A 112,889-nucleotide genomic window follows, 5' to 3' on the forward strand; every position below is an offset into this window, starting at 1 on the left:
ATCTTCTTCTCCTTGCCACCACCATCATGTACCCAAGGCGCTGGCTTGGATACATCTTCTTCTCCTTGCCACTACAATCGTGTACCCAAGGCGCTGGCTTGGATACATCTTCTTCCCTTCCGACCTACCATCATGTACCCTAGACGCTTGCTTGGATACATCTTCTTCTCCTTCCCACTACAATCATGTACCCAAGGGGCTTGCTTGGATACATCTTCTTCTCCTTGCCACTACAATCGTGTACCCAAGGTGCTAGCTTGGATACATCTTCTTCTCCTTCCCACTACTATCATGTACCCAAGGGGCTGGCTTGGATACATCTTCTTCTCCTTGCCACTACAATCGTGTACCCAAGGTGCTAGCTTGGATACACCTTCTTCTCCTTCCGACCTCCATCATGTACCCAAGGGGCTTGCTTGGATACATCTTCTTCACCTTCCGACCCCAATCATGTACCCAAGACGCTGGCTTGGATACATCTTCTCCACCTTCCGACCACAATCATGTACCCAAGACGCTGGCTTGGATAGATCTTCTTCACCTTCCAACCTCCATCTTGTACCCCAAGGTGCTAGCTTGGATACATCTTCTTCCCCTTCAACCTCCATCTTGTACCCAAGGGGCTTGCTTGGATACATCTTCTTCTCCTTCTAACCTACATCGTGTACCCAAGGGGCTGGCTTGGATACACCTTCTTCATCTTCCGACCTCCATCATGTACCCTAGACGCTTGCTTGGATACATCTTCTTCTCCTTCCGACCTCCATCATGTACCCAAGATGCTTGCTTGGATACATCTTCTTCACCTTCCGACCTCCATCATGTACCCTAGACGCTTGCTTGGATACATCTTCTTCTCCTTCCAACCAACATCATGTACCCAAGGGGCTGACTTGGATACATCTTCTTCACCTTCCGACCTCCATCATGTACCCATGAGACTAGCTCGGGAATATATTCTTCCCAGCACGCCATGGGATGTTTATTCAAGGTGGTATACCTATCACCCACCTTCATCCCTCAAGTTGTCTCTTAAAGCACCTGTTTATATAGGTGTTTATACCTTTTAATAAAACTCAAACTAAAGTCGATATGCCTGCCGTCCATGAATCACAAGCACCTCTAACTGTTCTCTCACTTTAGACAACCAGGTTTCCCGACAGCCCCCCTCAAACAGCATCAATAAAAAAAGAAAGCCCAACCGAAAACGGCTGAGCTTTTATAAGTTACTGTATCAAGTTCAAGAACTGGCGTGTTCGTTCTTCTTTAGGATTTTCAAAAATTTCTTTTGGGTTGCCACGCTCAACTATATATCCGCCGTCCATGAAAATGGCTTCATCCGCCACTTCCTTGGCAAATTTCATTTCGTGAGTGACAACAATCATCGTCATTCCCTCTTCAGCAAGGTCCTTCATAACCTTGAGCACTTCCCCGATTAATTCAGGATCCAGGGCAGAGGTTGGTTCATCAAACAACATAACCTCAGGTTCTATTGCTAGTGCACGTGCGATTCCGACACGCTGCTGCTGTCCCCCGGAAAGCTGGTAAGGATAGTAATCAATCTTATCCCCCAGTCCAACCTTCTCCAGAAGGGAAACCGCCTTTTTTTTAACTTCTTCTTTAGGTTTTCCTTGGACGACCACCGGGCCTTCCATGACATTCTCCAGTGCTGTCCGGTGCGGAAATAGATTATAATTCTGAAAGACCATACCCGTTTTCCTGCGCATTTCCAGTAGTTCCTTTTTGGAAAGCTTCTTGCCAAAGTCCATTTTTGTTCCGCTTATATCAAGTTTGCCTTCATCAGGTACTTCGAGAAGGTTCAAACAGCGAAGGAAGGTTGTTTTTCCAGATCCTGAAGGACCGATCAATACGATGACCTGACCTTTGTCGACTTCAACATCAAATCCTTTTAAAACTTCAAGCTCCCCGAAGCGCTTCTTCAATCCTTTAATGCTGATCATTCATTCTCCCCCTCTCTCTATTTGGCAATATACCTGTCGAGTCTGGATTCCACCCGGTCTTGAACCAGTGTCAGCATGAAGCACATGACCCAATACAGGAATGCCGCCTCCATATACAATAGAAGAAATTCATAAGTAGTCGCCGCGATTTCCTGAGCCTTCCTGAATAACTCCGTAACCAGAATCAGGGATGCCAATGAGGTGTCCTTCACCAGGCTGATGAAAGAATTCGAAAGCGGAGGTATGGATACCCTTGCCGCCTGAGGAAGAACCACCCGTTTCAGGTTCTGGCTGTAAGTCATTCCTATAGAGTAGCCTGCCTCCCACTGTCCTTTTGGAATCGACTGAATGGCAGCCCTGACAATTTCAGATGCATAAGCACCCACGTTTAATGAAAAGGCGATAACGGCTGATGGGAATGGATCGAATTTCAAAGCTTCAATACCGAGATTCCCTAAGCCGTAAAAAATGATGAATAATTGCACCAGCAATGGCGTCCCTCTTATGGCCGATACGTAGATCCGGGCTATTCCCCTGAGGATCTTGCTGCCCGACAGCCTTGATAAAGCAGTGACAATAGCTAAGACCATCCCGCATGCGAAGGATATTAGTGTTAGAGGAATGGAATAATACAAAGCTCCCTTCACCATAGGAAGCAGGGAGCTTTGCAGAATATCCATCATGCGTTCAGGGTCTTGAAAAATACTACCTAGGAGAAACATCTTCGCCAAACCATTTATCAGAGATTTCGGCGTACGTACCGTCTTCCATCATTTCCTCTAACGCTTTATTCACTTCTTCCACCAGCTCTTCATTCCCTTGGCGGAACATTAATCCGCTCTGAGCAGCTTCTTCTTCTGTTGCGACAATTTCAACGCCTGCATTTTTTTGTTTTTGAAGGTAATCAAGAATCGATAACTTGTCATTGACGGTAACATCGACTCTTCCTTGTTCAAGCAGTTGAATCGCCTGTGCAAGACCGTCTACACCCTGAATTTCAGCTCCATAACTTTCGGCAATGTCTCTATAATTACTAGTAAGAGATTGTGCTGAAGTCAATCCTTCGATATCCTCGAATGACGTAACTTCTTCATTGTCTTTGCTGGCAACCAGGACTGCTGAAGATTCGATATATGGAATTGAAAAATCATATTTCTCCTGACGGTCTTCCCTGATTCCCACCTGGTTTGCAATCATATCAAAACGATTTGAATTCAACCCTTCGAACATGGCATCCCATTGCGTTTCTTGAAATACCGGTTCCACTCCAAGACGGTTCGCAACTTCCCTTGCGATCTCTACATCAAATCCAGTCAGTTCTCCAGATTCATCATGGAAAGTGAATGGCGGGTATGTACCTTCTGTCCCGATCAGAAACTCCCCATCTTCCTGGATTTTTTTATATAATGATTGTTCCTGCTTTTCATCACCTGCACCTGAAGATTCTTCATTTTCTGTATTATTACCGCAAGCTGCAAGCATGAATACCGCTCCTAAAAAGAACAATAAACTCATGGATAATTTTTTCATTTTAAAACCTCACTATTCTTATCGGATTTATTAGTCACGATTGTTATCATAAATTGTAATACCTTTTCTGTCAATATAAATGTTTCTATCCTTTAGTTTTCACTAAAAGTGCTAAAAAGATTAATGCCCGGTATAATTAAGCTGCAGCTCCCAATAAATAAAAAGCTTTGAAAAACTTTTTGATTGCACGGATTGAATCGATCAGCCATTAAGTGAATCTCTTTGAAAACCAGTATTGCGGTCTGAATCCAAGAAAGCCACCATGGAACTCGATAGTTCTGAAGCAGAAATCGAAATAATTCTCTTACAAAACATGATTACATTAAGAGAGCAATCCTTTACAGCAACTTAAAATCTATTGGAGGTTTTTATACTTGAAAATCGCTTTACTAGGGGCATCCGGCAGAGTCGGATCAATCATTATGGAAAATGCATTGAAAGATGGCCATATTGTGCATGCACTGTTGAGGAATACTGAGAAAATGCAAAGCCAACACCCTAACCTCTCTTTCGTTGAAGGAAATGTTCTGAATGAAAAGGAGCTGGACTCTTGTTTTTCACAAAGTGATGTTGTAATCAGCGGGCTGGGCACGGACAAGACGGATATCCTTTCCAGAAGCATGCCGGGCATTTTGAATTCGATGAGAAATAATAAAATATCGAGGATCATTACAATCGGAACAGCCGGGATTCTTCAGGCCAAAGGAACTCCTTCTCTCTACAGGTTTCAGACCAATGAATCAAAAAGAAGGAGCACAAGCGCGGCTGAGGATCATTTGAGAGCTTACCTTATGCTAAAAAGCTCTGAAGTAAATTGGACAATCGTATGCCCTACTTATCTTCCTGATGGTGAAAGAACAGGCGTTTTTCGTACTGAAAGCGAAATGCTGCCCGAAGACGGCAAAAGCATTTCCATTTATGACACTGCCGACTTTGCTTATAGCTTGATTCATAAGAAAGATAGTTACAGGTCAAGAATCGGAATCAGTTATTGATAGCTCCGCTGCATGTATAAACGAGACAATCCACTTTAACACACTATCGCGCTAAAAGGGGCAGTCCCTCTTAGCGCGGTAGTGCAGTAAAGACTGCCCTCCCTCATGACCAATTAAAAGAGGCTGGGACAAAACCTTATAAAAAGCTCTTTTCAAAAGAATGTGTCTGAGTATAAAGAAAGGATTTCCGCTCCAATCCGCATGCGATCAGGAACTGGCGGATAACCTAATCTAAAAAGTAACATCTTTAAGGTAAGAGCCTGATAACAAAAATGAACCGCATGAGATCAAGTATGTAACCTTGATCTCATGCGGTTTTATTTTCGATGATTTCTACTTGCATCAATTAGTTTTCTACTTTTGTCCCAGCCTCAGATTTGCCTATTTAAAGATAGTTGAGATGATCTCTTCCATTGACATTCCGCTTTCGAATTCAAAGGTGCCTGGTTTTAATTCGTTTTCAAGCCCTCTTTTTTCTACTTCTTTATAGAATTCCAGACCATCGTCAATAATCTTTGCTTTTTCCAGGGCATTTCCGACATCTATACTCGTCATTCCCATGGATACAGACAGGATAGCCCTGTAGACTACCTTTTCTTCAGTTGTCTGATTCTCTTTATCAACTTGCTTTTCCTCAGCAACCTTATTATTGGAAGCTTCCGCTAACTGCTTGTTCCATTCTTCTTCTGTATGTACGACAAAGCCGCCAGAAACCAGCTTTTCAATCATTTCATCCTCACTCAAGACCTTTTTTTCCACTGTCCCGGCTGTTTTTTCCGTGCTTTCAGCGGTAGAAGGGCCAAACAGATAAACTGCCCCTATGGTAGAGGTAGCAATTAAAAGCCCTGCGGAAAAACTGCGCAAAGTATTAGTCATCATTGAGCCGCCATGCTCCTTTCCATCTTCCTTGCCGTGTATGGAGCAAGCATCATTTCAACCTCGTGAGATTTAATTCCGGCTTTTGAAGAGATGCTTTCAATTGAATATCCTCGTTTATGCATATCAAGAATGTCACGCAGCAGGAGCCGTTCCTTCGCTGAAGCCTCCATTGCGCCTGATTGCTTTGCTGTGATTTCAGCATCTAATTCTATATTCCGTATCTGCTTCTGAAGCTCATGAACCTCATTCATCAATGAAATTGAAGAATGTTCAATTTGCTGTTCAAGAGATGATTTGGATTGCGCCGCTTTGATAAACGACAAACTTAGCAGTACAACTGCTGAACCAAACAAAATGGCTAAAGTCCATCCCATCATAGGTTCCTCCCTTACTTTCAATCTATAATACAAACTAGATTATACCTTGTTATAGACTGGAGCGGGGATAAAAAACGACAAAATCCACCATTGGTCCTGCCTTTATGACAGTATATCGCAATATCATTAATACCTAGGGGCTAGTATGTACATGTACTCAGAATAAAACAGGCATTGGGACCCCTTTTTCAGGAGGTCCCTCGAGCGTCCATTAAACGTATAACCTGGTCTGATATATAGTTCTTTAACAAGTCAAGTTCATGCCTCTCAAAGTCATGCGAGTTTTTATTTCTGCTATAACAATCCACCGCTTTTTTTATCGTTCCTGCCATCTCTTCAGTGAATATCGACAGTCCCCATTCACCTCCTTCTTGTTTTGATGAAATGACTCCTTCCTTAAGATACCAATAAACTCTGAGGAGGTTCAGGGTACAGTAGACGGGGTCCCGTTCGATGTTTTCCATACAATCTTCAAAGTCATCCATGATTGAAGATAGATAGTCTGCTTGGGATATTAACGGAAAAACAACATTGACTGGCTTGCCGTACAAACAAATTCCTCTATTATTAAGAATCGTGATATGCGCTGCTAAATCGGCATCTGTCTTTATCTCATTGTTTAAAAATTGAAAGGTGCCGTGCGCCAAATCATTTTCATACCGCTCTCTCCAGAACTCACTATAATGAAAATCAAATGGACAGGGATGATGCCAGTCTTTCAACTGTGCTTCGTTAAGGAAACTGATCTCAATTGGAAATGGTGAAGCAGAGTAATGCAAAAACAGTTCTGCTAAATTCCTTTTAGTTACAACAGATAATGATTTCTTTGTTACGACCAATACATCCACATCGCTGCTGTTTGGATTGAAACCTCCCATTGCCAAAGAGCCATGAAGATAGATTCCTATCAAGCTTTCTTTAATTATTTCAGAAATCTTATCTTTTATTTTTAAAACAAATTCTTTTGTTTCAAGTGAGCTTGTTTCTAGTGTGTAAGCCATCCATGTTCCTCCTGCTTTACTGCGGGTTTCTTATTATTTAAACATATCTCCTTTTAAAAAAGTGATGCTTTCTGCTGCAACTTCAATCAACACTTCGATTAAAAATTCTGTACTTCCATCCTCGCTAGATCTTCTTATCCAGAATTCAATATCTATAACGTTCTTTTCCCCAAAAATTTCGTTTCTAAAAAATGTAAAATTACGCTCAACTCCATCGCAAAAGGGAAGGAGGGTAAAAATCATTAAACCAAAGAACCTGCCAAAGAAAAGAGCATGTCAAAAATGACACACTCTTTTTACGGCTTCTTAAACTTATAGAAACTGCCTGCTATCATTTAAAATGCGTTCAATTTTATTCTAATCCCCGGAACAATTTATGCCCTAACCTGCATGCCCCATCTGCTTTCCTTGCTGCAATTCATACATTTGATAGTAACGCCCTTTCAGCTCCATCAGTTCATCATGCGAGCCTTTTTCTGCGATGGTGCCTTTATCCAATACAATGATTTGATCTGCATTTTTAATCGTCGAAAGGCGGTGGGCAATAATGAAAGTGGTTCGCCCTTCTTTCAGTACCTCCATCGCTTCCTGGATCACCGCTTCGGTTTCGGTATCAATGCTGGATGTGGCTTCATCGAGAATCAGAATCGCCGGATCGAATGCCAATGCCCTCGCAAAAGAAATCAACTGCCTCTGCCCGGAAGAAAGGGTGCTGCCTTTTTCAATGACAGGTTCATCATAACCGTTTTCCAGGTTAGGAAAAACTTTCGGGGCACCGACGGCATTCAGCGCCTCCTCTACCTTTTCCCTTGATATCTTCGGGTCATCCAGACTTACATTTGAAGCAATCGTCCCGGTAAACAGATACGGATCCTGAAGTACGATTCCCATATGTTCCCGAATGGTTTGATAAGGAATCTCCTTGATATTTTTCCCATCTATCAAAATCTCACCTTTATCACAATCATAGAAGCGGAAGAGCAGATTCATGATGGAACTCTTCCCTGAACCGGTATGGCCGACAAGCGCCACAGTCTCTCCCTGCTTTGCTCCAAAAGAGATATCCTTCAGCACGTACTCATTTTCTTTATAGCCGAAGTAAACACTATGAAAAAGGACGTTTCCTGTATACCGCTGAATTCTTTTGTCCTCCACGGAAGTGCCTTCTTCATCAAGCAGTTCAAAGACCCTCTCACCTGCCACAAGTGCCTGCTCTAGATTGGCAAGCTGGTTCACAATGCCGGTGATTGGCTGGAATAGTCTGTTGATATAATCCACAAATGCGTAAAGCACCCCAAGTGATACAACAGAAGAGGCTCCAATGGCGCTTCCTCCGAAATACCAAATGAACACCACAAAAGTGATGTTCCTCAGGACCCCCACAAGATTGTGTGAAGTCATCGAATTGAGGCTGAGCATTTTATTTTGGTATTTGTAGTGCGTTTCATTCAGTTCTTCGAATTCATCCTGTGATTTTTGTTCACGGCGGAACGCTTGAATGATATTCATCCCCTGAATGGACTCATTGATCATTGCGTTTATGTCACTGACTTTAGCCCGAATGACATGATTGTAGTGGGACGCGTATTTTCTGTAGAGAATCGTCCACACTGCTATGATCGGCAGAAGCAACAGACATAGAGCTGCAAGTTTTACATCCAGGATGAATAACGCAATATAAATCCCAGTGATATAAATGGCACTTGTAAAGAACGTGGACAATACTGTCACATACAATTCCCTGATGGCCTCTGTATCATTGGTGATACGCGCAACCACTTTCCCGGCAGGTAAATTATCAAAGTAACGAATCGGCAGTCTTTGAATCTGTCCGAAAACATCTGACCTCATTTTTTGGATGACACGGTTAGCCGCCTTTTTTAGATAAAACCCCTGTCCGTATTGAAAAAAGGAAGCCGCAACAAGAAGTCCGAAATAGATGGCAAGCAAGGTAATGATCCTCGGTACTTCAGGGCTGTAAAATTCGATCAATTGCGAAGTCGAGATTTTTTCGGCATCATAGGAAGCCGACGATTCTCCTCTGGTGATGACGAGTTTGCCATCCTCAAATTGCCGTTCTCCCTCTTCTAGGACTGGTTCATCAATAAAATAGAAGTCCCTGCCAGCAGAAAGGACCCGGACCTCCTTTCCTTTCTTCTCATCTTCAGCAAAATATTTTTCCCGCTTATACCAGCTGCCCTGATAGCCAACCGCATCTTTGCCTTCTTCAGCTTGGTACCAAGTTGTTTCAATCCCAAGGATATGTTCATCTATAAGCTTCTTGGCGATGAACGGCCCTGCCAAGTCGGCCGCTACTGAAACAGTCAGCATCAGCAGGGCAGCCAATATGGTCTTTTTATAAATTAATGCATATTGTGATAATCGTTTTCCGACACTCATAGTTTTACCTCCTGGAGCGAGGACTCTTCAATTTGCTGACGATCGTATTGCTCCTTATACCAGCCATCGTTAAACAGCAGTGTTTCATGGCTGCCCTCTTCTGTTACGACACCATTATCAAGGACGACGATCCAGTCTGCATGTTCTACAGCCGATAATCTGTGTGTCGTAATGATTGTGGTTTTTCCGCTTCTCTCTTTACGGATGTTCTCGATAATTTTCGCCTCTGTTTTGGCATCTACTGCTGACAGAGAATCATCCAGAATGAGAATTTCCGGATTTTTAATCAGCGCACGGGCAATTGATATACGCTGTTTCTGCCCGCCCGACAGTGCAACCCCTTTTTCTCCGACAAGAGTGGCCAGCCGGTCAGGCAGCATTTCGAGATCTTTTTTGAAGTCGGCCAGTTCAATCGCTTTTTCTAATTGAGCTTCGGAAGCACCTGGCTGCCCAAACAAGATGTTCTCTTTTACAGTTCTAGAAAATAAGACATGATCTTGCGGAACATAACCAATCCAATCACGGACATTCTGCAGCTCCTGCTCTTCAATCGGAATATCATTAATGGCAAGCCTTCCTTCTCCATGCGGGTACTCGCGAAGAAGCTGCTTGATGATGGTTGTTTTCCCGCTGCCGGTTTTTCCGACGATCCCGAGAGTCTGCCCCTTTCGAAGATTCAATGTAATCCCGCTTAGATTCTTTACCTTTGATGAAGGATATTGAAAATTCACTTCATCAAAGCTGATGGTTTCAGGTTTCCCTGCCGTTTTGGGATGGGCAGGACTCTTAACATCTTCCTCATAATTCAATGTCTCCTGGACGCGGTCCAGCGAGGCATTACCCCTTTGCATGACATTGATCAGTTCGCCGACTGCGAACATCGGCCAAATCAACATTCCGAGATATACATTAAATGAAACCAGCTGGCCAAGCGTAATGGTTTGATGAAATACCAGGTAGGCGCCATATCCCAGCCCGATTAAATAACTCAGGCCGACCAGTACCTTGATTGTCGGTTCAAAAAGTGAGTCAATCTTCGCAACTTCGATATTTTTGTTGTAAACATCCTCTGTCATTTCGGCGAACTTTCCTTCATCCGCCCTCTCCTGAACATAGGCCCTGATGACCCGAACCCCTGCTACTGATTCGAGTACTTTATCATTCAAATCCCCGAACGCATCCTGCGCTTCTGTAAACCGCTTGTGAATCCTTGCTCCATAAACCTTCATGAGCCATGCCATAAGCGGCAGCGGCAATACAGCCGCTAGCGTCAGTTTCCAACTGACAAAAAAGGCCATTGTAAAAAGGATGGTCACCATAAATACACTGGAATCAATCAACGTAAGGATTCCAAACCCAGCCGTGATGGAAATCGCCTTCAGGTCATTCGTCGCTCTCGCCATTAAATCTCCCGTTCGATTCTTTTCAAAGAATGTCGGTGTCATTTTCAGTAAGTGCCCCATAAATCTTGAACGAAGCTTTCTCTCAACGAGAAACGCCCCTCCGAATAATTGATACATCCAAATATAAGTGAGACCGTAAGAGACGACCAGGATAACTGCCATCCAGATTAAATAGCTGCTCAGATTATCCATTGTCATCTTGCCGATATGGATGTCATCTATCGCCATCCCCACTAGTTTAGGAGGCAGTACATCCAGAATCCCGACGATGGTCAATAAGCCAATCGCGACGGTATACCGTTTCCAATTTTCTTTAAAAAACCAACTTAATTTCCCTAAAATACTGAACATCTTTGATCAGTCCTCCTTATCCTTCGCTTCACTATCCGCCTTCTGTCTCCACAATCGGCATCATCATTTCGATTCTCACTTTTAACATTGGTTCATTCCTCCCAGAAATTTTATATATGTGAACAGGAAATCCTGTTAACATCGAGTTAATGGATTTTCTTTTACGCTTTTTTCACAAGACTGTTTTCACAAGACTGTTTTCACAAAGAATGTGGCCGTTTTAACAGAAATAACTTCCTCGGCAGTCTCAGCTCCGACAGGCAAATTTCCATAAGTAGAAAAAAAGCTGCCTTGCGATTATTTTCATTTCTTAAGGCTGTTTTCGCAAATATTGTTGCTTTCGGATATCCCCGGATACTAAGCGTTTTATCTCTTATCGGGGAAGAGTAGCTCTTTTCTTTTTGGTGTTCCCAGATTTCCCCCTCTTAATATGGTTACTTTTTAGGAACTAGTATCAAATAGCAACAATGTTTACGCAAAGAGCCTTTCTTAAACAACAAAAAAAGACATACCGCGCCATGCAGTATGTCTTTGGACATAAAAAGGCACCGATTACAGACGTAACCAGTGCCTTGTATCAACTTTGGTTAAAAGAGAAAGGCATTTTAAAAGGCTGGATGAGTCTCCAGACAGGTTACGTGGTTATATTGGTTAAATTGGAATTTAGTGCAATTCAAAATGATAATCATCACGAAACCCTCCTTTTTCAATAATTTTCTAACACTTGATAACATTACCACGCGTATAAGCTAGTGTCAATTCCATTTTCGGATTATTCATGTTATTCTTTCACTTTTCTATTGGTGCGGGCACATTACAAATCATATTCAGAAATTCTCCGGTTATGCCACTACAACGGCTGTTCCATATGCAATTATTTCAGATGCGTTCTGCATCACCGCAGATGTTTCAAAGCGGACCGTTACAATTGCATTGGCTCCTTTTTGTCCGGCTTCACTGACCATCCGATCGATCGCCTGCTGCCTTGCCTGCTCCATCAGCTCACTATATTCACTTATCTCCCCGCCCACGATCGTCTTCAATCCGGCGATAATATCCTTTCCGATATGCTTAGCCTGTACTGTACTTCCTTTAACAAATCCCTTCAGCTCTACGATCTCTTTCCCTGGTACCGTTTCTGTTGTCACAATGATCATTTTGGCTCCTCCTTTATATTCTTCTTTTTACTTATGACTTTTCTTGCGAAGATGAAATAGAATATTAAGGGAACTGGACATTGAATCAACCCCCATAATCCCCAAAACCAATACTTATGCCCTCTTTTCCTTGCATCTGTAAACAAGAACAGACTTTGCAGCAGGAGAAGCGGTGCGACAAGGAGAAGTGTCAGAAGTTCTTCTTGTGTCATATTCTCTTCACCTGCTTGTAGTAAGCTGCACCGCCATAGCCAGCAGCTGCAAGAAAGGCGATTCCCTGAATAACAGCAAAGAGGAGCAGGCTTTCAAATAGGGCAAACAGAATTACACTTATAATCAGGACAGCCAATACAAGAAAAACAGTCAATTCTTTTCGATACTTACGCTTCAGGGCTTCCTGATGGTTTAAGGTGAATTGCTCGAACCACTGGCCGGAAGGAGTATTTTCTTCTATGTCTTTGTCTATTTCGTGAAAGCTTTCTTCAAAAAGGGCATGAAGGTCTTCCCAATCATTTGGCTGTTTCGTTTTTTCTTGTTTCATCCATTTTTAACTCCTTTCGCAGACTTCTTATCCCATTATGAATCCGGGACTTTACCGTTCCTTCCGGCAGTGACACCATTGCTGAAATTTCTTCATAGGAAAATCCATAGTAATGCCTCAGCACAATCGGAAGCCTGAGGTCCTCTGAAAGCTTTGATAAGGCCTCCAATAAATCATTCCACTCTTCATTCCTCGATTGAATCTCCCACTTCATTTTTCGAAGATTGATTTCTTCCTGCTGCCAGTCTCTTTCTTTTTTCCATTTTCTTTGTAAATCGATGAACCGATTCGTGGCAATGGTTATCAGCCAGGAAGAAAATTTCGATTTATTGTTATAAAGATGAATTTTTTCCACACATTTTGCCATGGTATCCTGAGCAAGTTCCTCGGCAAGATCGCGATTCATTGTAACCTTCACTAAATATTTTACAAGGAAAGGATAATTGTCTTTGAAAAGGACTGCAAAAGCTTGATGATCTCCTTTTTTTGCTTTTCTTATCAACTCTTTCTCTTCCATCCTTAAAATTCCTCACTTTTTGGTCAGCTTTGGGCTGATTCATCTATAAGACGAATTACTTTGGATTCCGTTCATTTTTTTATGGATTTTTTTAGACGTGGTGTTTTTATTAATATTGAGGGGATGTTCTCTTGCTTCTTTATTTTAGGTATTCTCAAAGATACACCTGACTCACTTTCTTCTCTACTATTTTTCTTTAACCCTCTCCTCAGAGAAACTTATACAAGTTTTTACTGTTTTCCATAATACCAGGTCCTCCAAGTTCACTTTCTATTTTACCGTGACTTGCTGAAAAGTATGTCACTATGTCACCAAACGCTGCTGCTATGAGGCATTTCGTCCGCAATACAAATTCAGAATTCGTTTCTATACCAAAGTTATTTATGTAAAGCAGCACAAAAGGACTCCTCTGAGAGAAGTCCTTTTCCATACTAGATATCATGAGACTGCCGCAGGCTCAATTTCATCAGATTCCTTCATGAATTTTGGAAGGATGATTGTGTAAAATACTCCAACCAGCATCAATGATCCGCCCACTATCCAATACAGCATTTCGATGCTTAGTATGGCAGGGAAACTGAAAGCAATGAAGCCCAGTGTTATGGTTTGGGACAGCATCATAATCGGGCTGATCCATCCTTGTACACGGCCCATCATCTTCGGTTCGATTATGCTGGGCATCCAGCCGCCGATCGCGATATTCACGAGCGGAAGCCCCAGGGCAGCCAAGAAAATGACGGATAAGAACACCCAAGTGGAAGTGGCAAAAGAAGAAAGAATGATGAAACTTCCCGAGATTGTAAGACCAGCGACAATTAAATGGTGAAACTTGAACTTTTGAGTCATCATGGAGGCAATAACACTTCCTATGAGAATTCCTGCACCAAAAGCAATTCCAAGGAGGATGGAATATTCTTCGTAGGTTTCCGGCGCAAGTTTATACTTCAAGATAAAGATCGGCATGACAGAGAATCCCCCATTTACAACACCGAAAACAAAGAAACCGCCGATGAGACTCATTAAAAGCTTGTGATTAAAAATATAAACCATTCCCAGCTTAAAGTCCTTCATGATGAAAGACCAGCTGAGGTCCTTAATCTTATGGGGACCATTTGGTAACCTTGCTTCGACTGGCACTTGGCATTTTTTTATTAAGATGGCGCTTATGAGGAAACTGATGGCATCCACTACTACAGCTCCATAAATTCCAGCGAGCCAGTAAATCAAGATGGCGATGCCATTTCCGAGAAGCATGAACAGGCTCATGACCATCTGATTGAGCCCGGCTGCGGTTGAATAATCATCCTTCGAGAGGATTCCCTGCAAGATCCCCTGTTCAGCAGGGAAAAAGAATTTCTGTACCGCGCTTCTTAAGAACAGAATAAAGAAGATAAAAGGCATCCAGCCAATGAAGATTGCTCCTAAAAGGACCAAAGACAAGAACACGCTGACGGTATCGCAGTAATAGGCGATCTTCTTCCTGTCCATCCTGTCAGCCAGAACTCCAACCAGGAAAAACACGGCTAAGGTCGGGATGGAATACATCATTTCTGTTATAGAAGCATAAACCGGCTGATCTGAAAAACGGTCCAGAAGATAAAACATAAAAGCTGTTAGTCCAATTATGCTTCCCATGTGGGAAGTGAAATTGGCGAAAAACAATTTGGTGAATATAGGATTCTGAAATATTTCCTTGAATTTTTTCATTCTTGAATTCTCCCATCCAACTATTTGACTTACCATAATTGTAAGAAAACGGAGGGATATTGTTCAGAGACTTGTGATGGTTTCTTTCTCCGTCTGGAGGCTGAGTGGATTTACGCCTCCGATTTTACTATTCTGCCATCGTGGTAATCTGAAAGCTTGGTCTAACACTATGGCAAGGCCTCCGGCTGCTATAAGTTTTCAGCCAGCATTTCTTCGATTCTTCTGTTTTTCACAGAAACAGGGATGACTGCACGCTTCATTTCAAGAAGGGATATCATTTGTTTCTCCAGCCTGACCCTCTCTTCAAGAAGCAGCAGCACTCCCTCCATTCCCCCCGGCAGCGAATGGGCCTTTCCGTATTCCTGCTCTGTATAATATTGAGTGATATGGGTGAACCATTCCGGGGACCTCTTCTTTTTTACATCTTCTATCACTTCCTGTACAGAAAGCGGCTCCAGATAAATCAATATGGGGTTCAAACTAAGAATGATCTTCTCAATCTCTGTTATGAAATCCTTGATGGAATGATAGGATTCGTTATATTTCACCATCAGCATAGTTAAAGGATTTTGCAAAAAGCAGCAATCCGCCACTACTGTGCATCTTTCTGAAAGTACTTTCTCTGCAAATGCCTTCCATTTCTCCAAAATTAATTCTTTGTAGACCTCTGGCGGCATTTCATAGACATCATATTTAGAAAGTTCCTCTGCAGCCTCCCTAGACAGCTGCCCTGTTTGCGACAATTTATAATAAGGGATCAGTACGCCTTCGTAAATTCCTGTATGTTGTTGAAAAGCATGCTTCTCTTTCAGTTCAGGAAATTTTATTAAAAGCACTCCCAGCTGCTCAGAAGAGACAAAGGCCGTCCCTTCGTAATCAGCCGGATGATCAAGGTCTCCCTCCAAATATACTCTTGCTTGGCTGCCTCCTTCCTTTAGCTTCTTTCCTATGTATCCGCAAGCGGTGGTCTTCCCCGCTCCCGGAATTCCTTCTACCAGAATCAGTTTCATGCTCTACCCCCTCCATACAACCTTAACTATATTCTTTCATCTAACGAACAATCCCTTCTTTCTCATAATTTGACGCTTTAAAGCAGTGAAAGGGACAGTTCCTTATGGCGCGGTGAAGCACTAAAGGACTGCTGGTTTACAGGGATTTACAATGTTTAAGGAAAATCTGTGGGGGGTACTACTAAATTAAATGCAAATATAAAAATTACTTTATTATCTTATTTAACTAAAGTCGAGGTGAGTTTTTCATGATCCGTACAATTCTTATGATCATCGGAGCTATTGTAGTAATCGGTGCGATTCTTGCATTAATCTAAATTTTTTCTCAGGGAATGATGGAGCAGCTATGAATGTAGGCCATCATTCCTTTTTGGATTCTATGGTGGTGCAAGGTTTTTTAGTCAAGGTATGCTTGGCCGCAAATAAATACTATACTTTCCAATAGAGGTGAAAGCGGATGTTTAAAAATATTTTGCTTGCATACGACAATACAGACGGCAGTAAGAAGGCACTTGAAAAATCAGTGGAATTGCTCGCCCATAATAAAGAGGCAAATCTCACAGTGGTTCATGTCACGGACAAAAGAGATTATACAGAGGAACAGGGGACGGAACATTTTACCCAGTCACTGGATGTCACACACACAGGCCTGGGTTCTCTTGATGCACAGAACCTGCCGCATAGTTATGATAATAAGTTTGAAGACCGCCACCCTATCAAAAAGACGAAAAACGCGGATGTGTTTCAATCTGTAAGGGAAAATCTCGAATCAAGAGGCATTCATGCTAATTATGAATTACTGACAGGTTCTGAGGCTGAAAGTATTTGCAGCTATGCAAATGACCATGAGGTGGATATCATTGTTGTAGGCAGCAGCAGCAAAACCGGCATAAAAAAATGGTTCCTTGGAAGCGTCAGTGAAAAAGTTTCACATAATTGCGCCAGCAGTATCTTAATCGTAAAATAACTAAATTCAATAAGAAAAGGCTGTCTCATCTGGGGATAACTGCAAAAACGCTTACCGTAATGAAGGGTCGAACATTTCTTCATTACGGGGCAGTTATGGTACTACCCTTCTTTAGAGACAGCCTTTTTTACATGTCATGATCCTTCTGGGCAAGCAGTTCATTCATACGGGTCTTTGCCAATTTGCCATCAAAGGTGCTGTAAATACGATAGTAATCTTCATCCAAAATTCGATAATGGTTGCTGATGATATTTTGCTGAAGGATGTAGCCCCCGTCTTTATTGACTTCCTTCCACCATATTTTACCTCCCAGGGTTTTTTCTTTTCGGTAATCAATATCTTCCCTGGCAACCACCTCGATGACTTCTAGAGGGTCACCTCCAAAAGAATTCATCAAAGTCTCACTGCTCCGAAAAAGCGCACAAACCGCAACTATTGTGGTCCATCCGGCAACCAGCCTGCCTTTTTCGATTTGCACGAGGGTTTTCTTGGATACACCAATGACAGATGCCATCCGATCCTGAGTATATCCGGCTTCTGCACGGATTACTTTTAATTTTTCAGAAACCAGCAGAATCAATTCTTCTTTTGTCATCACACACCCACTTTCCAGCCATTCTTTAGTGTAATTTTACAACAATAAATCAGGCATGACCAATTCATTTTCATCAAATAGTAATCTGCTGAATTTTTCAGGCATTCCTTTAAATGAAATATGATCAACTTATATTAAGTAAGATGATTTATTTACTATTATCCATTTCAGGTTTCAAGTAATCTAGTAAATTGAGCCATGTATTTTAGATTTCATAGATATTTCCAACGAATTTTCGTGTTTTTTCCATTTTCCTCTATAAAAAGTCCTTGATTAAAGATATATTAGAAGTAGAGGTTTTATAAAAGTATTATATAAAAATAGGAAGTCATCCACTTACATTTTAATTTAAATATACTTTTGATGATTAGAGGTGAGAAAATGTCTCCTGTAAAACAAGAAGTGATCAATTTCTTCATTAACCATAAAGCAGAGATCCTGAAAGGGTGGACCGATCAGCTTTCTCCAACAGATACAAATTTTACAAAAGAGCAAATCATCGAACATGGTCTTCAAGTCTTTGAGAAATTCATTGCATGTTTCCATCTTCCTCAAACCGACCTGGATCCGTATATCCAAGAAGAAGCGTTTAGGATTGCCAAAAAGAGGTTCGAGGCTGAAAGCGGGATTGGGGAATTCGTTTATAATTTGAATCTCGGCAGGTCAGAAGTGCTTAAGCATCTTGGCGGCTTAAGCAGTGAATGGGCTGATTTACAACGCATTGTCAATAGAATAAATTATTTCTTCGATAAATTTACATATTATACAGTTTCCCACTACTCCCATTTGAAGGATCAGATCATAAAGGAAAAAGAGCAGTATATTGATACTCACCATGAAGACAGACTATCACTGCTTGGCAAAATGACGTCCAGCTTTGTCCATGAATTCAGGAATCCTCTCACATCCATTAATGGATTCATCCAGCTATTAAAGGCCGATCATCCTGATCTCTCTTATTTAGACATTATTTCGTCCGAATTAGATCAGCTAAACTTCAGAATCTCCCAATTTCTGCTGTTGTCCAAAAAAACGGCTGTCATGACCGAAAAAACCTCGTTCTCCCTAAATAGTTTAATAACGGAAGCTCTTGCTTTCTTGTATCCAAGGATTCTCGAAGTCAATGTCTCGGTCATCAAAAATCTAGAAGAAGATTTTGAATTGATGGGTTGGAAGGAGGAATTCCGGCAGGTTTTGATCAATATCATCTTCAATGCAATTGATGTATTAAGCACCAGGTCAGCCGATCCCCGGATTTGGATTGATACCAGTAAGCTGGACAGCAATTTCAGCCTCACAATCACTAACAATGGCGAAAAAATACCTGATGAAATACTCTCCAGTATTTTTGAACCATTTGTCACCTCAAAGAAGGATGGAACTGGCCTTGGCCTCTTTATCTGCAATGAAATAGTTGAGAAGCATGACGGTAAATTGACTTGTCGCTCCACTGAGGAGTCTACCTCATTTATAATTACTTTGCCTGCAGAGTAGAAGGGCCGGTCTTTTTGAAGAAGCTCCTTCAAAAGACAGCCCTGAACCTTTGACGTTGATAAATCTCAATGGTACCCATTTGGGAGCACCCATTCCTTATGAACACCTTTTTCATCGGCAAATTGCCCGAATCTGTTACCCCTACATAAATTCTTGCTTTAAGGTCTTGTTTTAATGAGGTCAGAGCAAATCTATGGATAGCAGCAGCATGCCCACCCCCTTGGAATTCAGGAGTAATTCCAAAAAAGAACAGCCTGCCTTCGTCTTCAGTTTGTGGTTCTATATGAGGAATGAAGACAGCCGCATCTCTTCCTCTTATTTTTACAAGGTAAATCCGGAACCTGCTTTGTGCCACTTCAGCAAAAAGTGATTCGATCATACTTACTGCTTCCTTTCTGCAGCCAACAATGGCCGACAGACATCTTACTACGGACTCATCATCTTGTTCTTCGAGAAAGGTTAGGTATGGATCCGTCCATCCTCTGCTGATATTCTTCAGGTCCTTAGAGTAAACCACCCTATCCTTTACTTTATTGAGCCCCAACTTATTGAATTCCTTGAGATAATGAAATCCTGATGGCACTGCCACCGTCACTTTTTTCTCCTCAGGTACCTTCACCAAGTACTCTTTCAATCTCTCTAATTCTTTTTCACCTGCATCATTAGCTTTGCCTTCCCATTCCAAAGTGCTGTACCCCTGGCCTTCAAGTAACTTCCAACTCATTTTAGCAACCCCGTTCCATTTTGATTCTCTTTTATGGTAAGGCACCCGGCAGGATATTCCAATAATTTTCTTTCTTTAAATGAGTATTTATGGCTATAGAGGGTATTGACTATTAACTCAACTTAATGAGAAAGGACTTCATAAGAATGACACAAAACGAAATATATTTCTTGTCCCCTAGTCACCAACGAAGTCTCATGGCAGAAGGCTGGGCTCAGATAATGAATGTTTCTGGCTGGAAGTTCGACAGCGGTGGATGGTCGGATACTGAAACAAGCCCTTTCAGCATCGAAGCAATGAAAGAGCTTTGTATTGATATATCCGAAAAACAAAAGAAAAGAGCAGATGCCAAAAAGTTGGAAGAAGCTTCTGTCATCATCGCTATCCATGACTTTGAAGAGGATGTCGATTTTAAAATTCCTTATCATTGCCGGAATAAAGTAGTCCATTGGAATTTGCCCAATCCTCAAAAGAGAGCGAAGACACCTATAGAAGAATGGGTTTTTTATCAGGAATTATGTGATTCACTCGCTTTGAAAGTGAAGAGTCTGAAAGACGTATTAAATACAATGACATAAAACCACCTTTGTCATTATTGACCAGGTGGTTTTTCTTATGAAAATTCGCAAGGCACACACTTGTCAGCCATCAGCAGATGTCCTTTCAGTGATAGAATCAAGTAAAGTACTCAAGCTTTGCATCCGGGAAGAATTTTTGCATATATCCATATAGGTTGTCCTTGATATCCTGTTCTTCGTCCTTCTGATAGATATACTTGCCAATCCCATACTTACCCCACTTGTATCTTCTTTGATTTTCATCCAACTCAAGCTTGGTCATCGGATAGTTCTTTTCAATGACGCGTTTGGCAGGCTTGGTGAAACGGTGCTGAATAAATTCAAAAGTCAAATCCTTCTTGGCATAATCGGGGAGTTCTGCGTCCAGACGCTCAAACATATGATGGTACCCCTCTTCCCAACCTTCGTGGAGATAGATGGGAGCAACGATAAAACCCAGGGGATACCCTGCTCTCGCCACCTTTCCCGCGGCTTCGATCCTCTTCGCGAGCGGTGAGGTTCCTGGTTCAAAATTCTTAATAACATAGTCAGCATTGATACTGAAGCGGAATCTTGTTTTTCCGTTATGTTTGGCATCCAGCAAGTGATCGACATGATGGAACTTTGTAACGAACCTTAATTTTCCATACTCGGATTCCCCAAAATGTTCAATTGCCCTTTTTAAAGAGTGAGTCAGATGGTCGATTCCGACAATATCGGATGTACAGGCTGCCTCAAACCTTGTAAATTCGGGGGCTCTTTCTTTCATATAATTATCCGCCGCATCCAGAATCTCATCCACGTTAACATAGGTTCGAATGTACGGCTTACTCCCCATCGTAGTTTGCAGATAACAATAATGGCAATGCCCCATACACCCGGTTGCAAAAGGAATGGCATATTCCGCTGAAGGCTTGGATGTGTCAAATTTCAGGGTCTTCCGTACACCCACGACCAAGGTCGATTTTGCCACACGATATTTCTGGAAGTGATTATCTCCAGGAAGATTCCGGACCTGGTTATGTGAAGTCGTTTCGCGGATTTCAATATCCAGCTTCTCGAATTTCTCTTTCAACTGTTTTCCAAGAGGATATTCGAGAGCTCCCGGCTCAATATATACTAATTGAGGCATGAATGGTTTGATCATATCATTCCCCCCTATATATCCCCGAAATAGCTATTATAGGCTTGTTCAGCTTGATCAGCCGTCTTATAAATAGCTATCTCGTCATTCAGCGGATAGTAGGTTTCATATAAAAATAAAGCAAGCTGAGCTGGATTTTCAGGATCATGGACTACCGCTGCTTCCTGAATGTTCGCAACGCTCTGAGTATGTGGATTGCGATACATCACATAGACTACATCACCAGCTTGATAAGCAGACAACTCATTATTTAACTCCATATAAAAAACATCCTTTCGAATAAACAGTATGTACTCATTTTTCCTAAAGGGGCTGTTTTTTATAGGTGGGTTTTATTGGGTTAGGTTTTATATTCTTTTATAGTGCTCTCTTTGCTTCAGGCTGCGGCTGTTTCAAAGTACAATCTTTAGAAAAGGCCTCTCATTATAATGAGGGCGCTGAAAAATTCCAACAATAAATAAAAAGGCAGAATCGTTCACCACAAAGAGCGATTCTGCCTTTTTCTCTTCAACTTTAACGAAAAAGTGTGATTTCCGTTCCAGGCACGCGACTCCGCGTGGCGGGCGTTGAGCCTCCTCGGCTTCGCCTGCGGGGTCTCACCTGTCCCGCTAGTCCCGCAGGAGATCGCGTACCTTCCACTCCAATCAACGTTGGGAAGAAGTTTACTTTCCGCTGTTGAAGACTTACTTTAAAATAGAACCATCAATTTAAGTGGATGGTTTCCCAATGATACAACAATAAATAAAGATTTTCAGTAAGTATGTCATGCTTTAGGATGCTATTTAATACTTATTCCAGAGAAAAACTACCTTAATTCTCCGGGATACCTTAGTTAACATGAAAAGAAAAGAGCTGACCCCTCCGATTAAAGTGAAAACCCTTAGTACCCGGGGAAAAATGCGGTTCTTGGGATTTTTCCGAAAGCAACAATGTATGCGAAAATGACCCTTTAATCTTTGGATAATGCAATAGTTCACCGGAATTATCCTTGCAAGCAAGAAAAAAAGGTGTTCACCACGTTTAGATCGGAAGTATTAGTGTCGGGGAAAGATCAGGCGCTTGTGATTTTTCCGAAAGCAATATTTTATTCAAAAACTGTCTTAGAAAAAGAGGCAAAATAAAGAAAGCCTCCTCCTCTGAGAAAGCTTCCTATATAGAATAAAGTTTTTTTGCGTTATCCATAAGAATAGAATATACGTCTTCCACTGCTTCATGCTTGATCTCTGCAATGGCTTCAATTGTCCTGTGAATCATACGGGGATGCGTCATGTGTCCTCTGAAGGGGCCTTCAAATTTCCACGGACCATCCGTCTCTGCGAGCATAAGTTCAAGAGGATAAGATCGTACCATCCGAACAATTTCTTCTTCATATAGAAGATCGGGTGTCACCGAAAGATAATAGCCATTTTCCTTCATCCTCTTAAGCGTCTTGGCAGTTCCCTTGAACCAGTGAAAATGAGCCTTTTGGATGGACGATTGCTCAAGCAGCGGAATCACGCGGTCTCCATCATCATAAACAGCATGGAGGATGATTGGTTTTTCCAAAGCTCTCGCCTGGCTGATAAACACCTTCAGCAACTCCAAGTATGACCCAAGCTCCATATTAGGGTGCTCCTGCCTTAGATAATAAGGAAGGCCGACTTCCCCTACAGCAATCATTGTATCTCTATGTTCCTGCATGAACTGAAGGATACCCTGAAGCTCTTTATCTGAAGGAACCGGCTGTTCGGGATGATACCCAAAAGCAGGCTTGATTCTTTCATCTAGACGGGACAGCCGCAGATTTTCCTGACATGACTTCAGGTGGAAGGACACTGAAATGAGGGCTATTATGTTTTCAAGGTGGAGGTCAGATAAAACCGCCTCCTGCTGGAAGGGTTCATATAAATCTAAATGGATATGCGAATCAATGATCTGACTCCCTTTCATCCTCTTACTCATGAACCGCCAGCTCTTTATAAATCGTCTTCTTACATTGAAGGAATTCCTCACTGAGCACAAGACTTTCATCACGGGGCCTTGCAAAAGGAACCTGGAATTCTTTCTTTATGGAAGCTGGCCTTTGAGAAAGGACAATCAGTCTATCCGAAAGGAACAGTGCCTCTTCAATGTTATGAGTTACGAAAATGATGCTTTTCTTATTTTCCTCCCAGATGGATAAAAGCCACTTTTGCATATCCAGACGAGTAAATTCATCCAGTGCTGAAAATGGTTCATCAAGGCATATGATAGGCTGGGGACTGAGCAATGCACGTATGAATGCAACCCTTTGTTTCATTCCGCCGGATAACTCATGCGGATATGCTTTTTCATATCCAGCCAGGCCAGCCCTCTCTATCATTCTGAGGGCACCTTCCCTGTCCTTTTCACCGGACAATTCCTGACCGAGCAGCACGTTATCCACCACGTTTCGCCACGGTAAGAGGGCGGGCGCTTGCGGCATATAGCTTATAAAGCCTCTACGGCCATTAATATTCTCCCCATCAATTTTGATGCTTCCCTTTTCAGGCGAGTACAAGCCGCCTATCAAATGAAACAAGGTACTCTTTCCACTGCCGGAAGGACCAAGTACGGATAAAAATTCCCCCTCTCCAACTGAAAGGGAGAGATTATCCAGGATGAGCTGGTTATCAAAGGATTTATCCAAATTATCGATTTTCAACTTTTCCACTCTTCTCTTCTCCTTTCGGCCGCCATTTGATCAGCCATTTTTCCAATGCAATGATGAGGGCAAAGAAGATCAGGCTTAAAAGCATAATTGCAAATATCGCAACAAATACTCTGTCCGTCCTGAAGGAAGATGAAGCAAGGGTCATGAAAACACCTACACCCTGTTTAGCTCCCAGCCATTCAGAAATGACTGCCCCCATCACACTGTAGGTTGCCGAGATTTTCAACCCTGAAAAAATCGATGGAAGTGAATGCGGCCATTCAAGCTTCCGAAAAATCTGCATCTTGGTTGCGCCCGCCATCTGCATATAATGTTTCAGCTCATTGCCTGTCTGTCTGAACCCGTCCAATGCCGCTACTGCCACAGGAAAAAAACAGACAAGTGTGATGACAATCATCTTAGGCAGCAATCCAAAGCCGAACCATACGACCAGGAGCGGTGCAAGGACGATGATCGGGATATTCTGTGAAAGAATCAGCAGCGGATACACCGATTCCCTCAAGACCGGAATTAAGTGAAGACCCACAGCCACAAGCAAACCAATTCCACAACCTATTGAAAATCCCAGAAGCGTCAAGTAGACGGTAGATGTAAGATGTTCCTGGAAAGTCGGCCATACAGCGATGGCTTCACTTCCTACACGGGTTGGAGAAGGAAGCAGCCATGCAGGGATATCAGCAATTCTGACAGTTACCTCCCATATAATGAACAAGAGGATGATGGCCACGGCAGGCCGCCATCCCCTCTGAAGGAATTTATTCATCATCTATATTTCACCGTTAATTGATCCATGGAAATCCCGCTTGGCTGATAAAGGATCTTCACTTGGGAGATGACATTCCTGCTGCCCATCTCGATCATTTTTTATTCATATTTTCAATCACCTTCATCAAATCAGCCAAGTTTCCCTCCATTGTTGTCTCCAAAGGATGCACTTCGTACTTCACTCCTGATTCTTCGATGACTGAAATGGCGGCATCCACATAGGGGATGACATCTTCCCCGTTTTTGTTTTAGGTATTATTTGAATACTGACTAAACTATTTTCCATATCATGATCACCTCTTATTCCGGCAAGAATTCATTGGTAAACGCTTGTTCTGCGTCAAGTTCTGATTCCAGAAGTTCATTTTCGAACATCCAATCAGCATAGTTTTCCCAAACTTCCAGTTTTTGCTCACCCCATCTCGGAGCATCATCCTGATATCTGGAAGCGAGCCATTCCTGGCTTTTCTTTACTAATTCTTCATCAAGATCCGGGGCGGCATCTAAGAGGATCTGTGCAGCCTCTTCTGGATTGTCGATACTAAAATTATATCCTTTTGAAGCAGCAGCTAAAAATGCTTTCACCATTTCCGGGTCTTCTTCAATCAGGTCTTCATTCGTCGTAAGGACCGGGGTATAGTAATCCAGCTTTTCCGAGTAGTCTGTTAAATAGATCATGTTGATATCTTCATTTCTAAGCTCAGCCTCGATCCCTGTCCAGCCATAATAAATCCAGGCAAAATCGATGTCCCTTTGAACAGCAGTAAAGAAATCACTGTCTCCCATATTGACGATATCCACTTCCGAAACGTCGGCATTCTCCTGCCCCATGATAGAAGCCATTACCGCCTCTTCAACCGGTGATCCCCAGCCGCCATAGGTCTTGCCTTCAAAATCCTTCGGCGATTCAATATTCTTATCTGCCGGGGAAGCAAAGCCGGAGGTATTATGCTGAATAACCGCTGCGATCGATACAAGCGGTACATCCTGCACTCGTGCCTGGGTAACCCCTTCCTGGTAACCGACACCAAAATCAGCTTGGCCGGAAGCCACGATGGAATCTGCACCCGCTTCACCAGGCATGATGATTTCCACATCAAGGCCTTCTTCTTCAAAATATCCATTTTCCTTTGCTGCATATAAACCGGTGTGATTTGTGTTCGGAGTCCAATCCAATACAACCGAAACTTCTTTCAGCGTTTCAGATTCGCTGCCGCTTTCGTTTTGTCCTTCATTGTTATTCTGTCCGCAGCCGGTAATCAAAACAGCCGAGAATAGAACTGCAAATGCCTTCTTCATTAAGGTTCCTCCCTGTTGGTCAAAAATTACGAGTCATATATAGAACCTGTCATATTAAAATTGCAATCTGTTTCATGGAATAAAAAAGCGTCCCGGAATGGACCCGGGACGCATATTGAAAACAGAATGACCGTTTAGAATATGTTCCCTACGCTGGTCTCAGCCAGATCAGGTTCCAAGGGTCAGTATCTATCAGGATACAATCTCAACCAGCTTCACTGGTCCCCCCACTATTCTCGCATATTAAATTCATTTCCACCCTCTACTTTGACACACTATTGCCCATAATTCAAGAAATAACATCTATCTCTTTAACACTTTAAAGTGCTGTAAGGTACAGTCCCTCTCAGCGCTTTAAAGCCCTAAAACTCCAAGGTCTCTCGTTTTGAGGTTTGCTTCATTCAGGCTATAATTAATGGAAGAGAACCAACAAGGAGGATTCAGATGGAAAGAGTACAGCTAACAAACGACCTTACATTCTCAAGGTTCATCCATGGCCTATGGCGCTTATCTGATTGGAACCAGTCAAAGGAAGAAACCTTAAAACTGATCGAACAGGTAATGGACACAGGCATCACCACTTTTGACCATGCCGATATTTACGGCAGCTATACCTGCGAGACTTTATTCGGAGAGGCACTGGCACTGAAACCATCATTAAGAGAGAAGATGGAAATCGTCACTAAGTGCGGAATCGTCCTTCCTTCTGGGAATAGGCCGGAACACAAAACCCACCATTATAATACTAGCAAGAAACATATCCTGAAGTCTGTTGAAAACTCGCTGTCAAGCCTGAAAACGGATTACATAGACGTGCTGCTCATCCACCGTCCGGATTCATTCATGGACCCTGAACAAACGGCTGAAGCATTCGCTCAGCTGCATAAAGAAGGGAAAGTTCGCTGCTTTGGTGTTTCCAACTTCAAGAGCCACCAATTCAGCATGTTGCAGTCTTACCTTGACTTCCCGCTGATCACCAATCAGATCGAGTTGTCACCTTACGTACTCGAAAACTTTGAAGACGGTACAATCGATCACGCCCTTCAAAACCGGATCCCTCCTATGGCCTGGTCTCCACTGGCAGGCGGAAAGATTTTTTCGAGTGATGACGCCAAAGCTTTTCGTCTTCGCGGTACTTTGGAAAAAATCCGTGCTGAAAAAAATGCGGATGGCATCGATCAAATCATTTATGCCTGGTTATTGAATCACCCGTCACGCATTATGCCAATCATCGGATCGGGGAAATTAGACAGAATAACAAACGCTGCTGCTTCTCAAGAAATTCACCTGGATCACGATCAATGGTTCGAGATCCTTCAAAGCTCGATGGGACATGATGTACCTTAATGAAAGATTTAAAACCTTTAATATTGTTTTGAATTATTTGCTCTTTTAACAAAAATTAAGCTCTTCTTCTTGTAACACAGAGCTCAGCAGGTGGTCATTTACACTGACTCACCTGCTGAGCTAATTCTATTGGGTTTCTTAATCCTTTATCCATATCACTCTTGTCAGTAGCCCTTGAAACAACAATCATTTGAAAAAAAGCCATAAAAAAGCATCCTGACGTTTCTGCAGGATGCTCTTTTATATATTTTTATTATACAAATCTTTGAGTATTCATTTCATTGTCTCCGAGAACCTTGGTTATGGACTTCTCCACATAGTGGGCAAGATACTCTTCATGCAATTCGTTTTTACTCAACTCATAGAGTTGTTTATCGGATACTTTATAAATTCCTATTCGTAATAGCTGTTTTATATAAAAATCTTCTGTTGAACTAAGTTTTCTTTGCTGCACGGTTAATCCCTCCGATGAGAGTATACCCGCTTTTCATATTTTCTAACCTGTGAGAAAACATTCAATATTTTGGCTGCTTGACCGGAAGACTGACCGAAACGGCTGTGCCCTTTCCTTCTTCACTTTCATAATCGATCGCGCCATTGTGTTCTTCTATAATTTTAAAACTGACCATTAATCCAAGTCCGGTTCCATCCGCTTTGGTTGTGTGGAAGGGAGTCCCTAAATGCGCCAAATTTTCTTTAGAAATCCCCTGTCCTCCATCCTTAATGGTCAACTTGACCGTCTCTGCATCGAGCACTTCTGCTTGAATGGCAACCTCGCCGCCTAAAGGCATGGATTCCATCCCATTCTTGATTAAGTTAATCAAAACCTGTTTCAAATGTTTGGCATCACACTCCAACATTGGAAGGCCGGTATCCGTTTCTTTGATAAACTGGATACCTTGATTCTTTGCATCGCTGTCCATGACTTTCAAGACGTAATCGATAACCTCATTAAGGTCATGCAACTCAAAATTCATCCCTTTAGGCTTCCCAATCACCAGTAAATCATCGAGCAAAGAAGAAATCCGCTCAATTTCATTGATCATGATTGAATAATACTCTCCATCCTCAGGATGCTTCTCATGCTGAAGCTGCGTAAAGCCCTTCAGTGAAGCCAAAGGGTTTCTGACCTCGTGGCTGATTGATGTGGCAAACCTTCCGACAGCGGCAAGTTTTTCGGCATGGCGGAGTTCGTCGTTGAGCTTTAATCGAACTTCCAGATTAGAATAAAATCTGCTCAAAAACATATAGGATATAGCTGAAAGAATTATATAAACAGCGATCGGCAAAACTACTTGAACCGCATTCAATGTTACTCCGAATACAACGTACAATAATATCATGCCTATAGTAGAGGACCAAAAAAATCTTTTATTGATAAAAATAGGAGAAAATAAGATAAAGAGTATTTCTAAAATATGTCCAGAGTTAAATGCTTTATCACTACCAGCATAAATTAAAAGATTATTAACTAAATCAACTAAAATAAATCCTGCAAGATATATATATTTTACGGTATAAACTTTTCCTTTTTAGTTAAATAGATAGACACTGGAAGGATCAATATCAGTATGAGGTGAAACCAATAACCCATACCATCTTCCGGCAAGCCCATCTTTTTATCCTCATAGTACTTAAAGATATAGTAATAAAACAGATCATAACCTATGAGTAAAAAATAAAACAATGGAAGAAATAACTTAAGTGTCTTTATTTCCTCATTATCTAATTGAATATGGTTGGGTCTTTGATTTATCATTCGTTTCTCCCTTAAAATATCTAATTTCCAACATAGGACTTCCTACATAATAATAAAGGATAAACATACATTTTGTAAAATTTTGTAGAATTATGACGATTAAATAGCCTTTGATCGCAAGAAGTTCCTGAGGCTTCTCATCCAGGAAAAGATTAATAAAAATGCAACTGCAATCAGTTGTATTAAAAAAACTGTTCCATCCCAAAATTTAAGGGTATTAATGGGGCTGGCCAGGTTAGCTAATGCTTGTTCCACAGAGAAAAGGAGTTGTGGAATATAATAAACAAGGAAAAGGGTGATAGAAATTGATACCCCAATCAGATAAAACACACTGAAGGCTTTTATATAACCTTCAATCTTGTTGTCTTTCCGGGAAGAACTCACCTTCCTTTTAAGATACTCCTGTCCTTCTTCTAAGAGATTATAGAGGCCGGAACTATTCTCCAAAACAAAATAAAGATCGGTTTTCATATAAAGACAGCATTGATAAATGATCCTAATAATTATGTTAAATATCGTCATTGTAATAATCGCATTAAATAACCCTTCATCACCTCTTAAAAAGTATCGTTGGATAACTAAGGAGACGAAGAGGATAACTATATCAAAGCTCAATCCCCCAAGAAAAATAATATTCCTTTTCTCTCGTGAAAGTTTCCACGCTGAGCTTACATCAGATTCTAATACAGGAAAAAACAGCCGGTGCCCGATATTTAACTTGACTGGAATTCCATATGACCTCGCGGCAAGTATGTGACCGGCTTCATGAATCAGGACTAGAAAAATACTCACCGAAGAAAATAGCAAAATATTGATCAACATTAAATCATACCAGAATATGTCCCTGTAATCGGGGAATAGCGAAGGTTTTATGATGAACATTAGAAGGGAGCCCAATAGAGATAATATAAAAATTATTCTGCTGAATTTATTAAAGAAAATTCTTCCAACAGATTCATTAATCCATAAGAATCCTTTTGTACTGCTTTTTGTAGTAGGATTTCCAAACTCTTCATCATCAATTTTCTTCATAAAATTCAACTGAATCAACTGATTTATAAATTCCTCCATCTTTATTTCTTCCTGCGGAAAGGCAGCTCTTAAGTATATTTCAGTTTCATCAACTGTTTTGCCTTTGTCCAGCATTCTTATTGCTTCCACAGCTGTAATGGACATCTCAAAAAAATCTCCTGTCTGTTTTGACTCTACTATAAGTTTCTCCTCATCTTGATGGATCTCAAAATCAAACAGGGTAACCTTACTGTTTTTATCCCACATATCCCTTTCTCCCTCTCTTACTCATAGAAAAGGGATGCGAGCTAAAGCAAGCATCCCATTACATGTATTAATAAACATTGAACCATCCACACCACCAGCATGTCGTCTTAATTTTGCTAAGCTTTTTGATTTTCATATTCTCACCCTCTATCTATTGTTTATTAATTCTTGATAAGAAGTTGTTACAGAAGATGTTGAACGGTTTGATTCTTCTTTCAATTCAACCCACTCAGGAAATACCTCTTGGAATATATGAATAAGATCTGGATCAAATTGCGTTCCTTGACCTTCAAGAATTCGTTTATAAGCTGTTTCGGTAGATAAGGCTTCTCTATATGAACGTGTAGAAGTCATGGCGTCGAAGGCATCAGCAATTGCTGTTATTCTGGCTGCCAAAGGAATTTCAGTTCTCTGTAAACCTTGAGGGTAGCCCTTGCCATCCCATCTTTCGTGGTGAGAAAGAATAACATTCAAGCTGTCACTAAGTTCCTGTACCTTCTCAACTGCTTCTGCTCCTACTGCTGGATGTGTTTTAATAATTTCAAATTCCTCACGAGTAAGTTTATCTGGTTTCATTAAAATGCGATCAGGTATGTGAATCTTGCCTATATCATGCAATAAGCAAGCGTAATAGAAGGCATCAAGTTGTTCTTTTGAATAAACATTCAGCTTCTTAGCTAATGAAAGAGCATAAAATGCTACACGCTCACTATGACCCTTTGTATATGGATCCTTAAGTTCCAATGTTGCTATTATTCCTTTGACAATTCCTTCAAGCTGCTTATTATAAGAGTTCTTAATGGCATCAACATATCCTAAGATCCTTTTAAGAAGGAGAAAAGCTATAGAAGAAATAATGACAACCAGCATGACTGGTAATATTAATACCACGATATCTTGAGTTATAATTCCTACCAAAGTATATTTTACTATTATTGAACCGCACACAACTAAAAAGAAAAATTGACTGATAAATATTGGAGAAAATAAAATCAGAAATACTTCTACAATATTTCCTCCGCCTTTTATACCTGGATTTAATATATGAATGATCATATCGTTTATAAATGACAAAACAATGTAGCCCAGAACTACTATGTATTTTACTCGTGTTATATTTGTCCTTCTAAATATAAAATAGCTTGCCACTGTTAAAATTAATAAAAGGGAGTAAAGAAAGTATATAAAAACCGAAGGCATACCAGCAGACTTATTTTCCATTACCTCAGGCAGAAGAAAATAATAGAAGCCTTCATACAAAATCGATATAGTAAAAAACAAAACTAAAAACCACTTAAGTGTCCTTTTTTCTTCAAAAATCAACGTCGAATCTTTTATATTCTTTAACATGGCATGCCTCACTTGCTGTAAATATTCTGTTCAAAAATCCCTCATTTGTCATTGTTCGACAAATTTCATTCTATAGCAAAAGTCCCATACAGGGAATAGTTTATTTTACTCATTTATACGAAATTTTTAACATTTTACTGGCTTCACACTTTTTAATTCATTCTAATTCCTCGAATAGCAGTAAACACTGAATAGTAGAGCCTTTATTTTCTATATCGGTAAATATTAACCAAGCTGAATAGCAGAGCCGCAAAAGAGGACTAAAGTACCTGCTTTTCTCAATGCATTATGGAGAGGCCATGTGAGACTTATTTATATTGAAGCCAAGTTGACGAAAAGAACCTAAAATGGATAACAAAAGGCTGTTTTCGCAAATATTGTTGCTTTCGGATATCCCCGGAAACTAAGAGTTTTATCTCTTATCCGGGGAGAGTAGCTCTTTTCTTTTTGGTGTTACCAGTTTTTACTCCTCTTAATATGATTATTTTTTCGGAATCCTTATAAAATAGCAACAAAGTTTACGAAAAGAGCCTAAAAAAAAGACCCTCTGATTCAGGGCCTTTTCATTCAGCAAGTTTTTGCTCTATATTGCTGTTCCGCTTCATCAAGAAATCGATGGCGAGCCAGAAAAAAACAGAGATCAATGCATAAATTCCAATTGAGTAATAGATGTCTTCCGTTTTCCATTCAAGTTTAGGAATGAACAATCCTAATATACCTGTAAAAATATAATAACTTCCTATTAAGTGGAAGAACAATTTTTCGGTAGTCAAATTTCTTTTCTCCATATAACCCTTGCCCGCTTTTCCAAAAAAGATTGCAATTCCCCTGATGATAAAATACACGGAAAAAGCAATAATAATAGCAATCACTGTAGAATTATTAAAAACGTTTGCCATCTTAATGCTCCTTTCAACAAAAAACCATTGTTCATCTTTAAGATTGTACCATAAGTTCGCACAATTTGAGTAGGAATTAAATTCCATAAAAGTTTTTTTATATTTTACCTCCCTACACCATGTGGTATAGTGTTAAATAGCTATTATCCCTAAAGGAGAATTTTTTTATGTCCAGTTTAAAAGATAGAATTGATAAACTATCTCCTGCCCAGCTAATCGTGGTTTTTTACTGTGTAGCAGTAGGCATCTCAATCCTGTTGCTCAGTCTGCCAATCACTGCTCAACCTGGTGTAGATCTAAGTTTCATTGATATTATGTTTACAGCAGTGAGTGCGATAAGTGTAACAGGGCTTACTGTTATTCAGATAGTGGACACTTTCAGTACAGCCGGCATCTTCATTCTGATATTCATCCTGCAAATCGGCGGGATCGGCATCATGACCCTTGGAACTTTCCTATGGCTCATCATTGGGAAAAAGATAGGTTTAAAAGAACGCAGGCTGATCATGACCGATCAAAATCAATCTAACCTTTCAGGCCTCGTCAATTTAATGAAGCAGATCTTATTAATCATTCTTTTAATTGAAACAGTCGGCGCCATTATATTAGGTACATATTTTCTGAAATATTATCCGGCTTGGCAGGATGCCTACCTCCATGGGATCTTTGCCAGTGTGAGTGCTACCACAAACGGCGGATTTGATATCACCGGACAGTCACTCATCCCCTATGCAGATGATTATTTTGTTCAGTGTGTCAACATCATCTTAATTACCTTGGGAGCCATAGGATTCCCCGTTTTGATTGAATTAAAAGATTTCCTCCTGAACAATAATGATAAACGGGTAAGGTTTCACTTTTCTCTATACACCAAGTTGACGACCGTTACCTTTTTTTCTCTTATGATTGCGGGAACGATCTTGATACTTGTAATTGAGTTCAACCGTTTTTTTCAAGGGATGTCTTGGCATAAATCCTTTTTCTATGCATTTTTCCAATCCACTACTACACGGAGCGGAGGATTGGCGACAATGGACGTCAGCCAATTTTCGGAACCGACTCTCATCATACTCTGTATGCTGATGTTCATTGGTGCTTCCCCAAGTTCAGTGGGAGGCGGAATACGTACCACGACATTTGCCATCAACATCCTTTTTCTTATCAACTTTGCGAGGGGAAGGTCAACGATCAAGGTTTTCAGGCGGGAACTGGATCAGGCTGATGTAATCAAATCACTGGCCGTTACACTGCTTGCCAGCTTTATGTGCGCCGGGTCCCTCATCATACTTTCTATTACCGAGTCACACTCTTTTATAGAAATCCTATTTGAAATTTGTTCAGCTTTCGGAACTGTCGGACTTTCAATGGGCATTACTCCGGATTTAAGTGTAATTGGCAAGATTATCATTATGGCTCTGATGTTCATCGGAAGAATAGGACTCCTGACTTTCCTGGTCATCCTGGGCATCAAGCAAAAAGAAACGTTGTATCATTATCCTAAAGAAAAAGTCATTATTGGATAAATAATTTCAGCTGGAATCTGAATGGCTGCCTGTCTTCTAAACAGTAACTTCTATATTTATTCAAAAAAAGAAGCCACTTCGGCTTCTTTTTTATTTGTCCTTAACTCTAAGGAGTCTCAGGCCATTAAGTGTAACAATCAAGGTAGCTCCCATGTCTGCAAATATTGCAATCCAAAGGGTGAGCCATCCCGGAATGACCAGGAGCAGCGCAAGCAGTTTGATTCCTAATGAAAAGGCGATATTCTGTTTGATGATGAACAGTGCTTTCCGGCTGAGTTTCACTGTAAATGGCAGTTTTCTTAAATCATCACCCATCAAGGCAATATCCGCCGTCTCCAATGCTGTATCAGTACCTGCTCCGCCCATTGCAATCCCTACTGATGAAGCTGCAAGAGCGGGGGCATCATTCACTCCATCTCCTACCATTGCAACCTTTCCGTACCGTTCGCGAAGCTGTTTTATAAAAGTGAGCTTATCCTGCGGCAGTAATTCCGCTGCTGTTTCACTTATATTTGATCGTTTTGCAATAGCTTCTGCTGTTCCTTGATTGTCCCCTGTCAGCATGATGGTTTTATTTATTCCAAGCTTATGGAGCCTTTCTACCACTTCTGCACTGCTCTCCCTGATTTCATCAGCGACAGCCGTCAAGGCAAGGACTTCTTCTCTGGTAGCAAAAACAATGACAGTTTTCCCCTCATTCTGCAGCTTCCATATAGTTCTTTTTAAACCCTCTGGAAGTGCATGCTCCATTACTTCCTCTATATAAGCGGGGCTGCCTGCGTAATACGTTGTGTCAGAGATTAATCCTTTGATTCCTTTTCCTGTAACAGAAGTAAACTCTTCAATCACTACTGATTGATAATGAGCCTGTTCCTCTTCCGCTTTCTTCATAATCGCAGATGCCAGTGGATGCTGTGAACCATTCTCCAGGGCAGCAATCATTTTCAAGTATTCCTCTTTTTGTTCTTCTTTTAAAGAAATGAAATCCGTTACTGCCGGACGTCCTTTTGTGAGTGTCCCTGTTTTATCAAATGCAATGGCTTTTAAGGCACCCATTTCTTCCAGATAAATGCCGCCTTTTATCAAAACACCGTTCCTGGCAGCATTTCCAATGGCGGTAACAATGGAAACCGGAGTTGATATGACTAAGGCACATGGACAACCGACCACGAGTACCGCGAGACCCTGATAAATCCATTCGCTCCATTCTGCATTGAACAGTAACGGAGGGATGACAGCTACAAGGATGGCAGCCATTATTACTGCCGGGGTATAGTACTTTGCAAATCGGTCGACAAAGGCCTGTGAAGGGGCACGTTCAGCCTGGGCCTCTTCAACAAGGTGAATGATTTTCGCTATGGTGGTATCTTCCGCCAGCTTGGTCACTCTGACTTCCAATAAACCTTCTTCATTCAAGGTACCCGCGAAAACCTCATCACTTCGCTGCTTGGTTACCGGAACTGATTCCCCTGTAATGGCTGCTTGATTGACCGCAGAAATTCCCTTCTCAACGATCCCATCCATTGCCAGCTTCTGCCCGGGCTTCACAATCATAATATCCCCGATTTGAATATCTTCAATTTGGACCAGCATCTCTGTTCCATTCCGTCTGATCAATGCTTCTTTCGGAGCGATATCCATCAGTGAGCGGATCGACTGCCGTGCCTTATCCATTGAATAGGATTCCAGGACTTCGCTGATGGCAAACAGAATGACAACCGTTGCCCCTTCTCCCCACTCGCCAATGAACGCAGCCCCAATTATGGCAATCGTCATGAGCGTCCTCATATCGAATTCGAAACGCATTAAATTCTTTAGGCCCGTTATAAAAAGCCGATAACCTCCTATGGCTATGGAAGCTAAATAAGCCAGGACCGATAAGAGGCTTTCTTCTCCGTAAAATTGTCCAAGCGACCAACCCATGATCAAAAAGACAACGGATAGCAGAACATTGCCGTATTTCTGTATAAAGGGCTGCTTATCTTCTGTAAAGCGCTGGTTTTCTGGTATCAATTTGATACCTTCGAACGCTCCAGCTTTTTCAAGCTCCTCAATGGTTGTATCTCCATAGACAGTGAGCTTTGACGCTCCAAAATTAACATTTGCTTCTGAAACACCATCCAGGTGCTTCACGTTCTTTTCGAACTTTGCGGCACAGCCTGCTCAGGAAAAGCCCTGAACGCGGTATGTCGTTTTATCTGTTGTCTTCACCAATCCTTCAGCCACGTTGTTCCACCTCCTTATGATGGGTGATGGCAATGTTAATCAGGCTTCTGACATGGTCATCATCCAGGGAATAGTACACCAATTTTCCTTCTTTGCGGTATTTTGCAAGCCCCATATTGCGAAGCAGCCTCAAGTGGTGCGAAGCTGTAGCGGTCGTGGCACCGACAATCTGGGCTACATCGCAAACACACAGCTCTTCTTCAAGACTGAGGGCATAAGCGATCTTCATTCTAGTATCATCCGATAATGCTTTAAATATTTTTGCTGCGCCATTTGTATTTGTTACAGCAAGTTCTTCTTGAACAGCGGCAGCTCTTTCGTTCTCATAACAAGTCACTTCACAAACATCTTTCTGCTTCATCTTCCCACCTCAACAATCAAACGTTCATTTGAATATTAGTATATGTAAGTTTAAGAAATCTGTCAAAACATTCTACAATATGTGCTTTCACCCACCTCCGGGCTAAAAGGGATTGTCCCTCTTTGTGATTTAACGAGTTGATGCGATATAGTACAGTTCAAACAAAAAACCTTCCTTATGTTCAAGGAAGGCCTAATCGACTGCATATTTTGTTACCTAAATCCAGTTGCTTATATGATGAACTTTACAAACTTCAATCCTATTTTCGCCTGCTGTCTATTGCCAAGTATCGTTTACCAACAGGAAAGGGTAGTGTACTTTAGCCCTTTACAGTACTAAGAGGGACTATCCTTGGTCACGCTTTAAAGGACTAAAGGTATTTCCTTTGCACAGTACGTCCTTCATAAGTAAACAACATTTGCCTGTTTTCCACATTGGTTTCAATATGGACCGTCCTGCCCCATAGCTGGTAGACATACGGGAGCACTTTCTCGAGGTACTTGATATCCAGTTCGATTCCTTCATACCAATGCTTCAAGTAAAGTTCACCATTTTTCAGATAGTCGCCGTCATTGACCGTTATAAATGGAAACCCGCCATTGACCCGCATACCAACGAGCTGATCCCGAACTTCTTTCCACTCTTTGTCGACAATTTTATAGTCCTTCCCCTGTTTCTGGAAAAGGTACATATCCTCCCTCATCACCAGGTCCTTGGTCAAATAGTTTCGAAGGAAAGAAATATCCGATTCAATTTCCCTGACCTCGAACATTTTATCTCTGCCTGAACCAGGTTTTTCACCTCTTCTGATCATTTCCTCTGTCGGATTGTTATAGCGCTCTTCAATATCCTCGAAAATCTTCAAGCCCAGATAGTATGGGTTGATGCTTGTTTTCGATGGCTGCACCACTCCCGCATTCAACTTCGCGAATTCTATGGATTCACCGCTGGTCAGATCCATTTCTCTTATGATTCTTTGATGCCAGTAGGAAGCCCAGCCTTCATTCATAATTTTTGTTTCCAGCTGCGGCCAGAAATACAGCATTTCTTCTCTCATCATCGTCAGGATATCCCGCTGCCAATCCGAAAGCTCACGGCTGAATTGCTCAATGAAAAGCAAAAGATCCTTTTCCGGCTGCGGCGGGAATTTCTTTTTCACTTTCCTTCTTTGTTTCTTCTGTCTATTCGGCCCGTCATCTAATGACCATAAATCATCATAAGGTGTGGCAGAAGCAACCTCCTCTTCCTCCCACTCCACATCTTCCATGCTCCACGACAACTTAGGACGCATCAAGGAAGGGTCAATATGCTCATCAATGGCAAGGACCGCATCCAGAAAAGTCTCCACTTCTTTTTTTCCGTGCTCTATCTCATATTGCCTGATCCTGTCAGCCGTTGCCGCCATACTTTCAACCATATCTCTCTTTGTATTCTGGAACCTGACATTATTTTTAAAAAAATCGCAGTGAGCCAGCACATGAGCGACAATCAGCTTGTTTTGAATGAGTGCATTCGAATCAAGCAAAAACGCATAACAAGGATTTGAATTGATTACCAGCTCATAAATCTTGCTCAGACCCAAGTCATAGTGAAGTTTCATTTTATGATATTGTTTTCCAAAGCTCCAGTGGGAAAACCGCGTCGGCATCCCATAAGCCCCAAATGTATAAATGATATCTGCAGGACAGACCTCATAACGCATCGGATAAAAATCAAGCCCGAAGCCTTTGGCAATCTCCGTGATCTCACCAATCGCCTGCTGTAATTGTTTCTGTTCCTCTTCTCTCATCCCGGTTCCCCCCAGTAAAAATTTACACCCGCGTCACCTTGGCTACTCTTATTTCAATATATGAAATGGGATAAGGTTTCATGAGAAGAATAAAAACGTTATTGAACACGAGGCTGGGTATCATTTTACATTTTGAGAATTCCCTGCTGTCTGAGGGCTCTTCTGACTGCATCGATCTTTCCTTTGAGGAATTCCATGCTGTTTGCGGGCTCTTCTGACTCGCAGGTCCTGATTTTTCTCAAAATAAAAAGGGTCCTTCATGGAAACCGTGAGTGCCACTAAAAGAGGGAAAAGCCCTCCAGGTGACCTTCGTGGAAGCCATGAGTGCCACTAAAAGAGGGAAAAGCTCTCCAGGTGACCTTCGTGGAAACCGTGAGTGCCACTAAAAGAGGGAAAAGCACTCCAGGTGACCTTCGTGGAAACCGTGAGTGCCACTAAAAGATAAACAAGCTCTCCAGGTGACCTTCGTGGAAACCGTGAGTGCCACTAAAACAGGGAAAAGCTCTCCAGGTGACCTTCGTGGAAATCATGAGTGCCACTAAAAGAGGAAAAAGCTCTCCAGGTGACCTTCGTAGAAGCTGTGAGTGCCACTAAAGAGACCCTTCTGAGCATTAACGCTCTGTTAGTTTTACTTGCAGTGCCCTTGCAGGAATAACTGCCAAAATCAACAGAACCGCCGACACGATAAAAACTAGCTCGATTCCGAATTGTTCTGTAAAAAAACCTGCTCCCAATGAAAACAAACCAAATATGAGAGTGGTTACAGCTCCCTGTGCGGCAAAAACTTTTCCAAGTCTCTCAGGACTGACACTCTGCTGCACAGCTGTTTGCAGCAAGATGACTTTCATTCCGTCAAAGAAACCGAAAATCACTGAATACAAGAGGGAAAGCAGCGCAATGCTGGTCAATCCGAAAAATAAAGTTGCCAGAGAAGTAAAAACCAGCGTCAGCGGGAGCCAGCGGTACACATTTCCCGAAAACAATCTGTGCGTTTTCAACAGAAGTACACCTGCCGCTATCAGTCCGATGAAAAAAGCTCCGTTGAGAAAGCCCCACCATTCTTCTCCCCTGCCGAGCTGCTGGTCAACATACACATACAGAATCGCGGCAATCCAAACGACAGTTGCAGCGGATTCTATAGCATAAATAAAGAAGATATTCCTTAACCTGGAATTCCTCCAAATGTCTCCCCAGCCTTCTGTCATTTTCGCTCCAATGTTCAATCCCCTTTCCTGCTTCACCGGAATACCAGCACTATTCATCGGCAGGCTGTACATCATCATGCTGCTTGCAAGGAATAAGAATGCTGTAAAGACCAGCGTCCACCCTTCTCCAGCAAAAGCAACAAGTATACCGCCGACAGCCCATGCGGAAAACTGAACCGCTTGATCAATGGTAGAAAGAAAACCATTGGCTCCAATTAAATCTTCCCTTCTAACAATTGAAGGGACAAATGCATTACGTGCAGGCAGAGCCCAGCCATCTAAAAAAGCAACCCCGCTCACTAAAAGGAAAACAACGAAAAGATGTCCTGCATCCAAGAACAACAATAAAGAGAGAACCCCCATCAAAGCGGTTTTAAAAACCTGTGAATAAAACAAGAGATTCTTTAAATGAAACCGATCCAAAATCAGCGGCGCAATCACACTGCTTATGAACCGGGAAAAGGTGATCACCACAGGGATGATACTCATCATAATAGCTGACTCAGTTGTAGCAAAAACGGCCGCGATAATCGCAACAATAAATAAAACATCTCCTCCGTTTGCCAACGCCTGGCCAACCCACAAATAACGAAAGGCCCGTGTTTTCATCATTCTTCCTCCTAACATAATATGAAATTGTCTGAGAAAAGAATGAATATCACAAGGGACTGGCTCCTTTCTGAATATAGAAATAACTTATCACCTATGTACGATCAAAAGCACGCTCTTATAAAAGTATAGTATCTATTATGTAAAAATTCCAATAAAACAAAATTCAGCGTTTGAAACTACTAGTTGCGCTCCCCTTAAGAGGACATCAATTCAAAGTGGAAAAAGCAATCTAAATTACCTGCATAGCTGATTCAAAACCTTCAGTGATAGGGATCTTATTAAATCGCAGCCATAATTACAGGCAGTTTCCATTATGTTTTATTCAGATTCACTTCTGAGGGACATCAAATATAAAAATTCCACTTTTCATTCATGTACCCCGCTCCACCTCCGAGGGACATCAAATACAAAAAACCCACAGATCATGTACCGCGCTCCGCCTTCGAGGGACATCAAACACAAAAATTCCGCTGATCATGTACCTCGCTCTGCTTCGAGGGACATCAAATCGAAAAATCCCGGAGATCATGCACCGCGCTTCTCCTCAGCGGGACATCAATTCAAGAAATCCTGCTGATCACGAAACACAAAAATAATGCACCCTGCTCAAAAAGCAAGGTGCATCCAGCAAACGGCTACTGCACTTCTATGACTGAAAGATTCAGGTCTTTTGGTTTGTCGGGGTTATGAACAACATTTACTTTGACCACTACATCTTTGCCGTCTTTCTTGACATTAAAAGTAAAGCTGTCTTGAATCTGCCCTCCGGATAATGTCTTCCTGCCATCATATTTGTAATCCGCAAGCTTTTCTCCTGTATACTCTTCTTTTACAACCGCCGTGGCAATGCGCCCGAATTTTTGATAATCAGGCTGCTGGGCAAGTGATGGCTGACCCGCCAAGAAGAACAATACCATAGAAAAAATCACTATCCATTTTTTCATCCTATTTCACCTCTGCATATAATTTCATCTATAATATGCTTTTTAATTCTGCACACTATTCATCCAATAGTAGGAAAGCCCATCAGTATAGGAAAACCAACTTTTTCAGTGAAAATCTTCTCCTTGCGTGAACATACTACTAGTAACCCTTCAGAAGGAGGGAGTTCATTGAATAAAGTGGATTATGACAGAGCATTGTACTATACACATCGTAGTGAATGGGATAACCTTCTCATTCTAATGGTACGGACGAAAGATGACCTTTTAGCAAAAAGGATCGAACAGTTCCTGCATGCTTACCATTTTTCCCGTGATTACTCAACCATTGAACAAAAGATGTATACCCTTCTCAGATATATCGAGCACGCCAATTTGACTGCCTTTGAAAGAGAACCACTGGAAGAACATGCAATGAAAATATAGGATTCCACCAATCCTGCGGGCTGATGCATTCAGCCCGCTTTTATTTAGTTTTTCAAAAAATTCCAAGGTTTTCTCCGCGGCTGGAAGCCTACCTTACCGGGCTCGCCCAATATGTCCCACCGAATGATTTTCTCCAGCTGCTTATTCCTGTATAAAGTTCTTGAGAAATAAGGGGAAAAAGTCCGCTTATTTAAGAAAAAGTCCGAAAAATAGCTAACTTACACGGAGAAATTCCGCTTATTTGCTTAAAAGATGTGAAAACTGGGTCATTTCTACGTTCTTAAGCGGAAATATTCCGCTTATATGCCCCAAATCGAATCCTATTCCAAAGCTTAACCGGAATTTTTCCGTTTATTTCAGATAGCATTATTCATGTCCATTCACAGGGCAGACCTCATGCTGGAATGCAATGGGGTGATAGGGAAACCAGCTTATCCCGTCTTGAACAAGCATGTTTATACCTCGCTATAAGTAAGCTCTTTGGAGCCCCCGGCCTAGCAAGGATTTTCATAGTCATAAAAAAATGAAGAAGAGCCGACCGAAATCGACTCTCCTTCAAAGCAGGATTATTTCTTAGCGTTGATATAAAGCTTGCCTTCTGCCCTCTTCGTGCTTACATTTCCGTATTCATCGGATACTTTCACTTCAATGACTGCCCCAGGTGCTTTGACATTAGAGGTGGCAGTATAATATCCGACATAGTGCCCTTCCGATGTTTCCATCATAGGCAGTTCAGTTGCATTAGAAACTTGGGATCTCGTATTTGTCAGCGGCATATGGATGACGAAAGCAGCATCCAATCCTGGTTCACTGTCAAATTCGATTTTCACTGATTCCCCATTCTTCAACTGTTTATCTTCTGCCGGAAGAAGGTTATCAATCGAGATGTCCCCGAATTTAGCAAGTACTGTCACGGTTTGCTTCTTCTTGTTTCCAGCTTTGTCTTTTGCAATAACTTGAATGACATTCTCTCCTTCATTCAGGAGCATTCTGTGAGTGAATTGGCCATCATTCACAGCTGCCTTTTGGCCGTTTACTTTCACCCATGCAAGATTGTCATCCGCAATTGTACCTTCAACGGTGATCGCTTCTTTATTCGTTTTAAGCCCTTCTTCTGGAGAAGTGATCTCTAATTCAGGCTTTTCTTGATCGAGCGTAATGGTAACAGGCTCTGAAGGTCCTGTGGCACCTTGCTCTGTGGATGCTTTGGCTGTAATTGTGTTTTCGCCGGAATGCAGTGCAACCTCAGCCGAGAATGTACCGTCCTCCAATGTTTCAGTTGTCGCAGCTTCTTCTTCTCCATTGAACAAGAGAACTGTTGTAGATGGTGCTGACGTCCCTTCAACGGTGACTGTATCATTCTTCGTGAAGGATCCATCTTTTGGCGAAGTAATCACCGGAGCGGTTACTTCGTAATTGACGGTTGCCCGGATCATGTAGTTTCCTTCCTCTTCCGGTGAAGGTGACCATGCTCCTCCAACCATCTGCCAGCTTCTTGCAGCATATTCACCATTTTCATCCGTACCAAGGCCAGGTGAATTTGGATTTGCATGTGTCTGAATGTAAACCATGTAGAAGTCTTCTTCCACCATGATTCCATGCTGACTTAAATCAACATGTGTCCATTCCCCATTTCGCAGCGCTTGTGCATCAAAAGGACCTGCGATTTTCTTTCCTGGTGCCCCGTCCGTACCTGAAGCATCATAGACGGCAACCTGGAATTCGGTCCCGCCAGGTACAGGCCATTCCATATCCCAGAATCGGAACAACCCGCCTGTTACAAGGGCTGCTTCATTTCCTTCTTCAAGGGACATTTTCACTGCCCAGCCATTTCCGGCAGCATTGAATGCACGGGCATTTTCAGCTGTTCCGTCATCATAGGAGATTTCACCTGGATAGCCGATGAATGGTTCCAATGAAACATCCGCACCGGTAGTTTCTCCACCTTCCACCGTTATGGTGACTTCCTGGCTGTTGTAGTATGGAGCAACGATTTTCAGTGTATACTCTCCTTCATAAGCATTAAGTTCATATTCACCATTTGCATTGGTTTCAACTGGTTCAACTACTGCATCTTCCAAAAGGAAAACAGTTGCTCCCTCAACAGGTTCTCCTGAAGCCTGGTTTGTTACTGTACCAGTCACAGTCCCCCTTGGAATTTCTTCAAGAGTGAAATTGGCCGTCGATACTGCATCTTCCTCGATTGTCACACTTTGAGATTGCGACCTGTAACCGTAAGTTGATGCCTGTAAAGTGAATTCACCAGCTGCATGTGTAATGGAATAAGATCCATCAGCAGGATTTGTGTAGGCAGAGCGCCCGGTTTCAAGCACATTTACTTCTGCCTGTAATGGAAGAAGCACTGGCGCTGGACTGCTGTCTTCCGGTAAAGCGGCTGATTTCTTGGCTGCCACTGTGATTTTGCTTGGGTTCACTTTCGGTTTTTTAGAAACAGAAGAAGAAGGTTCATCCTTCGATTTCAGTCCTAGATTCTTTTTCTTAGCTGGAAGGATGGATTCTCCGCTTAGTTTCACGTCATCTAAATACCAGCCTTGCTTTACGACACTTCCATCCGTCGTTACGTTAAAGGCAATATAGATCCGCTGCCCGGCGTATTGACTTAAATCAACTTCTCCATCAACCCAGTCTCCTGTATCTCCATTCACGCGGAGTACTTGAGTCCAGTTTTCCGCATCCGTGGAAACGAAGACGTGTCCGTAGTCGTAGTTCCGCTCAAGTTCATGCCATTGCTTGAACTGAAGGAAGCTGTTTCCTTCCGGCAGATCTACTGGAGGCATTTGCAGTGACATGTTAGCACTGTTAGCATACGTTCCTGACAGGCTTGTGGCAAAAACATTTTCCCCGGAAACAGCCGCACCAGGTCCGTTTTCAGGTACACCGCGCTCCCAGCTGTTCTGCTCTCCATAAGAAGTCCAGCCTGACGGATTGGATTCAAAGTCATGCTCATATCCAACAGAAATGCCAGGAAGAAGAGTAACAGTGTATTCCTCTGTCTCTGCTTCATTTCCTCCAAAATCAACTGCAGTCCACTTGTAGGTTACATTTTCCCCTGTTAAGTCCTCGCCAGGGATTGCAGCTTCATACGTTCCTGACGTATGATCGCCGGCTGACCTGACAGCATCGGCAGCCGTCCATTCTCCAGATGCATTTTGATACTGTAAAGTCACATTGGTTACACTGATGTTATCGCTTGCTTCCGCTTGAAGTGACAGGTTCATTTGTTTGAACGCTTCAGTTGGGGCTTCATGGCTGATTGCCGGCGCTTCAGAATCATCGCCTTCTTTCGATACCTGTCCTTCAACTTGACCGATTCCGCTCAAAACTGAGGAGACTGCATCGAATGCATTCACCAACCCATGTCCATAACCATTGTTTGGTGACTCTTGGAAGGTACTGTCTGTTAATGGAACAGCTGTATTCAATAGAATTTCTTCCATTTCTTCGACTGTAAGACTTGCATCAACCTGTCTTAATAGTGCGGCAACAGCTGATACATGGGGGCCGGCCATCGAAGTGCCATTCCAGCCTCCTTCATAATTGCTGCCCGGAACAGCAGATCGTATATTCACTCCAGGTGCTGAAATCTCAGGCTTCACTTCATCATACGGTGAAGGGCCTTGAAGGGAAAAGCTGCCCAATTGATCATTGATGTCTGTGGCTCCTGTGGCAAAAGACTCAGGATAGTTTGCAGGCGTAGCAATGGATCCAGGACCTCCCGGGTTAAAAAGGGTCGTATTGCCAGCTGAGAATTCCGGAAAGATTTCTGCTGCTCTCCATGCTTCTACCATCTGGCGGTACCATTCATCCAGTCCTGCTCCTCCTCCCCACGAATTGTTGACAACATCAGGCGCCATTTCAGGATGAGGGTTTCCTTCTGCATCCGTTGGAGCCAAAATCCACTCTCCAGCGGCAAGAAGGTCTGCATCTGTACCACCATCAGCAGTAAACGCCTTGACAGCTATCCACTTGGCTCCAGGGGCAACTCCTATTTGGTTGCTGCCATCCGGTTCCGCTCCGACCATCGTACCTGTCACGTGAGTTCCATGGCCTTGATCATCATATGGTGCGGATTGGCCCGCTGTCGCGTCGAACCAGTTGAATTCATTTTGAGGAGATTCAGGGTTTTGAGGATCAAACCCTCTATATTGTTCCTTCAGTGCCGGATGATTCCACTGTACACCGGTATCGATAGAAGCGACGACTGTTCCTGCACCGTCAATCCCCATATCCCATACAGCAGGAGCACCAACGCGGTCAATATTCCACTCGATGTTTGAAGGTGAGTTTTGGACAGTTTTTTCCTTCACTGCCGCGCTTGTTGACGATTCAGTTTTTGCCGGCTGGATAAGCTGGCGGGTTTCATTCGGCAATATTTTCTCTACTTCAGAGAATGCCGCAATTTTTTCCATTACCTCTTTCGTACTCGTCACAGCCATACCGTTGACTACATAAAAATCTTTTACTTCTTTAACGGCTCCGGACTTTTTCTCTTTCGCTAAGTATTTTTTCACCTCTGCCTGTGTCTTAAGCGCAGTAGAGCGGAGTTCCGAAACGACCATGTTCCGCTTCAATAACTTTTTGCCGTTCGCCGACAGCTTTTGTTTCGTGGCACTGGCAGCTGCATTCTTGGCTATAGCTGCTGGATCGGCCTGCTCCTTGAACTTCACTAAGTAGGTTACATGTTTATCTTTTTTGAATTGATCTTGCAATTTGGATGTTATCTTGGATTGAGGTTTAATCTTGGCTGTTTCATTTGCTGAAACGGAAGGCTTTTCTTTTGCCTGTGCGGGATTCGCTGCTGCTGAATTGGGTGGAAACATCAAAGGAATAAATAGTACAAGTGTCAGTACAATGGACAACCATTTTACTCTGTTTCTTCTTCCTCTCATTCAATTCCCTCCTGATATAAGTTTGGCAATTCCAACTATGGTCTCCTTTCTGAATATTACACCTGGAATTATGTAGGTGTTGTACCAAAGATAACCAAACCTATATGTAGAAGGTTGTATTATTTTGTCGAAAATAAACTGAATATTCTAAAAATAAACACAAAGTTACATTGCACTTATTTTTTAATAAGCATATAGCAGGAGAAATTATATAACTTCAGGCATATAACGGCCTGAACTTGATTAACCAATAGGTAGATAGAAGCTTTCCGTAATTCCTGAATATCGTAATAGAAGTAAAAGAGGAAATATGATATAGGATTGATGAGATTGACGAGCGAAGGTAGTGTTTTTTACCAGGAGATTACTGGTACCATCATTAAAAAAAATTCCTGAAAGAATATTTTGCAGTTTTTTCCCGGGTTTAGACTGCATCTCTACTGGCCAGGATAAACCTTAGTACTCACCATGACAAACAAGACTCGTTCTTTAGGCATACAAATATACCCTGTTAAAAAGGAAACCATCAGTTTTAATTGTTCTGTCTAATTCATTTTAACAAAGTTCCATAAACCTGCTGAATCATCCTATTTACCTAATGATCCCAGTCTGCCGCTGTAGAGAAAGCCCTCTAAAGGAGTGGCCTTTTCTGCAGCTATCGGGAGTGAGGTACTGGACTGGGAGAATTCTATGAACCAGTAGATTTAGCTCAATAAAAAATCTCTTTATGCAACTAAAGAACGATTAGTGAAAATACAAGCTCTGCCACTATATGAATTCTTAATAAACTTGAATAAGGTGCGCAACGCAGAACTCTAAGGACTTCTTATTAATTATCGATTATCCCTCCGCCAATTTATGTTTAACTGCATAGAGGGCTGCCTGGGTCCGATCAGCCACCTCCAGCTTTGCAAAGATATTCGAGATATGGGTTTTAACTGTTTTTTCAGTGATGAACAGACTTGAAGCAATTTCTTTATTGCTTTTGCCTTTCGTCAGTTCCAGCAGAACATCCTTTTCCCGTTTGGTTAGCTGATGAATTTTATGAGGAGGCTGATCGGTGCGTGAAACCCTCTGCAACAAGTGGTTAGTTGCTTTGGAATGAAGAGAATTTTCTCCGCGGACCAGCTTTCGGATCGAAGCAACCAGTTCATCAGGTTCAATATCTTTCAGTTGATAGCCTGATGCACCAGCTTCAATTGCAGGAATGACATGATCTTGATCAGAGAAGCTCGTCAGCATCAAAATTTGTATTTCATTGTGCGAACTTTTTATAATCTTGGTGGCTTGAATCCCATCCATCTCCGGCATGACCAAGTCCATTAAGATCAAGTCCGGCATGAGTTTTCCCGCCAGTTCTACCGCTTCCCGGCCATTCACCGCTTCCCCGACGATTTCAATATCCTTTTGAGTTTTCAGAAAGAAAATGAGCCCCCTTCTCACTACATGATGGTCATCCGCAATCAATACACGTATCGTCATATATTTACCCCTCCTTAATACGGAATTTTCACTAGTATTTCTGTACCGTTCCCCGGCTTGCTCTTCAACTGAAATAGACCGCCAATTTTCTCCACTCGTTCTTTCATCCCCTGTATGCCCATTGTGGGAATAGATTGATTTGGACTATAGTGAAATCCGCAGCCATGATCTTTTATCTGCAGAGAGACCAAATTGGATGAAGTCCCCATAAAGAAATAGATTTCGTCTTCTCCAGAATGTTTTTTAGCATTATTGACAGCTTCCTGACCAATTCTCCAGAGTGCCTCCTCTACTTTGGATGGCAGGGCCACAACTCCATCCACTTTCACTTCCACTTTCATTGCGAGCATTTCCCCGTACCCCTTCAGTGCCTCACTGATTCCATTTTCAAGTCCATGAGGCTTAAGCTGCCAAATCAATGCCCTCATTTCAGTCAGTGCTTCCTGCGCAAGACCCTGTATAGTTGAAAATGTTTCCTTCACTTGTTCATCGCCGCTCAGCATGGTTCCTCCCCGTGCCGTCAGTGTCAATGAAAACAGCAGTTGGTTAACAGAGTCATGCAAATCCCTCGCCAATCGGTTTCTTTCCTGCATCAGCGCGATTTCCTGTTCTTTTTTCGTTAAAACAATCCTTTTGATTGCGGATCCAATTTGAAAAGCTACAGACTCCAATAAGGCAAGTTCATGCTCTTGGAAATGAGTTTTTCCAGGTGCAGCCACATTCAGCAGCCCAAATGACTCATTCCCTGATTGAAGCGGTACTGTTGCATGATACTCGATATTCCCTGTATCACCCTTATTTTCTGCAATTGACTTTTCAATTCTTTGACATTCAATGATATTGGAAGCCTTGGTCAATTTACCCGAACGGAACCGATTGACACACCAGCAGCCGCCATTCTTCAAAAGGTTACACCCATCATCAGACAAGGAGGATGGAAGGTTATGAAAGGCTTTCAGCGAATGGCCTCCTTCCTCATCTATAAAAAATATCCATCCTGTTGTAAAATCTGTGCCGTTCAAGAGGACCTGAAGAGCACAAGAAAGCATGTTCTCCAATTCAGTTTCTTCGTTCAGGAGCTCGGCAATCTTTTTTAAGAGGTGTATATTGGCATTTTCATTTTTCTCTATGTTCAAAGAGCTGACCTCCTTTTTTTAGCTTTTTCGTACATATTATTGCTTACGGAATAAACCCAAAAGCCGGATTTTCTCCATGGACACTAAGTTTTCCGCTCTAAACCGGGAGAACAGCACTTTTCTTTCCTGTTAACCGGGTATTTTCCGGTACATTATAGCGTTATCTTTCGAAATTCATATTAATTAGCCGCATAGTCTACGAAGAGAGCCTTTATTAAACAGTATAATTAATTTTAACGCATTAGCATATCGCCTTTATGCACGAAATCTTTCTACGACTTTTGTTGTAGTTACGGCCTCAAACTAATACATCACTCGAATTTCATTTTGGTCTCCCCTGCGTGTGGAAGACTTTCATTAACATGCTTTTCTGCCAGCTATGATAAAATGGTCCCTGGTTATTTTCAACGTCCTGCCGGCTCTCCCGTTTAGGGCAGTTCAACAAAAATAACCAGGCAAAGGAAATCTGCCTGGTGCCTGCACTCATCGGGCAAGCTGTCTCAAACAGGAAAAGGCTGTGTGCCTTATCCTGCAAAAGAGTTGACCATATTTTCTATTTTTTCCATAAGCGCCTTCTTAAGCCCTTCTAACTTCTCTTGACTGAGCTTGAGGGATTCTCCTGTGACACTGAAATAAAACTTGATTTTAGGTTCAGTGCCAGATGGACGGAGACAGATCCATGAACCGTCTTCTAAGAAATATTTGATAACGTTGGATTTCGGAAGGGAAATGGTTTCTTCCAAACCATCCGCAAGTCTTGTGCTCAAGCTTGTTTTGTAATCCTCAACTTTTGCCACGGCAATCCCCTTGATCTCTTTAAGAGGTTCCTCCCTGAAAGATGAAAGAATAGACTGAATCTGTTCAGCACCTTCTTTTCCTTTTAAAGTCAGAGACTCCAGACCTTCCTGGAAATATCCGAAACGCTCATAAAGATCTAAAAGCGCATCATTCAGTGTTTTTCCCTGTTGTTTGAAGTACGCTGCAGCTTCTACCGCCATCAGCACAGCCTGCACCGCGTCCTTGTCACGGGCAAAGTCTCCTATCAAATAACCATAGCTTTCCTCATAGCCAAACAGGAACTGGTACTCTCCAGACTCTTCATAGTTTTTGATTTTCTCACCGATGAATTTAAAGCCTGTAAGGACGTCCTCAACCGATGCCCCATATGACTCGGCGACTTTTCTGCCAAGCTCGGATGTTACGATGGTCTTGAAGACCCTCCCATTAGCCGGAATCATATTCTTCTCTTTTTTTCTGCCAAGAATATAATCAATCAAGACTGCTCCTGTCTGATTTCCTGTCAACAGGACGTATTCTCCATTTTTATCTTTTACTGCTACTCCCAGCCGGTCTGCATCCGGATCAGTGGCGATGAGGATATCCGCATCCTTTTCTTTTCCATCGCGGATCGCAAGCTCAAATGCTGCCTTATCCTCCGGGTTCGGTGATTTTACAGTCGAAAATTCAGGATCAGGGACAGACTGTTCTTTGACAAAATGGACATCCTTGTAGCCCAATGCGTCCAATCCCTTTTCCACCATCTTCAATGCCGTTCCGTGAAGAGGTGAAAACACGATGCACAAATCTGTTTCCTTGGCAATCTGCGGCTTCTCAGAAATCGACAGAAGGTGTTCAAGATAGGATTGATCGATATCATCCCCGATCATCTTGATAAGACCCTCTTCTTTAAGCTCCTCTTCAGATTTCACGTCAATGGTAAGCTCATTTTCAATTTCGTTCACTTTGGCGATTACTTCGTCCGCTTCTTTTGGAGGCAGCTGCGCACCATCTTCACCATACACTTTATATCCGTTGTACTCCGGCGGGTTATGGCTTGCTGTTACGACAATTCCGGAGAAAGCTTTCAAGGATCTTACGGCAAAAGAAAGCTCTGGAGTCGGCTTCAGTTCATCAAATACATACGTCTGTATACCGTTTGACGCCAGTGTTTTCGCTGCCTCCATTGCAAACTCAGGAGATTTATGGCGGGAATCATACGCAATTGCAACCCCTCGCTTTTTGGCTTCTTCACCATGAGCATTTATGTAACGAGCCAATCCTTCCGAAGCTTTTCGTACTGTATAGACATTCATGCGGTTGATTCCTGCACCGATTTCTCCGCGCATACCACCCGTTCCAAACTCCAAATCTTTATAAAACGCATCTTCCAGACTTTTTTCATCTTCTTTCATCTCAGTCAAGAGACTGCGCATTTCGTTATCCAGTTCTTTATGGGAATCCCATTTCTCCCAAGCCGTTTTCCAATTCAAGTTAATCTCCTCCTGTCGATGACTTACTATATGTAATTCTTGGTGGATGGCCCTTTTCCTTTTAAAAGTATCCGCCTTTTTTTGACAACCTTTTCTTCCATTTTATATTAACATATGACAGGTTGTTTTGGGACGGTAATCCCTCTAGAAAGGGCTGGTATCATACTTGTATTTATTGGTCAGGTTTTCGCTTCATTAAAAGCTGGTAAACTTCGTTGCTATTAAAATGAATTTCAGAAAATCACACTTCAATCCATTTGAAATAAGCTGCTGCTCTTCTCGTGGGAAAATACGGCTATTGGGATTTAGGAAACGCCTCTCTTTTCATAAATGGTTCAGCCCGCGATTTCCACTGTCGAACATACATGAGACAACTTAAGACACAAAAAAAGACCGCTATTAAGCGGCCCTGACTACTACCTGTTGTATTTCACTTCATAAACATCATGGCGTCGGTCTTTCAGCTGTCTGACCGTACCAGACTGGCGCTGGCGGCGGAGGACTTCTAGGTCGACATCACCAATCATGACCATTTCGATATTTGGGTTCGTTTCCCCGACAATGCCGTCACGGGCAAATTCAAAGTCGGATGGAGCAAAAATCCCTGACTGTGCGTATTGGATATCCATGTTCTCGGTCTGCGGAAGATTTCCGACAGTACCCGAAATGACTGTGTATATTTGATTTTCTACTGCACGCGCTTGTGCACAATAACGCACTCTCAGGTAGCCTTGGCGGTCTTCGGTACAGAAAGGGGTAAAGATAATTTTGGCGCCGCGGTCTGTTGCAATCCTCGCTAGCTCCGGAAACTCAATATCATAACAAATTTGGATCGCAATTCTTCCGCAGTCTGTATCAAAGACTTTTACGCGGTCACCAGGACTGATTCCCCACCATTTCCGTTCATTCGGAGTGATGTGGATCTTATATTGCTTTTCAATCGTTCCATCACGGCGGAACAGGTAAGCAATGTTGTAAATCTCGTCATCTTCCTCTTTAACGAAATGAGAACCGCCGATGATATTGACATTGTAGCGAACAGCAAGATCTGTGAACAGTTCTATATATTCCTCTGTATACTCCGTCAGCTTACGGATGGCCAGGCTTGGAGACTTTTCATCAAGGAAAGACATCAGCTGGGATGTGAAGATTTCCGGAAACACCACGAAATCTGACTTGGCATCGGATGCTACGTCTGTAAAATACTCCACCTGGTTCGCGAACTCTTCAAATGAACTGATTTTTCTCATCATATATTGAACAACACAGATTCTGACAGGGTAGCTGGTCTTAAAGTGCCTCTTGCTGGAAGGGCGATAATCTACATTATTCCATTCCATCAAGGTAGCGTATTTTTTGGATTTCGTATCATCAGGCAGATAGTTTGGATTGATCCTCATCAGTGTGAAGCTGTTCATCAGCTGGAATGACAGGACAGGATCATAAATTTTATGCCTTGATACCGAATCTACATATTCCCTCGGAGACATCTCCTCTGAATGCTTATGGAAGTTAGGAATCCGTCCGCCGATGATGATACTTTTCAGATTCAATTGACGGGCAAGTTCTTTCCTGGCTTCGTATAAACGATGGCCGACCTTCATCCTGCGGTAATCAGGATGAACCATTACTTCAATTCCATATAGATTATATCCTTCAGGGTTATGGTTCGTGATATAACCGTTATCAGTTACATCGTCCCATGAATGGCGGTCATCGTACTCATCAAAATTGATGACCAAGCTTGAACAAGAACCAATGATTTCGCCTTCCAGTTCAGCCACCAGCTGTCCTTCAGGGAAAACCTCCAAATGGCTTTCCAGATGCTCTTTTTTCCATGGCTCCATACCTGGGAAACAGAAACTCTGCATCTTGATGATATTCTCTATATCCTTATGCTCAGTCTGCCTTATGATCATTTTTTTCTCAAACTGTGATAAATCCAGTTTTTCAGACATTTATCGTAACACTCCTTTTGCACTCATCTCTATGTTTTACCCTGGAAAAAGCAGGCGTTCAACTAATAACCAGGCCGCCTGTGCCAGGGCTCTGTAACCCCTATGATTGTACGGGGAATCCGGGTTACCAAGGCAGCAATGACTCCCTCAGAAATTTCTTCTTCATGAAGCCACCGTGATTCTCCATTCTCTATTTTAAACCCTAAAATGATATGATGCATGTTTATTGACTGATAATGATTTTCCGGAAGAGGCTGACGTGCCGCCGAACTGCCGTTCACTCTGAAAACTTCAGCAGGGCTGCAGGTCCTGTTTAAAAATTCCATGACTGCCTCGAAGGATTCTTTTGCCGAACTCCTCATCCATATCACTGCCTCATCAAACGTTCCATAAAGTTTAATATGCTCCATCAAGGCTCCTGTCAATGCGCTTGTGTCAAAATAATCAACAGGAAGGAATACTGTCCCCTGCTCTGAGAGGCCAAATCTGTCCAGCATCCCGTTGAACTTATCTCTTGACCTTGCCAGAACAGTTACTTTTCCTCCACTTTTCACAAGGTGGTCAACCACTCCGCCAAGCATTCCTGTGCCGCCGATAACCAAAATCCTTTTCACGCCTGTCCCTCCTTTTCTTTTAGCCTGTTTGCTGCTGTCGGAAAAATCCCAAGAGCCGGATTTCCCCCTGGATACTAAGGTTCGTCGATCTAAATAAGTTTAAAAGTTTTTCTTGCTTGCTTCCCTGGAGATTTTGGGTGCAATATGGCGTTCTCTTTCGACATTCATATTATACAGCCGCAAAGTTTGCGAAAAGCTCTCTCTATTCTCCCTTCAAACTAAGAACAATTGGGATAAAATACCCTATTTAAGAAAGAGAATTATTTTTGTGAAATTTTATGATAAACTCAGGACAAGAGGTTTTACTTTATCACTTCCCTCATACTATAATCTGAGAGAGAACGATTGAAAGGAACCAATCATGGATAAAAAAATTGAAAATCTATTACTTACGGCCTTTGCCGCAGCTCTGATCGCCATGCTGGGCAGCTTATTTTTTTCCGAGATTAAACAATATGAGCCCTGCGTACTTTGCTGGTATCAGCGTATCATTATGTATCCCATGGCTGTCATTCTCGGGATTGCAACAGTAAAAAAAGACGCTTCCATCGCCATTTATACACTTGTTCTATCTGGAATCGGCATTTTGACTTCACTGTATCATTATTCTTTACAAAAAGTCGATTTCCTCTATGATGCCGCCCCTTCATGCGGACGCGTCCCATGCACTGGTGAATATATCAACTGGCTTGGTTTCATCACCATCCCATTTTTAGCCTTAACAGCATTCATCATTATCTTTCTAACAAGCTTCTTACTCTTAAAAACAGCAAGGGAGAATAAAAAATGAAAAAAGTCATCATCTTTTTAGTAGTAATAATCGGTATCTTCGCTGCCATCGCAGTCGTTACATCCATGCAGCAAAACCAGGCAGCAGAAGAGAATCCATACAATAAAGAAGATTTGGAACCTGCCACCATCGACCAGCTCGATGATCCCAACTATCAGAATCTGATCCTGCCGGATGAACTCCAAACCAAATTGGACAACGAAGAGGACGTCACTGTCTACTTCTACAGCCCGACCTGCTCGCACTGTCAAGCAACCACCCCAATCGTGGCCCCAATGGCAGAGGACATGGGAATCGACCTTGTTCAATACAACGTCTTGGAATTTGAACAAGCCTGGAATGAGTTTAACATCGAAGGCACCCCGACCATCATCCACTTTGAAGATGGCCAGGAAACAGCCCGAATCGTAAGCTCCCAGCCGGCGGAAACGTTTGAAGCCTGGTTTAATGAGAATGTGAAGTAAACTCAAAGAAAACGCTCAGATAATTTAAGCCTCTGAGCGTTTTTTGTGTGGTTTTAGAGCTGATTTAGGTCATCTGCAGGAAACAGACCAATTTAGAGCCAGGACACTTTGGTCAGTTACCGGAGTCTTGTTGTTATTAATGCAGGATTCTTTGGCGTTTTGAAGAGAACTGTAGTTGGAGACTAGTGCTATTGCTAGGAGAAGAACTGTTATGGATGAGATGATGATGGACTTTTTTTCATTTTGTAGTAATTCTCCCTTATTCTATTGCAACTATTCAATTTAATTTTATCTTAAATGTCCAACAGGATATTTTAGAAATTCAACCACGAATTTTACTGCTGTTTGGAAACCTATTAACAGGATGAAAGAAAAAGTCTTATTAACGGAAAACAGATGAAAAATATGGTAAAATCAACCTGAAAGGAGTGCTGCTGATTGAAAATAAAAGAACGCACCGAGTCAAAGGAATTAATGATTTATAGGGCTGTTCATTTCCGCAAGAGTTTAAATCGTGAGGAAGAAAAGCATTTTTTCAACATTGAGAAAGGCTTCCTTGGTGAACAGCATTTTGATGAGTGGCTGCAACCTGTTTTGAATGACAAGATTTTGCTGCCTGACATGCAGTTTATGAAAAACAGCAATTTTTCTCAAATTGACACCATTCTCTTAACCTCACAGCTAAATTACATTTTTGAAGTGAAAAACTATGAAGGCGACTTTATTTTGGAAGGAGACAGCTTGAATCGGACTGATGGAATAGACGTCAAAAATCCACTTCTTCAGATGAAAAGAAATGAACCTCTAGTTCGCAATGTATTACAAAACCTTGGGAACAATACCCCCATAGTATCTATAGCTGTCTTCGTAAACCCTCAATTTCACCTTTATAACGCTCCACAAAACCTGCCAATCATTTATCCTGCACAGCTTCCGCGCTTTATTGAAAAAATAAATCAGAAACCCTCTCATCTGAATAAAACCCAAATTGATCTCGCAAAAAAGCTGGTTTCCCGCACTCTGGCTGAAAATCCCTATGAACGCTTACCGCTCTATAAGTATGAGGAATTGAAGAAAGGCATAGTTTGTCCTTATTGCGGATGGTTTTACCGCTCTTATTCAAGGATGCTAAAATGTGAGAGTTGCAATAGAAAAGAGGATTCACTCGCCGCTGTATTACGCAGTTTGGAGGAGTTCAGGCTGTTGTTTCCGGAGAGAAGGCTTAGCCTTTCGCAGGCGTTTGATTGGTGCGGGATAATTAAAGATAAGAAGACAGTGCGAAAAATATTAAATACTGAATTCAATTTAACCCCCATAGGCAGAGGTTCTTACTACACAAAAAAGTAGAATGAAATAAGCTATGTTCGCGATTATTCAAGTAATATATTTGGGATATTATTAACCAATGCTCCCAATCATCCAATAGTATAGTAGGCTTTTTTGGGGATTCTACTTTTTCTTGTTTATCTTACCATTATCTTTGGAGTTCCTCTGGTTGATGGTACGATTCCCCGCTAATCTCACCACTATATTTGGGTTTCGTTTAGTTAATGGTATGTTTCTCAGCTTATCTTACCATTATCTTTGGATTTCCTCTGCTTAATGGTACGATTCTCCGCTTATCTTACCTCTATCTTTGGGTTTCGTTTAGTTAATGGTACGTTTCTCAGCTTATCTTACCATTATCTTTGAAGTTCCTCTGGTTGATGGTACGTTTCCCCGCTAATCTTGCCATTATCTTTGGGTTTCCTTTGGTTGATGGTACGTTTCTCGGTTAATCGTACCATTATCTTCGGGTTTCCCTTAGTTAATGGTATGTTTCTTGGCTAATCGTACCATTATCTTCGCATTCCCTCTGGTTAATGGTACGTTTCTCAGTTTATCTTACCATTATCTTCGCATTCCCTCTGGTTGATGGTACGATTCCCCGCTAATCTTACCATTATCTTTTGTTTTCACTTAGTTAATGGTACGTTTCTCTCCATCCTCCAACAAAATCTTTTAGAATGTTTGATTTCAAGTTTGCCTACTGGTACAAAAAAAACCACCAAGCCTAAGCTCAGTGGCCGATCATCCTGCCGAAGCAGAATATAGAGGAGAATTACAAGATGAATCAATGAAGAGATTGGTGAAGATCTCTTCTTGATTATCTATAAGTATGCCTGTCCCTCTCTTTTTTATTCATGGAAAAGCAAATTTTTTTCAAACAAGCAGCTGGTTGGCTGGTTTGGCATAGACGCTGACTTTGTCTTCGTAGTTGCAGTACTCCCGGAAATGATCCATATCAAATGGGAAGAAAAGATTGAAGCTCTTTAGGATTGATAGATTATGGTCATACATTTCCTCGTAATCGGATTTAGTCGTATCGGTCTCGATTAAGGAGATGAGTGTCTGCAGACTTGAGATCACCTGGAAAGCTTCTTTTAATGTACCGTTATACCTCGTGTAATCCGTATCCGTATGTAATACTTCAAGTTGTTCAAATTGCTCGATCTCATCATCTGTAAAATAACGAGGGAAAATAGTACAATAAATGTACGTGATAAGTTCTTGAATGGTTTCTTCCTGTTCCTCTGTGGAGGCCAATAGGATCTTCACTTTTAACCCACCTTTGTAACGTTTGTCATCTCTATGTAATAGTTATTCTTAGAATACCATAAATATAGTTCTTTCCGGGTGGTAATTATAGCCATGGTGACATCAGAACTAAATTATTTAAAGGAATAAATACCTACATAACAGCGCTATCATAAAAGGAAAAGGAGTTTTTTGATGAATACACAGGATAAAGGTCCTGAATTCGTTGTTTCCATTCCCGCCAAATGGGATAATGTTACAGCCGAAGCTTTGATGCGGGAGGTATGGCAGGCTCCTAAAAAAACGGTTCATCAACTCAGGATGGACAAAGCGGTCACGTTAAACGGAGTACCTATAAATTGGACTAAGCCACTCAGAAAAGGTGATAATCTTCACTTCTCAATAGATGAAAGAGATCATGGAGTCATCCCTTCGGAAATGCCGCTGCATGTACTTTACGAAGATGAGCACATGCTGATCGTCAATAAGCCTGCAGGGATGAATACACATCCGAATGATCCGGCAGTGGAAAAAGATACACTTGCCAATGCCGTTGCCTGGCATCTCCAGCAAAATGAGGAAAAAGCTGAGGTCCAGCATATTCACAGGCTTGACCGGGATACAACAGGGGCAGTTATTTTTGCCAAGCATGCCCTTGCAAAAGGAATCCTGGACCGCCTTCTTGCGGAAAGAAAAATTAAAAGAACCTATTGGGCGATCACCCATGGGTTGATGAAAACGAAGAAAGGCACGATTAACCAGGCAATCGGCCGGGACAGACACCATAATACACGAAGACGGGTTTCTCCGTCTGGCCAGTCTGCCATCACTCATTATCAAGTGCTGGAACATAACAAAACTAAAGGGTTAACTCTTGTTCAACTTGGGCTGGATACCGGCAGAACCCACCAAATCCGGGTACATATGAGTTCCATTGGACACCCTCTTGCTGGTGATACACTCTATGGAGGAAAACCGGTTGTACAGAGGCAGGCCCTTCATGCAAAGTATATCCAGCTGCTTCATCCGCTGACTGAGGAAACTATATCACTGGAGGCTCCTTTTTTAGATGATGTTCCGCTCTTTACTGCGTTCTTTGATTTATAAGGAACTTTTACACACAGAAAAGCAGGCACCCAATCGGATGCCTGCTTTTTTTAATCACTATTTATTTCAAACCGTTTTTAACAGCTTCTGTTACAGCTACAGTACGTTTAGCCTGATGCTTGACAGCTGCCTGCACATCTTCGACCATGTTGCCTTCCTGATCGACTGTTACGCTTGTGCCATATGGGTTTCCGCCAGCTGCGAACAATACTGGGTCAGTGTAGCCAGGTGCAGCTAAGATTGCTCCCCAGTGCATCATTGTTGTGTAAAGTGCAAGGATTGTTTGTTCTTGACCGCCGTGTGCGTTGGCAGCTGAAGACATTCCGCTCACTACTTTATTCGCCAGTTTGCCTTGCGCCCAAAGTCCGCCTGTGGAATCAAGGAATTGTTTTACTTGGCCAGGAACGTTTCCGTAACGTGTCGGCACACTGAAAATGATTCCGTCTGCCCACTCAAGATCTTCTGTAGTCGCTACAGGAACATCCTTTGTGTTTTCAAGATGCTGTTTCCAAGCCGGGTTGGAAGATACAGCCGCCTCTGGTGCAATCTCTTCAACTCTTAATAATTTTACTTCTGCGCCCGCTTCTTTTGCCGCCTCTTCTGCCCATTGTGCAAGCTGATAGTTTGTTCCAGTAGAACTGTAGTAGATTACCGCGATATTCGCCATTTGAAAGTCTCTCCTTTTCCTTCTCTATATTTTTAACCTGGGGACAGGTTAAATTCTTCCCAATATATCCGGGTTCTAGACCCATTCGCTACCTGTTACATTTCCCTATGTAGCCCGCAATAAACTATTTGAATTCATTTATCACGAAAATATTTATCTTTAATTCGAGATAATTATATCTCTTTATGAGCTTGTCTGTCAAATAAGAAAATTAAATATTTTTTGGTACTTATACACGTTAAAGCGCTAAGAGGGACTGTCCCTCTTAGCGCTTTAATACGGTGAAGTTTAAAAGTCAAAGTTGTCTGGATCTGCCCCGAATCTTTCGTCCATATTGAGTGAGTTGATTTGAGTCATGTCCTCGAGTGTAAGACTGAAGTCAAAAATCTCACTGTTTTCTTTCATTCGGCTTTCGTGTATTGATTTTGGAATGATGATGGTGTCATTTTGCAGGTGCCAGCGAAGAATGACTTGCGCCGGTGTTTTGCTGTGTTTATCTGCGATATGGTTCAAAGTCGGTTCCTCAAGCAGTTTTCCTCTGGCGATCGGCGACCAGGCTTCTACCGCAATACCGTTATTTTGGCAGTATTCTTTTAGTGGCTGCTGGCTTAACCGGGGATGAAGTTCGACCTGGTTAATAACCGGTTTTTCATTGCTTCCTTTCATCAATTCCTCCAGGTGGTGCTCCTTGAAGTTGCTGACACCTATCGCCTTGACAGTTCCTTCATTATATAACCGTTCAAGTGCTTTCCAGGTGTCTTTGTATTTATCTGCCACCGGCCAGTGAATCAAATAAAGATCAAGGTAGTCCATGTCCAGTTTATTCAGGGTGTTTTCAAATGCCCTTAATGAAGCATCATAGCCCTGATCCGTGTTCCACACCTTGGAAGTAATGAACAGGTTTTCCCTTCCGGCAGAGGATTCTTTTACAGCTTGGCCGACGCTTTCCTCATTTTCATGTAGTGATGCTGTGTCGATTGATTTGTACCCCAGATCTATTGCCGTCTTGATAGCACTCACTGCCTCGTCATGGTCTTCCATTTGATAAACTCCAAGACCGAGATAAGGAATTTCAACCCCGTTATGCAGTTTAAAAGTGCTTTGCAGATTCTTAACCATTTGCATTACCTCCTTTGTTCCATTGTACAAATCCTGGTTTAAAAACGCTAAAAAAATGCCCTCTCCCAATTTGCAGGAAAGGGCTTATTTATACTGCATGATTGAGACACTTTTCACTGCATCCGTCTAGGTTTATTCCAGCAAAAAATCCGCTTTATTTTTCCGAAAAATAAAGCCTGTGCAGCGGCCTGGTCATTCCGACATAAAGAAGTTTAATATCCAGCTCGTTTTCTTCTTTATATTGTTCGTCTATGGAGGCAATGATAACAGCGTCAAATTCGAGCCCTTTTGAAAGATAAGAAGGGACGACGACAATCTTATTCTTTGGAATGCTTTCCTGTTCGGCAAGAAGCTTCACTCCATCGGGGAACTTCTTTTCTAAAAGGGAGGCAATTTTTTCACAGTCCCTCATTGTTTTGCCTATTACAGCGAATGTCTGGAAATCCTCTTCTTCCCGCAGTTCTAAAATCAACTTGGACAGCCCCTCTGTTAATTCGTCTTCCTCCATATAAGAGAAGAATTGGGGCTTGTCCCCGTGTCTGACAACCGGTGTGACTTGCGGAAAATCATTGGGCAGCTTTTTTAACAGTTTGTTAGCTTCTTCCATTATTTCAATTGTGGTTCTGTAGCTTTTTTGCAGCTCGGTATAGGTCGCACGCGGAAAGATCTCTTTGTAAACAGGCTCCCATGATTTCAACCCGCGATAGGAATGTATTCCCTGGGCAAGATCGCCTACGAGGGTAAACATGTCGGTTTGCAGTGCGGTTTTCAGTGCATAAAGCTGCAGATAGCTGTAATCCTGGGCTTCATCGATGACGACGTTCTTGGCTTTGTAAAAAGAATCGATTCCATAAAGAGCAGTCTGCAGGTACAGAAGTGGAGCAAGGTCTTCCATTTCAAATGTCTTTTTCTTTAGCCTTTTCAGGGTGTATTCACATATTTCCCTTGCCTGTGCGGTGGACAGTTTTCCATTACTGTAATGAACAAGCTTATCCCAATCTGAAAACAATTCCTCATAGTATTGAAAAAGTGACTTTTTCTCGAATTGCTTCATGTATTGGGTCAGGCCTGTCCGGATTGACTTTTGGACGTCCTTCATTCTTTCCGCTTTTTTATCCAGGGCTTTGGAAATATACTCTTTCCGGTTAGCTGCGTATTTCTTATGGTAGAGAGCCTTTTCAATCTTTTCATCAAAAAATGTCTCTACTTTATCCACCATCATCTTCTTGTTGGACCGCACATAGCTTTGCAGCAGCAGCTTCAATTTTTCAACCCTTCTGTAAAGAGGCATGTACGTATAATCATCTTTTAAAAGAGAGGTGAATTTCTTCGCAGAGAAGAGCCGGTATTTATCAATGACAAAATCCTTCTCAGGGTAAAAGCGGGTTTCAATGTCGGCGATATAGGCATCGAGGATCTTCCTGAAATCCCTTGACCCTTTCCAGCCTGATATCCAAGCTGCCTGCTTAGCTTCCTCATCCGTTTTTTCGATCAGGGAGATCAATTTGTTATCCTCAGCGAGCTTCAGTTCCTTTTCCAGGCAGGTCATCACGTAATCACTGAAGGTCGTCTGGCGCACTTTTTCCACACCAAGTTCCGGAAGAGCTTCCGAGATGTAGTCAATGAAAAGATTGCTGGGCGCAAGAATCATCAATTGACGCGGATCGAAATGCTGTTTGTAGTTGTAGATAAAGTAGGAAATCCTGTGAAGGGCAATGGTTGTCTTACCGCTTCCCGCTGCTCCCTGGACAATGATTGGTTTATTAAGGTCTGCACGGATGATCCGATTTTGTTCCTCCTGGATGGTTGAAATGATTTCGGTCAGGCGGTTGCTGGAGCTTTTAGAAAGCGACTCTTGAAGCAGTTCGTCGGTAGTGGTCAAATCAATATCCCGGATTTCTTCCAGGCTCCCGTCCTCAATCATATACTGCCTCTTCAAGGAGAGGTGGCCATTATAAATTTCATCTTCGGCTTCGTAAGAAACATGACCAATACGGCCCTCATAATAGAGGTTGGCAATTGGAGAGCGCCAGTCGACAATGATTTGCTCCTGGTTTTCCCGCTGATAAAGCGACGTCTTCCCTATATAGTGCCTTTCTCCATCCTCAGAATCATCATGCTTAAAATCAATTCTGGCGAAATAAGGTTTCTTTTTCGCTTTAAGAAGCGCTTCCAACTCTTCCTTCGACATTTCGAAAAAGCTGGCATTGGTCAGGATATCGATATAGGCGGCGGATGACTCCAGCCAGTCGACATCACCAAAGGCACTTTCTATATTCTCTTTGAATTTGTCTTTGCTGGTCTGGGCAGTTTGAATGACAACATCGATGTAGCGTTTCGTGAATTCGAGCCTGTCTTTTTCTTTTAAAAAATCGGGGTGGTATTGAGTTTCGTTCGTCATGTATTTCTCCTTTCCATGTGATTTCAGCCGCAATGGAGAAAGTTGACAATTATGTAGGCGTTTTAGTGAGCAGAAGAATATATTATCAGAAAAATGGAACGAATACAATAATTATTCTGATAAAAAGAAAGATCTTATAGAATGGGGCTGGTTTAACGTTTCAGAACTTTAATAATTGATTCGAGGGACACCTGAATGCTATTTTCATACTCCTGGTGGCTCTCATGGCTTCCACGAAGGACACCTAAACGCTATTTTCACTCTCCTGATGCCTCCCAGAAAACCTTATCCCTTCATCTCCCCTCCCAACAGCCTGCCTGTGCCCGCACTAAAAGAGAGACTGACACCTCAAGGCATCAGTCTCTTTTCTTAAATCGTATCGATGTCCTTCTGCCTTTCACTGGGGGCAGGTCATCGTGTTTTTCATCCTGCATTTTCTTCAGGAGTTCCCTTATTTCTGTGAGGACTTCCAATTGAGTTGCCGACTTGATTTCATAAGCTTTGCCTTTTCCGCGCAGCCGATTAAAGACTTTGATCATGAGAAAGATTGATGCTGCCACGAGGAAGAAGTCCACCAAAGTTTGAATGAATGCTCCATAATAAATTACCTCTGCATTGACCCTGTAACTCAGTCCTGCAAAATTGACGCCGCCAAACAGCATCCCTATCACCGGCATCATCATATCTTTCACCAGAGACTCCACGATTTTGCTGAAGGCTGCCCCTATCATCACAGCCACAGCTAAGTCAAAAACATTTCCTCTTGAGATGAATTCCTTAAATTCTTTAAACATGATGTCCTCCATGCCCGCTCAATGGGTCACAAATTTCAAGCTCGTAACACTTTATGCGGCGGAGCACTGCTTAAGAAGCACCAACTTATGCAGTTTCAATCTCTTTTAAGGAATTGACTTTTACAATATAAACAATTTCCACAACCACTCCTATCAGCAAGGATGCAACCAAGAAATAAGACACGATGTCATTGAAAATCAAAATCGGCGGAAGGGCCATTATGGTAATCAGATTGAATACAAGATAAAAAGTTTTAAACCCGGATAATGACCTATGGAAATCATCCTCATTGTTTACCGCCTCCTGTAAAGCAGACAGGAGATTCATATGAAAGAAGAGCGAAAGGAAGGACACGATTCCTCCAATAATTACATGCCAAGTGACATCCTGCCCGGCTTGGTTCAAGTTAATATTAGTGAATCCGAAAATTTCAGTTATAGACAAGACTCCAAGTATCACTGCGGCAGTCTTTGCATATGAAAGCCACTTTGAATGAGGAAGTTCCTGCATTCCTTTATATAAAAGAATATATCCGATTCCATCGTGTACAAGGTCAATGGTGATAATACGTATATCGATCAGCAAAAACAGCAGGCCCCAGACAAGTAATTTGATTCCCTTTTCCATTACTGCTCACCCTCCTCCCTGAATTTCTTTAATTCTTTTATCTGCTTGGAGGTTAAATACGGTTGTTCAGTAATCCGGAGCATCCGCTGCTCTACCTCGTCATCTCCCATTTGGAAAACTCCTCTGACGTCTGCTTCTATCGCATGGATATGATTTTTATACATAAGGGATTTATCCACAAGGGCATTTATTTTCAGCGCGTCACTGGAATTTACTTTTATGGGAAGGGCGATGTCTTCTGCTCTCTCTATTTCTTTAGAAGAGATCAATTGCTCATGATTCCCTGAATTGTATGCTCTTCCAGACGTTTCGGCAGCAAGTTTTAAAACAGGTGATAGAACTTCCGGAAATGACATACTTATTTCTGTCAACTCACTGTCTTTCTGAACATTTCCAACTGAATAGGATTCTCCTGCATTGCTGCTGCCGCTGGTAGTAAAATCAACCACTTGACCTTCAGGATTCTGCTGTTCCATGGGGCTTAATTTTATTGTCCCAATATCCCCTTCGATTGCTGTTCCGTTAGAGAAATTGAACGTCAACTTATCCAATGTTATCTCCTCTTGCAGGCCGTCAATACTGATGATGGCTTCGTGTTGATTATAAATTCCTTCTCTATGAGTGATAGAATCATGCTCCACGAATATCATTTGCCCAGGCAGAGCCTTTGACTCTACGCTGACCAACTGAAAATGCTCATCCTGATTAGTAATATAGTATAGCGGAATATAATCAACAGTTGATTGAAAGTATTCTTTTTCATAGTAATGGGTTAAAAATAGCGGTTCTTGAAGCTGGGATGATTTCAAGTATGTATAGAAGCCCCCAACAAAGAGACCATACGCCAGCATAATAATAATTAAAGTCTTAATTTTCATAGTTCCCCTCCTTAATATTAATTTTAACAGAAGGGATACAGCCATAGACCCAAACAAGTTAAAAAGGGAAAGCAGCATCGTACTTTCCCGGTGATTTAGTATTTACAGCAGCCGATATCAAACTGGCAGATAGCCTGCAAACTTACTCACGATGACTATTAAAAGTAAGAAAGCGAGGGCAAACATCGTGATGATCAATATTTTTTCTTCTTTATTACCCTGCACATTAAACACCCTTCCTGCTCTTTGAACGCATACAAGTATTGAATATACGCAACTCCACCTTAAATATAAATCCCCCGTTCAAATCTATCTTAACCCTTTTTTGGTACCTTTTTAAGCTTTTGTAAAAGCACTAATTTTTGTGGTCATTTAATATAATATAAGAGATAAAAACTTTATTATCCACCGAGAAAGTCCGGCTGAAGAGATTTTTTCGAATGCGAAAACAGCTTTTGTAAATACTACTTATCAGCTTTTTGAAATCAATTCTTCTAATACATTGGTGAAGCCTGTACCTTGACGAAGAGGGACAACTTTTATAAGATGTCACTATTAATCATTACATAAGGCTCTTTTGGTGATTGCATTTTCTTTAATAATCCTGGTGAGCCAAAAAAAGTATACAGGGGATATCCGCAAGCAGCATCCTTACATAAAGACGACACTACATATTACTTTCAGGGGGTTATCATCTTGGAAAACATCTTTGATATTCTGACAGAAAGACGTTCAACCAAAAATTATGATCCAACGATTGAAATTTCGACAGACGAGTTAGTAGAAATACTCGAATTCGCCGGAAGAGCTCCGTCTGCCTGGAATCTGCAGCAATGGCATTTTCTTACGTTCCACAATAAAGAAGCCCAGGAAAAACTGCTGCCGATTGCCTATAATCAACAGCAAATCACCGATGCTTCAGCTGTCATTGCGGTCCTTGGCGATTTGGAAGCAAATAAAAATGCGGATCCCGTCCTGGATCCTTCCGTTGATAAAGGAGAAATGACTCAAGAATTGAAAGAAGTGCTTGTGCGCCAAATTGAAGGTGCTTATTCACGTGAGCATTATCCAAGGGACGCCGCTTTCAGCAACGCTTCTTTAGCAGCTATGCAGCTTATGCTGGCTGCCAAAGGAAAAGGCTGGGACACCTGCCCGATTGGCGGATTCAATCCACAAAAATTAATGGAAGAGTTCCATGTATCGGACCGCTACATCCCCATCATGCTGATCACGATCGGAAAACCGGCCAAAGAAGCGCGGAGGACTGACCGCCTTGACATCAAAAGCCTCATCACTTGGGCTAAATAAGAAGTCTGTTAAAAAAGAAGCTGGATTTCAGCTTCTTTTTTTCGGCTCTTCAATCCCCTTACTGGCAGGTTGTAGGCAGGAGAAGGAAGTTCTGGTTGCGGGCTTGCGGGCCAATATCTCAGCTTCCTTTCCTTCTCAGTGGCCCGTATCCAACGCTTGCGGGCCAGCATCCTTGCTATTTCTCCTTCTCATTGGTCCGTATCCATCGCTTGCGGGCCAGTATCTCTGCTGTCTCCCCTTCTCAGTGGCCCGTATCCAGCGCTTGCGGACCGCTATCCCAGCTATTTCTCCTTCTCATTGGCCCGTATCCAACGCTTGCGGGCCAATATCTCAGCTATTTCTCCTTCTCATTGGCCCGTATCCAACGCTTGCGGACCGCTATCCCAGCTATTTCTCCTTCTCAGTGGCCCGTATCCAACGCTTGCGGACCAGTATCTCTGCTGTCTCCCCTTCTCAGTGGCCCGTATCCAACGCTTGCGGACCAGTATCTCTGCTGTCTCCCCTTCTCAGTGGCCCGTATCCAGCGCTTGCGGACCAGTACCCACAATAATTCTTTCACAAAAAAGCCGGCAGCATCTGCTGCCAGCCCCTCTTCAGTTACTCTATTTTTAAAAGCTCTTTGGTCACACCCCTGATGATTTCAGGAAGGGTTGAGAATGTGTATGGTTTATAAACTCTTTCTGTCCACTGATGGCCGTCTTTTCCGTAAACGCCAATGTTGATTGAGGGGATATTGAGCTCACGGATGCGGTCAATCGGCACAGGATAAAGTGATTCGAGCATTGGCATATTGTCCTTGAAGGCTTCGATTTCTTCATCACTTTCATGCAGAGAAAGAAAGCTTCCATCCGCCAGGTACGGGAAGAATCGTTTGATTTCGAATTCCTCGCCCGTTTCTTCAGCGGTTTTTTCCAGGCATGCCTTCAGTACTGTATTTACTTTTTTCCCATATTCATTTTCATTGTTTAAGTAGTTATGAGGCAGAAATGGCGGCGCGAAGAAGATGATGACCCGGGGTGTTTTGTCGGGATCAAGCTTCTGAAGCTCTTCTACAATGGTGAAGGCAATTTCTCGGTTATCCTCCCCCCTCATCCTTTCCAATGTTTCGTTCATCACCTTGTCAGGATTCAATCCTTTTTCCCTCAGGTCCTCTACTAAATCTTCGAAAGCTGTGACCTCAACCTTCCATGACAGCTCCCTTTCCGGGAAGTCATGCAGGCTGCGGTATTTTTCATATTTTTCTTTTGAAGAAGCTTCCAATTCCAAGACCGAGTCCTTTGCAATGTTCAAAAGCTCCTCCAGCACCTCTTTAGATGTCTTTTCATATACGAAATAGTTGAAATACATTCTGGTTTCCAGCGGGGTCTGTACATTATAGACGTTCTTCCTGTCTTTCATATATAGGCAGGAAGGCGGCAGGATAAACTCTCCTTCTATGTCTTCCAGGAGGTCGATATTCTGATTGACCCGCAGATTGATATGAGAAGCGATCCTGGTAGGATCAATGGAGGTCAGGATATCACCGACATGCGCTTCACGACCGGCTATATAAAAACAAGGCAGCAGCTTTCCGGCAGCACCCGTGTATATATATCGTTTGCAGTCACCATCATAGACAGGAGATATAAAGTCATTGTTGATGGCAGCGAGAAATTGAGTTCCTTCCATCTTTAAACGGTACAATTCATCAATGGCCGTAATCATACCCGCGTGTTCACTTTCTTCATCAGGATTAAACAGGAAAAGAAGGCTTCCTTCCAATTGTTCAGACATGCTTGAAAAATAAAGAAGGTTTGCCAGGTGTACAGCTATCCCGCTTTGCATGTCAAGCGAGCCCCGGCCGAACATCCACTTGCCTGACTGAGCATCTTTTTTAACCTTTTCATCTCCATCATACCTGGAGAAGAACGTTTCCAGAAATTCAGGGTCATGTCCAGCTGGTTTAAGGATTCCGAAATCGTCTGTTCCTACAGTATCGAGGTGGGCATGGAACAGCAAAGTCCGTTCTGATTTCCCGCTTATTTTCGCAAAAACATTGAAGCGTCCGTGATTGTCACCGGGAACTGGCTGAGTCCAGAGATTCTCGGGATTCTGCTGAAAATAAGGAAATGTTTCAATGATCGCTTTTATTTGCTCAGCTTTCCTTCTTTCTCCATCTGTATTATTGTAACTAGCATGATCAATAAGAGTTTTGGTCAACAATTCAATCTGGTCATAGACGGATTTCCCTTGAAGTTCACTATACACTTCCTGAACACCCTTTCATTTCTGTGTTTTTACTATCTTACCGAAGTCACCTTCCATTTGGAAGTAATTGCGGTTAAAAAAATGTATAGATTTTATGAATCCTCTTGAAAAAACATCTGTTAACGAATAATATAGAATTTGTGTTTAAAAATTGTTCGTCTTTTTGGAGGTTTCTCTATGTTTAAATTAAAAGAAAATAATACAAGTGTCAGGACTGAAATCATTGCAGGAATAACAACCTTTTTAACAATGGTATACATCGTGATTGTCAATCCTGTTATCCTGGCAGATGCGGGAGTCCCTTTTGACCAGGTATTTACAGCGACAATCATCTCCGCTATTGTCGGCACACTATGGATGGCTCTGTTCGCCAACTATCCAATTGCGATAGCTCCCGGAATGGGATTGAACGCTTATTTCACCTATTCAGTGGTAGGTGCCAATGAAAATATCTCTTATGAAACAGCTTTCGCAGCAGTATTTGTTGCCGGGGTCATTTTCGTTATTTTGTCCCTGACACCTTTTAGAAAAAAACTGATCGAAGCAATCCCGGAAAACTTAAAACACGGAATCACCGCTGGTATCGGGTTATTCATCGCTTTTATAGGCTTGCGCCTGACCGGAATCATCACTTCTCATCCAGAAAACCTGGTAGCCCTGGGTGATCTTCATTCTTCTTCAGTAGTGCTGGCATTAGTCGGCCTGGCTGTCACTTTGGTCTTGATGGTTCGCAACATTCACGGGGCGCTGTTCCTTGGCATGATCGTTACGGGAATCATCGCATTCTTTACAGGTGATTTGAAATTTGAAGGTATTGCCTCTCTTCCTTCCCTTCCTGAAGGATTGATTGTTGCCAATCCCATTACGGCATTTGCCGATGTATTTCAACACAGCTTGTACGCTGTCGTTTTCTCCTTCCTGCTTGTAACGATTTTTGATACGACAGGAACGATGATAGGTGTTGCCGAGCAGGCCGGATTGATGAAAGGCAAATCAATGCCTCGTGCCAGAGCAGCCCTTTTGGCCGATTCTGCCGGAACAACTGTCGGAGCAATGTTTGGTACAAGCCCGACGACAGCTTATATTGAATCTTCAGCTGGTGTTGCTGCAGGTGGAAGAACAGGACTCACATCTTTAACCGTTTCCGTTCTATTTGTAGCTGCAGCCTTCTTTGGCCCTCTGGTAAGTGCGGTTTCGGGCATCTCAGCCATCACAGCTCCTGCCCTGATCATCGTCGGCAGCCTGATGATGGGAAGCATCTCCCATATTAAATGGGGAGAGCTGGACGAAGCATTTCCTGCCTTTTTGATCATCCTCAGCATGCCGCTGACTTCCAGTATCGCTACAGGAATCGCTCTTGGATTCATTTCCTACCCGCTATTGAAAGTGGTCAAAGGACAATGGAAGCAAGTTCATCCGCTTGTATACCTGTTCGCCGTACTGTTTATGTATCAATTGGCCTTCCTGCCTCACTAATATAGCACTCCTAGCCTGAACTCCCTAAGTGGAGTTCAGGCTTTTTTATTTGGGAACATGTTCTTTGGAGCTCGACCCAGTTCATGTACCCATGATGGCTCTTTGGGGACATGTTCTTTGGAGTTCGACCCAGTTCATGTACCCATGACGGCTCTTTGGGGACATGTTCTTTGGAGTTCGACCCAGTTCATGTACCCATGACGGCTCTTTGGGTACATGTTCTCTGGAGTTCGACCTAGTTCATGTATCCAAGGCGGCTCTTTGGGGACATGTTCTCTGGAGTTCGACCCAGTTCATGTACCCATGACGGCTCTTTGAGGACATGTTCTCTGGAGTTTGCCCTCGCTCATGTACCTATGCCGGCTCTTTGGAGACATGTTCTCTGTATTTCGCCCCCTTTCATGTACCCCAAGCCCGCTCTTTGGAGACATGTTCTAGGTTCTCCGAAGTCAGCACTCGTTCATGTCCTTCATCAAAACGATTCCGTCCTCAGCAAGACAAACATAACTATTTGAACTTATGCAGGAGCCACACTTTGGAAAAACTTTAAAGGCACAAAATTATCACATGATTTTTTCTACATAGTGTGTTATATTTATATTGTGAAATGATTCACAAATACAAAAAACCAATTATTAACCAAACAAAAAACTCAAACAAGGGTGATTACATTGGCAAATTTCAAAAGTAAAGTTGCTTTAATTGGAACTGGATTCGTCGGATCAAGTTATGCCTTTGCATTATTGAATCAAGGTGTGGCCCGGGAGCTTGTACTTATTGATTTGAACAAAGAAAAAGCAGAAGGAGATGCACGGGACCTCAACCATGGCCTTCCTTTTTCTTCTCCTTTGAAAATCTGGGCAGGCGACTACAGTGACTGCAGTGATGCCGACCTTGTTGTAATAACTGCTGGGGCGAATCAGGGACCTGGAGAAACCAGATTAGACCTTGTTGAAAAAAATGTGAAAATCTTTAAAAGTATAGTTGGAGAAGTTATGAAAAGCGGATTTGATGGTATTTTTCTTGTAGCTACCAATCCGGTCGACATACTGACCTATGCCACATGGAAATTTTCAGGACTGCCGAAAGAAAGAGTAATCGGGTCTGGTACAATTCTCGACACTGCACGCCTGCGTTATCTGCTCGGCGACCATTTTGATATTGATGCACGAAACGTCCATGCTTATATCATGGGTGAACATGGAGATACCGAATTTCCCGTCTGGAGCCATGCAACCATTGGGGCCAGCCCTTTGCGGGAGATGATTGATATGGATGACCCTCAAACCCAAAAAGAACTGGAAGAGATTTTTGTCAATGTCCGGGATGCCGCCTATCATATTATCGAGAGAAAAGGTGCTACCTATTATGGAATTGCAATGGGATTGGTGAGAATCACGAAAGCTGTTTTCAATAATGAAAACAGTATCCTGACTGTTTCTGCTTTGTTGGAAGGAGAATATGGCATGGATGATCTTTACATCGGAGTACCGGCCATCATTAACCGGGATGGCATCAAAAAAGTGATCGAAATGCCACTGAACGAGAAGGAAAAGGAACAGTTTGCCCACTCTGCCACCACCTTAAAAAGTGTAATCGACAGAGCTTTTCAGCAATAGGCTGAATCCGCACCACCAATTCAGCATAAGACACAGGCGTATGCCCCTCTGCATATAGTGAAAGTGACTATATTTGAGAGGGGTATTTTCTATGTATGATTATCGGCAAATGCAATTTCCCGGGTTCCCTCCCGGACAAGGCGGCCCCGGATTTCCTTCCTTTCCTCCAGGCGGACAGGGGCAGGGCTTTCCAGGATATCCTCCCGGGCAGCAAGGGATGGGTCAGGGGCAGGCTCCGGCTGGACCTCCGCCTTCCTTTACACCAACACAAGCCACCGCACAGACACTCAGTACAGGAGGACAGGGACCAAGTGCTTTTGCAATAGATCCAGGTGCCATCAGAAGATGCCTGTTCCGTTACACATATCTTTGGCTCACCAGCGGCCAGTCCTTCTGGTTCTACCCAACTTTCATCGGGCGCCAGTCGATTTCCGGTTTTAGATGGACCGGTTTCAGATGGGTGTTCTATGGAACCGACCTGCGGAGAGTCCGTTCCTTCCAGTGCTTTTAGGTGATGGGGATGTATTATCAGCAGCCCTACAGAAACGTACCGGAAAAAAAGAGCAGCAGAACGGTGACCGTCACTGGCGAACAAACAATAGATGCCCGGCCTGACATGGCGGTTGCCCAAATTGGAGCAGTGACCAGTGATAAGGAATTAACGGAAGCACAAAGTTTGAATACAGAAATAAGCACGGCTATCTTAAATTCCTTCAAGCAGAACGGTATAGCTGAAAAGGATATTCAAACATCGACTTATCAGATTTATCCACAGTATGATTATCAGGATGGAAAACAGCTATTCAAAGGATATGAAGTCAGGCAGGTCTTTTCTGTAAAAATCAGAGACATTGAAAAAATTGGCGAGGTTATTGATGACGCAGTACAAAGCGGAGCCAACATTATAGAAAGAGTCCAATTTGCTGTAGCGGACCCCGGAGTCTTCTATCAACAGGCATTAACGGAAGCTTATGTGGATGCGTTAGAAAAGGCACAAGTCCTTGCAGCTTCATCAGGGACCACACTAAACCCTGCACCGCTGGAAATCAACGAAGATACAAGCATTCCAATGATTCCAGCTCCCGGAAAAGCGTTTGTCCTCGCTGCCGAAAGCACGGCACCAGTACAGCCTGGTGAGATTGGAATCACAGCCCGGCTGACTGTTAAGTATAAGTTGATGAAGTAAAAAATATTCATACCCGCGAGTGCACGAATTGAAATCGCTTTTCATTGCACTTAAGTATAATAAGAGAAGCCAAAAAACACCCTTGATGGTGTTTTTTGCTTTTTCAGCTTATTTTTTCTCATGAACATATTTATTCATGTCAATTTTTCCTCTATTGCTTTACCGGATAATGATATTGATTAGGAACAAAATAAAGAAGTCCCAAATGGACAAACGAATTCAGGGAGGTCATCCGTTTGCAAATAAACAATCAATCACAGCAGCAGCCTATGCCTATCCAGCCATCCCCCACTGGACAGCCGCAAGCTAATCACGGCGGCCATGAAGTATTCGATGCACATGAAAATTTATCAACCCTGGTGGATGTTCTGGATCAGTATATGATGTTTCAGCAATATATCACTGACCCTGAGCTCAATACAATCCTTATGCAGCAGCGCAGTTTTATTGAACAGACATACAATTGCGCTGTTGAAACATTTACGACAGGCATGGACCCTTCCCAGCCGACACAGCAATATAAAATGAACCAAAATAACACTGTCACTTATGGTCTTACGCCTTCACAGCCAAGAAAACCAGCTGAAAGTCTTCCAGAGATCAATGACATGAAGATATCTGGACAGATGCTTGGTTTGGTGAAGTCAACAGCCTCTCTTCTGACAATGACTGCTTTAGAAGTGACCAACCCGGTCCTCCGCAGGGTATATGCTGACAGCGTGCCTAACTTCATTGAGATGAGCTATGAGATCTTTTTATACCAAAATAAGCATAAATACTATCAGGTGCCGCGCCTTCAGCAGCAGGATATGCAGCAAATGCTTCAAGGCTTTGCGCCTTCAGCGGGAGCTTCTATGCCGCAAAATACTAAGCTTCAATAAGCAAAAGAGGGATTTCCCGATACTAGGAAATCCCTCTTTTTTAATTAGACTGTTTTGAGGTAGCAGCTCTTTTCTTTCCACTTCATCAATCCATCATATTAGCCGATTTTTTATAACAGCTTTCCATAGCCGACAGGACAGAAGCACGGAATCCTGTTTTTTCAAGAGTGCTGACGGCTTCGATCGTTGCACCTCCGGGAGAACAAACGGCATCCTTCAGGGCACCTGGGTGGGTTTCGGTGTCCAGCACCATTTTAGCTGCACCGAGAACTGCCTGGGCAGCCATCTTGTAAGCTTTATCCCGAGAAATTCCCTGCTTGACCGCACCATCCGCAAGAGCCTCGATGAACATAAATACGTATGCCGGCGATGATCCGCTGACGGCAGGAACCGCATCCATTAAGTGTTCCTCGAGCACCTCTGCACGCCCGAAGCTTGAAAAGAGTTCCACTACTTCTGCCAGTTCATCAGCTGTCACGTTTTCGTTAGGGCAGAGAGCGCTCATCCCTTCTCCTACTAGTGAAGGTGTATTGGGCATTGTCCGCACAATCTTCACTTCTTGGCCGAGCTGTTCTCCCAAGGAAAGCAATGTCACACCAGCAGCAATCGTGATGACTATTGTCTTTTCTTTAAGGGCGCCTTTCACTTCTTCAATCACTGATTTATATTGATCGGGTTTAACCGCAAGAAAAAGGTAGTCGGAGGTTTGAGCGACGGCCACATTATCCTTTGTTGTTTCTATATTAAACTCCTTATTGATTTCCCTGATAGTCTTTTCAGTCATTGCACTTGCCGTCACGTTTCCCGATGAAGCGATCCCTGAAGACAGCAGGCCTCCTAAAATGGCCTTTGCCATATTCCCGCTTCCGATGAAACCGATCTTTTTTTCCATACTATTCACATCCTGTATCGTATAATTGCTTAATGTTACAGTATTATAACGGAAGTGCGTTTTCAAGGAATTGCTCTATTTCACTTTGCTGAGGATGCTCTCATAATCGAGTTCTACTATAAGTTCGTTGTCCACCAGCCTTTTCTTTATGCCGGCAACCGCACCCGCTTCTCTTTCTGACATATTGTTTATATCGAACTTTTTATGATATACGGTGTAAAGAACGATATCCCTCAATCTCAAAAACAATGGAATCCGCTTGATCCATTTCTCATCCAGTGAATTTTCTTCATAGTAGCCGGATAAAAAGCTTGTCAGAAACTCTTCGCCAAAGCGTGAGCGTTCTTCGAGGTCTTTCCCTGACATCTTAGCCCACACTGAGTAGAAGAGAGGGATAGCGATATCACTGGCAAACCAGTGGTAGGAGCAGTCATCGAAATCAAAAACATGAATTTCTCCCTCATGGTAAAAGAAGTTCCCAGAATGAATATCAGAATGAATCAGTCCATATTCATCCGGGCCGGTTGGAAATGTTTGAAGTTTCTCAACCAATTCTTCCCCTTCCTTTATGATTGCTTCATCTTCTTTTAAAAGGTAAGCACTCCTATTTTTCAAAAGATCATCCTCATGCCAATGCTCCCGGTGCGCTTTCCCTTCAACGAATCCTTTTGTGGCCTTATTCATCTTTCCAACCGTTTTTCCCCATTCTTTGAAAAGCGGAAGGGAAAATAAGTCAGACTGGACTCCGACTGGACTACCTGGAGCTTTATCAAATAAGCAAACATAGAAAGACGTGTCACCTGCTGGAATTTCCTCGACCAGGTTTCCCGCACTGGAATGGCTGACTAACGATACATTCACACCTTGCGAGTGTAAAAAGTTAACCCACTCAAGCTCCGCCTCTACCTGTTCGCTGCTTCGATGAGAACTGTGGGTCAAACGCAAAATATACGGTTTATCTTCTTTATGTATCTCGTATACATAGTTTTCAAAGTCACCCAGCTTTTTGGCTTTTGAAATATCTCCGCCATAAAAGTCTGCGGCTTTTTGTAAAACTTCCTTGTTAAAAAGTTCTTCCACCCATTTCTCCATATTGACCTCCTAAAAATTACTTTTCTCTTTACATTCGGCGATAAAGAAGATTTTCCTTCAATACATTAATAAGAAATCACCTGTCCGGAAGGAATATTTTAACAAAGTCTTGTCCAAAATTAATATAGTTTTGTAAATGGAGGCGGCTTATGTATTTATTACTGGTAATGGCAGTCTGGACCTTATTCTCCTATAAATTCATAAATTGGACAAGGGTTAAGGAGCAGTACCCAACTGTTCTGTTCTTTATTGTTATAAATATGACGTATAATGCAATTTATTCTGAACACTTACTCTGGGCATTCAGGGGAATAACAGCGGACTGGCTTAATCATACTATTATCAACCTGTTCTTCACATTTTACATTTGCCCGGCGACTTTAATCATATTTTTACAGAGGCTGCCGGACAGAAATTATGCCAAGGCTTCATATATAATTATATGGATTGTCTTCTATACGATCCTTGAAGCCTTATTTGCCCATAAAGGGATGTTTGTATATGGAGATGCTTGGAACAGCTGGCAAAATATCTGGCTGAATACCCTGTTATTCCTCGCTATACTCATCCATTACCGAAGACCGGCAGCCGCTTTGATTCTTACAGTCCCTGCCGCTGTCCTTTTCTACATTTTCTTTCCTGTTCCACTATCCTGATGATATGGAGATGAACTGGCCATGCTGATACAAAATGTCCTGTCTACCCCCTTATTTCTAGGGCTGCTTCTTATAACTTACATCTCAATGGCTTATTATTTGTTGAAAACAGCCCCCATGGAAGCTGGAAATAAGAAAAAATGAGAAAAAGACAGGTTTCCCTGTCTTTTAGGCATACATTTTATTTTCTTCCTGTTTGAAGAAGCTTTTCATTGCATGGAAGACGTCTGCCTTTTGTTTCAGAATGAAGTATCGGAATTGTTCATCGCTGATATTTTTGTATGCGCTCATCAATGTGGAATGCCGGTTATACTGATTGACCTCTCCGTAGCCGAACATATTCGATACTTTCATCAATTCTTCGACAAGCTTCACGCACCGGACATTATCTGAAGTTAAATTGTCGCCATCCGAGAAGTGAAATGGGTAAATGTTGTAGCGGGATGGCTGGTATTTGGTTTCGATAAGTTCCAGCGCTTTTCGGTATGCAGATGAACAAATGGTTCCTCCGCTTTCTCCTCTTGAAAAGAAATGCTCTTCGGTTACCACTTTCGCTTCGGTATGATGAGCAATAAATTCAATTTCCACTGTTTCATACTTGGTGCGGAGAAAGCGTGTCATCCAGAAGAAGAAGCTCCTGGCCATGTACTTTTCCCACACCCCCATCGATCCACTGGTGTCCATCATGGCAAGTACGACTGCTTTTGACTCGGGCTTCAGCACTTCGTTCCATGTTCTGAATTTTAGATCTTCCTGATAAATCGGGTGAAAGCTCGGTTTTCCGCTTATAGCGTTTCTCTTGAATGCTGTCATCATTGTTTTCTTTTTATCAATATTGCCCATCAATCCAGTTTTACGGATATCATTGAATTCTATATTCTCCACCGTTTGGACGTCTTGTTCTTTTTCTTCAAGTTGGGCAGTTCCAATTGGCTGAACAGCGCCTCTTCGATTTCCATCATTGAAACTTCCGCTTCGTAGTAATCTTCTCCAGCCTGATCCCCTGCACCTTGACCTTTACCAGGACCTTTTTGCTGTGAGCCGTCTCTAGCTACCACATCTCCAACCTGACTGTCTCCCTGTCCTTGGCCAACGTGTTTATTCTTGTCATGATTATATCGAATTTTGTACTCATCAAGTGAGCGGATCGGAATCTTTACTACGTCTTGGCCGTTTGACATGATGATATTTTCTTCAGAGATTAAATCAGGGAGATTATTTCTTATGGCATCTTGAACTTTTTCCTGGTGTCTTTGCTGATCATCATAGCCTTTGCGGTGGAGGGACCAGTCTTCCTTCGAAATCACAAACTGATGTTTATCCATTTGGCTCATTCTATTCCCCTCCTTATTTGATTTTTCACAAAGATACAAAAAGTTGCATATACTGTCTTGAGTGCCAAAAATAGAAAAGCAACAGAGGTAGAAACTATTGCTGATTACTCTATACTATGCAGGACCGTCAATAAATTTACAAATAATTTCGACAATTGTACACTCACCTATAATGTGGACAAGCCTGCATGTTTTGAGGTAATCAGGTGTGTATAAATAAGTATTAAAAGGATTGGCTGCTTATGAGTAAAAACGGGAAGAAACTAAAAAATGTTTTATAGAATCATTTTTCAGCTTACAGATGCTCACTTAAGAACTCGTTCAGATACCTCAATGAAAAACAGCTCTGTCCTTAAGGAAAGTGCTTTGATACACTTAAATTAAAATTCAGCCTCTAAGTATCTCTTAGAAAGTTCTATAAGACACTTCATTTCAAATTCATCCCCCAAGTGTCTCTTAGAAACGTTCTATGGGACACTTCAATTGAAATTTAGCCTTCAAGTGTTTCTTAGGAAATTTCTATATGACACTTCATTTCAAATTCAGCCCCCAAGTGTCTCTTAGAAACGTTCTATGGGACACTTCAACTAAAATTAACCCCTCAAGTGTCTCTCAAGAAAATCCCTGCAAACAATTCAAGGCAATCTCACGCTAGCAAGTGATATCATAACCTATAGCAGATATCCATTGGTTTTAAAAAGTATCACTCTAATTGTTGAATTATGAATTAAAACAGCCTCCATAATAAAACAGAAAGCCGGCAGCCCCCACAAACACAGGCTGCCAGCTCTAAAATTAACGGTTCAAAAGGCTTCCAACATATTTCAATAGATCATTGGCTGATGTGGAATTATAGCCATGCTCATCTATCAAGCGTGCTACGACTTCATTTACCTTCTTCAGCTGCTGCTCATCCGGCGTCTTGGAAGAAGTCGTGATTTTGACGACGTCTTTCAAGTCGGCAAACAGCTTCTTCTGGATTGCTTCCCTCAAGCGATCATGGGAGTTGTAGTCAAATCTTTTTCCTTTACGGGCATATGCGGAGATACGGATCAGTATTTCTTCCCGGAATGCTTTCTTTGCATTTTCTGAAATGCCGATTTGCTCTTCAATGGAGCGCATGAGCTTTTCATCCGGATTGATTTCCTCACCGGTCAGTGGATCGCGCAGCTTCGCTTTATTGCAATAGGCTTCCACATTATCAAGATAATTGTCCATAAGGGTTTTTGCGGATTCCTCATAAGAGTATACAAATGCCTTTTGCACTTCTTTCTTGGCAATGTCGTCATATTCTTTTCGTGCAACCGAAATGAAGTTGAGATATTTCTCCCTTAATTCCTGTGTAATGGAAGGATGCTGATCCAGCCCTTCTTTAAGGGAACGAAGAACATCCAGTGCGTTGATAGAAGACATTTCTTTCCGGATGATGGTTGAAGAGATCCTGTTGATGACGTAGCGGGGATCGATTCCGCTCATTCCTTCATCCTGATACTCTTTTTTCATTTCTTCCAGATCCGCAGAATTGAAGCCTTCCACATTTTCGCCATCATATAATCTCATCTTTTTAATCAGATCGATGTCCCCGCGCTTCGGTTCTTTCAATCTTGTTAGAATCGTAAACATCGCAGCTACCCTCAATGTATGCGGGGCAATGTGGAAATCCGACACATCGCTTTCCCGGATCATTTTGTCATAGATTCTTTCTTCCTGGGTAACTTTCAGGTTGTAAGGAACCGGCATGACGATAATCCTGGAGTGCAGGGCCTCATTCTTCTTGTTGGAAATAAATGATCTATACTCGGTCTCATTCGTATGAGCCACAACCAGCTCATCCGCTGAAATGAGCGCAAACCTTCCTGCTTTAAAATTACCCTCCTGTGTCAATGACAGCAAATGCCATAAGAACTTCTCATCACACTTCAGCATTTCCTGAAACTCCATCAGTCCGCGGTTTGCTTTATTCAGCTCTCCATCAAACCGATAGGCGCGCGGATCGGATTCAGAACCGTATTCAGCAATGGTCGAAAAGTCGATGCTGCCTGTCAGATCAGCGATGTCCTGTGATTTAGGATCCGATGGACTGAACGTACCGACACCGACCCTTTTGTCTTCAGAGAAGAAGACTCTTTCCACGAGAACATCTTCCATTCTTCCGCTGTATTCTTTTTCAACTCTCATTGTATTTAACGGTGAAAGATTGCCTTCAATTCGGATACCATACTCCTCAAAAAAGTCAGCCCGCAAATGCTGCGGGATCAAATGCAGCGGATCTTCGTGCATTGGGCAGCCTTTAATCGCGTAAACTGCACCGTTATCTGTCCGGGAATAGGCTTCGATTCCCCTCTTCAGCATCGAGACCAACGTTGATTTCCCCCCGCTGACCGGCCCCATCAGCAAAAGAATTCTCTTCCGGACATCCAGGCGTTTCGCAGCAGGATGGAAATACTCTTCCACCAGGCGCTCTAAAGCCTCTTCCAATCCAAACAGCTGATCACTGAAAAATTTATATTTCCTAATTCCATTAACTTCTTCTACCCCTGCATCTTTAATCATATTGAACACACGTGAATGTGCTGACTGAGCTACAATTGGTCTTTCCTTGATAATGTTCAGGTAATCAGCAAATGTGCCTTCCCATTTTAACTTCTCTTCTTCTACACGATAGCCTTCGATCTTTTTTAAAATATCCATAAAGGACCTCCCCTGTCACTTGTTGAGAGCGATTATTATACTCTATGCCCGCCAAAAGACAATCATGCTAATTAAAGAAAAATGGGACTACTGTTTGAAATGTTGTCATAATATAGAAGAAAAAAATTATGCTTATCATTCACAATAACAGGGAAATAGGCTATACTAAGAGAAGGATTGACTTCGAATCAACATATGAGGAGGATTACATAGATATGGGTACAATTATAATCTTAGGCGTTTCTGCCACATTCCTTGCAGCGATCTTTACAGCCGGGTACAACAACAAACCGGGCACGAACAAAGACTGAGCACGTGAAACCCCCTGCCATAACTCGGCAGGGGGTTTGTTTGATTACTATGATACTCACTTCAAATCAAATTTCTTTTTCTGTACAAACTCTTTCATATACATACGCTTTTTGGCTGAAAGCATTCTGGCCATCTGCGCGGACCAGGTATCAACCCTTTGTCCGTTCGTCCGCTCGGAATAATAGCTGGCCACCGTTTCATCATACTCTTCCAGTTCGTTCGCCACAGTTTCTTTGTCAGAACGATACGTATTTTCATGATAAACATGAGACAGCGGCCTTCTTGGCTTAAGATCGTTGTCTTCATCAGGAACACCGACTGCCAGGCCGAATAACGGAATGACCCTGTCCGGGATATCAAGGACCTCAGAGACAGCGGCCAGATCATTTCGGATTCCGCCAATGTAGCAAATTCCTAACCCCATGGACTCAGCAGCAATACTTGCGTTTTGTGCGGCAAGAGCAGCATCAATCAACGCCACCATGAACTTCTCTGTGCTTTCGAGTGAATGGGCTACATCAGCTCCTTCTTTTTCACCGAGGACCTCATGGCGGTAAAGATCGGCACAGAATACAAAGAAGTGCCCGTTATTTTGAACATAGCTCTGGTTTCCGGCAATGGCTGCAAGTTCAGCTTTCTTTCCTGGGTCTGTGACACCTATGATGGTATACGCCTGGATCATGCTTGAAGTGGATGCTGCCTGCGCGCTTTTCACCAAAGTTTCCACCTGTTCCCTAGTCAGTGTTTCATCTTTGAACTTTCGAACAGACTTATGAGATAAAATTGTCTCGATTGTTGAATTCATTTATTTCGACCTCCATGTCATCTTTTATACCCTTTATGTTAAGCCTCTCCCTTTTTCAAAACAAATAAAAAGAACCGGAAGACCGGTCCTTGTAAAAAATCCTATTTTAAATGAAGATAGTCCTGCTGGCGCAGCGCTTCGTAAATAAGAATTGCGGCAGTGTTGGAGAGATTCAGGGAACGGACATTATCATTCATCGGAATTCTAAGGCACCGGTCCTTGTTGTTTTCGATGATGTCATTCGGCAGCCCGGTTGTTTCTCTTCCAAAGATGAAGAAATAATCCTTATCCTTGCCGGTATAATCATAGCCGGAGTGAATGTTCGTGCCGTGCTTTGTGAGATAAAAGAATTCTCCGCTCTCATTCTTTTCGAAAAACTCCTCAATTGAATCATAATACACGATCTCAACAAACTGCCAATAATCAAGTCCTGCTCTCTTCAGCATCTTATCATCGGTTGAAAAGCCCAATGGCCTGATCAAATGCAGGGTCGTGTCCGTCGCTGCACATGTCCGGGCAATATTGCCTGTGTTAGCCGGAATCTCTGGTTGATATAGTACTACATGTATACCCACTATTCGTCACCTCGTTAGTAAACTCTATGTGACATTATACCACTGTTTTTTTTCCGAGAACAATACTCTACGCATTATCCTCAATCGTGAAGAATTTATATTTGATGTTAGGTGTATAGGCAGTGGAATCCTCATAGTCCCAGTACCTCAGCCTGCTGTTGTGGGTATGTGCATTGACAAGCGGCATCCCAAAGGCATCCTTGGAGGTCACAATGGTATTGTGATTGTACCTGCCGTCTCCCTCAAAGTCATAGCAGATGACATCGCCCAGCATCAACTCATCCGGACTGTTCACTTCCCTTGCTTTCAGGCCGGCATTTGAAGCTGGCAGATACATTCGAAGGGCATGGGCTACAGACCAGCTGAAACTCCAATTATTATTTCTCATCCACCACCCCTTGCCCCGGCTGGGATATCCCCTCATGGGGGCGTTTCCAGCATGCAGGCATTGAGAAATGAAGTTGGTACAGTCAACTTCAAATTTTTTATAAGCAGGATTATAACTGTTCCACCACTTTTCCGCATACTGAACGGCCTTCAACCGGTCGTATTGATACGACACCCGTTCACTTTCCTCTTCTTCCTGGTCACGCAAATTAATTGTCGGTGTGACCTGCTGGCTGTAGTCAACCGGCAGTTCATCGTCACTTACCAGCTCTCCTCCATAAAAAAAAGCTTCCCGCGTTTCAATTTCCTCTTCAATATGAAGGAAGCCTTTTTGTTTGATCAAATATTTAAGGTGAACGGTATAATCAACACGGCTGCCATTTTCAACCTCATCCATCTTTTCAACTTTCCCTGTCCCTTCAACCTTCACAATCTCACCTTGCCTATTTCTTAATAACTCATTCTTTCTCTGGATCTTATCCGAACCTTCGCCTTCAACAAACTTCAAGATTCTCTCCTCCAGAACTGCTTTCAGTTGATTTCTCATTTCCCCGCCTCCCTCTCTAGATATTTCTATGACAGATGGATAGCAGGCAAAACTAATATTAGGGAAAAGCTTTTAAAATGATTAGGGAATTGCGCCCTGGCTTATTTCCTGCATTCTGAGCCTGGCAAAAAAAATAGTGTCACACATTCAAATTGTAAGAAAAAATGGGTATCTCCCCCTGACCATCCGTCCCAATTTTGCATATTTTAGTTATATAAGGTATGAAATTAAGGAAAGGAGGAAGGGTTATCAAAATACTGCTCTCGTTGTTTCTCAGTTTCTCTGTGTTCTGTTTCCTTAATGGAATGGCCCAGTTTTCTGCTGTTGAGAAAACCGGCAGGACATTGATTGTTGCCCACAGGGGTGCTTCGGCTTTAGCGCCTGAAAATACTCTCTCTGCCTTTGATGCAGCAGTCAGCCTTGGTGCAGATTATATAGAAGTGGATATTCAAATGACGAAGGATGGCAAGCTGGTAGCCATGCATGATGTAACTGTGGATCGTACAACGAATGGAACCGGACGAGTTAAAAATTTCACCTATACTGAAATAGCCTCCCTGGATGCAGGCAGCTGGTTCGGCCCATGGTTCAAGGGTCAAAGGGTCCCTTCACTTGATGCCATACTTGATCGGTACAGCGGCAGGACTGGGATTCTCATTGAACTTAAACACCCTTCCATTTATCCTGATATGGAAGAAGAGTTGGCGAAAACCTTATTTAGCCGCATTTCCTCCAGTGAGCCCCCTCCAAACATAATCGTGCAGTCTTTTGATAAACAGTCCATCCAGGAATTTCACCAACTGCTGCCCGCAGTTCCGACCGGTCTAATCGTAGCAGCTTCAGAGTTTCCTGTTGGCGATGATCTGTTTGCTATTGAAGGATTCACCTCTTTTATTACCCCTCAATCCACCTTGGTTGACGCAAGCTTCATGAAGCAGGCAAAAGAACGGAACCTGAATGTCTTTTCCTGGACCGTTTCAGATCCGGGTACCGCTCGAACACTTCGCAATCTCAATGTAAACGGCATCATCACCAACTATCCGGTCAAGGAATACCACTACTCCAATGAAGTACACCAGAGGGTTTCCTTTATGATCAGTGCAATCACCTTTTTGGTAATGCTCGTTCTCAAAAAGTGACCCTGATTTTCTAAAAATCAGCACTCTTGTACAACTGGTGTTGAGAGAGATTATCCTCATTTGATATTCTCCACTTAAATCTTCAGTCATTTTGTGCCGGGAATTTTGTGCAGGTTTGAGCCAGTTGCTATTCAAGCTTTGTGTTAGGGGCATTTAATGCTGGCTCTTAAAGTTCACTCCTCTTCAGCTTCTGTCTCTTTCTCTTCAGACTCTACGTCATCAAGAGGCAGCCATTCAAGCAGTTCAGCAATCACTTTATTCACTTTTCCATTTACCTCTTCACCGCCGAATTTGATGATCGCTTTACTCAACAACCCTTCATTTTCTTCTGTCAACTGCAGCAACGGTCTGTCCTCCACCGATTCGTTATATAACTCGATAATTGCGTCCAGGCCCTCAGACAATTGGTCGATGGCCTGGCTGAGCTGATTCCTCTCCTTATCATCCACTTTCACTTGTATCCGCTCCTTTGCTCGATTTCTTTTAGTATGTCCAGGTAAGAAGAAAGTTTTTATTGTTTTGAATTTGACTCAGGTGGAATGAAGTATAAAAGGATTAGCTTTTCTGAGTGTACATAGATGACTTTCAGCCAATCAAGACTTACAAACTTACATGGACATAATCTTAAGGAGGCATACATTAGTGGATACACCTTCATTCATCCTCGCTCTAGTCGCTCTCAGTGCGCTTTTACTCATAAGCAAGTGGATAAGAATTGTAACTCCTTTATTTCAAAGATACTTTATACCAACTTCCATCATAGCCGGACTGCTGGGTTTGGCAGCAGGCCCTCAAGTGCTTGGTAAAATAGTTCCAGGTGAAACTTTTGATTCCGGTCTTTTTACAGAAGGAATCATGGAAATATTCGGACTCATGCCGGAAATCTTGATTACGATTATTTTTGCTGCCTTATTCCTGGGCAAATCCCTCCCAGGTCCAAAGTCAATATGGAAGCAGGCCGGCCCTCAGTTATCGTACGGACTGACAGTCGGTTGGGGGCAATATGTCATTGGGCTGTTGATGGCTTTGTTTGTTTTATCTACCTTCTTTGATCTGCCCCCCGCAGCTGGAGCTCTGATTGAAATCAGCTTTCAGGGAGGACCCGGAACTGCAGCCGGATTATCCAGCACATTTGAATCCTTGGATTTTGAAGATGGTGCCGACCTTGCCTTAGGATTGGCGACAATCGGAATTCTGTCTGCAGTCATTGCAGGTATGATCATAGTCAACTGGGGAATTAGAAATGATAAAACGAAGCAAGCTGAGAAACCTTCCGAGCTTTCTCAATCGGAAAAGAAAGGAATCTTTACAGAGGAAGGCGTAGCAGCCGGAAACTTGACCACCCGGCAGCAATCGATCGAATCACTCACCATCCATGTTGCTCATATTGGTGCAGCAATCGGTACCGGATTGCTTGTGCAATGGGCCTTTGTTGAACTCGAAAAACTAACTTGGGGTGCCATGTTTAATGTGTATATCTTTGAATATGTCCCCCTCTTCCCGCTGGCCATGGCAGGCGGTGTTGTGGTGCAGCTTTTATCAGGAAGACTCTTTAAGTTCAATATCATAGACAGGCAGCTTATAAAACGAATTCAAGGTCTTTCACTAGACCTCCTTATCACGGCTTCTGTAGCGTCCCTGTCCCTTACTGTCATAGGCAATAACCTTCTGCCGTTCCTGATTCTTGCTGCTGCTGGTATTCTATGGAATGTCATAGCATTACTATTCTTAGCACCAAGAATGATGCCTGATCATTGGTTTGAACGTGGAATTGTTGATTTTGGGCAATCAATGGGGATGACTCCCACAGGGCTGCTTCTTCTGCAGATTGTTGACCCTGAACGAAAAACACCAGCCTTTGACAGCTTTGGTTACAAACAGTTACTATTCGAGCCAGTAATGGGAGGAGGATTATTTACGGCTGCTTCCCTGCCTTTAATCGTGCAGTTTGGAGCAGTACCGATGCTCATTCTTACATCCGTCTTATTTGTAGTGTGGCTTCTGATCGGACTCCTTCACTTTGGTCGAAGAAAATAACCTTTGTGGAAGAATATCTCAACATGAACCATGTAGTGCAAGGAAATGATAGTCACGACTACTTTTTAAAATGGGGGATGTTTTATGCACGATGTGTATAGAGACATGGTTACGGTTGAAGATGAAAACGGACAGCGTGAAGACTATACAGTGGAAGCTTTATTTGAAATGAAAGGTGTATCCTACGCAATGCTAAAATCTGATCAATCTAATCACACAATTGTTATGAAGGTGGAGGAAGAAGGAAACGATCAATATCTCGTCAGCATCAAAAATGAGGAAGATGTTGATTCTATTCTGGATGCGTACCAAGTGGCTGTGGAAGGAACTGAAAATCTGGAAACAGACACCCACCTTTAAAACTAAGCAATCCAAAAAAATGAGCATGAAATTGGCTGTTAATTTAATGCTCATTTTTCCATGTTTGTTGCTTACAAAAATGCAGATCCCTTTCAACAAATGCTAAATATCTCCCAGGCTGACTACTCCTGCTGGATGAAGAGTATTATCTCAGGAATTGCCCATTTCCCGCTCTTTTATTGAATTGGCAATCACTTCGCATTTTGTAATAGCCCAGATATAATGATTGGAAGTATTTGCTGCAAAATAGCTGTAAAGATTACTTGTTTTTGTCCACTTATAGTATTTTTTGTCATGATTTCCTCATTCGTATGTACTTTAATTAGGTCCATTATTCTTTCATGGCTTAACTTCAATTTTTTTATAGCTTGATTTAAAGTTACATCTTGATAGCTTTCCCAGATTTACAGGTTAAGCAGCTTTATATTGCCCCATCGATAGCCAGGCGCCGGCATAAAAGGACTATCCCCATCCATACCTTCCCGATACCATCTCTCAAGCATTGCATGCCATTCATATAGATGCATTACAATATCTCGAAAATTCTTATCCCGGTCTTGAGTTTCAATAGAAATATTCCTTTTCCTGCTGGGAACGGATTCGATTACTTCCAGCAATGATTTAAAATTCATCTCGCTATTCAACAATAGAATATCTTTTTCCCTCTTCTTAGTCATAGGACTCTCCTTATTTTTCAAGACATATTCACAGAGCGATTTTACCTTCATTCCCCTTTACTTAAGAGGACTGGAGCGAAAATCTAATCATTCTCAATAGCCAAAATCTTTACGAAAAGAGCAATAAATCGAACTAACTCTTCCCCTGATAGATATAAACCAGCTCCCCATCCAAAAGGCCCTGTACTCCACCGCGATGATAAGGCATCCTCTCGTCAGCCGTTTCAATATCTACCCATTGAATTTCCTCTATTTCACCTTGATCCAAAATGGATACCTCACCTTCCACCACTTTTGTTTTAAAAGTGAAGAACAGAGGGTGAACCTCCTTCTTCAGGAAAAAAGCTTCATTCACAGCAAGAAGTTCTTCCACTTCCACTGTTAGATTGGTTTCTTCCTTCACCTCGCGGATCACTGCCTCTTCAAGGGTTTCCCCTGTTTCAACAGCACCTCCCGGCAGAGTCCACACTGAACCTGCATTCTTGACCATGAGCACCCTTTTTTCTAGCTCATCAAAAACCAGTGCATATACAACATCTTCTCTTTTCATAAACAATTCTCCTTCCTATTATGATGAGGCAGCTTTTGTTGTGTCAGGCTCACTCTCAGCTTCGTTTATATGAAGTTTATTCATGATAACTTCGGAAAGATAAGGGGAAAAATTTTGCTTATTTAAGAAACAGCTCCCAAAATGGCTAAAATAGGCGGAGAAATTTACCTTATTTGCTTTAAAGATATGACGGCGAGATTTTTTACTGGACTTAACCGGAAAATTTTCGCTTATTTTAAGTATAACCTGTTACTCAATTAAGGATTGTTCATCATCCGCAGAGGACATACCTCCTACTAGGATGGAATGAAGTTGCGCGTAAACAACTGTCTCCTTACTTTAAGAGAGGTTTTTTAATACCAAGCTTTAAGTTCTCTAGAGACTCCGCCATAGCCAGGAATTTACAAGACTATCAAAAAAAGCCGGATGCTATCTCTTTACAAGATAAGCATCCGGCTCCTGATTAAAGAATAATCAATTTCTTTTTGTACTAAATTGCTGGCCTGCAATCCGCTTCTCTCCCGTTAAGCTGAAGAATGCGACCGCACCAAGCGCAGCGGTGATAAACAAAGTCGCTCCCATTGGCACTGCAGTTGACTCATTGATTCCGACAAGCGGGGATACAATTGACCCCACAACGAGTGGAAGCATTCCCAGCACAGCACTGGCGCTTCCTGCCCTGTGGCCCTGATGTTCCATCGCCAGAGTGAAGGTGCTTGTCAGAACCATTCCCATGGCTGTCATATATATGAAGATTGGAATGACAATCGCTGCCAGCGGGCCCTCCATAATCGTCATGACGAGGAGGAAAGAAGTCGCACTGACAGCGATGATGACCGCTGCTCGCAGCAGTTTCCTTTCGGGAATGATGCCTCCCAGTCTGCCGATGAGGAAGCTGCCCGTAATAATCGCCAGGCCGTTAATGCCGAAGAGAATGCTGAACACCTGCGGAGATACCCCGTAAATCCCCTGGTAGACGAAAGGCGTTCCTGCAACATACGCAAAGCTGCCTCCATGAATCAAGCCAATGGTCAGCACGTAGCCGATGAAAGATCTGTCCATAATCAAGCTGCCCATTGTTCTAAAAGTACTTCCCAGAGTACTTGGAATCCGCCTTTCCGGCGGCAGGGTTTCCTTCAATTTCATGGCGATGACCCCTACAATGACCAATCCGAGAAATCCAAGAAAATAAAAGATCGTATTCCATGTCGCAAAAGGAAGAAGCAGTATAGCTCCGCCTGTTATCGGGGCAATCATCGGCGCAGTCGCATTGATTACCATCAGCAGAGCGAAGAATTTGGTCAATTCCCTGCCGCTGAACACATCCCGTACAACTGCACGTGAAAGCACTACTCCTGCCGACGCAGTAAAGCCCTGCAGAAAACGAGCAATAATAAGGACTGTGATACTTGGTGCAATGGCACAAAGAATCGATGCCAGGGCAAATAAAAAGATAAAGAGCATCAAGGGGCTCCTTCGCCCTTTTGCATCACTGATCGGTCCCACCACAATCTGACCGGCAGCAAGACCGATCAGACAGCTTGTCAAACTGAGCTGAACCTGTGAAGCCGTAGCTCCGAGGTCACTTGCTATAGCAGGAAAACTCGGCAAGTACATATCGATATTCAGCGGGCCGAGTACTCCCAGCATTCCCAATAGAAAGGCCAGGCCGATCCGTTCCCTGCCTGTTGGTTGTTGTATCATGTTTGTTTAACTTCCTTCCTCTAATACACTTTCAATGTATAAAACTCTTATACTTAAATTTCCAATAAGTTCAATTGATTCTAGCAAATGGTGTACAGCTTATTCAAAAGAAATGACTCGACATTTTAAATTTATTAAAAACAGCCAAAGCTCCTTGGCTTTAGCTGTTTTTTTGAGCCGACAGCATCTCCAGCCCCTTATGAATTTCAGAAATCACTTCTTCATCTTTCTCTTTTTCCAGAAGCCTTTGCAGAGCTTCTTCCGCTTCCTTGCCGCCTATCTTCCCTGCTGCCCACGAAGCTGTTCCTCTCATGACAGGTCTCACATCGTTCTCCATCACAGAGATCAAATCAGGAATCGCAGTTTCATCCTTATAATGAGCCAGGGCAATGATGGCGTTCCGCTGAATCGGCTTCTTCCCTCTCCATGAACCGGATACATGCCCATATTTCTCTTTAAAATCCCTGTTGCTTATCGTCAGCAAAGGTTTCAGCAGCGGCTTGGCGATTTCAGGATCCGGTTCCATTTCCCAATGATTATGGAAGTCCTTCCCTTTGTTTTCAGGACAAACTGTCTGGCACGTATCACAGCCATACAGCCTGTTGCCAAGTTTCGTTCGAAATTCATCAGGCAGAAACCCTTTCGTCTGGGTCAAGAAGGCAATGCATCGCTGGGCATTGAGCTGTCCGCCTTCGATAAGGGCACCCGTTGGACAAACATCCACACACTTATTGCATGTACCGCAATTCTCTTCAATCGGCTCGTCAGGAGCAAAAGGCAAATTAGTGATCATTTCACCAAGGTAGACATAAGAGCCAAACTCCGGTGTGATAATGGCGCAATTTTTCCCGCTCCACCCTATTCCCGCACGTTCGGCAACAGCCCGGTCGACAAGTTCGCCAGTATCCACCATGGATTTGAACTGAGCTTGAGGAACTTTAGAGCGGATATAGTCTTCCAGCTTCGCCAAGCGGTCTCTCAGAACGGTATGATAGTCGGTGCCCCAAGAGGCTCTGCAAAATATACCCCTGCGCTCTCCCCTCTTGCTTTGAGGAGCATCTTTCATACGTGAAGGGTAGGCGAGAGCAATCGCAATGATTGATTTCGGTCCGTCAAAAATCAGTGAGGGGTCAACACGCTTTTCGATATCTTTTTCCTCAAAGCCTGACTGATATCCCAGCATTTCCTGGCGCAGCAGGCGGTTCTTCATTTCCGAAAAAGTATCCGCTGTCGTAAACCCGATTTTATCAATGCCGATTTCCTTGCTGTATTCAATGATATCCTGCTTCAGCCCATCAAAATCCATTGCTCTCTCCTCCTTTCTAATTGAGTAGTTGATTTCCGCTCCAGGTGCACGACTCCGCGGGGCGGGCGGTGAGCCTCCTCGGCTTTCGCCTGCGGGGTCTCACCTGTCCCGCTAGTCCCGCAGGAGATCGTACACCTTCCGCTCCAATCAACGCTGCATAAAAATTTCAAGTTCAATGAGTTTATTATCCAACATACCTTTGCATAAAAATAAAGCTGTTTTATATAATTAATTTTTCATCTCTAAGTGCTAAGACTGTTACTTTATTTCAAATAAGTAAAGAGTAAATGATACCATCTATTACTAACGTTTAAAGTATCTTACTGAAAACAAACGAATTCGCTTATATGAAATATGACCGTGTACTATGATAAACTATTTTAAAATAAATGTGGAGGGAAAATAAGTGGAAATTACAATAAGCCCTGCTATTACAGAGAAAATAGACGGATTTAAAATTGGTTTTATTCAATATAAGGATATCGAAGTCGGAGCATCCCCGCAAATGCTGAAAGGAAGGCTTCAACTCTTTCAAGAATCCATTTTCTTCGACTTGCAGCAAAAAGGCGTCACCGAGATAGACGGCGTCGCCCAATGGAGAAAAATTTTCAAAACCGTCGGAAAAGATCCCAACCGCTATCGGCATTCGGCTGAGGCATTATTTCGCCGTATCCAAAAGCAAAACTACCTGCAAACGATCAATTCGGCCATCGACCTCAACAACTTCTTTTCTCTTCAATACGAAGTTCCGATCGGCATCTATGACTTTGATAATCTGCAAGGAGATTACCTTGAATTTAGACTGGGAGAACAAGGTGAAACCTACACTGGCCTGAATGGACGGGAAAACTCCCTTGAAAACCTGATTGTGGCAAGCGACAATAGTGGTCCCTTCGGCAGCCCGTTTGTTGACTCTTCCCGGGCTCCTGTTGGAGAAGAAACGAAGAATGCAATACAAATTATCTTTCTCAAGCCTTCTCTTTCAGTCGAGGAAAGCGAAAAGCTGACAAAATCGCTGATGGATATGTTTGTTTCGATTCATGGGGGAGAAGGAACCTTTACTGTTGTTGAAAATTAATAGAAAAAGCAGAGATCATTTCCGGTCTCTGCTTTATTAATGAAGTATTAACTATAACACCCAGTTTTTTAATCTCGCTAAACTCTCTTCCAGAAATACAGCATTTTTCTCAATACCTCTCCGTTTACACCAGCCGATACTATTGAACGCATCTACAAATCGGTAGAAAGGCAATACACTATCTAGATCAATCAATGGCCTGATGCTGGAGTATCCCTCTTTATATGCAGTATACAGGTTATCATCCACACTTAAAAAATCACGGTACAGTTTAGTAAAATCCACTTCTGTAGAACCAAATCTTACACTTTCAAAATCAATAATTCCTGAAACTTCATCATTATTGACTATAATATTTGCCGGACGAAAGTCCATGTGAACAAAGCTTGGTCCGTCTGGAGCAGGGAGCTGTTTTTTCATCTCTTCAAATTTCTCAATGGACTTTCGATAAAAATCTTCATCCAAAATATCCTTTACATCTTGTGCAAAACTATAGAATTGATCCTCAATAAATTGGGACCAGTTCGAGAACTCATTTTTTATGCCCTTCAACTCGATATCTTCAGGTGGACTGACAGAGTGCATTTCTGCATGAAGAACTCCAACCTGATATGCAACTGTTGGTGAAACGTTGGATGTCAACGGCTTTCCCTTTAATTCAGATAGCAAGAATGCACCGGCACACTCCTCATCACCCCTCCAAAAGTCCAGCAATTCCGGAATGGCTACTCTTCCGTTTAATATCTTATAGGCTTCTAATTCCCGCTGAAACTTAACCTTGGAAAAAGGCATCTTCAAATAAACGTTTTCACCATTGAACAAAGTACACTTATAAACAGTTGAACTAAAGGAGTCTTCAACCTCATTGGTTGATAGTACCTGTAGCCCGAACTGTTGAATGATAGAATTTAACATCAAGCTTTACCCCTTTTATTCGTCTCATTTAAAAACTCACCGTTGAATTATTCTTTCTATTTCTAATTGATCCATTGGAGCATTTCCTCACTAGCCTCCCGATAGAGGAACAAAGAAAGCTGATTTCCATTTACCATATTAACTAAATATAACAACAGAGAAAACCCTGCTAGTTAAGAGAATTAAATACTTTTTTGGAACTACTAGATGATTTTCTCTATTGCATCACAACTAACTTATTAAGCAAAAAGTTTATTCTTGAATTACCATATTAATGTATCAGATGTCATTTACAGAATGATGTATAGTCACAATTGGTTCATAATTACTCAAAACTTCAAGGAGATTCACTAAATCAACAAAAACATAATCAGTTATTTCAGCTCCAAAACCTGGTCCTGCGCCCTTACTCAAATACCATTTTTCAAATTCAGAGTTTTCCATTTTAAATAACGGCCATAATTCCTTTCGACCATACTGCCCGGGATTTCTTGAATCTACATATTTAAGGTTATTTATCTCAGAACGATGACATTCATCAGAAAATCTTAGGGAAAGAACTCCTTCATTAAATGTGAAGCAAACGTATTTATTTAAGAGTTTTTTATCTTTAATAATTTGATATATAATTTTGACTTTGGGGAATATGTATTCAAGCTTTTCAAATTCTAACACTTCCCCAATTTCCTCACTTGGACGCCAGTAATGCATAGTGCTTCGACTCTTCATTAAATCCCACCTTACATAATCAGTAATTCCTCTATTTTATAGTTAGTCTACCTTATAATAGATTTCCAAGATAGATAAAAAGCTGCCTTCTTGAGCACTTGAAACACTATATACAGATTACGTCATTACTCTTATAGATTTTTTGAGATAATGCTCTATCTCCTTTCGATTCATTTAATATATGTTAACTCCTTATAAAATTGGGGAACTAGTATAGAGGAAGGTTTATCAGAGAAGTAAATGAAAAAGGAGTGGAATTTATGAATCAGAATCAATTAGATCGTATGAAGAATGGAAAAGGGTTTATTGCCGCGCTGGACCAAAGCGGCGGCAGCACACCAAAAGCACTGGAAGCTTATGGCGTTATGGGAGATGCGTATTCGAATGAAGATGAGATGTTTGAACAGGTGCATACGATGCGCACTAGAATCATCACATCTCCTGCATTCAGTTCAGAGCATATCCTTGGAGTCATTTTATTCGAGCAGACGATGGACAGCAAAGTAGAGGGGCAGTATACAGCGGATTATCTGGCTGACCAAAACATTGTTCCCTTCTTAAAAGTGGATAAAGGACTAGCTCAAACAGAAAACGGGGTTCAGCTCATGAAGCCGAATTCCAATCTCGATGAGACCCTTCGCCGTGCGAATGAACGCAACATTTTCGGCACCAAAATGCGTTCGGTCATCCATGAACCGAATCAAGAAGGAATTAAAGCTGTCGTTGACCAGCAATTCGAAGTCGGCAAGAAAATCATCGCAGCAGATTTAGTTCCTATCATTGAACCGGAAGTTAATATCAACAGTGAGAAAAAGGAAGAATGTGAAGAAATTCTGCAGAAGGAGATCCTGCAGCAGCTGAATGATCTGTCAGAGCATGAGAATGTAATGCTGAAGCTCACCATTCCGACAAAGGCCAATGCCTACAAGGAATTGGTCGAGCATCCTCGCGTAGTAAGGGTGGTTGCCCTCTCAGGCGGTTACTCTCGTGATGAAGCAAACGAGAAATTGAAAAAAACGATGGGATGATTGCAAGCTTCTCCCGTGCACTTGCAGAAGAGTTGAGATTCAATCAAACCTCCCAGGATTTCGACGAAGCTATGAAGAGTGCCATTGAATCGATTTATGATGCTTCTGTTAATAAAAAATAGAGTGGTTTTGCCCCCTGCTTCCGTTTGAGGTTGGGGGTTTTTTTTAATAGATAGCTGAATGTCTACTGCTTTGCCTCCTGCTTGTTATATATAAAATTAGACTATGTAATGTAGAGAAGGTTCTCTCCTGCTAAATAAAGAATTATTCCTCACTTTTACTTATGACCCATTTAACAGCTTCTAAAAGGTTTTCAGCAACATAGTCTGGTTCAATTTCTGCCCATTTATTCCTGTGTTGATTTAGAGAATTATATCCCCATCCTGTGAGTACTAATATTTTTACTGCTCCAACAGAATGAGCAGCCAACATATCTGTTGAACCAACGTCACCAATAAATACCGTTTTTGTTAAATCCAAATTATATTTCTTTGATGCTTCCAATAGCATTCCTGGTTTTGGCTTATGACAATTGCACTCATTTTCTGGACTATGAGGACAAATAAAGGCATCATCAAATTCATATGATTGAAATTCTTTATGAAAATCTTCGAGAGTAGCTTCACCTCTACTTATTCTATGTTGATTAGTACAAGCAAAAATTTTTATATTATTATCCCTTAGAATTTGTAATGCATCTCTACTGAACGAATATGGGGAAAAATCTTGAGGGTGAATGAAGTGTCCAGTACCACCGATAGTTCCATCACGGTCAACAAAAACTGCTTCAATGTTCATTAGTATCCTGTTCCTCCTTTTATAATTCTTCCCAGCATAACTAAACTGCTACAGAAATAGTTAAACAGCCTGCTTTCATCTCCCAAAATCCCTGGCACGGAGAATTTTTATCTTGTTTGTCACGATACATTGGTACCACTCCCATTCCAGAATAGTCTTCTGCTCGAAGAAAGACGAATCAATGATAACAAATTCATTGAACTTAAAGCTGCCTTCTGAGGTACAGGAAGCAAGTTATCCTTCAAACGGCAAAGGCTGAGATCCATCTTCATCCGTAAAGCCATACTTCCTTGCCAATTCAGCGACCATAACTGCTTCACCAGAAATACTAGATATCTGGGAATCTGATGCTAATGCTGCAACAGCGCGACCTACATAAGCGGTGGTTTCCGTTGTTCCATCTTCCGGCCCATAACCTGAATCAATAACTCTTTCTGTACGCATCCAACCTGGACAGACAGCAACCGCTGAAACGTTAAACTCCTTCAGTTCTTTTGCCATCCCCATTGTCATTCGATTAATGGCATTCATGGCTAAATCGTAATATAAATTGCCTGCCACTCTATCTTTCATAAAGAAAGTGACATTTACAATCAACCCATTACGGTGCTGTGTCATCAGTGGTGCAGCATAACGAGTAGTCAGCAGGTAAGCCTGCGGACCGGCAACCATCATAGCATCCCAATGCTCCAGTGGGCGCTGCCAGAAAAGCCGTCCTTCTCCTGGGGGCAGCGAACTTTCAGAACCTCCAAATACACTATTGACGAGAATATCAATCCGTCCCTGTTCCCTTTCAATTTGATCAAACAGGTTTCTCACATCTTCGTCATTTGTATGGTCACACCGTATTGCGATGCCTTTGCCGCCCCGTGAAGTAACACCGGCAGCGGTTTCCTCAATCGTTTCTGGTCGATTATCGGTTGTCGCTCCCTTTACACTCCGACCTGTCACATATACTGTTGCTCCTGCCCTGCCCAACTCGAGAGCAATTCCCCTGCCTGCTCCACGTGATGCACCTGTCACAACAGCAATCTTTCCTTGCAATAGTTCCATTTATACTCCTCCACATCCACCCTAAAAGGGTCACTACATTTAACAAATTCAACACAAATAGGCACTAATCCTTTAGGATAGGTGCCATGAGTGAATAAACTGCTGTGTTGTATTGGATAAGCCTTTGTATAAAATCTCTTTCAAAAGAAATTCTATTCATACCACTTAGGTTTTATCCTGCTGAAATAATCATGATCATCTAAGTACATGTATACTCTATCTAACATCTCATCCATGTTGTCCGGAATCGTTCTTAAAGTCCATACTACAGTAGAGAAAATGCACATTGCCATGTAAAGTGAATATAACCTCCAAAACTCTTCATCAGGTTCGCTATTATTAAAATAACCTCTGATCTGGCCTATTGAAAAAGGAATGCTTACTCCTCGTGTGAAAATTCCTATCTTTAGAAATTCATGAATAGGATCTCCCCAATCATATCTGTTAAAATCTATAACTCCAGCAAGCTTTTTATTATTTACAATGATATTGCCTAAATGAAAGTCATCATGCTGAAATAAGTTCGGACGTTGTTTCATCAGGTGGATATTCTCATCAATAAAGTTCATTATTTTTCGGTCATTCTTAACCTTTATCTCACACTCTAAGTAAGCATCGATATATTTCCTATGCTTTTCAACTTTCCTGGAATACCAGGAAGGAACATGCTCAGGAGCAGGAAATTCATGCATTTTTCTTAATTCTTTGCCCGCCTCGATACCAATATTAAATTGCTCCTCATCTGAGTATAATGGAATTTCATCCTCAGCATCCTTACCCTCTATGTATGAAGTGAGCATAAACCCCCGGTTTCCTGCTTCACCTATTGAAATCGGTTGTGAACAAGTAACATTATATTCCTGCATCCTTTCGAGAATCGAGTATTCTGATTTCTTGAATTCCAACTCTTCTAAATCAAACATCCGAAGCAGCAGCTTATTATTACCCTCTTGCATATGTATTAAATATTTTTCATCTGAGGAAAATCCTTTTTTAATTTCAATAACATCTTTAACATTATTTAGGAAAGGAATTTCTTTTATAATTGATTTCCCCACACCAACACCCCACTAAAGTTCGAATATCCATAGCCCACTCTATTCGTAATTCACAATCCTAATCTCTAAGTAATTATTATACACAGTCTTTATCAGCGAACAACCGGTCTTTCACACGACTAATCCGCTCTATCATATGCCCGATATTTTCATCTCCAGAAACCTGCTTCCTTATTGTTTAAACTGCCAATTCATTTGAAAAAAGGCGGCTGCCTGTTCAACAGACGCCCCAATAAATAAAAGAAGTTCCATAGACGTAAACTATCGCCGTTTACGGAAGAAGGGTATTTGACAACTCATCCCATTTTTTCCTAAAAAGGCATTTTTCGAAAGTTACTCCCTAACTTTTAAAAGTAAAATAGTTTCTCTTTCCTCTAACAATACGCCTGTGTTTACGAATCCAAGTGATTCATAGAATCTAAGCGCAGAATAATTATCCGGCTCTGTTGAAAGGCTGATGTAATGACAGTCATCACTTTCTTTGAACATATCTATGACTTGCTGCATCGCCTCTTTTCCGTATCCCTTTCTTTGATAAGATATGTCAATCATAAACCTGGGAATCCAATACTTCCTCTCTTCACTCTCTTTGGGATCATATTCTGTCATCACAAAACCTATAACTTCCTCATCCAATTGTATGGCGTAAGGGGTGAAATTAGGATTTACCTTAGACTCTGCAATAGAGTAAACATTAGGAGCGATCCGGTCCACTTGATCATCCGCTAACTTTAGGTCCAAACATTTATACATATTTTCCACGGTTAATTCCTGAATTGATATTTGTGCCATAAACATTCTCCTCTAGATAAGATTTACTTCTCCGAATAATAAACATCCTAGAATAGCTTAACGGCTATTTTTATTCCTTTTCTTTAAAAACAAATAAAAAAATCCCACCCCCAAGACAATTGTTGTCTTGGGGACGAGATTATTATCGCGGTGCCACCCCAGTTTTATTAATATGTCGCCATATTAACCTTATTAGGTACGCAAATTTAACATTAGCTTATACCCTTCCTCTATAACGGGAGTACCCGTCACACTATCCCTTAGTAAGTTCCAATGTGATGCTCCGAGGCTTGCTTCAGTAAAAAAATCCTTGCTCCTTTTCACCAACCGGAGCTCTCTGACAAAGATTTCATTACCTACTCTTCTCTTCATCGCAGTTAATATTACCTAATATTATCCAACATTCAATTAACTATGTAAATAGCCTTTGAAAATTATTACGTAACACTTATAATTTTTTATTTTTCATCAAAAATATAGTGACGATTCCTAATAACGCAAGTCACTAAATCTCATTTCCTATTCAACTGCCCCTTTAACAGAACACCCAAAAAAAGCACCAACCCAAAAAGAGCTGGCACCCTATCTTCCATATTACTCAGAAATTACTTTCAATTAACCCTAAACCCACCACATCTCAGAAGGCTGCTCTTCAATCAAAATGGATTTCAGATTTTTCACTGCCCGTGCAAAGCCTTCTTCAATGGACATGATGGGGTCTTCGTGTTCGATGCTGACGACGTAATCATAGCCGAAGGTTCTTAATGCGCTCATCATATCAGACCATTCCTGCAGACTGTGGCCGCAGCCGACGGAGCGGAAGGACCATGCTCTTGTCTGGATATTGCCGTATGGCTGCATGTCTGTCAGTCCGTACATATTGACGTTGTCCTGGTCGATATACGTGTCCTTTGCATGTAAATGGTGAATGGCTCCCGCTTTTCCAAGGATTTTGATGGCTGCGACCGGATCGATGCCCTGCCACCATAGATGGCTTGGGTCGAGGTTGGCCCCGATTGCGTCACAGGTTTCTTCGCGCAGCTTCAGCATTGTATAAGGGGTATGGACAAGGAAGCCACCGTGTAATTCGAGGCCGATTTTCACATTGTTTTCTTGGGCTAGTTTCCCCATCTCTTTCCAATAAGGAATCAGTTTTTCTTCCCACTGCCACTTCAGGATATCGCCATATTCGTTCGGCCATGGAGAGACCGGCCAGTTTGGATGCTTGGCCCCTTCGTGATCTCCTGCTGTTCCTGAAAAGCAGTTAACGACTGGAACATTCATCAGCCCGGCAAGACGGATGGTCTTTTGAAGGGCGGCGTGAGATTCCTCCGCAAAAGCTTTTTCAGGGGAAATCGGATTTCCATGACAGCTGAATGCACTGATTTCCAAGCCTCTTGAGGTTACTTTTTCAAGATACTCAGCGCGTTTTTCTTCACTTTCCAAAAGCGTGTCAAGGTCGCAATGGGCATTCCCTGGATATCCCCCAGTGCCGATTTCGACTGCATGCAGCCCCGCTTCTTTTACATAATCCAGCATTTCTTCGAAGTTCTTTTGCGAAAATAAGACAGTAAATACTCCCAGTTTCATATGTGCTTCCTCCTACTGCAGTCGGATGCTTCCACCCTTTTCACTGCTTTGGTATATGGCTTCAATGATTTGTGATACTTTCATGGCTTCGCTCGGTTTGACAACAAGTTCCTCGAGTCCCAGGCAGCTCCTGATAAAATTCTCCGCTTGAGGGATGCCGGGGTCTTCTTCACCCGGCACCCAGTCCGCGTTACTGCTGAGCAGCATGCCATGCTTCATTTGGTTTACATGAAGGGGAAACAGATCAAGTCCGCCCGTCAGTCCTGAGATGCTCATCACTTCTTCGTCCCTCTTCACATTTGCACTCCAGGATGTTTCAAACAGCACAGAGGCGCCGTTATCAAATTTGATGTAGGCTGTCACATGGTCATCCACTTCAAAGCTTTCGCGGTCAAAGTCTCCCCACATGTTCACTTCATCGGCAATTTTGCTGAGCTTGTTATAGGTGGTCCCGGTAACTTCTACAGGAGTTGGATTCCCAAGAAGCCATAGGGAGAGATCAAGGAAATGGCAGCCGTAATCAATTAGGCTTCCTCCCCCTTGAAGCTCCTTATTGGTGAATACACCCCAGCCGGGAACTTTTCTGCGGCGGATAGCCCTCGCCCTTGCGACAATTGGCTCTCCTATTTCATTCTGGTCAATCAGTCTTTTGGCCGCCTGGCTTTCTTTCATGAAGCGGTAGTGGTAGGCGATGCTTAGGACTTTTTCGGACTTCTCCGCAGCATCGATCATCGCCTGGCATTCTTCGGGAGTCATCGCCATCGGTTTTTCACAGAAAACGTGAACTCCGGCATTTAAAGCGGCGATGGAAATTTCTGCATGAAACTTGTTTGGTGTGCAGATTGTAACCGCATCTATATGAGGAAACATGTCATGATAATCACTGAATACTTGCGGGATACCGAAGTGTTCAGCAGCCTCTTCCGCGCGCTGTGTATTGATGTCACTGACGGCTTCGACAGTAACTATATCCTGAAGTTTTTGATAAGCAGGGATGTGGCGTGACTGAGCAATCCCGCCGACACCGATCATCCCCATTCGAAGTTTTGTCATAGCTGTATACACCTCAATCAGATTTTTACGATTCGTTTGGTTTCATTTGATTCCAGGGCAGCAAGAACCACCTGCAGAGACTTCATGCCTTCTTTCCCTGTTACAGCCGGTTCTGTATTCTCGACGATAGATTTTACAAACTGCTCAATGACGCGGGAACTTTTTTGGCCGCCTTCTTCATTGGTCTGAATACCGCCAAGCTCATATCTAACGACTTCTCCGTTCACATACTGGACGACGAGCGAATGGACTGGATCATCTTCCAGACGCAGGATGGCCTTCTCTCCATAGATAATCGTTGAGTTATCTTCTTTTGAAACATAGGACCAGCTTGCGGCAAGGGTCCCGATGATCCCGCTTTCTGTTTTCAATACACAAACAGCTGTATCATCCACATCGGCATTTTCCTTTGAACTGGTTTCAATGAAGGAGCCAACTTCGGAAAACTCTTCGCCAAGAATGTAGCGAAGCAGATCTGTTTTATGTACTCCGAGATCTCCCATGGCACCGATGAATGCTTCATCCTTCTTAAAGAACCAGCTGTCCTTGCCATCTGCGCTCCATCCTTCTGGACCGCCATGACCGAAAGCAGAACGGAAGCTGTAAATTTTACCGATCTCACCGTTTTCAATCAGCTTTTTCGCCTTTTCGTGTGAAGGAACAAAACGCTGATTATGCGCGATCATCAGCTTCTTGCCGGCCGCTTCTGCTGCTCCGATCATCTCTTCTGCTTCTGCAGTCGATGTAGCCATTGGTTTTTCACAGAGGACATGCTTTCCTGCTTTCAGTGCAGCCACCGAGATTGGGGCATGAAGGTAGTTTGGTGTGCAGACGCTGACAGCATCCACTTCCTCATTGGCCAGCAGTTCTTCATACTCTGTATAGGCCCGGGCTCCGTACTTTTCAGCGACCTCTTCTGCTCTTTCTTTGACAATATCGCATACAGCCGTAATCTCCACTAGTTCACTATTTGCATATTCAGGCAGGTGGCGGTGCTGAGCAATGCTCCCGCAGCCAATTACCGCAATTTTAATTTTGTTCATTTCATTTCCTCCTCAGCTTTAGTTTGTGCCTTTGATCGTTTCCAGCGGCTGGGCATTTCCGTAGACAGGCCTTTCGCGCTTTACTGGCGCAGCCCAGTTAACAGCGTTGACAATGACTTTCTGAACTTCTTTGTTGTAGTAGGTTGGGTATGTTTCATGGCCTGGGCGGAAATAGAATACCTTGCCGTTGCCCCGCCTGTATGTGCATCCGCTGCGGAATACTTCTCCGCCTTCGAACCAGCTGACCATCACGAGCTCATCAGGGGCCGGGATATCGAAGTGCTCACCATACATTTCCTCTCTTTCAAGCTCAATGTATTCTCCAAGACCTTCAGCGATTGGATGGCTTGGGTCGACCATCCAGATGCGCTCCTTCTCATTGGCTTCCCTCCACTTAAGGTCACAGGAAGTGCCCATCAACGTTTTGAAAATCTTTGAGAAATGCCCCGAGTGGAGTACAATCAGCCCCATCCCGCCCAATACTCGCTGCTTGACTTTCTCTACCACTTCATCGGAGACTTCTTCATGGGCGATATGTCCCCACCAAAGCAGAACATCTGTATTTGACAGAACCTCTTCTGTCAAACCATGCTGGTCTTCATCCAGAGTCGCCGTTTTAACATTGAAGGGTTCCTCTCCCAAAAATGAGGCGATGGCTCCGTGAATGCCTTCTGGATAAAGATCTCGCACGGTCTGGTTTTTCTGTTCATGTCTGTTTTCATTCCATACTGTAACGTTAATCATTGCTGATACCTCCAAAGTTTATATTTTTCGGGAAAGAGACTGCCTGAATTCATTAGGCGTGACCCCTTCTTGTTTCTTAAACACCTTGCTGAAGTATTTTTCATTCTGATAGCCGACTCCATAAGCCACTTCATAGATTTTCAGATGAGGATTTTCAAGCAGTTTCTTGGCTCTGTCCATTCTAATACTCGTCAAGTAGTCCGTGATGGTTGCCTTATAATCCTGCTTGAATTTCCTGGAGATGTACTCCCTGCTGAGATAGAAGCGGTCGGCAATCTCCTGAAGAGTGATGTCCTCCTGGTAATGCTGCTGCAAATACTCTTCAATTTGCTGCATACTGTTCTTTTCTGTCTGGTATTTTGCCTGAGACAGAAGCTCCACCAGTTCCTTAAATTCTGCCGCTTTCTCCCTCTTAAACTGCTCAGGAGAAAAACTGCCGTCTTCACTCCAATAATCCCTGCCTTTATAAAAGGGACCTTCCCTGTTAATCTCGTATTCTTTCAGCCAGTTATTTCTCAGTAAATTAAACTGAGTTTCCCAGGCGGAAATTTGCTGCAGCGAGAATGTATACTCTTTTTCCAGAGAATTAAATAGCGTGTGGAGCTGGGAATCAACTTGTTCCATACTGCCTGAACGCAAAGCCCACTTCAGCTCATTCGAATGATCCAGGAGATGAAGAAGAGGGCTGCTTGTCATTTCTTCAAGAACAGCCATTTTCTTTGAAGAAGTAAGGTCATGGTTCTGTAACACCCGATGAGCGGTATCATAGGCCTTTTTAAGGTCCACCGTGGCTTTGCCGGCTGCCAGAAGGGGATGAACCTTGCTGTATTGATAGATGGCCCTCACAATATCATTAAAGATAAGAGTACCGTTCTGTTCGTTCCATATGATGATCACTAATTCTTCTTCATTGTCGAGGTTCCGGAAACAAACCCCCTCATTGGTTTTCCTTACTATTTCGTTGGCAATGTTGCTCACAGTGAAAAATGCCAGTTCCCGGTCTCCCAGGAAGGCTGTCTTCACCAGCTGCTGGATCGGTATCAGGGCTATTTTCTTCTGTTTATTGGCGATCGAGAGGCCAAACTCTTTTCGGACCCGGTAATCTTCCGCTGCCGAGACTTCTTCTGTTTGGCACAGCTTCGAGAAGAAACGGTCCCAATAGAGGGGCTTTACTTCATTCAGAACCTGGATTTCTTCCACTTGTGCTCTCCTTGAAAGTGCCTGATCCTTCCACTCCCTGACCGCTTTATCCAGAGTCTCATTCAATACTTCAGGTTCAATCGGCTTCAATATATAGTCGAAGCTTTTATAATAGAGGGCATTCCTCAAGTACTCAAAATCATCATGTCCGCTGACAACGATGGTTTTACTGTTGACCTCAGCCGAATGCAGCCATTTTAAAAGACTAATTCCGTCTCTTCGCGGCATCCTCATATCTGTAAAAATGATCTCAGGGCGGTGTTTCTTGATCAGCTCGATGGCTTCCTCTCCATCTTCCGCTTCTAAAATGGTATGTATTCCGTGGATTTCCCACTGTGCCAGCAAAATCAATCCTTCCCTGACATGCTTTTCATCATCCACGATGAGTGCTTTCATGAGTCTCACCCTCCATCTCAGCCGGCAGCCTCATGGTAACCACAAAGCCCCCGCCTTCTTTATTCTGAAAATCAAGGCTTGCCTCACTATCATAGTAAAGCTTCAATCTCATATACACATTCTTCAAGCCTATGTTTGTATCCCCGCCAGTCTTGTTCTTTGCATTTGTCCGGAAGTGGGCATGAATCTCTTTTAGCCTTTCTGCGGTAACCCCTGCTCCATTATCCTCGATCGTGATAATCAGGTATTCTTTCTCTCTACTACACTTCAACTTTAGTGTCCCTGTTCCCTCCCTGATATCGAATCCATGCTTGAAATAGTTTTCTATGACAGGCTGAATCAGCATTTTCGGCACTCTTGCATCCCATACACTTTCATCTACCTCTACCGAGTATAGAAGATTTTCTCCGAATCTCTCTTTTTGTAACAGAAGATAGGCGTTAGTATAATTTATTTCTTTCCTCAATGTCACTATGTCTTCTTCCATATCCATCCCATACCTCATGATTTTAGAAAGGTGTGTAAGCAGCGTATAAATTTGCGGTACTTTATTTTTTAATGCAATGGTGCCGATGGATTGAAGGGCATTATACAGAAAGTGCGGGTTAATCTGGGATTGCAGCACCTTCAACTGATTTGTCTTATTCTCCAATTGAAGCTTGTATTCCCTGTTAATCAGATGATTCACCCTGGTGATCATCTCCTGAAACCGAGATCCAAGCATCCCTATTTCATCCGTTCCGAAAGACTGTGATTCTATCTTCATGTCTCCCTTTTCGACCTTCTGGATACTCTGAAGCAGCACACGGATCGGGGAGGTGATTTTAAAGGAAACGAAAAGGACTGACAGGATCACAAGCGTCAGGCCGATGACACCGAACATGATATTGATCTTTGCAACACTAAACGCGCTTTCGTAAAGGTTGGCGTAGGATACCCTTTTGACCAGGATCCACCCGCCCGAGGAAGGAGAAAGCCTGTCGTAAATCATCACCCCGCTGAACGAGTCTTCCTTCCACTCAAGGGTGCCTGATGTCTCATTTCCTTCCACAATTTCAGGTATCCATTCCTGACTCTTCTGGTTGCGGGAAATATTGCTGTTGGAGCTGTAGATCATATCTCCCTCCGAGCTCAGGAGATAAAACTCCTCGGTATCGGCATTGTATAAATTCTTGCTGAGATTCACGATTTTTTCAGGTGCAATATCCAGTGAAATATATCCCAGGACTTCATCATCCGGCACATTAGTGAAGGCACGGTGAATTTTCACTATGTTTTTTGAGCTTTTTCCGGTATTTTCCTGCTGCGTGTAAGCAGGCTCGATGAACATATTGTAGGGACTTCGCCTGGCATTCATGAAAGCCTCATAGGTTGAATCGTTCTTTCTGTTTGAAAAGACCACCGTGGAATGTTTGGTTGCCGACACGACCCTGTCATCCTCCGCGAAGGATATTCTGACTCCTCTGATTGTGTCTTCAGTATAGAGTATCGTTTGCACCACATTTTTCACGATTCCTATGGTCAGGTAATTGCTCTCATTTCCTGGAGATCGCATATAATTGATGAAATCCGGATTATTATATAGTGAAATCGTCAGCCCATTCAATTCATTGACGTAGCTTTCCAAGTTGACTTTCCCCTGATAAAGAAGGTTGCTGCTTTCCTGGACGACCTCTTCTTCTATTGAATTCTTCGTATATAAATATGTAATGATAATGGAGCTTCCAAAGGGTATGATCGTCGTCAGCATCAGCAGGACAATCAGTTTATTCCGGATACTGTTCTTGAGCATAATGGCGATCCTCCAAGTCTTTCATATACACTAGTATAGTGTGTATCCCCAAACTAATGGAAGCGTTTTTTTCAGGGTGCATCTTTCAGTAGATATAGCAATAGAAAGCATGCCTTTTTAGACATGCTTTCTATTAAAATGATTACTTCAAGTTATCCCAAGACTGCTGGAATCTCTCAAGCAATGTATCATAATCGATTTTCCCTGCCGCATACTCTTGGATAGCTGCAGCAAATTCTTTATTTGCTCCATCCGGCCATCTGAACCAAGTCCAAGGAATCGTTTTCTCTTCTTTAGAATATTCAAGAATAGACTGTCCAAGGTCCCCAAGACCCGCCGGTTCGATATTATCGAACGCTGGAATGAAGGCAAATTCCTCAGTGATGTAGCGCTTGCCGGTTTCAGAAGAAACCATCCATTCCAAGAATGTTTTCGCTTCTTCAAGATGCTCGGAGTTCTTATTCAGCACCCAGTTATTCGGTACTCCTACCGGCAGGCGGTCTGCGCTGCTTTCATCGTTGCTGTTCGGGATTGGCAGGAAGCCCATGTTGATTTCAGGATCGATTTCAGTGATCATGTTTTCAGTCCAGTTCCCCTGTTGAAGCATAGCTGTTTCACCAGAAGCAAATAGAGTGACTTGAGTATTATAATCAGTAGTTAATGGGTTGTCGTTTGCATATTTAAGCTCAGTATCAAGAACTTCTTTAAATTCCTTGAACTTCTCATTTCCTGTGATTTTTTCAGATCCATCATACAGTCCTTCAATGAAAGCAACAGGATCATCCTGCTGTGCAAATGGGATGTTCAGCAAATGCTGCCCGATTACCCACCACTCACCATATCCTGCAGAAAATGGAGTGATTCCGGCAGCTTTCAATTTTTCAGATGCATCTTTCAATTCATCAATTGTAGCAGGAGCTTCAGTGATTCCTGCTTCATCAAACAGGTCTTTGTTATAAACAAAGCCATATCCTTCAAGGTTGACCGGCATACCGTACAGCTTGCCGTCCTCATCTGTCATAGGCACCTTGCCAATTGGAAGAACATGCTCCACCCAAGGCTCACCTGAAAGATCAGCTAATTTTTCTTTCCACAGTTCCAGTTCCTTGAATCCACCGTTGTTGAAAATATCAGGTTCTTCACCTGATGCAAATTTAGCCTTTAGTGCCGCACCGTAATCAGCACCACCGCCGACTGTCTCAAGCTTCACTTTGATGTTTGGATGCTCAGCTTCGAATTCTTTAATCATTTCCGCAAGCTGATCGGCAATTTCAACCTTAAATTGGAAGAAGTTCAGTGTTACCACTTCATCGTCATTCCCTGAATCTGAGTTGCCATTGGAATTACCTGAAGTGTTTTCAGAAGAACATCCGGCTGCAATACCGAATACAAAAACTAAAGACATACATAAAAGCAGAAAACGTTTCATAATTAGTGTGACCTCCCTGGTATTAATTCATATTGTATATAAATTCCTGGATATTACCAGGAACTTTATATCTACTTAATTGAACCTGATGCAATTCCTTTAATAATGTGCTTCTGTAAGAACAGGAAGAAAATGATGACCGGCGTGATTCCGAGAACCAATGCCGCAAGTCCCATATCCCACTGTTTCGTATATTGAGCAAAGAAAGAGCTCGCTGCCAAGGGAATCGTCCTTAACTCCGCATCTTGGAGAACAAGCAAAGGAAGCAGGTAATCGTTCCAGATCCATAATGTGTTCAGGATGATCACTGTTACAGTAATCGGCTTAAGCAGCGGGAATACAATCCTCCAAAATACTCCAAACTGGCTGCAGCCATCAATCATCGCAGATTCCTCGATTTCTATCGGTACTGTTTTGACGAAACCGTGGAAAAGGAACAAGGACAAAGGTACACCAAAGCCAAAATACATAATGATCAAACCTGGAATGCTGTTTGTCAGCTGCAATGCACCTCCCAGCTTCATAAGAGGAATCATGACTGTCTGGAATGGAATGACCATTGCGGAAACAAAGATTACAAACAGAATCTTACTGAACCTGCCTGGTGTCCTAACCATCTTCCAGGCAGCCATCGAGCTGATGATCACCAGACCAATATTACTAAAGACTGTGATGACCAGAGAATTCCAAAAGGCTCTTGGAAAGTTGATGATATCCCAAACCTTTGCGTAGTTGGAAAACAGAAATTCTTCCGGCCAAGCTGCAGCATCAATTAATATTGCAGCAAAAGGCTTTACTGAGTTAATCAGCACAAAGTAGAAGGGAACCAGGAAAATAAGCCCTACTATAATACCAATGATTTCAAATACAAATGGCCTTTTGGTATAACTGCTGCCCATTATGCCTCAACCTCCTTCTTCTTCGTCAGCATGACTTGAACCGTTGTGAAGACGGCCACAACTACAAAGAATAGGATGGATTTCGCTGTACCCAAGCCATAACGGTTGTTCTGGAACGCTTCCTGATAAATATTAATGGCCACTGACTGTGTCGAATTGAAAGGTCCGCCGCCAGTCAGGGAAATATTGAGATCAAATATTTTAAAGGCCATAGAAATGGTCAAGAAGAAACAAATCGTAAATGCCGGCAATATTAACGGAATGATGATCTTTGTTAAAACTGCCCAAGCTGATGCTCCATCAATTTTAGCAGCCTCCAGAAGTGAGTTATCAACACCCTGTAATGCCGCAACATATATGACCATCATGTATCCACTGATCTGCCAGGCAAAGACAATCACGATTCCCCAGAAGGCAGTGTTCTCATCACCCAGCCATGGCATCTTAAAAAATCCGATCCCTGTCATGTTTCCAATAGAGGCAAACCCTTTTACAAAGATGAACTGCCAGATGAATCCAAGCAGCAATCCGCCAATAACATTAGGAATGAAGAAAACTGTTCTTAATATATTCCTAGTTTTCAAGGCTGCGTTAAGAAGCAGCGCAAAGCTGAAACCTATTAAATTACTAATGATGACTGCAGCAAACATAAATTTAGTTGTAAACATAAAGGAGTTGAAGAAAACAGGATCATCTGTGAAAATCCTTTTATAGTTCTCAATCCCAACCCACTGAACCGCAGAACTGACTCCATTCCATGAAGTAAAAGAATAATAAAGCCCCATCAAAAATGGCACAATCTGAATCACCAGGAAAAACAGCAGTGCTGGTCCCACAAAGGCTGCGTAGGTCAGCATGCTCTTATACTTCCTCTTCTTCATGGATGCCGTCTTGATCTGTATCTCCGGACTCACTGGCCCTGTCTCAATCTTTGTCTCCACCGGTATCACCGCCTGACTTAATACTTTCCTAAAGTATAATGGAAGCGCTTTCTCGAAGAGGTATACTGAATTGACAAAGAAGGGGCAAAATTTTGATTACTTGGTGACAGTCACCACCCGAAGAATGTAGATACTTGTCGAATGGAGGTTAGGTATCTAATATATTTAGTTCTTAAGAAATGTTGATGTTTTCTCCAGCAGGTATACGGCTCCAAGTGGCTGGCGTTGAAAATAACTAACGGATTTATAAAGGGAGATTATACCGCTATTTGCTGATTTGTGCTGATTTTGTGGTAAATAAGGGGAGTTATTCCCTTTATTGAAAGCATAAGTAACAATTTCCTAGTCTTTCTAGTCAAATAAGGGGAATCTCTCCCTCTATTTAAGCTAATTTCAGTGCTATTTCTTGAATAAGGGGAATTTTTCCCTCTATTGAATAGGCTAAAAATACCTCACGTGAATCGATAAGAGCAGCCTAATACTTTTCATGGTTCAAAAAGCGGCATTCTTAACCTGAGTCTAATTAAGAATTACCTTTCGAGCCGCGGCAATCAATGTTCTCAATAAAAAGAGTGGTATTTCTTATTATTCTCTTGAGATCCCCTGCTAGGCTGAGCATTCGAACTGGAAAGCCCGTCGTCACACAGGAGATTTTATATGTTTCTTTCCAATTGACGCCGTAAGTCCAAGTAGTAAATACAACACCACTCTTCTTCTTAAAAGTTGACCAGCACTAACGTGAGCAGATCAAAAGGATCCTATCCTTGGATATTATTAATAAAAAAAGAACACAAAAAAGCCTCTCTCAAAATGAGAAAGGCTTGAGTATGTATGTATGGAGCGGGTGAAGGGAATCGAACCCTCATCATCAGCTTGGAAGGCTGAGGTTTTACCACTAAACTACACCCGCAATATACATATGGTACCGGTGGCCGGGGTCGAACCGGCACTCCAGAAGGAACACGATTTTGAGTCGTGCGCGTCTGCCAATTCCGCCACACCGGCAAGTGTTGTTTGGAGGCGGCAACCGGATTTGAACCGGTGATAGAGGTTTTGCAGACCTCTGCCTTACCACTTGGCTATGCCGCCAACAATGGAGCGGAAGACGGGATTCGAACCCGCGACCCCCACCTTGGCAAGGTGGTGTTCTACCACTGAACTACTTCCGCAAGATTGGCTGGGCTAGCTGGATTCGAACCAACGCATGTCGCAGTCAAAGTGCGATGCCTTACCGCTTGGCTATAGCCCATTGATATATAATATGCAGCTATGAAGTAATTTGTGAAAACTTATGGGGCGACTGATGGGAATCGAACCCACGAATGTCGGAACCACAATCCGATGCGTTAACCACTTCGCCACAATCGCCACAAGTTAAATTGGCAGGGGTAGTAGGAATCGAACCCACACCGGAGGTTTTGGAGACCTCTGTTCTACCTTTAAACTATACCCCTATGAAATTATCTTTTAATGATATTACTTTGTTTAGTAAGAGATGGTGGAGGGGGGCAGATTCGAACTGCCGAACCCGAAGGAGCGGATTTACAGTCCGCCGCGTTTAGCCACTTCGCTACCCCTCCATATATCCCGATGGTGCCGGCAAGAGGACTTGAACCCCCAACCTACTGATTACAAGTCAGTTGCTCTACCAGTTGAGCTACACCGGCAATCTGGAAAATGGTGGCTCAGGACGGAATCGAACCGCCGACACATGGATTTTCAGTCCATTGCTCTACCAACTGAGCTACTGAGCCATATTTGTTTCAGCTTCCGCTAAGCTGCGAATTTCTTCGTCAGCGCCTTCGCTCACATCCTCACGCACCTGTCAGTGCGCTCCGGTGTTCACTCAGTTGCTTCCTTGAACTTCTTGCTTATCGAAACCCTCTTAGTTTGAACTATGATTTCATTGGGACAATCCCAATTCCATCAAATTCTATTGTATCATGAAAATGGCGGTCCGGACGGGACTCGAACCCGCGACCTCCTGCGTGACAGGCAGGCATTCTAACCAACTGAACTACCGGACCAGGGATTTTGCTGACAAGCAAAATATCCTTCATTAGTGAAAGGGACATTTATTATTGTCAAAACCTCTATCCTTTTTTACAAGGATTAAATGGTATTGCGGGGGCAGGATTTGAACCTGCGACCTTCGGGTTATGAGCCCGACGAGCTACCGAACTGCTCCACCCCGCGACGATAAAATGTAGTTTTTTACTCCGCTTCGCTTTTGCGCTGAAGCCTTTTAATAAGGAAGTTTATTTACTCCGCTTCGCTTCGTAAAAAACATGGTGGAGGATGACGGGATCGAACCGCCGACCCTCTGCTTGTAAGGCAGATGCTCTCCCAGCTGAGCTAATCCTCCAGTATAATGGTGACCCCTACGGGATTCGAACCCGTGTTACCGCCGTGAAAGGGCGGTGTCTTAACCGCTTGACCAAGGGGCCGTAAAAGTTATAATGGCGGAGAGCAAGGGATTTGAACCCTTGAGACAGGGTTACCCGCCTACACGATTTCCAATCGTGCTCCTTCGGCCACTCGGACAGCTCTCCATTATTGGCTCCGCAGGCAGGACTCGAACCTGCGACCGATCGGTTAACAGCCGATAGCTCTACCACTGAGCTACTGCGGAATAATACTAGCCTGGCGACGTCCTACTCTCACAGGGGGAGATCCCCCAACTACCATCGGCGCTGAAGAGCTTAACTTCCGTGTTCGGCATGGGAACGGGTGTGACCTCTTCGCCTTAGTCACCAGACATTGTCTTTTTAGGGACAAGTACTATTATAGCGAGTTTTATATTTTTTGCAAGTGTTTTCTCAAAAAATTATTCACTCAAAACTAGATAAAGTATAAGAAGAAAGAAAAAGTATTCCGAGTTTCGCTGCATTTTGCAATCCAGCTCCGGCGGCTAGAGGCTCGGGGTCATATGTCATCAATCAGCCGAGGGCAATTACCGCCCTCATCTGCTTGCTGGCATATGCCTGTCGCCTCTGTTCAAGCCGCCTGCGCTT

97 protein-coding genes, 16 tRNA genes, 1 rRNA gene, 5 pseudogenes, 1 riboswitch and 1 other annotated feature are annotated in these 112,889 nt (G+C 42.5%); of the genes and pseudogenes, 24 read left to right on the plus strand and 95 right to left on the minus strand.

Features of this window, described 5'->3' with window-relative positions; genetic code table 11:
• Positions 1-1,226 precede the first annotated feature (1,226 nt).
• Genes B9Z54_RS21155 through B9Z54_RS21165 form a run of 3 tightly spaced genes read right to left on the minus strand, consistent with a single transcriptional unit; the run spans position 1,227 to position 3,491 of the window.
• Positions 1,227-1,961: an amino acid ABC transporter ATP-binding protein gene (locus B9Z54_RS21155; protein WP_113930358.1), complete on the minus strand. Its 735-nt coding sequence runs from the start codon at positions 1,959-1,961 to the stop codon at positions 1,227-1,229.
• Positions 1,962-1,978: 17 nt separating this feature from the next.
• Positions 1,979-2,683 carry an amino acid ABC transporter permease gene (locus tag B9Z54_RS21160; protein ID WP_113930359.1) on the minus strand — a complete coding sequence of 235 codons (705 nt, stop codon included), beginning with the start codon at positions 2,681-2,683 and terminating at the stop codon, positions 1,979-1,981.
• The gene (locus B9Z54_RS21165) at positions 2,667-3,491 is read right to left on the minus strand and encodes an amino acid ABC transporter substrate-binding protein (protein WP_113930360.1); all 825 of its coding nucleotides are present in this window, start codon (positions 3,489-3,491) and stop codon (positions 2,667-2,669) included. Before B9Z54_RS21165 ends, B9Z54_RS21160 begins: the two co-directional genes overlap by 17 nt.
• A gap of 374 nt (positions 3,492-3,865) precedes the next feature.
• Between B9Z54_RS21165 and B9Z54_RS21170 the strand changes: the two genes are divergently transcribed.
• Complete coding sequence (locus B9Z54_RS21170) at positions 3,866-4,486, plus strand: NAD(P)-dependent oxidoreductase (protein ID WP_113930361.1); 621 nt, start codon at positions 3,866-3,868, stop codon at positions 4,484-4,486.
• 381 nt (positions 4,487-4,867) lie between these two features.
• Here the strand turns inward: B9Z54_RS21170 and B9Z54_RS21175 are convergent, their stop codons facing one another.
• From B9Z54_RS21175 to B9Z54_RS21200, 6 genes are all read right to left on the minus strand, one after another.
• A complete protein-coding gene (locus B9Z54_RS21175; protein WP_240190050.1) occupies positions 4,868-5,362 on the minus strand; it encodes an endolytic transglycosylase MltG in 495 nt (164 codons plus the stop codon).
• Complete coding sequence (locus B9Z54_RS21180) at positions 5,362-5,739, minus strand: hypothetical protein (protein WP_113930363.1); 378 nt, start codon at positions 5,737-5,739, stop codon at positions 5,362-5,364. The genes B9Z54_RS21175 and B9Z54_RS21180 overlap by 1 nt, the downstream gene beginning before the upstream one ends.
• Positions 5,740-5,930: 191 nt before the next feature.
• Positions 5,931-6,743: an aminoglycoside adenylyltransferase domain-containing protein gene (locus B9Z54_RS21185; protein ID WP_113930364.1), complete on the minus strand. Its 813-nt coding sequence runs from the start codon at positions 6,741-6,743 to the stop codon at positions 5,931-5,933.
• A gap of 33 nt (positions 6,744-6,776) precedes the next feature.
• Positions 6,777-6,986, minus strand: coding sequence for a hypothetical protein (locus tag B9Z54_RS21190; RefSeq protein WP_113930365.1), 210 nt, complete (start codon positions 6,984-6,986; stop codon positions 6,777-6,779).
• Between the two features lie 138 nt (positions 6,987-7,124).
• On the minus strand, positions 7,125-9,143 hold the full coding sequence (locus B9Z54_RS21195; protein WP_113930366.1) for an ABC transporter ATP-binding protein: 2,019 nt from the start codon (positions 9,141-9,143) through the stop codon (positions 7,125-7,127).
• Positions 9,140-10,897, minus strand: coding sequence for an ABC transporter ATP-binding protein (locus B9Z54_RS21200; protein ID WP_113930367.1), 1,758 nt, complete (start codon positions 10,895-10,897; stop codon positions 9,140-9,142). Before B9Z54_RS21200 ends, B9Z54_RS21195 begins: the two co-directional genes overlap by 4 nt.
• A gap of 467 nt (positions 10,898-11,364) precedes the next feature.
• On the opposite strand from B9Z54_RS21200, the gene B9Z54_RS21205 reads away from it, so the two are divergent.
• On the plus strand, positions 11,365-11,610 hold the full coding sequence (locus B9Z54_RS21205; protein WP_113930368.1) for a hypothetical protein: 246 nt from the start codon (positions 11,365-11,367) through the stop codon (positions 11,608-11,610).
• 129 nt (positions 11,611-11,739) lie between these two features.
• Here the strand turns inward: B9Z54_RS21205 and B9Z54_RS21210 are convergent, their stop codons facing one another.
• The 6 genes from B9Z54_RS21210 to B9Z54_RS21240 form a co-directional block, all read right to left on the minus strand.
• Positions 11,740-12,054 carry a YbjQ family protein gene (locus B9Z54_RS21210; RefSeq protein WP_113930369.1) on the minus strand — a complete coding sequence of 105 codons (315 nt, stop codon included), beginning with the start codon at positions 12,052-12,054 and terminating at the stop codon, positions 11,740-11,742.
• Complete coding sequence (locus B9Z54_RS21215; protein WP_113930370.1) at positions 12,051-12,266, minus strand: sigmaY antisigma factor component; 216 nt, start codon at positions 12,264-12,266, stop codon at positions 12,051-12,053. Before B9Z54_RS21215 ends, B9Z54_RS21210 begins: the two co-directional genes overlap by 4 nt.
• Complete coding sequence (locus tag B9Z54_RS21220) at positions 12,263-12,595, minus strand: YxlC family protein (protein ID WP_113930371.1); 333 nt, start codon at positions 12,593-12,595, stop codon at positions 12,263-12,265. Before B9Z54_RS21220 ends, B9Z54_RS21215 begins: the two co-directional genes overlap by 4 nt.
• The gene (gene sigY / locus B9Z54_RS21225; protein WP_113930372.1) at positions 12,564-13,112 is read right to left on the minus strand and encodes an RNA polymerase sigma factor SigY; all 549 of its coding nucleotides are present in this window, start codon (positions 13,110-13,112) and stop codon (positions 12,564-12,566) included. The genes B9Z54_RS21220 and sigY overlap by 32 nt, the downstream gene beginning before the upstream one ends.
• Before the next feature lie 438 nt (positions 13,113-13,550).
• A complete protein-coding gene (locus tag B9Z54_RS21235) occupies positions 13,551-14,819 on the minus strand; it encodes an MFS transporter (RefSeq protein ID WP_113930374.1) in 1,269 nt (422 codons plus the stop codon).
• 188 nt (positions 14,820-15,007) lie between these two features.
• Positions 15,008-15,829: a P-loop NTPase family protein gene (locus tag B9Z54_RS21240; protein WP_113930375.1), complete on the minus strand. Its 822-nt coding sequence runs from the start codon at positions 15,827-15,829 to the stop codon at positions 15,008-15,010.
• 457 nt (positions 15,830-16,286) lie between these two features.
• On the opposite strand from B9Z54_RS21240, the gene B9Z54_RS21245 reads away from it, so the two are divergent.
• Complete coding sequence (locus tag B9Z54_RS21245; RefSeq protein ID WP_113930376.1) at positions 16,287-16,796, plus strand: universal stress protein; 510 nt, start codon at positions 16,287-16,289, stop codon at positions 16,794-16,796.
• Between the two features lie 127 nt (positions 16,797-16,923).
• Here B9Z54_RS21245 and B9Z54_RS21250 read toward each other — a convergent pair whose 3' ends face one another.
• Entirely contained in the window at positions 16,924-17,391 is a 468-nt protein-coding gene (locus B9Z54_RS21250) for a helix-turn-helix transcriptional regulator (protein ID WP_113930377.1), read from the minus strand.
• Between the two features lie 381 nt (positions 17,392-17,772).
• Between B9Z54_RS21250 and B9Z54_RS21255 the strand changes: the two genes are divergently transcribed.
• The gene (locus B9Z54_RS21255) at positions 17,773-18,885 is read left to right on the plus strand and encodes a histidine kinase N-terminal domain-containing protein (protein WP_113930378.1); all 1,113 of its coding nucleotides are present in this window, start codon (positions 17,773-17,775) and stop codon (positions 18,883-18,885) included.
• Positions 18,886-18,913: 28 nt separating this feature from the next.
• Here the strand turns inward: B9Z54_RS21255 and B9Z54_RS21260 are convergent, their stop codons facing one another.
• Positions 18,914-19,609, minus strand: coding sequence for a GNAT family N-acetyltransferase (locus B9Z54_RS21260; protein WP_113930379.1), 696 nt, complete (start codon positions 19,607-19,609; stop codon positions 18,914-18,916).
• A gap of 146 nt (positions 19,610-19,755) precedes the next feature.
• On the opposite strand from B9Z54_RS21260, the gene B9Z54_RS21265 reads away from it, so the two are divergent.
• Complete coding sequence (locus B9Z54_RS21265; protein ID WP_162785317.1) at positions 19,756-20,187, plus strand: low molecular weight phosphatase family protein; 432 nt, start codon at positions 19,756-19,758, stop codon at positions 20,185-20,187.
• A 97-nt stretch (positions 20,188-20,284) separates the two neighbouring features.
• Here B9Z54_RS21265 and splB read toward each other — a convergent pair whose 3' ends face one another.
• The 7 genes and pseudogenes from splB to B9Z54_RS21300 all read right to left on the minus strand — a co-directional run bounded on the left by splB (position 20,285) and on the right by B9Z54_RS21300 (position 26,045).
• The gene (splB, locus tag B9Z54_RS21270) at positions 20,285-21,313 is read right to left on the minus strand and encodes a spore photoproduct lyase (protein ID WP_113930381.1); all 1,029 of its coding nucleotides are present in this window, start codon (positions 21,311-21,313) and stop codon (positions 20,285-20,287) included.
• 11 nt (positions 21,314-21,324) lie between these two features.
• Entirely contained in the window at positions 21,325-21,570 is a 246-nt protein-coding gene (locus B9Z54_RS21275) for a transcriptional regulator SplA domain-containing protein (protein WP_113930382.1), read from the minus strand.
• Between the two features lie 889 nt (positions 21,571-22,459).
• Complete coding sequence (locus B9Z54_RS21280; protein ID WP_187444367.1) at positions 22,460-23,239, minus strand: TatD family hydrolase; 780 nt, start codon at positions 23,237-23,239, stop codon at positions 22,460-22,462.
• A 4-nt stretch (positions 23,240-23,243) separates the two neighbouring features.
• Positions 23,244-23,981, minus strand: a complete 738-nt coding sequence (locus B9Z54_RS21285; RefSeq protein WP_187444362.1) for an ABC transporter ATP-binding protein — start codon at positions 23,979-23,981, stop codon at positions 23,244-23,246.
• On the minus strand, positions 23,959-24,744 hold the full coding sequence (locus B9Z54_RS21290; RefSeq protein WP_187444366.1) for an ABC transporter permease: 786 nt from the start codon (positions 24,742-24,744) through the stop codon (positions 23,959-23,961). Before B9Z54_RS21290 ends, B9Z54_RS21285 begins: the two co-directional genes overlap by 23 nt.
• A pseudogene (locus tag B9Z54_RS21295) lies at positions 24,744-25,032 on the minus strand (thiamine-binding protein). The gene B9Z54_RS21290 and the pseudogene B9Z54_RS21295 overlap by 1 nt, the downstream one beginning before the upstream one ends.
• Before the next feature lie 14 nt (positions 25,033-25,046).
• The gene (locus tag B9Z54_RS21300; RefSeq protein WP_113930385.1) at positions 25,047-26,045 is read right to left on the minus strand and encodes an ABC transporter substrate-binding protein; all 999 of its coding nucleotides are present in this window, start codon (positions 26,043-26,045) and stop codon (positions 25,047-25,049) included.
• Positions 26,046-26,173: 128 nt separating this feature from the next.
• A riboswitch (TPP riboswitch) is annotated at positions 26,174-26,284 on the minus strand.
• Positions 26,285-26,489: 205 nt separating this feature from the next.
• Here B9Z54_RS21300 and B9Z54_RS21305 point away from each other — a divergent pair.
• Complete coding sequence (locus B9Z54_RS21305; protein ID WP_113930386.1) at positions 26,490-27,392, plus strand: aldo/keto reductase; 903 nt, start codon at positions 26,490-26,492, stop codon at positions 27,390-27,392.
• A gap of 253 nt (positions 27,393-27,645) precedes the next feature.
• Here the strand turns inward: B9Z54_RS21305 and B9Z54_RS21310 are convergent, their stop codons facing one another.
• From B9Z54_RS21310 to B9Z54_RS21335, 6 genes and pseudogenes are all read right to left on the minus strand, one after another.
• On the minus strand, positions 27,646-27,846 hold the full coding sequence (locus B9Z54_RS21310; protein ID WP_113930387.1) for a Fur-regulated basic protein FbpA: 201 nt from the start codon (positions 27,844-27,846) through the stop codon (positions 27,646-27,648).
• A gap of 61 nt (positions 27,847-27,907) precedes the next feature.
• On the minus strand, positions 27,908-28,639 hold the full coding sequence (locus B9Z54_RS21315) for an ATP-binding protein (RefSeq protein ID WP_481747814.1): 732 nt from the start codon (positions 28,637-28,639) through the stop codon (positions 27,908-27,910).
• A gap of 51 nt (positions 28,640-28,690) precedes the next feature.
• Positions 28,691-29,151: pseudogene (locus B9Z54_RS26765) on the minus strand (ATP-binding protein); the annotation flags it as partial.
• Positions 29,152-29,250: 99 nt separating this feature from the next.
• Complete coding sequence (locus tag B9Z54_RS21325) at positions 29,251-30,429, minus strand: zinc metalloprotease (protein ID WP_113930390.1); 1,179 nt, start codon at positions 30,427-30,429, stop codon at positions 29,251-29,253.
• A 147-nt stretch (positions 30,430-30,576) separates the two neighbouring features.
• Positions 30,577-31,779, minus strand: coding sequence for an HD-GYP domain-containing protein (locus B9Z54_RS21330; RefSeq protein ID WP_113930391.1), 1,203 nt, complete (start codon positions 31,777-31,779; stop codon positions 30,577-30,579).
• Positions 31,780-32,342: 563 nt separating this feature from the next.
• A complete protein-coding gene (locus B9Z54_RS21335; protein ID WP_148953777.1) occupies positions 32,343-32,678 on the minus strand; it encodes a hypothetical protein in 336 nt (111 codons plus the stop codon).
• Positions 32,679-32,845: 167 nt separating this feature from the next.
• Here B9Z54_RS21335 and B9Z54_RS21340 point away from each other — a divergent pair, with 167 nt between their 5' ends.
• Positions 32,846-34,201 carry a TrkH family potassium uptake protein gene (locus tag B9Z54_RS21340; RefSeq protein ID WP_113930393.1) on the plus strand — a complete coding sequence of 452 codons (1,356 nt, stop codon included), beginning with the start codon at positions 32,846-32,848 and terminating at the stop codon, positions 34,199-34,201.
• Positions 34,202-34,291: 90 nt separating this feature from the next.
• Here B9Z54_RS21340 and B9Z54_RS21345 read toward each other — a convergent pair whose 3' ends face one another.
• From B9Z54_RS21345 to B9Z54_RS21365, 5 genes are all read right to left on the minus strand, one after another.
• Positions 34,292-36,427, minus strand: coding sequence for a heavy metal translocating P-type ATPase (locus B9Z54_RS21345; RefSeq protein ID WP_205207750.1), 2,136 nt, complete (start codon positions 36,425-36,427; stop codon positions 34,292-34,294).
• Complete coding sequence (locus B9Z54_RS21350) at positions 36,420-36,788, minus strand: ArsR/SmtB family transcription factor (protein WP_113930394.1); 369 nt, start codon at positions 36,786-36,788, stop codon at positions 36,420-36,422. The genes B9Z54_RS21345 and B9Z54_RS21350 overlap by 8 nt, the downstream gene beginning before the upstream one ends.
• A 370-nt stretch (positions 36,789-37,158) precedes the next feature.
• Positions 37,159-38,577 carry a SpoVR family protein gene (locus tag B9Z54_RS21355; protein ID WP_113930395.1) on the minus strand — a complete coding sequence of 473 codons (1,419 nt, stop codon included), beginning with the start codon at positions 38,575-38,577 and terminating at the stop codon, positions 37,159-37,161.
• 611 nt (positions 38,578-39,188) lie between these two features.
• Complete coding sequence (locus B9Z54_RS21360; protein ID WP_162785318.1) at positions 39,189-40,391, minus strand: MFS transporter; 1,203 nt, start codon at positions 40,389-40,391, stop codon at positions 39,189-39,191.
• A gap of 638 nt (positions 40,392-41,029) precedes the next feature.
• Positions 41,030-41,338, minus strand: a complete 309-nt coding sequence (locus tag B9Z54_RS21365) for a DUF3889 domain-containing protein (protein ID WP_113930397.1) — start codon at positions 41,336-41,338, stop codon at positions 41,030-41,032.
• A 168-nt stretch (positions 41,339-41,506) separates the two neighbouring features.
• On the opposite strand from B9Z54_RS21365, the gene B9Z54_RS21370 reads away from it, so the two are divergent.
• On the plus strand, positions 41,507-41,761 hold the full coding sequence (locus B9Z54_RS21370) for a YhdB family protein (protein ID WP_113930398.1): 255 nt from the start codon (positions 41,507-41,509) through the stop codon (positions 41,759-41,761).
• A gap of 566 nt (positions 41,762-42,327) precedes the next feature.
• Here B9Z54_RS21370 and B9Z54_RS21375 read toward each other — a convergent pair.
• The 6 genes from B9Z54_RS21375 to B9Z54_RS21400 all read right to left on the minus strand — a co-directional run bounded on the left by B9Z54_RS21375 (position 42,328) and on the right by B9Z54_RS21400 (position 54,131).
• A complete protein-coding gene (locus B9Z54_RS21375; RefSeq protein ID WP_113930399.1) occupies positions 42,328-46,671 on the minus strand; it encodes a S8 family serine peptidase in 4,344 nt (1,447 codons plus the stop codon).
• Between the two features lie 840 nt (positions 46,672-47,511).
• Complete coding sequence (locus B9Z54_RS21380; protein ID WP_113930400.1) at positions 47,512-48,153, minus strand: response regulator; 642 nt, start codon at positions 48,151-48,153, stop codon at positions 47,512-47,514.
• A 14-nt stretch (positions 48,154-48,167) separates the two neighbouring features.
• Positions 48,168-49,283: a GAF domain-containing sensor histidine kinase gene (locus B9Z54_RS21385; RefSeq protein WP_113930450.1), complete on the minus strand. Its 1,116-nt coding sequence runs from the start codon at positions 49,281-49,283 to the stop codon at positions 48,168-48,170.
• Between the two features lie 530 nt (positions 49,284-49,813).
• Entirely contained in the window at positions 49,814-51,559 is a 1,746-nt protein-coding gene (locus tag B9Z54_RS21390; RefSeq protein WP_113930401.1) for a phospho-sugar mutase, read from the minus strand.
• Between the two features lie 416 nt (positions 51,560-51,975).
• On the minus strand, positions 51,976-53,517 hold the full coding sequence (locus B9Z54_RS21395) for a bifunctional GNAT family N-acetyltransferase/carbon-nitrogen hydrolase family protein (protein ID WP_113930402.1): 1,542 nt from the start codon (positions 53,515-53,517) through the stop codon (positions 51,976-51,978).
• Between the two features lie 62 nt (positions 53,518-53,579).
• Positions 53,580-54,131 (minus strand): Rossmann-fold NAD(P)-binding domain-containing protein, encoded by a 552-nt coding sequence (locus B9Z54_RS21400; protein WP_113930403.1) that lies wholly within the window; start codon positions 54,129-54,131, stop codon positions 53,580-53,582.
• A 361-nt stretch (positions 54,132-54,492) separates the two neighbouring features.
• Between B9Z54_RS21400 and B9Z54_RS21405 the strand changes: the two genes are divergently transcribed.
• From B9Z54_RS21405 to B9Z54_RS21415, 3 genes are all read left to right on the plus strand, one after another.
• A complete protein-coding gene (locus B9Z54_RS21405; RefSeq protein WP_113930404.1) occupies positions 54,493-54,921 on the plus strand; it encodes a disulfide oxidoreductase in 429 nt (142 codons plus the stop codon).
• The gene (locus B9Z54_RS21410; protein ID WP_113930405.1) at positions 54,918-55,385 is read left to right on the plus strand and encodes a thioredoxin family protein; all 468 of its coding nucleotides are present in this window, start codon (positions 54,918-54,920) and stop codon (positions 55,383-55,385) included. The genes B9Z54_RS21405 and B9Z54_RS21410 overlap by 4 nt, the downstream gene beginning before the upstream one ends.
• Before the next feature lie 438 nt (positions 55,386-55,823).
• Positions 55,824-56,732 carry a nuclease-related domain-containing protein gene (locus B9Z54_RS21415; protein ID WP_240190051.1) on the plus strand — a complete coding sequence of 303 codons (909 nt, stop codon included), beginning with the start codon at positions 55,824-55,826 and terminating at the stop codon, positions 56,730-56,732.
• An 855-nt stretch (positions 56,733-57,587) separates the two neighbouring features.
• On the opposite strand, the gene B9Z54_RS21420 is transcribed toward B9Z54_RS21415, so the two are convergent.
• Positions 57,588-57,983 carry a DUF5365 family protein gene (locus B9Z54_RS21420; RefSeq protein WP_113930406.1) on the minus strand — a complete coding sequence of 132 codons (396 nt, stop codon included), beginning with the start codon at positions 57,981-57,983 and terminating at the stop codon, positions 57,588-57,590.
• Positions 57,984-58,157: 174 nt separating this feature from the next.
• Between B9Z54_RS21420 and B9Z54_RS21425 the strand changes: the two genes are divergently transcribed.
• Positions 58,158-59,069, plus strand: coding sequence for an RluA family pseudouridine synthase (locus B9Z54_RS21425; RefSeq protein ID WP_113930407.1), 912 nt, complete (start codon positions 58,158-58,160; stop codon positions 59,067-59,069).
• A 61-nt stretch (positions 59,070-59,130) separates the two neighbouring features.
• Here B9Z54_RS21425 and wrbA read toward each other — a convergent pair whose 3' ends face one another.
• From wrbA to B9Z54_RS21455, 6 genes are all read right to left on the minus strand, one after another.
• Positions 59,131-59,736: an NAD(P)H:quinone oxidoreductase gene (wrbA, locus tag B9Z54_RS21430; RefSeq protein ID WP_113930408.1), complete on the minus strand. Its 606-nt coding sequence runs from the start codon at positions 59,734-59,736 to the stop codon at positions 59,131-59,133.
• A gap of 288 nt (positions 59,737-60,024) precedes the next feature.
• Positions 60,025-60,855 carry an aldo/keto reductase gene (locus tag B9Z54_RS21435; RefSeq protein ID WP_113930409.1) on the minus strand — a complete coding sequence of 277 codons (831 nt, stop codon included), beginning with the start codon at positions 60,853-60,855 and terminating at the stop codon, positions 60,025-60,027.
• A gap of 154 nt (positions 60,856-61,009) precedes the next feature.
• Positions 61,010-63,256 (minus strand): RNA polymerase recycling motor HelD, encoded by a 2,247-nt coding sequence (gene helD / locus B9Z54_RS21440; RefSeq protein WP_113930410.1) that lies wholly within the window; start codon positions 63,254-63,256, stop codon positions 61,010-61,012.
• 356 nt (positions 63,257-63,612) lie between these two features.
• Positions 63,613-64,050, minus strand: coding sequence for a large conductance mechanosensitive channel protein MscL (mscL, locus tag B9Z54_RS21445; protein WP_113930411.1), 438 nt, complete (start codon positions 64,048-64,050; stop codon positions 63,613-63,615).
• 85 nt (positions 64,051-64,135) lie between these two features.
• The gene (locus tag B9Z54_RS21450; protein WP_113930412.1) at positions 64,136-64,678 is read right to left on the minus strand and encodes a hypothetical protein; all 543 of its coding nucleotides are present in this window, start codon (positions 64,676-64,678) and stop codon (positions 64,136-64,138) included.
• Entirely contained in the window at positions 64,678-65,556 is an 879-nt protein-coding gene (locus B9Z54_RS21455) for a hypothetical protein (RefSeq protein ID WP_113930413.1), read from the minus strand. The genes B9Z54_RS21450 and B9Z54_RS21455 overlap by 1 nt, the downstream gene beginning before the upstream one ends.
• A gap of 696 nt (positions 65,557-66,252) precedes the next feature.
• On the opposite strand from B9Z54_RS21455, the gene B9Z54_RS21460 reads away from it, so the two are divergent.
• Complete coding sequence (locus B9Z54_RS21460) at positions 66,253-66,864, plus strand: nitroreductase family protein (protein ID WP_205207751.1); 612 nt, start codon at positions 66,253-66,255, stop codon at positions 66,862-66,864.
• Between the two features lie 8 nt (positions 66,865-66,872).
• On the opposite strand, the gene B9Z54_RS25045 is transcribed toward B9Z54_RS21460, so the two are convergent.
• The 3 genes from B9Z54_RS25045 to B9Z54_RS21465 all read right to left on the minus strand — a co-directional run bounded on the left by B9Z54_RS25045 (position 66,873) and on the right by B9Z54_RS21465 (position 69,111).
• Positions 66,873-67,034: a hypothetical protein gene (locus tag B9Z54_RS25045; RefSeq protein ID WP_162785319.1), complete on the minus strand. Its 162-nt coding sequence runs from the start codon at positions 67,032-67,034 to the stop codon at positions 66,873-66,875.
• Between the two features lie 230 nt (positions 67,035-67,264).
• Positions 67,265-67,423, minus strand: coding sequence for a hypothetical protein (locus B9Z54_RS25050; protein ID WP_162785320.1), 159 nt, complete (start codon positions 67,421-67,423; stop codon positions 67,265-67,267).
• A gap of 38 nt (positions 67,424-67,461) precedes the next feature.
• Positions 67,462-69,111 (minus strand): M20/M25/M40 family metallo-hydrolase, encoded by a 1,650-nt coding sequence (locus B9Z54_RS21465; RefSeq protein ID WP_113930414.1) that lies wholly within the window; start codon positions 69,109-69,111, stop codon positions 67,462-67,464.
• A 177-nt stretch (positions 69,112-69,288) separates the two neighbouring features.
• Here B9Z54_RS21465 and B9Z54_RS21470 point away from each other — a divergent pair, with 177 nt between their 5' ends.
• The 5 genes from B9Z54_RS21470 (at position 69,289) to B9Z54_RS21490 (ending at position 74,273) form a co-directional block, all read left to right on the plus strand.
• Complete coding sequence (locus B9Z54_RS21470) at positions 69,289-70,587, plus strand: NCS2 family permease (RefSeq protein WP_113930415.1); 1,299 nt, start codon at positions 69,289-69,291, stop codon at positions 70,585-70,587.
• A 671-nt stretch (positions 70,588-71,258) separates the two neighbouring features.
• Positions 71,259-72,206: an L-lactate dehydrogenase gene (locus tag B9Z54_RS21475; protein WP_113930416.1), complete on the plus strand. Its 948-nt coding sequence runs from the start codon at positions 71,259-71,261 to the stop codon at positions 72,204-72,206.
• Between the two features lie 91 nt (positions 72,207-72,297).
• Positions 72,298-72,717 carry a transporter gene (locus B9Z54_RS21480; protein WP_240190052.1) on the plus strand — a complete coding sequence of 140 codons (420 nt, stop codon included), beginning with the start codon at positions 72,298-72,300 and terminating at the stop codon, positions 72,715-72,717.
• Positions 72,718-72,726: 9 nt separating this feature from the next.
• Positions 72,727-73,392, plus strand: a complete 666-nt coding sequence (locus B9Z54_RS21485) for an SIMPL domain-containing protein (protein ID WP_162785321.1) — start codon at positions 72,727-72,729, stop codon at positions 73,390-73,392.
• A 269-nt stretch (positions 73,393-73,661) separates the two neighbouring features.
• Positions 73,662-74,273, plus strand: a complete 612-nt coding sequence (locus B9Z54_RS21490; RefSeq protein WP_113930454.1) for a spore coat protein — start codon at positions 73,662-73,664, stop codon at positions 74,271-74,273.
• Between the two features lie 85 nt (positions 74,274-74,358).
• Here the strand turns inward: B9Z54_RS21490 and proC are convergent, their stop codons facing one another.
• Positions 74,359-75,165 (minus strand): pyrroline-5-carboxylate reductase, encoded by an 807-nt coding sequence (gene proC / locus B9Z54_RS21495; protein ID WP_113930418.1) that lies wholly within the window; start codon positions 75,163-75,165, stop codon positions 74,359-74,361.
• 75 nt (positions 75,166-75,240) lie between these two features.
• On the minus strand, positions 75,241-76,257 hold the full coding sequence (locus tag B9Z54_RS21500) for a phosphotransferase enzyme family protein (RefSeq protein ID WP_113930419.1): 1,017 nt from the start codon (positions 76,255-76,257) through the stop codon (positions 75,241-75,243).
• A 149-nt stretch (positions 76,258-76,406) separates the two neighbouring features.
• Between B9Z54_RS21500 and B9Z54_RS21505 the strand changes: the two genes are divergently transcribed.
• On the plus strand, positions 76,407-76,913 hold the full coding sequence (locus B9Z54_RS21505; RefSeq protein ID WP_113930420.1) for a CBO0543 family protein: 507 nt from the start codon (positions 76,407-76,409) through the stop codon (positions 76,911-76,913).
• Between the two features lie 168 nt (positions 76,914-77,081).
• Here B9Z54_RS21505 and yhbH read toward each other — a convergent pair.
• The 5 genes and pseudogenes from yhbH to B9Z54_RS21535 form a co-directional block, all read right to left on the minus strand.
• A pseudogene (gene yhbH, locus B9Z54_RS21510) lies at positions 77,082-78,247 on the minus strand (sporulation protein YhbH).
• Between the two features lie 795 nt (positions 78,248-79,042).
• Positions 79,043-80,938 carry a PrkA family serine protein kinase gene (locus tag B9Z54_RS21515; RefSeq protein WP_113930421.1) on the minus strand — a complete coding sequence of 632 codons (1,896 nt, stop codon included), beginning with the start codon at positions 80,936-80,938 and terminating at the stop codon, positions 79,043-79,045.
• A gap of 367 nt (positions 80,939-81,305) precedes the next feature.
• On the minus strand, positions 81,306-82,055 hold the full coding sequence (gene nfsA / locus B9Z54_RS21525) for an oxygen-insensitive NADPH nitroreductase (protein ID WP_113930423.1): 750 nt from the start codon (positions 82,053-82,055) through the stop codon (positions 81,306-81,308).
• A 101-nt stretch (positions 82,056-82,156) separates the two neighbouring features.
• Positions 82,157-82,630, minus strand: coding sequence for a tRNA (uridine(34)/cytosine(34)/5-carboxymethylaminomethyluridine(34)-2'-O)-methyltransferase TrmL (trmL, locus tag B9Z54_RS21530; RefSeq protein ID WP_113930424.1), 474 nt, complete (start codon positions 82,628-82,630; stop codon positions 82,157-82,159).
• Between the two features lie 67 nt (positions 82,631-82,697).
• The gene (locus B9Z54_RS21535) at positions 82,698-83,564 is read right to left on the minus strand and encodes an amidase domain-containing protein (protein ID WP_113930425.1); all 867 of its coding nucleotides are present in this window, start codon (positions 83,562-83,564) and stop codon (positions 82,698-82,700) included.
• 266 nt (positions 83,565-83,830) lie between these two features.
• Between B9Z54_RS21535 and B9Z54_RS21540 the strand changes: the two genes are divergently transcribed.
• Positions 83,831-84,703: a glycerophosphodiester phosphodiesterase gene (locus B9Z54_RS21540; RefSeq protein ID WP_162785322.1), complete on the plus strand. Its 873-nt coding sequence runs from the start codon at positions 83,831-83,833 to the stop codon at positions 84,701-84,703.
• 173 nt (positions 84,704-84,876) lie between these two features.
• Here B9Z54_RS21540 and B9Z54_RS21545 read toward each other — a convergent pair whose 3' ends face one another.
• Positions 84,877-85,158 (minus strand): hypothetical protein, encoded by a 282-nt coding sequence (locus B9Z54_RS21545; protein WP_162785323.1) that lies wholly within the window; start codon positions 85,156-85,158, stop codon positions 84,877-84,879.
• A gap of 187 nt (positions 85,159-85,345) precedes the next feature.
• Between B9Z54_RS21545 and B9Z54_RS21550 the strand changes: the two genes are divergently transcribed.
• Together B9Z54_RS21550 and B9Z54_RS21555 are read left to right on the plus strand one after the other, a co-directional pair.
• Complete coding sequence (locus B9Z54_RS21550; protein ID WP_240190053.1) at positions 85,346-86,740, plus strand: sodium/glutamate symporter; 1,395 nt, start codon at positions 85,346-85,348, stop codon at positions 86,738-86,740.
• A gap of 84 nt (positions 86,741-86,824) precedes the next feature.
• Positions 86,825-87,100: a DUF1292 domain-containing protein gene (locus B9Z54_RS21555; RefSeq protein WP_113930429.1), complete on the plus strand. Its 276-nt coding sequence runs from the start codon at positions 86,825-86,827 to the stop codon at positions 87,098-87,100.
• Positions 87,101-87,250: 150 nt separating this feature from the next.
• Here B9Z54_RS21555 and B9Z54_RS25935 read toward each other — a convergent pair.
• The 4 genes and pseudogenes from B9Z54_RS25935 to queG form a co-directional block, all read right to left on the minus strand.
• Positions 87,251-87,828 (minus strand): annotated as a pseudogene (locus tag B9Z54_RS25935) (ClbS/DfsB family four-helix bundle protein).
• Between the two features lie 82 nt (positions 87,829-87,910).
• On the minus strand, positions 87,911-88,327 hold the full coding sequence (locus tag B9Z54_RS21565) for an NUDIX hydrolase (protein ID WP_113930430.1): 417 nt from the start codon (positions 88,325-88,327) through the stop codon (positions 87,911-87,913).
• A gap of 474 nt (positions 88,328-88,801) precedes the next feature.
• Positions 88,802-90,031, minus strand: a complete 1,230-nt coding sequence (locus B9Z54_RS21570) for a Bcr/CflA family efflux MFS transporter (protein ID WP_113930431.1) — start codon at positions 90,029-90,031, stop codon at positions 88,802-88,804.
• Between the two features lie 160 nt (positions 90,032-90,191).
• On the minus strand, positions 90,192-91,337 hold the full coding sequence (gene queG / locus B9Z54_RS21575; RefSeq protein WP_113930455.1) for a tRNA epoxyqueuosine(34) reductase QueG: 1,146 nt from the start codon (positions 91,335-91,337) through the stop codon (positions 90,192-90,194).
• Between the two features lie 406 nt (positions 91,338-91,743).
• Here queG and B9Z54_RS21580 point away from each other — a divergent pair, with 406 nt between their 5' ends.
• A complete protein-coding gene (locus B9Z54_RS21580; protein ID WP_113930432.1) occupies positions 91,744-92,415 on the plus strand; it encodes a B3/B4 domain-containing protein in 672 nt (223 codons plus the stop codon).
• A 51-nt stretch (positions 92,416-92,466) separates the two neighbouring features.
• Here B9Z54_RS21580 and B9Z54_RS21585 read toward each other — a convergent pair whose 3' ends face one another.
• Positions 92,467-93,330, minus strand: coding sequence for a phosphotransferase family protein (locus B9Z54_RS21585; RefSeq protein WP_113930433.1), 864 nt, complete (start codon positions 93,328-93,330; stop codon positions 92,467-92,469).
• 279 nt (positions 93,331-93,609) lie between these two features.
• A complete protein-coding gene (locus B9Z54_RS21590) occupies positions 93,610-94,059 on the minus strand; it encodes a hypothetical protein (RefSeq protein WP_113930434.1) in 450 nt (149 codons plus the stop codon).
• Positions 94,060-94,319: 260 nt separating this feature from the next.
• On the opposite strand from B9Z54_RS21590, the pseudogene B9Z54_RS21595 reads away from it, so the two are divergent.
• Positions 94,320-95,209 (plus strand): annotated as a pseudogene (locus B9Z54_RS21595) (fructose bisphosphate aldolase).
• A 142-nt stretch (positions 95,210-95,351) separates the two neighbouring features.
• On the opposite strand, the gene B9Z54_RS21600 reads toward B9Z54_RS21595, so the two are convergent.
• The 30 genes from B9Z54_RS21600 to rrf all read right to left on the minus strand — a co-directional run bounded on the left by B9Z54_RS21600 (position 95,352) and on the right by rrf (position 112,633).
• Positions 95,352-95,885, minus strand: coding sequence for an HAD-IIIA family hydrolase (locus tag B9Z54_RS21600; RefSeq protein WP_205207752.1), 534 nt, complete (start codon positions 95,883-95,885; stop codon positions 95,352-95,354).
• A gap of 234 nt (positions 95,886-96,119) precedes the next feature.
• On the minus strand, positions 96,120-96,938 hold the full coding sequence (locus tag B9Z54_RS21605) for an SDR family NAD(P)-dependent oxidoreductase (RefSeq protein WP_113930436.1): 819 nt from the start codon (positions 96,936-96,938) through the stop codon (positions 96,120-96,122).
• A 152-nt stretch (positions 96,939-97,090) separates the two neighbouring features.
• Positions 97,091-97,996 carry an aminoglycoside phosphotransferase family protein gene (locus tag B9Z54_RS21610; protein WP_113930437.1) on the minus strand — a complete coding sequence of 302 codons (906 nt, stop codon included), beginning with the start codon at positions 97,994-97,996 and terminating at the stop codon, positions 97,091-97,093.
• Positions 97,997-98,329: 333 nt separating this feature from the next.
• A complete protein-coding gene (locus tag B9Z54_RS21615; protein ID WP_162785324.1) occupies positions 98,330-98,788 on the minus strand; it encodes a GNAT family N-acetyltransferase in 459 nt (152 codons plus the stop codon).
• Between the two features lie 126 nt (positions 98,789-98,914).
• Positions 98,915-99,169, minus strand: a binding site (T-box leader).
• A gap of 240 nt (positions 99,170-99,409) precedes the next feature.
• Positions 99,410-100,378 (minus strand): sugar phosphate isomerase/epimerase family protein, encoded by a 969-nt coding sequence (locus B9Z54_RS21620; RefSeq protein WP_113930439.1) that lies wholly within the window; start codon positions 100,376-100,378, stop codon positions 99,410-99,412.
• Between the two features lie 12 nt (positions 100,379-100,390).
• Positions 100,391-101,431, minus strand: a complete 1,041-nt coding sequence (locus tag B9Z54_RS21625) for a Gfo/Idh/MocA family protein (RefSeq protein ID WP_113930440.1) — start codon at positions 101,429-101,431, stop codon at positions 100,391-100,393.
• Between the two features lie 17 nt (positions 101,432-101,448).
• Positions 101,449-102,474 carry a Gfo/Idh/MocA family protein gene (locus B9Z54_RS21630; RefSeq protein ID WP_113930441.1) on the minus strand — a complete coding sequence of 342 codons (1,026 nt, stop codon included), beginning with the start codon at positions 102,472-102,474 and terminating at the stop codon, positions 101,449-101,451.
• An 18-nt stretch (positions 102,475-102,492) separates the two neighbouring features.
• Positions 102,493-103,218, minus strand: coding sequence for a ThuA domain-containing protein (locus B9Z54_RS21635; RefSeq protein WP_113930442.1), 726 nt, complete (start codon positions 103,216-103,218; stop codon positions 102,493-102,495).
• Positions 103,219-103,236: 18 nt separating this feature from the next.
• The gene (locus tag B9Z54_RS21640; protein WP_113930443.1) at positions 103,237-104,814 is read right to left on the minus strand and encodes a response regulator transcription factor; all 1,578 of its coding nucleotides are present in this window, start codon (positions 104,812-104,814) and stop codon (positions 103,237-103,239) included.
• Positions 104,792-106,606 (minus strand): cache domain-containing sensor histidine kinase, encoded by a 1,815-nt coding sequence (locus B9Z54_RS21645; RefSeq protein ID WP_113930444.1) that lies wholly within the window; start codon positions 106,604-106,606, stop codon positions 104,792-104,794. The genes B9Z54_RS21640 and B9Z54_RS21645 overlap by 23 nt, the downstream gene beginning before the upstream one ends.
• 142 nt (positions 106,607-106,748) lie before the next feature.
• Positions 106,749-108,035 carry an ABC transporter substrate-binding protein gene (locus B9Z54_RS21650; protein ID WP_113930445.1) on the minus strand — a complete coding sequence of 429 codons (1,287 nt, stop codon included), beginning with the start codon at positions 108,033-108,035 and terminating at the stop codon, positions 106,749-106,751.
• Positions 108,036-108,106: 71 nt separating this feature from the next.
• Positions 108,107-108,934 (minus strand): carbohydrate ABC transporter permease, encoded by an 828-nt coding sequence (locus tag B9Z54_RS21655; protein WP_113930446.1) that lies wholly within the window; start codon positions 108,932-108,934, stop codon positions 108,107-108,109.
• A complete protein-coding gene (locus tag B9Z54_RS21660) occupies positions 108,934-109,815 on the minus strand; it encodes a carbohydrate ABC transporter permease (RefSeq protein ID WP_240190054.1) in 882 nt (293 codons plus the stop codon). The genes B9Z54_RS21655 and B9Z54_RS21660 overlap by 1 nt, the downstream gene beginning before the upstream one ends.
• A gap of 896 nt (positions 109,816-110,711) precedes the next feature.
• Positions 110,712-110,785, minus strand: a tRNA-Gly gene (locus tag B9Z54_RS21665).
• Between the two features lie 10 nt (positions 110,786-110,795).
• Positions 110,796-110,880: transfer RNA gene (locus tag B9Z54_RS21670), tRNA-Leu, on the minus strand.
• A gap of 10 nt (positions 110,881-110,890) precedes the next feature.
• Positions 110,891-110,964: transfer RNA gene (locus B9Z54_RS21675), tRNA-Cys, on the minus strand.
• A gap of 5 nt (positions 110,965-110,969) precedes the next feature.
• Positions 110,970-111,044: transfer RNA gene (locus B9Z54_RS21680), tRNA-Gly, on the minus strand.
• 5 nt (positions 111,045-111,049) lie between these two features.
• A tRNA-Gln gene (locus B9Z54_RS21685) sits at positions 111,050-111,124 on the minus strand.
• Between the two features lie 43 nt (positions 111,125-111,167).
• Positions 111,168-111,243 (minus strand) — tRNA-His (locus B9Z54_RS21690).
• A 12-nt stretch (positions 111,244-111,255) separates the two neighbouring features.
• Positions 111,256-111,329 (minus strand) — tRNA-Trp (locus B9Z54_RS21695).
• A 42-nt stretch (positions 111,330-111,371) separates the two neighbouring features.
• Positions 111,372-111,455, minus strand: a tRNA-Tyr gene (locus B9Z54_RS21700).
• Positions 111,456-111,466: 11 nt separating this feature from the next.
• A tRNA-Thr gene (locus B9Z54_RS21705) sits at positions 111,467-111,542 on the minus strand.
• 11 nt (positions 111,543-111,553) lie between these two features.
• Positions 111,554-111,629: transfer RNA gene (locus B9Z54_RS21710), tRNA-Phe, on the minus strand.
• Between the two features lie 196 nt (positions 111,630-111,825).
• Positions 111,826-111,902: transfer RNA gene (locus tag B9Z54_RS21715), tRNA-Asp, on the minus strand.
• A gap of 95 nt (positions 111,903-111,997) precedes the next feature.
• Positions 111,998-112,071 (minus strand) — tRNA-Met (locus B9Z54_RS21720).
• Between the two features lie 93 nt (positions 112,072-112,164).
• A tRNA-Val gene (locus tag B9Z54_RS21725) sits at positions 112,165-112,240 on the minus strand.
• Positions 112,241-112,247: 7 nt separating this feature from the next.
• Positions 112,248-112,322 (minus strand) — tRNA-Glu (locus B9Z54_RS21730).
• A gap of 13 nt (positions 112,323-112,335) precedes the next feature.
• Positions 112,336-112,427 (minus strand) — tRNA-Ser (locus B9Z54_RS21735).
• A gap of 5 nt (positions 112,428-112,432) precedes the next feature.
• Positions 112,433-112,507, minus strand: a tRNA-Asn gene (locus tag B9Z54_RS21740).
• Between the two features lie 9 nt (positions 112,508-112,516).
• A 5S ribosomal RNA gene (rrf, locus tag B9Z54_RS21745) occupies positions 112,517-112,633 on the minus strand.
• Between the last annotated feature and the right edge of the window lie 256 nt (positions 112,634-112,889).

Origin of the sequence: Bacillus sp. P14.5 (assembly GCF_003316765.1) — a bacterium.
Lineage (GTDB): Bacteria > Bacillota > Bacilli > Bacillales > Bacillaceae_B > Rossellomorea.

Coding starts and splice junctions, on each gene's coding strand:
- B9Z54_RS21155 (WP_113930358.1), bottom strand. CDS start 1,961: ATGATCAGCATTAAAGGATTGAAGAAGCGCTTCGGGGAGCTTGAAGTT.
- B9Z54_RS21160 (WP_113930359.1), bottom strand. CDS start 2,683: ATGTTTCTCCTAGGTAGTATTTTTCAAGACCCTGAACGCATGATGGAT.
- B9Z54_RS21165 (WP_113930360.1), bottom strand. CDS start 3,491: ATGAAAAAATTATCCATGAGTTTATTGTTCTTTTTAGGAGCGGTATTC.
- B9Z54_RS21175 (WP_240190050.1), bottom strand. CDS start 5,362: ATGACTAATACTTTGCGCAGTTTTTCCGCAGGGCTTTTAATTGCTACC.
- B9Z54_RS21180 (WP_113930363.1), bottom strand. CDS start 5,739: ATGGGATGGACTTTAGCCATTTTGTTTGGTTCAGCAGTTGTACTGCTA.
- B9Z54_RS21185 (WP_113930364.1), bottom strand. CDS start 6,743: ATGGCTTACACACTAGAAACAAGCTCACTTGAAACAAAAGAATTTGTT.
- B9Z54_RS21190 (WP_113930365.1), bottom strand. CDS start 6,986: ATGATTTTTACCCTCCTTCCCTTTTGCGATGGAGTTGAGCGTAATTTT.
- B9Z54_RS21195 (WP_113930366.1), bottom strand. CDS start 9,143: ATGAGTGTCGGAAAACGATTATCACAATATGCATTAATTTATAAAAAG.
- B9Z54_RS21200 (WP_113930367.1), bottom strand. CDS start 10,897: ATGTTCAGTATTTTAGGGAAATTAAGTTGGTTTTTTAAAGAAAATTGG.
- B9Z54_RS21205 (WP_113930368.1), top strand. CDS start 11,365: ATGTTTACGCAAAGAGCCTTTCTTAAACAACAAAAAAAGACATACCGC.
- B9Z54_RS21210 (WP_113930369.1), bottom strand. CDS start 12,054: ATGATCATTGTGACAACAGAAACGGTACCAGGGAAAGAGATCGTAGAG.
- B9Z54_RS21215 (WP_113930370.1), bottom strand. CDS start 12,266: ATGACACAAGAAGAACTTCTGACACTTCTCCTTGTCGCACCGCTTCTC.
- B9Z54_RS21220 (WP_113930371.1), bottom strand. CDS start 12,595: ATGAAACAAGAAAAAACGAAACAGCCAAATGATTGGGAAGACCTTCAT.
- sigY (WP_113930372.1), bottom strand. CDS start 13,112: ATGGAAGAGAAAGAGTTGATAAGAAAAGCAAAAAAAGGAGATCATCAA.
- B9Z54_RS21235 (WP_113930374.1), bottom strand. CDS start 14,819: ATGAAAAAATTCAAGGAAATATTTCAGAATCCTATATTCACCAAATTG.
- B9Z54_RS21240 (WP_113930375.1), bottom strand. CDS start 15,829: ATGAAACTGATTCTGGTAGAAGGAATTCCGGGAGCGGGGAAGACCACC.
- B9Z54_RS21245 (WP_113930376.1), top strand. CDS start 16,287: ATGTTTAAAAATATTTTGCTTGCATACGACAATACAGACGGCAGTAAG.
- B9Z54_RS21250 (WP_113930377.1), bottom strand. CDS start 17,391: ATGACAAAAGAAGAATTGATTCTGCTGGTTTCTGAAAAATTAAAAGTA.
- B9Z54_RS21255 (WP_113930378.1), top strand. CDS start 17,773: ATGTCTCCTGTAAAACAAGAAGTGATCAATTTCTTCATTAACCATAAA.
- B9Z54_RS21260 (WP_113930379.1), bottom strand. CDS start 19,609: ATGAGTTGGAAGTTACTTGAAGGCCAGGGGTACAGCACTTTGGAATGG.
- B9Z54_RS21265 (WP_162785317.1), top strand. CDS start 19,756: ATGACACAAAACGAAATATATTTCTTGTCCCCTAGTCACCAACGAAGT.
- splB (WP_113930381.1), bottom strand. CDS start 21,313: ATGATCAAACCATTCATGCCTCAATTAGTATATATTGAGCCGGGAGCT.
- B9Z54_RS21275 (WP_113930382.1), bottom strand. CDS start 21,570: ATGGAGTTAAATAATGAGTTGTCTGCTTATCAAGCTGGTGATGTAGTC.
- B9Z54_RS21280 (WP_187444367.1), bottom strand. CDS start 23,239: ATGAAAGGGAGTCAGATCATTGATTCGCATATCCATTTAGATTTATAT.
- B9Z54_RS21290 (WP_187444366.1), bottom strand. CDS start 24,744: ATGAATAAATTCCTTCAGAGGGGATGGCGGCCTGCCGTGGCCATCATC.
- B9Z54_RS21300 (WP_113930385.1), bottom strand. CDS start 26,045: ATGAAGAAGGCATTTGCAGTTCTATTCTCGGCTGTTTTGATTACCGGC.
- B9Z54_RS21305 (WP_113930386.1), top strand. CDS start 26,490: ATGGAAAGAGTACAGCTAACAAACGACCTTACATTCTCAAGGTTCATC.
- B9Z54_RS21315 (WP_481747814.1), bottom strand. CDS start 28,639: ATGTTTTTGAGCAGATTTTATTCTAATCTGGAAGTTCGATTAAAGCTC.
- B9Z54_RS21325 (WP_113930390.1), bottom strand. CDS start 30,429: ATGTGGGATAAAAACAGTAAGGTTACCCTGTTTGATTTTGAGATCCAT.
- B9Z54_RS21330 (WP_113930391.1), bottom strand. CDS start 31,779: ATGTTAAAGAATATAAAAGATTCGACGTTGATTTTTGAAGAAAAAAGG.
- B9Z54_RS21335 (WP_148953777.1), bottom strand. CDS start 32,678: ATGGCAAACGTTTTTAATAATTCTACAGTGATTGCTATTATTATTGCT.
- B9Z54_RS21340 (WP_113930393.1), top strand. CDS start 32,846: ATGTCCAGTTTAAAAGATAGAATTGATAAACTATCTCCTGCCCAGCTA.
- B9Z54_RS21350 (WP_113930394.1), bottom strand. CDS start 36,788: ATGAAGCAGAAAGATGTTTGTGAAGTGACTTGTTATGAGAACGAAAGA.
- B9Z54_RS21355 (WP_113930395.1), bottom strand. CDS start 38,577: ATGAGAGAAGAGGAACAGAAACAATTACAGCAGGCGATTGGTGAGATC.
- B9Z54_RS21360 (WP_162785318.1), bottom strand. CDS start 40,391: ATGAAAACACGGGCCTTTCGTTATTTGTGGGTTGGCCAGGCGTTGGCA.
- B9Z54_RS21365 (WP_113930397.1), bottom strand. CDS start 41,338: ATGAAAAAATGGATAGTGATTTTTTCTATGGTATTGTTCTTCTTGGCG.
- B9Z54_RS21375 (WP_113930399.1), bottom strand. CDS start 46,671: ATGAGAGGAAGAAGAAACAGAGTAAAATGGTTGTCCATTGTACTGACA.
- B9Z54_RS21380 (WP_113930400.1), bottom strand. CDS start 48,153: ATGACGATACGTGTATTGATTGCGGATGACCATCATGTAGTGAGAAGG.
- B9Z54_RS21395 (WP_113930402.1), bottom strand. CDS start 53,517: ATGTCTGAAAAACTGGATTTATCACAGTTTGAGAAAAAAATGATCATA.
- B9Z54_RS21405 (WP_113930404.1), top strand. CDS start 54,493: ATGGATAAAAAAATTGAAAATCTATTACTTACGGCCTTTGCCGCAGCT.
- B9Z54_RS21410 (WP_113930405.1), top strand. CDS start 54,918: ATGAAAAAAGTCATCATCTTTTTAGTAGTAATAATCGGTATCTTCGCT.
- B9Z54_RS21425 (WP_113930407.1), top strand. CDS start 58,158: ATGAATACACAGGATAAAGGTCCTGAATTCGTTGTTTCCATTCCCGCC.
- wrbA (WP_113930408.1), bottom strand. CDS start 59,736: ATGGCGAATATCGCGGTAATCTACTACAGTTCTACTGGAACAAACTAT.
- B9Z54_RS21435 (WP_113930409.1), bottom strand. CDS start 60,855: ATGGTTAAGAATCTGCAAAGCACTTTTAAACTGCATAACGGGGTTGAA.
- helD (WP_113930410.1), bottom strand. CDS start 63,256: ATGACGAACGAAACTCAATACCACCCCGATTTTTTAAAAGAAAAAGAC.
- mscL (WP_113930411.1), bottom strand. CDS start 64,050: ATGTTTAAAGAATTTAAGGAATTCATCTCAAGAGGAAATGTTTTTGAC.
- B9Z54_RS21450 (WP_113930412.1), bottom strand. CDS start 64,678: ATGGAAAAGGGAATCAAATTACTTGTCTGGGGCCTGCTGTTTTTGCTG.
- B9Z54_RS21455 (WP_113930413.1), bottom strand. CDS start 65,556: ATGAAAATTAAGACTTTAATTATTATTATGCTGGCGTATGGTCTCTTT.
- B9Z54_RS25045 (WP_162785319.1), bottom strand. CDS start 67,034: ATGCTGGCCCGCAAGCGTTGGATACGGGCCACTGAGAAGGAAAGGAAG.
- B9Z54_RS21470 (WP_113930415.1), top strand. CDS start 69,289: ATGTTTAAATTAAAAGAAAATAATACAAGTGTCAGGACTGAAATCATT.
- B9Z54_RS21480 (WP_240190052.1), top strand. CDS start 72,298: ATGTATGATTATCGGCAAATGCAATTTCCCGGGTTCCCTCCCGGACAA.
- B9Z54_RS21485 (WP_162785321.1), top strand. CDS start 72,727: ATGTATTATCAGCAGCCCTACAGAAACGTACCGGAAAAAAAGAGCAGC.
- B9Z54_RS21490 (WP_113930454.1), top strand. CDS start 73,662: ATGCCTATCCAGCCATCCCCCACTGGACAGCCGCAAGCTAATCACGGC.
- proC (WP_113930418.1), bottom strand. CDS start 75,165: ATGGAAAAAAAGATCGGTTTCATCGGAAGCGGGAATATGGCAAAGGCC.
- B9Z54_RS21500 (WP_113930419.1), bottom strand. CDS start 76,257: ATGGAGAAATGGGTGGAAGAACTTTTTAACAAGGAAGTTTTACAAAAA.
- B9Z54_RS21505 (WP_113930420.1), top strand. CDS start 76,407: ATGTATTTATTACTGGTAATGGCAGTCTGGACCTTATTCTCCTATAAA.
- B9Z54_RS21515 (WP_113930421.1), bottom strand. CDS start 80,938: ATGGATATTTTAAAAAAGATCGAAGGCTATCGTGTAGAAGAAGAGAAG.
- nfsA (WP_113930423.1), bottom strand. CDS start 82,055: ATGAATTCAACAATCGAGACAATTTTATCTCATAAGTCTGTTCGAAAG.
- B9Z54_RS21535 (WP_113930425.1), bottom strand. CDS start 83,564: ATGAGAAATCAACTGAAAGCAGTTCTGGAGGAGAGAATCTTGAAGTTT.
- B9Z54_RS21555 (WP_113930429.1), top strand. CDS start 86,825: ATGCACGATGTGTATAGAGACATGGTTACGGTTGAAGATGAAAACGGA.
- B9Z54_RS21565 (WP_113930430.1), bottom strand. CDS start 88,327: ATGAAAAGAGAAGATGTTGTATATGCACTGGTTTTTGATGAGCTAGAA.
- B9Z54_RS21570 (WP_113930431.1), bottom strand. CDS start 90,031: ATGATACAACAACCAACAGGCAGGGAACGGATCGGCCTGGCCTTTCTA.
- queG (WP_113930455.1), bottom strand. CDS start 91,337: ATGGATTTTGATGGGCTGAAGCAGGATATCATTGAATACAGCAAGGAA.
- B9Z54_RS21585 (WP_113930433.1), bottom strand. CDS start 93,330: ATGTTAAATTCTATCATTCAACAGTTCGGGCTACAGGTACTATCAACC.
- B9Z54_RS21590 (WP_113930434.1), bottom strand. CDS start 94,059: ATGAAGAGTCGAAGCACTATGCATTACTGGCGTCCAAGTGAGGAAATT.
- B9Z54_RS21600 (WP_205207752.1), bottom strand. CDS start 95,885: ATGAACATTGAAGCAGTTTTTGTTGACCGTGATGGAACTATCGGTGGT.
- B9Z54_RS21605 (WP_113930436.1), bottom strand. CDS start 96,938: ATGGAACTATTGCAAGGAAAGATTGCTGTTGTGACAGGTGCATCACGT.
- B9Z54_RS21615 (WP_162785324.1), bottom strand. CDS start 98,788: ATGGCACAAATATCAATTCAGGAATTAACCGTGGAAAATATGTATAAA.
- B9Z54_RS21620 (WP_113930439.1), bottom strand. CDS start 100,378: ATGAAACTGGGAGTATTTACTGTCTTATTTTCGCAAAAGAACTTCGAA.
- B9Z54_RS21625 (WP_113930440.1), bottom strand. CDS start 101,431: ATGACAAAACTTCGAATGGGGATGATCGGTGTCGGCGGGATTGCTCAG.
- B9Z54_RS21630 (WP_113930441.1), bottom strand. CDS start 102,474: ATGAACAAAATTAAAATTGCGGTAATTGGCTGCGGGAGCATTGCTCAG.
- B9Z54_RS21635 (WP_113930442.1), bottom strand. CDS start 103,218: ATGATTAACGTTACAGTATGGAATGAAAACAGACATGAACAGAAAAAC.
- B9Z54_RS21640 (WP_113930443.1), bottom strand. CDS start 104,814: ATGAAAGCACTCATCGTGGATGATGAAAAGCATGTCAGGGAAGGATTG.
- B9Z54_RS21645 (WP_113930444.1), bottom strand. CDS start 106,606: ATGCTCAAGAACAGTATCCGGAATAAACTGATTGTCCTGCTGATGCTG.
- B9Z54_RS21650 (WP_113930445.1), bottom strand. CDS start 108,035: ATGAAACGTTTTCTGCTTTTATGTATGTCTTTAGTTTTTGTATTCGGT.
- B9Z54_RS21655 (WP_113930446.1), bottom strand. CDS start 108,934: ATGGGCAGCAGTTATACCAAAAGGCCATTTGTATTTGAAATCATTGGT.
- B9Z54_RS21660 (WP_240190054.1), bottom strand. CDS start 109,815: ATGAAGAAGAGGAAGTATAAGAGCATGCTGACCTACGCAGCCTTTGTG.